Genomic DNA, 114589 nt, shown 5'->3' on the forward strand with positions numbered 1-114589 from the left:
GTGCAGGCGTTCCTCGACGGGCGGATCCGGTTCCCCGACATCGTGCGCACGGTGGGGCGAGTGGTCGAGTCGGCCGACCGGTGGAGCGCGGAACCCGCTACCTTGGACGAAGTGCTCGCGGCCGACGCGTGGGCCAGGCAGTGTGCGCGCACGCACGTGGGTAACTGACGCAGGAGGGTTCGACACCGCATGGGGTTCGCGATCGGGTTCGTGCTGTTCGCGCTCGGTATCACGGTATCGGTCGCACTGCACGAATGTGGCCACATGTGGACGGCGCAGGCCACCGGCATGAAGGTGCGCCGCTACTTCGTCGGCTTCGGGCCGAAGATCTTCTCCTTCCGGCGCGGCGAGACCGAGTACGGGCTGAAAGCGCTGCCGCTGGGCGGGTTCTGCGACATCGCCGGCATGACCGCGCTCGACGAGCTGGAACCCGAGGAGATGGACCGCGCCATGTACCGGCAGGCCGCGTGGAAGCGGCTGCTGGTGATGTCCGGCGGAATCCTGATGAACTTCTTCCTCGGCTTCCTGCTGATCGTGCTGCTGGCGGTCGCGTGGGGGCTGCCGCGGCTGGACGCCCCGCCGGACACCCAGATCATCCCCGCGGGCTGTGTGGCTCCGCAGAATCCGGACGGCAGCGCGGCGCCGTGCACCGGCGAGGGTCCGGCGCAGGTCGCGGGGCTGAAGCGCGGTGACCTGGTGAAGGCCATCAACGGCGTGCCGGTGCGCACCTGGGACGAGTTCCGCAAGATCACCGAGAGCCAGTCCGGTCCCATCCTCTACACGGTCGAACGCGACGGGCAGCGGCTCGACATCTCGGTCGTCCCGCAGCGGGTGGCCACCTATCCCTTGAAGCCCGGCACGAACGAGCGCGTGACCGAACCGGTGTACGTCAGCAAGGTCGGGGTCGGCCAGGATTTCTACGCGCCGGTGAAATACGGTCTGCTTCCCGCGATTCCGGCCTCGCTCTCCTTCACCGGCGACATGTTCACCAAGACGTTCCAGTCGCTGGCGCAGATGCCGACGAAGGTGGTCAACCTCTGGCACGCGGTCACCGGTGGTGAGCGTGACGCGGATACGCCGGTCAGTGTGTACGGCGCCAGCAAGATCGGCGGCGAAACCGCCGAGCGCGGCCTGTGGGGCGTGTTCGTGCTGGTGCTGGCGAGCCTGAACTTCTTCCTGGGCGCGTTCAACATCCTGCCGCTGCTGCCGCTCGACGGCGGGCATATCGCGGTGGTGCTGTACGAGAAGCTGCGCAATGTGCTGCGCGGTCGCAAAGGCCTGCCGCCCGGTGCGCCCGTCGATTACATGAAGCTGCTTCCCGCTACCTATGTGGTGGTCGTGATCGGTGGCGCGTACATGATTCTCACCCTCGTCGCCGATATCGTGAATCCGATCAAACTCTTCCCCTAGCCTTCGATTGTCGAGCGGATTCGGCCGCTTTCCGTTCTCGGGCGGTGATTTAACCTGCCGGGAATGTGTGCGCGGTAGCGTGCGTGCGGAATTCGGCGAGGTAGGAGGCGCGCATGGTGACGAAGAAGGAAGCGGCGGCGGCCGTGGTGGCGGCGAAGCAGCGGCTCGGGCTGAGCTGGGCGCAGGTTGCCGAGGCGATCGGGCGGGCGCCCGCGTGGACGGTGGCGGCGCTGCTCGGGCAGCATCCCGTGCCCGAGGAGGCCGCGAAAACCGTTGCGGCGCTGCTGGATCTGAGTGAGGAAGTGGTGCTTGCCCTGCGGACGCAGCCTACGCGCGGGGCGTTGGAGACCGCCGTGCCCACCGATCCGACGATCTACCGGTTCTACGAGGTGCTCCAGGTCTACGGGCCGGCGATCAAGGAACTCATTCACGAGGAGTTCGGCGACGGCATCATGAGCGCCATCAATTTCCGCATGGACGTCAAGCGGGTGGAGGATCCCGCGGGCGACCGGGTGGTGGTGACGCTGGACGGAAAGTTCCTGCCGTATCAGTGGTGACCTACTGCGCGATATCGCGCAGTAGCGTGCGGCAGAGGTGGTCGGCGCGGCGAGTGGTTTCCGGCTGGCGGTATTTCGGGCTCAGGGCGAGCACTTGCGCGCAGGCGGTATCGAGGTCGATGTCGTGCCCGACGGAAACGTAGACGGGTTTGACGCCCGCCTGGGTGCGCACGGCGCGGCCGACCACCTCGCCGTCGAGGGTGATGTCGCCGACCGAACCGCGCTCGGTTCCCGGTTCCGCGCACTCGCCGAGGACGTTCTTGGCGACGCCGATGGTCGGCAGACCCGTGATCAGGCCCAGGTGGCACGCCAATCCGAAACGTCGGGGATGTGCGATTCCCTGACCGTCGCAGACGAGCAGATCCGGTGTGGTGCCGAGCTCTTCGAGGGCGGCGATGGTGGTGGGGAGTTCGCGGAAGGCGAGCAGGCCGGGGACGTAGGGGAAATGCGTCGTGCCGCGCGCTGTCGCCGTGTCGATCGGTTCGAGCGTGGTGGCGTCGAGAACCACTGCGGCCGCAACGACATTGCCCTCGTCGTCGTAGGCGGAATCGAGCCCGGCGACGGTGTGGAAATCCGGGGTGCGGGGGTTGTCGCGGCGCACCGAGACTCGCAACCGATCCTGCAATTCGATTGCCGCTCCGGGGTTGTCGGGTAGCTCCGCCGTCATCGACAACCGCATACTTCGCTCCTGCCCGCCCGCGCCGAGCGTATCGTCAAGTGGGGGAATTGTATTCGACCTGCTGGTCGGCGATGCTCACGCCCGCGGCGCGCAGCCGCTCCACCACCTGATTCGTGAACCGGCGTTCCGGGCGGTAGTGGGTGCTCTTGTCGGACAGCACCCGGACCTGCCCGGCCACGGCTCCGATCTCCCCGGCTCCGGCGACCGGAGCTCCGGCCAGGAGGCTCGAATGGTGGAACTCACCGAGAATGTGCCAGGGCGACCAGTAGAGCGTGCCGTCGGCGTCCATCACGAAAATGGCGCGGCCGCCCTCGGGAGTCCACAAGCTGCGCGCCGAGCGCGTGTCCAGGGGTGCGCCGTTGCTGTCGTACAGCAGTCCGTTGTGGACGGTCACGCGATACGAAAGCCGTTCGGACTCCTCGAGATAGCGCACATGTTTGCCGTTCCACACCGGATTGCCCGGCAGATTCTCGCCCTGAAATTCCGGCTGTAGCGGGGTGGTTTCGTACTGCGCCGACTCCGGCGGCAGCGAGACGACCATCTCGGGATCGAGCACACTCGCATCGAGTATCTCCTCGATGATCTCTTCTTGCGGGCGCACCGTGTCGGTGGTGACGACCGCCGTTCCGTGGTGCTGATCCCAGAACGGCCAGACGAAGCCGACTTCCGTGCCGGACTGCAATCGGATCAGCAAGTATTGGCGAATATCACCGGGAGCCGGGACCAGTGGCGCTCCGAGCTTGTCCTGCACGTAGGGGAACGGCGCATCGACGAAAGCGATCAGCCGAGCATCGAGAAATTCTTCCCAGCGGTCTATAGGCAATTTCTGAAAACGCGGCTCGGGCCAGGGGCGCAATTCGTCCAGTCGCGTGATGATTCGGACGAGGTAATCGCGAATCGCGTTGTCGTCGAACCGGGTCGGGATTGTCGTGAGGGGGCGCGCATCGGTCTCTATCGCCTCGCGCAGCGCCTCGTACTCCTGGTCCGGCGTCAGCTGACCGAGCGGCTGGACCAACAGCGCACGAGCGGTACCGTCGACCGCTTCCGGGCCCAGATCGGCGTAATGCTGCGCGTTGTACACGACCGCGTTGGTGACATAGCGCCAGCGTTCGATCACCGGACTCGTTCCTCCTACCACGCATTGTCCTGGCGGCCCCACGCGCTGATCGCGGCCCGGGCGGCATCCACCCGGGGTTTCATCCTGATGCCGGGCTATCCGTTTCAGTTCCGAGTCGCCCATGCCTGCCGAATCTCGGCCTGTTCTCGGTGGGCCGGCGGGATCCCTTCGCCGATGTTCGCACGGAGGGTGGGAGGGGTGCCTGCCCGCGACACGCCTGTGGGTTGCGTCATACTTGCGGGCGGCGATCATGCTCTCGAGCGGGGCGTGACACGCCCGGGCGGGTCGGCGGGACGGGTTCCACCTCACCGATCGCGGGGGCGCAACGAATACCGGATGAGCCACGACAACCCCTACGACCGGTAGTTGTAGGTGCTCTCACAGCGTCTGGTACGGCAACACCACTAGACTCGGGCCCGAACGGGTGGAGCAGCACACACGAAAGTAGGCAACTGAACGTGAGCGAGCGCAGCGAGCGAATCGACGACGCAGCCCGGTGGGCTGCGCCGACCGTGAGCGAGGCGCGGCCGTGAGCGGTGCCATCGCATTGGGTATACCGTCCGCACCGGCGGCGGTTCTCGCGCCCCGGCGGAAGACTCGCCAGCTACAGGTGGGCAAGGTCGGGGTCGGCAGTGATTTCCCGGTGTCGGTGCAGTCGATGACGACCACCAAGACCCACGACGTGAATTCGACCCTGCAGCAGATCGCGGAACTCACCGCGTCGGGCTGCGACATCGTGCGGGTGGCCTGCCCGCGCCAGGAGGACGCCGACGCGCTGGCCGCGATCGCCAAGAAGTCCCCCATCCCGGTGATCGCCGACATCCACTTCCAGCCCCGCTACATCTTCGCCGCGATCGAGGCCGGCTGTGCCGCGGTGCGCGTGAACCCCGGCAACATCAAGGAATTCGACGGACGCGTCAAGGAGGTCGCGAAGGCGGCCGGCGACGCGGGCATCCCGATCCGCATCGGCGTCAACGCGGGCTCGCTGGACAAGCGGATGCTGGAGAAATACGGCAAGGCCACCCCCGAGGCGCTGGTGGAGTCGGCGCTGTGGGAGGCGGGCCTGTTCGAGGAGCACGGCTTCGGCGATATCAAGATCTCGGTCAAGCACAACGACCCGGTGATCATGGTGGAGGCCTACCGGCAGCTGGCCGCGCGGTGCGACTACCCGCTGCACCTGGGCGTCACCGAGGCCGGCCCGGCCTTCCAGGGCACCATCAAGTCCGCGGTCGCGTTCGGCGCGCTGCTCAGCGAGGGCATCGGCGACACGATCCGGGTGTCGCTGTCCGCGCCGCCCGCCGAGGAGGTGAAGGTCGGCAACCAGATCCTGCAGTCGCTGAACCTGCGCCCGCGCAAGCTCGAGATCGTGTCCTGCCCGTCCTGCGGGCGCGCCCAGGTCGACGTGTACACGCTGGCCAACGAGGTCACCGCCGGGCTCGAGGGCATGGAGGTGCCGCTGCGGGTGGCCGTGATGGGCTGCGTGGTGAACGGACCGGGCGAGGCGCGCGAGGCCGACCTGGGCGTCGCGTCCGGCAACGGCAAGGGCCAGATCTTCGTCAAGGGCGAGGTGATCAAGACCGTTCCCGAGCACCAGATCGTGGAGACCCTCATCGAAGAGGCGATGCGCATCGCCGAGGGCATGAGCGATGCCGGCGAGGGCGAGCCGGTTGTCACCGTCGGATAGCCGTCGCGCGCGGGTGGTCGCGCCCTCGATCACCAAACAGCAGCGTGTTCGCGATGTTCGTGGCAGGCTGTGAACGTGCGGAGTGTGCTGGAGCCGAGCCGCCGGACGCGGATCTCCGGAGCCCGCCAGCTCGCCAATCGCGATCTGGCACAGGTACAAGAAGTACTGGACACCGATCCGGTGGCCAGCTGTATGGTCGCCGCGCGACTGCAGGAGTACGGCCTGGACAACCGGGGCGGCCAGGGTGAACTGTGGAGTCGCGGCGGTCCGGCCGTATCGCTGTGCTTCTCGGGCGCGAATCTGGTGCCGCTGCGCGGCGGCCCCGACGATCTGCGCGCCTTCGCCGAGCGCGCGGCGCGCTGGCCCCGATTGTGCTCGTCGGTGGTGGGTCGGCAAGAGCTGGCGCTGCCGCTGTGGGAGCTGCTGGCCGACCGCTGGGGTCCCGCCCGTGAACTGCGCGCCGACCAGCCGCTGCTGGCGCTGGACGGTCCCGCCTACGCGGTGCCCGACCCGCGGGTGCGGCGGGTGCGTCCCGACGAACTGGACCGCTATCTGATCGCGGCCGTCGCGATGTTCACCGAGGAGATCGGCGTGGATCCGCGCGCGGGCGACGGCGGCCGCAGCTATCGGCGGCGGGTGGCGAGCCTGATCCAGGCGGGCCGAGCGTGGGCGCGCTTCGAGGACGGCGTGGTCGTCTACAAGGCCGAGGTGGGCGCGGTGTCGCGGCGCACGGGCCAGATCCAGGGCGTCTGGGTGCATCCGGAATGGCGGGGGCGCGGCCTGGGCACCTCGGGCACGGCCGCGGTGGCCAACGCGGTGGTCGCCTCGGGGCGCACCGCGAGCCTCTACGTGAACTGCTACAACGAGGCGGCGCGGCGCGCCTACGCGAAGGTCGGATTCCGCCAGGTCGCCACGTTCGCAACGGTTCTGGTCGACTGACACCCGGGTGATCGGCGCGCCGCACCGTGTGTCGCCCCGGTTGCGCGCGGTTGGCTGATTACCATCGCAATCGATGTCGACATCCGAAAGACGTTGTGCGCGACGCGGGCTCGGGCGGGGCCGCCGCACGGCCGCGCTGCTGGCGGTGGCGATCGCGCTCGCGGCGAGCGGATGTGGATCCCGATCGCAGGGCCCCGTGCCCGCCGCCGACGACTTCCTCGCCGCGCTCGCCCGCCACGACGTGCGGGCCGCGGGCGAACTCACCAACCAGCCCGACAAGGCAAGCGCCGCACTGGCTTCGGCGTGGGACAGGCTGCAGGCCGAGCGGCTCACCGCGCACACGGGCGACGCGCGGGTCACCGGCGACACCGCCACCGTCGACTACACCTACCGCTGGCAGCTGCCGAAGAACCGGGTGTGGACCTACACCGGGCAGTTGCAGATGGGCCGCAGCGACGGCCGCTGGCAGGTCCGCTGGACCGCCTCGGACATTCACCCCAAACTCGGCGACACCCAGACCCTGGAACTGCGCGCCACGCCGGCCCCGCGCGCCCGGGTGAACGAACGGTCCGGCAGCGATGTGCTGATTCCCGGTACGGTGCACCCGATCTCGTTCACCGCGAGCGCCGCACCCGACCCGGGCTACGTGGCCGCGACCCTGGCCGAGACGCTGCACGGCTTCGACGCGGACCTGACCCCGCAGTCCGTCCTCGCCGCCGCGCGCACCGGCCCGTATACCGTTGCGACCCTGACCGATTGGGAGTTCGACCAGGTCTCCGAGGACCTGCTCGGGCTGCCCGGCGTGCGCATCGGCACCCAGGCCGACCTGGTCGCCGTCGACCGTCACTTCGCCCCCGACCTGATGACGCAGGTGCGCAAGACCGTCGCCGACGAGGTGGACGGCAAGGCGGGCTGGAGCGTGGTCACCACCAACGCCAACGGCGCCGACGTCGACGTGCTCCAGGAGGTGGATCCACAACCGGCCCCGTCGTTCTCGCTGAGTATCGACCGCACCGTCCAGAACGCCGCGCAACGCGCAGTCGACGCGCGCACCGAACAGGCCATGATGGTGGTGCTGCAACCGTCGACCGGCGCGGTGCTCGCGGTGGCGCAGAACAAGGCGGCCGACGCCGACGGCCCCGTCGCCACGTCCGGGCTGTACCCGCCCGGCTCCACGTTCAAGACGGTGACGGCGGCCGCGGCGATGGCCGAGGGGATCGCGACGCCGGAGACCGTGGTGCCGTGCCCGAGCCGGATCGTGATCGGGGAGCGCACCATTCCCAACTACGAGCTGTTCACCATCGGTGACGCGCCGATGGCGACCGCCTACGAACGCTCCTGCAACACCGCGTTCGCGAAGATCGCCAGCGAATTGCCGCCGGACGCGCTCACCGCCGCGGCGGCCCGATTCGGGATCGGCCCGGACTACACGGTGGCCGGGCTGCCGACCGTGTCGGGTTCGGTGCCGCGAGCGGCGGAGCAGGTGCTGCGCACCGAGAACGGCATCGGGCAGGGCAAGGTGGTGGCGAGCCCGTTCGGGATGGCGTTGGTCGCCGCGACGGTGGCGCACGGCTCGGCCCCGACGCCGTATCTGATCGCCGGGCACGAGACGAAGGTCGAGGGCGAACGCCCGCCGCTGTCGCCGCAGGTGGCCGAGGGACTGCGGATGATGATGCGCAAGGTGGTCACCGGCGGCACGGCCGAGCGGATCGCCGACCAGGGCGAGGTGTACGGCAAGACCGGGGAGGCGGAGGTGGAGGGCGGCTCGCATTCCTGGTTCATCGGCTACCGCGGGGACATGGCGTTCGCGACGCTGCTCGTGCGCGGCGGGAGTTCGGATCACGCGGTGGCCGTCACGCGCGACATGCTGGCCGCGCTGCCGCCCGGAACGGCGTAATCGGAGCGGGCGTACCGATATTCGCCCGGGGCTCCGAAGAATACGTTTCTCGGCGGCTACAGCATTTCCCGGATGAATGTGGAAAACCTCTGGCAAATGGCGACGACCGGATGCCTGACGGTGTGAGGCATCCGGTCGCCGGGTCGCAAGCAGGGTGTTCGGTCGTCGTTTATGGCGAGTGCACCTCCATTCCACTCGTCGCCGTCGAGGCGGTGTGCTCGACAGGGGAGGTGGCTCCGGCCGAGGCGTCGCCGAGCAGTTCTACCGCACCCGTGCCGGCCAAGAGCATCCCCGCGGTGATCAGGGTGAGCGTCGAACGCTTCATGGTCTTCTCCCTTGTGGGTGAGCGAGATCCAATGGGCTCGAACTAGAGGTCGCCGACTGTCCGCCGACTCGACGACGGTAGAACGCGAGCAACTTCCGAGACAACCCCTCGGTGCGCAATAGCACAGGTCTCGGAATTCATGCCGCAGGTCACGGGCGTGTCGGTGACCTTTTTGTTATTCGGCGCGGTGCAGACTCGCGGCGAGATGATGCTGTTTCGGCTGGCCGACGGCCGCCATGCGCAGCGTGTAATCGATGGTGTCGCCCGAGAGCCGCAGCGACCGGCCCAGCGCGGTCACCAGTTTGGCGGTGGTCGAGCGGCCGATGTGGGTCGAGTCCAGTTCCAGGCGCAGGCCGCCGTCGGCGAGGGCGACGCGGCCCTCGCAGATCTCGGTGATCCCGGTGGGATGGGCGAGGATCAATTCGATGCGGTCCGGGCCCGCGGAGCGCAGGTAGCCGGTCTCGGCGTGCAGCGAGCGGCCGTCGCCGGCGTGCCGGGTGCGCTGGCGGTAGGTGAGGAACGGCCGGCCGACGTGACCGAAGTGGATCTCCTCGTGGTAGTCGAACGACTCGATCGTCGGATACTCCCCGTGTCCGGAGCCGCGCCAGGTGCCCAGCAGCGGGGCGAGGTGGGCGATATCGGGATGGGGCGCGACGGGCGGTTGGGGTTCGAGCACGGCGGTCAGCATAGTGGCCCCGCCGCGTGCCGGTGCGGCGACGACGCGCCCGTGCGCGCCGAATCCCCGTGACCCCGCTTGACAAGATCCGTCGCGCGGCGGCTCGCACGAGCGTGAACTGCGGCGACGTGCCGGCGCCGCCGGACACGCCCGGTTCGGCGAGGCCGTCGAACGATGTCGGTGTTTCCGGCGGTATGTCTGGTGAGATGGGATGAACTGCCGTCCGCGCCGAAGGGTCGTGCACGATGGGGATCGATGTGACAGTGCGGGCCGGTCCGGCGTTCCGGCGCTCGGCGCTGCGTCAGTGCTGGGTGCTGGCGGCGCGGCTGGTCCGGCCCTCGCTGCGCAACGGCGAGGTGGTGACCGCGCTGCTGTCGCCGGCGGTGTTCACCGTCGGCTTCTACGTGCCGCTGAACCGCGTGATGGGCTTCGCCGGACACGGGCTGAGCAGCTACGCGCAGTTCCTGATGCCGATGATCGTGATGCAGGCGGTGGCGTTCTGCGGGACCGCGGCGGCGTTCCGGGCCGCCACCGACGCCCGCGACGGGCTCGACACCCGCTTCGCGACGATGCCGATGCCCGCGGCGACGCCGCTGGCCGCGCGGACCGTCGCGGCGCTGTATCGCACGGCCGTGGCGCTGGCGGCGGCGCTGGTGTGCGGCTACGTGATCGGATTCCGGTTCTACGGCGGCGGGTGGCAGACTGCCGGATTCCTCGGTTTCGCCCTGCTGCTCGGGCTGATGCTGTGCGAGCTCGGCGATCTGCTCGGCGCGCTGTCGAAGAGTCCCGAGGCGACCACGCAGGTGCTGGTGCTGCCGCAGCTGATCCTGGGCATGGTGTCCACCGGGTTCGCGCCCGCGAGCCAATTCCCGAGCTGGATACAGGGTTTCGCGCGCGATCAGCCGGTGTCGCAGTTCATCGGCACGCTGCGGGTGCTGGCGGGCGACCGGTCCGGGCGGGCCGGGACGGTGGGCTGGGCGACGGTCGGACCCGGGTTGGGCTGGACGCTGGCCGGGCTGCTCTGCTTCGGCGGTGCGTCGGTGCTGGTGGCCGTGCGGAGGCACCGGTGAGCGCGGGCGGCGTGCCGGCCACCGCGGCCGCTGAGCTGCCGCCGATCTCGTTCCGGACCGAGACGTGGCGACTGCTGGTGCCGCAGACCGTGATTCAGACCCGGCGGCTGCTGATCCGCTGGCGCCGTGACCCGTTGACGATGGCGCAGTCGCTGTTGTTCCCGGCGCTGCTGCTGGTGATGCTGAATACCGTGCTGGGCCGCCAGATCTCGGCGTTCTCCGGAGCCGACGCCCTGTACGGGTCGGTGCCGATGGTGACGCTGGTGTCGGTGATGTCGGGGTCGCTGGCCGGTGCGATCACCCTGGGCCGCGAACGCGACGACGGCCTGCTGGCGCGGTTCTGGGTGCTGCCGGTACACCGCGCGTCGGGACTGCTGGCGCGCATTCTCGCCGAAGGCGCGCGCATCCTGGCCTGCACACTGGTGCTGTTCGCCGTCGGCGTGGCGCTGGGATTCCGGTTCCGGCAAGGCTTTCCGGCCGCGCTGGCGCTGCTCGCGGTGCCGCTGCTGTACGGGTTGGCGTTCGCGACGGTGGTGACCGCGGTGGCCTCCTGGAGCGCCAAACCCGCTCTGGTGGAGGCGATCTCGCTGGGATCCTCGCTGATGATGTTCTTCTCCACCGGATTCGTGCCGCTGGCCGCCTACCCGGCGTGGGCGAAGCCGATCGTCGCGCATCAGCCGATGTCGTACGCGGTCGACGCCATGCGCGGACTGTCGCTCGGCGGACCGGTGCGGGCCCCGCTGCTGGCGACGACCGCCTGGTCGGCGGGCGCGGTGGTGCTGTTCGCGGTGCCCGCGGTGCTCGGCTACACGCGTGCCAGCCGGCGGTGAGCGCTAGCGCAGATCGTCGGCGACGCGAGCCATCAGCGCCGTCGAGTCGCGCGGGCTCAGCGCCATCGCGCGCAACTGGTCGAACATCACCCCGAAACGGCGGATCTCGTTGTGCCCCTCCACGATATCGTCACCGGCGATGCCCTCGACGTAGACCAGTTCGGGGTCGGCCGGATCGTGGAAGTCGAGCAGGACGAACGAGCCCACCATGGCGGGGTGCGCGCCCGCGTCGAACGGCAGCACCTGCAGGATGACGTTGCGCTTCTCCGACTCCTCCACCAGCCGCAGCAACTGCCCGCGCATGACCTCGCGGCCGCCGACCACACGCCGGATGGCCGCCTCGTCGAGCACCACCCACAGCTCCAGCGGCTCCTCCTTGGCGAGCAGCTTCGCGCGTTCGAAGCGGGCGCGCAGGCGCTGCTCGATGACCGACGTCTCCACCTTCGGCATCGCCGTGTCCAGCACCGCCCACGCGTATTGCTCGGTCTGTAACAGGCCGGGGATGAAGGAGGTCTGGAACAGTCGCGCCGACAGCGCCTCGGTCTCGAAGTTGATGTAGGCCGCGTACACCTCCGAGACGGCCGCCTCGAACGGGCGCGACATGCCGGGCTTCTGCGCCTCCTGCAGCAACTGCAGGGCATCCGATCGCTGCGGTTCCTCGATGCCGTACAGGTCGAGCATCGCCATCAGCGTGCGCCGCTGCGGGCGGGCCTGCGCCGTCTCGATCCGGTACAGCGTGGTGACGTTGATCCCGGTGCGGGCGCTGACCACCTCCTTGCTGATACCGGCGTGCTCCCGCATCTCCTGTAGCAGCGCCGCCAGCCTCCTGAGCTGGACTGTCAGCACCGTCCGCTTGCCTGCCATCGTGCCCGTTCCCCTCTGAACGTGCCGCCGGAAATCCCACCGTCCCGTACGCCCGAGCGGCACCGTCGGGTCGCCGCGCCGGGCCCTTGTCGTGTCCGAGCATAACCATGTCGGGCGACCGGTTCGTCAAGATCGATCCGGTCCGGAGCCCGCAAACACCCGGCTCCCGTGCCGTTTCACGACGCGGCCCCGCCACCGGAGACCGGTGGCGGGGCCGCGTGGCGAACGCTATGCCGAGGCCGCGGCGAAGCCGGTGCGCAGGTCCTCGAGGATGTCGTCGATGCCCTCGATGCCGACCGCGAGACGGACCAGGCCGGGCGTCACGCCGGAGGCCAGCTGCTCCTCCGGGGTCAGCTGGGAGTGCGTGGTCGAGGCCGGGTGGATGACCAGCGACCGGACGTCACCGATGTTGGCGACGTGGCTGTGCAGGGTCAGCGCGTCGACGAACTTCTTGCCCGCGTCCACTCCGCCGGCCAGCTCGAAGCCGATGATCGCGCCGGTTCCCTTGGGCGCCAGCTGCTTTCCGCGCTCGTACCACGGCGAGGACGGCAGGCCCGCGTACGACACCGAGGTGACTTCCGCACGCTCGGTGAGGAATTCGGCGACCGCCTGGGCGTTCTGTACGTGCCGCTCGACCCGCAGGCTCAGCGTCTCCAGGCCCTGGCTGATCAGGAACGCGTTGAACGGCGAGATGGCCGAACCGAGATCGCGCAGCAACTGGACCCGGGCCTTGAGCGCGTAGGCGGGCGCGCCCAGCTCGGCGAAGACCACACCGTGGTAGCTGGGGTCCGGGGTGGTGAAGCCGGGGAAGCGGGACTTGCCCTCGGCGTCGGTGACCGTCCAGTCGAAGGTGCCGCCGTCGATGATCACGCCGCCGATGGCCGCGCCGTGCCCGCCCAGGTACTTGGTCGCCGAGTGCACCACGACGTCCGCGCCGTGCCGCAGCGGCTGGATCAAGTACGGCGTCGGCACGGTGTTGTCGACGATCAGCGGCAGGCCGGCGGTGTGCGCGACCTCGGCGATGCCGGGGATGTCGAGGATGTGGTTCTGCGGGTTGGACACCGTCTCGCCGTAGAGCGCCTTGGTGTTCGGGCGGATCGCGGCGCGCCACTGGTCCAGGTCGTCGGGGTCCTCGACGAAGCTGACCTCGACGCCGAGCTTGGGCAGCGTGTAGTGGAACAGGTTGTACGTGCCGCCGTACAGCCGCGGGCTGGAGACGATGTGGTCACCGGCGTTGGCGATGTTGAGGATCGCGAAGGTCTCCGCCGCCTGGCCCGACGCCAGCAGCAGCGCCGCGACACCGCCCTCCAGCGCCGCGATCCGCTGCTCCACGGCGTCCTGGGTCGGGTTGATGATGCGGGTGTAGATGTAGCCGGGCTCGGCGAGGCCGAACAGCGCGGCCGCGTGGTCGGTGTCGCGGAAGGTGTAGGAGGTGGTCTGGTAGATCGGCAGGGCGCGGGCATTGGTCGTGCCGTCGGGCACCTGGCCCACATGGACCTGCTTCGTCTCGAAGCTCCAGTGCTGGGTCGGGTCGGCCGGTGCGGCGGGATCGGTCATCGGTTTCTCCTGGAGGTGTGGATACAACTGTCCCTGCGATACGCCTGAACGGAACTACATTCGCGCGGTCGGGGGCATTGTTTGAATCGGCTGGATTCGAATCGCTCGCGTGTCGCGGCGGAATCGGGGCGTGTCGCGCATTCGCAGGAGGTTCCCAGGAATCGGCCAGCGTTCTCACCGGCCGGGTTGGGAGACTCCCGCGGTGACTGCGACCGCGATCGACGTGCCCGCGAAGCTCCGTCCCCCGCTGCGGCGGGAGCGACTGGCACTGGCCGCGCTGCTGTGCGGCACGGCGGCGGCGTACCTGTGGAACATCACCGTGAACGGCATGGCCAACGGCTTCTACGCCGCGGCCGCGTGGTCGGGGTCGCGGGACTGGCAGGCCCTGCTGTTCGGGTCGCTGGACCCGGGCGACTTCATCACGGTCGACAAGCCGCCGGTGTCGCAGTGGGTGATGGGGCTGTCCGGGCAGCTGTTCGGATTCGGCAGTGCGAGCATGCTGGTGCCGCAGGCCCTGATGGCGGTGGCGACGGTGGCGCTGCTGTACGGGGCCGTCACCCGGGTGACCGGCAGTCGCGGCGCGGGGCTGCTGGCCGGTCTGGTGTTCGCGGTGACGCCCGTGGCGGCGTTGATGTTTCGCTTCGACAACCCCGACGCGGTGATGGTGCTGTTGATGACGGCCGGGGCGTACTGCGTGATCCGGGCACTGCCGCGAGCCGATGTGCGGTGGCTGGTAACGGCCGGTGCGGCATTGGGTTTCGCGTTCCTGGCGAAGATGCTCGAGGGTTTGATGGTGCTGCCCGCGCTGGTGCCGGTCTATCTGCTGGCCGCGCCGACGACGGTGGGAAAGCGGTTGCTGCACTTGGCCTCCGCGGCCGCCGCGCTGGTGGTCGCCGCGGGATGGTACGTGGTGCTGACGCTGCTGTGGCCCGCCTCGGAGCGACCGTATCTGGCGGGATCCAAGGACAACACGTTCATGGACCTGGTGTTGGGCTACAACGGGTTCGAACGCGTGCTCGGCCGTAACCACCAGGGGCGCAAGCCGTTCGAGCTGCCCGCCGGTTACGAGATGCCGCATCCGGGCGGTGCCGGGCCCGGCGGGTTCGGTGCGGGTGCGGGGCCCACGCGAATGTTCACGGGGGAGATCGGTTTCGAGATCTCGTGGTTACTGCCCGCGGCGGCGGTGGCGTTCGTGCTGGTGCTGGTGTCGCGGTGGCGGGCGCCGCGCACGGACGCGGTGCGCGCGGCGGCGCTGGTGTTCGGGCTGTGGCTGCTCGTGGACGCGGCGGCGTTCTCCACCATGAAGGGCGGGATGCACGCGTACTACACGCTGGCGATCGCGCCCGCCGTCGCGGGCGGGTTCGCGCTCGGCGTGCACGAGGTGTGGCTGCGTCGCGAGACGGCGTTCGGCCGGATCGGCGGCGCCGCACTGATTCTCGCGGGCGGCGTTTGGACCTTCGTGGTGTTGCAGCGCAACGGCGCGTGGCAGCCGTGGTTGCGCTGGGTGATTCTGGTGGCCGCGGTCGTCGCGGCGGCCGGGCTACTGGCGGCGCTCGCGCCGGTGGCCGCGCGGCGGGTGCCGCGCCGGGCGGTCGGCGCGTTGCTGACGGCCGGGGTGTTCGCGAGTCTGGCCGGGTCGAGCGCCTACGCGGCCGCCACGCTGCCGCAGCCCCACACCGGCGGAAGCCCGTCCGTCGGCCCGGCCCGCGCGCATTCCGGCGGTCCCGCCGTGCCGAGCGGTGTGATGGGCGCGTTCCGCGGTGACGGGAAGGTCGATCCCCGGCTCGTCCCGATGCTGCGGGCGACCACCACGAAGTGGTCGGCCGCGATAGATCGCTCGTCGCCCGCCGCGGAACTCGAATTGGCCAGCCGCACCGCGGTAATCGCCATCGGCGGCTTCACTTCCGCCGATCCCACTCCGACGCTTCCCCGATTCCAAGCCTTGGTCCGCGATCACCAGCTGACCTACTACCTGGCCCCGGAAGTGAGGCTACCGGACTCCTGGCGCACCGCGCCCGCCGATTCGGGTTCCCCGCAAGGTGATTCGGGGCAGGGGTGGTGGCATCCCGTGGGGGACACCGAGATCTACGACTGGGTGTCGCAACACTACACCGGGGAGCACCTGGACGGCATGGTCGTGTACGACCTGACCGTGGCCCCGCACTGATTGCTCAGCGGGCGGGCCGGAGGCCGTCGAGGACCACGGTGAGCAGCTGGTTCGCGGCGCCGCGGCGGTGGGCGCGGCGCTGGGCGGTGGCGGCGCCGACGAGCAGGTCCATCACGTCGGGCGCGTCCAGGTCGGCGCGGACGGTGCCGGCCGCCTGGGCCCGGTGCAGCAGGCCGGCGAACAGGTCGCGGAAGCGGTCCCTGGTCTGCTCGGGCAGGGCGAGGTCGATGCCCGGCTCCAGGGCCTCGCACAGCGCCTGATTCAAGGCCACCTCGTCCACCAGTTGTGCGCAGAAGTCCAGGAACGTCTCCGGCTCATCGGCGTCGAGGGCTTCCCGCGCCCGGTCGACGAACTGTTCGAGGCGCTCTCGCAGCACGGCCTCGTACAACGCCTCCCGGGTGGGGAAGTGCCGGTAGACGGTGCCGACGCCGACGCCCGCGCGCCGCGCGATCTCGTCGAACGACACCGACAAACCGTTGGCGGACAGCATGTCCCGTGCGGTGTCGAGCACCAGATCGCGGTTGCGGCGAGCGTCGGCCCGCATCGGCCTGGACGCCGGGGCAGCTTGGTCGATCACCGCACGATCGTACCCTTGCCATTGCCAAGCGGAGAGAACTCTCCGTATAGTCACGAAACGGAGAGAATTCTCCGATTTATATGAAAGTGCGGCCGGTGCGTCGGCCCGGGAAGGAATCGCTGTGGGAGAGATCGTTTTCGTGGCCGGTGCGACCGGACAGCAGGGCGGCGCGGTCGCCGACCGGCTCCTCGCGGACGGCTGGCGGGTGCGCGCGCTGACGCGGGATCCGGACGGCGCGCGGGCGCGGGCGCTGGCGGCGGCGGGTGCGGAGGTGGTGGCGGGATCGTTCGAGGACCCGGCGGCGCTCGACCGCGGCATCGACGGCGCGTACGGGGTCTACAGCGTGCATCCGGGCCCGCTGTCCCCGGACCAGGACGAGGTGCGGGCCGGCCGGAGTATCACCGACGCCGCGGTGAAACACGGTGTCGCGCACCTGGTTTACAGCTCCGGCTTGGCCGCGGACCGGGGCTGGCAGGAGGCCAAATGGGAGATCGAGCAGTACATCGCCGCGTCGGGTCTGTCGGCGACGATTCTGCGGCCGAGTTCGTTCATGGAGAACCTCGCCACCCAGTCGGCCACCGTCGGCGTCCGGGACGGCGCGCTGCGCACCGCGGCCGCCCCGCACGTGCGCCAGCAGTTCATCGCCCTCGCCGACATCGGGGCGCTGGCCGCGCTCGCGTTCGCCGATCCCGGCCGATTTCGTGGCAGGACACTGGAATTGGTCGGCGACGCGCTGACGCCGCCGGAGGTCGCGGCCGAGATCAGCGCGGCCGTCGGCCGCCCGGTGCCCTACATCCAGCGCTCGATCGAGGAACTGCGCCGCATCAACGAACGCTTCGCCCGCGGATACGAACTGCTCAACAGCGGCGCGGCCGACATCCCGGACGTCGACGTCGCCGAGCTGCGCGCGCTGTATCCCGAGCTGATGTCTATGCGCACCTGGCTGGAACGGACAGGCGCGCAACTGCTTCGGCCGCTACTGGCGTGACCTGTCGCGCGCCCCTCACCGTCGCCGAACGGCTGCGCGTCGGGACGGTGCGGGTGAACCGTTGGGGCGTAGCGGATCTCGCCCGGGATCAGGGCTTGCGCGCCACTCCGCCGTAGGCGGCGATGTCGCGCAGGCCCGCCAGTTCGTGCTCGGGCCGGCGCCAGTGCGTGATCTTCCCGAAACCGGGCTCGAGCAGCTCGTAGCCGTCGAAGACCGCGCGCAACTCGTCCTGGGTGCGCGGAATGTACGGCACCCCACCGGATTTCGCGTACTCCTCGCACATCGCGACATAGGTGGGGCTGTCGACGGTGCCGTCCCAGTACACGAGATGGCTGCCGGAGGGGACGGCGTCGAGCACGGTGTGGACGATGCGCAGCAGATCGTCGTAGCTGCGGGCGTGCCCGAGCACGCCCATGAACATCACGCCGATCGGCTGGGTGAAGTTCAGGATGTTCTTGGCGTCGGCGACGATCTGCTCGGGCTCGTGGAAGTCCGATTCGATGTAGGTGGTGACGCCCTCGTGCGTGGTGCTGGTCAGCAGCGCCCGCGCGTGCGTCAGGACCAGCGGGTCGTTGTCGACGTACACGATCCGGGCGTCGGGGTGGATGCTCTGGGCCACCTCGTGGGTGTTCTGCATGGTGGGCAGGCCGGTGCCGATGTCCAGGAACTGCCGTAGGCCTACGTCCTGGGCGAGGTGGGTGACCGCGCGAATGAGGAAGCGTCGGCTCTCGGTAGCCATGGTGCCGATGTCGGGGTCGATCTGCAGGCTGGCGTCGCCGACTTCGCGGTCGATGTCGTAATTGTCCTTGCCGCCCATCCAATAGTTCCAGATGCGGGCGGAATGCGGTATGTCGGTGCGGATCTCGGTGTTGTGCCCTGTCGGCATGGGGGGTCGGCTCCTCGTCGAGGTCCCGGGGTGGTGCCGCCGCGCGCGGAGGCACGAACGGGTAACTGTCTGATCTGTCCTGTGACAGTACAAGATTCGCCGCCACTCGACAGCGCGATCGCGGGACCGGGCGCACAACGCCGAGGCGGCGAGTGCTGGAATGTCGCCTCGGCGTTGCCGGATCGGTCGCGTCAGTCCAGGTGAGCGGACAGCAACCAGGCGGGCATGGATTTGCGGCCGTTGCCCTCGTCCCGGATGTCGTGGCCGGCGAAATCGCGGAGGCCGCCGAAATCGTCCGGGATGACGGCGTGGATGCGGGCCGGGCGGATCTCGTCGATCGTCCAGTACGCGCCGACCGCCTCGCGCAGTTCGTCCTCGGTGACCGGATTGACCGGACCCGGGGGCACGCTCGACTTGTCGAACACCAGCACGAAGTAGGACGCGCCGGGAGCGGCGGCCCGCACGATCGACTCCTGGTAGCCGCGGCGCAGCTCCACCGGCATGGAGTGGAACAGGGTGCTGTCGACGATGGTGCCGAAGCGGCCGTCGTAGCCGGTGAACGAGCTGATGTCGGCGACCTCGAAGGAGGCCCCGGTGAGGCCGCGCCGCGCGGCCTCCGCCCGCGCGAGCTCGATGGCGGTCGGCGACTGGTCCAGGCCGACGGTGGTGAAGCCGCGCTCGGCGAGGTAGAGCGAGGTCGCGGCCTCACCGCAGCCCGCGTCCAGCACCTCGCCGTGAAATTTGCCCGCGTCGATGAGCGCGGCGATCTCGGGTTGCGGCTCGCCGATGCTCCACGGCGGCCGCACGCCTTCCCCCAATTCCGGGGCCTGGCCACGATAGGCGGATTCGAACAACGCGTCGTTCGGAGAGTTCGTCATACCTCCATTTATGTCAACCAGGTTGATATGCGTCAAGATGGTCGGCATGGCAGGACTCGAGGACAAACCCCTCGGCTACCTTCTGCACAGGGTTGCCACGACCTTGCGCGCCGAGGTGGCCACCACCGTGCTGGAGCCGTTGGCGCTGGCCTTCCCCGAGTACCTCTGTCTGCGCATGCTGGCCCAGTCGCCCGGCGCCTCCAACGCTCAGCTGGCCCGCGACCTCGGCGTGTCCCCGCAGGCGATGAACAAGGTGCTGCGCGAGTTGCAGCAGCGCGGCCTGGTGACGCGCCCGGCCACGGTGCCCTCCGGAAGAGCGTTGCCCGCCAGCCTGTCTCGCGACGGCATCGCGATACTCGAGCGCATCGATCCGCGAATCGTCGAGGCCGAACGCCGCGTCCTTGCCAAGCTGAGCGAGCGGGACCGGCGCGAGTTCCGCCGACTGCTCGCCGCGGTCGCCTAGGTGCGGGAATAGCGAGTGGGTTTGCGCCCCCGCGGCGTCGCCCAGCGGTGCAGGGCACGGACGGCACGCATTCGTACTGTGACGATTTCCGGCCGTGCGGTGCCTGGACGCAAATTTGATTGGTAACTGGGTCTGTGCCGGGCGGTGATCCGGATCAGGGCGGTGCGGGGTCGCGTGATCCCAGTAGTACCGGGATGTGTGCGTAGCCGCGCAGATTCATCAGTTCGCGACGGACGGGGGTGGCGGACAGGCGCAGGGTGGGGAAGTGTTCGTGCAGGGTGCGGAGGGCGATGACGCCCTCGGTGCGGGCGAGGGTGGCGCCGAGGCAGGAGTGCACGCCGCTGGAGAACGACACGTGCTCGCGTGCGTTGGGGCGCGTCACGTCGAAGGTGTTCGGGTCGGCGAAGACCTTCGGGTCGCGATTGGCGCCGCCCAGCAGCACCGTGACCATGGCGCCGCGGGCGACGCGACGGCCCTCGATATTCATATCGCGCAGCGCTTTTCGCACCGTCCACTGCACCGGGCTGTCGTAACGCAGGATCTCCTCGACCGCACCCGGCCACAGCTCGGGCCGCGCGGCCAGCAGGGCGAGCTGCTCGGGGTGGCGGTGCAGCGCGACGACCCCGTTGCCGATGAGGTTGACGGTCGTCTCGAAGCCGGCGCCTGCGAGCAGCGCGGTGGTGTACATGAGTTCCGATGTGGTGAGCTGATCGCCGGTGACCAGCGCGCTGAGGATGTTGTCGCCCGGCGAGGCGCGCAATCGGTCGAGGTGTTCGTCGAGGAAATCGCGGGCGTCGGCCAGCGCCTCCTGCGCGCGGCGGTAGGCCCGCCACGAGATGCCGGTGTCCAGCAGGGCCGCGCCGGCCTCGCCCGCGGTGAGCATGCGGCCCCGCACCTCCGCGGGGATGCCGAGCATCTCGGAGATGATGGCCGCCGGCAGCTCGACCGCGAAATCGCCGATGAGGTCGGCGCGGTGCCGCGCCGCCAGCTCGGCCAGCAGCTCGGCCGTCACCTCGTCGATGCGGTCGGTCAGCCGGCGCACGGCGCGCGGCGTGAACTCCTGCGCGACCAGTTTGCGGTAGCGGGTGTGCCGGGGCGGGTCGACCGCGAGCATGGCCGGGGGCTCGATCGGATTCGGCAGGTGCGGGTCGGTGGCCCGGATCGCGGCCGGAATCGGGCGCGGCAGGTTCAGCTCCGCCGGGACCACGACCCCGAAATCCGGCGAGCGCAGCACCTTCCGGACGATCGCGTGGTCGGCCGTGACCCAGGTGAATCGGGTGCGGACCAAGGGGCCTTGCGCGCGAATGCGATCGGCGAGCGCGTACGGATCGTCCTGTGCGCGCGGGTCGGACAGGATGCGGCCGAGCGGGTCGCCGCGGCGGGCCTGCCACTTCAGCACCACGCGCGGCAACCCGTGGATGGCGGCCCAGCGCAACCTGGTTCTCATCTCCGAAAGCTAACGCGCGGCCGGGGTCCCGCACATCGTGCCGCGGACTGAGACCGACTCCTACCGTGGTCGAAGGCCGCGCTGAGCGGGAGATGTGCCCGCGGCGGTGTAAAGACACGTTGGCTGTCGCACTGCGGACGCAATCTTGCGTTCTTGCATTTGTAAGAGCATGATCCGAGCTAATCTAGTTGTGATTCACCGAGCCGATGACGGTATAGCGGAACCCGGAGATCAATCATGTTCGTGCGTTCAGCAGTGCATTCGGGTGTGATCGGGGTGCGACGATGACGATGTCGATAGCTGGGGTGCTACCGACCGCGCCGCAGTTGCTGTGCGCTTTTCAGGGGCGCCGGTTCCAGGATCGGGTGCTGCTGCGCACCGCGCGGGCGCTGGCGGAGTTGCACGCGCGCCGCGTGCAGGTGCGCGATCCGATCATGGTCGCGGAGATCGACTGCCGGCGCGGTGAACTCGTCGACGACATCAACGACTGGGTCGGCCAGGAGTTGCCGCAGCACCGCAACGGCGCGTCCCTGCACACCGAGAGCCTCGGCGCGGTGGTCGACCGCATGGCCCAGAGCTGGGTCGACGCCAACCAGGTCATCGACCGCGAGGGCGCGCGCAGCGACAACACCCATAAACACTGGTACCACCTCGCCGAACTGGTCGACGGTTACACTGATCTGGTGATCGACGTGGCCGGTGGCCGCCGTCGTTTACCCGAGCAGTGATTGCCTCTCGCACAACGACTTCGGCGTCGCTGCCCGACCGGTGACGTCACCCGAGCCGTTCCCCGCCTGTTCGACCGATGGCATGCTCGAGCCGTGGCGTCGCCCGCCCGATCGGCGGGCGCAACGGGGCGCCCCGCCCGGCGTGCCGCGTGGTCGACTGGCGCGGCACGCCCGAGCCAGCCTTTTCGATTCGTGTCGGCTCTTCTGTCCCGGAACGCTTTTCAGCGCAGCGCCGCGCGCCCGCGGAGTCGGCCGAGCAGTAGCAGCGCCACCAGCGTGACCGCGACGAGCAGGGTGGTGCAGGCGGCGGCGTCGAACACCTCGCCGCGGTCGGTAGCGGCGAAGACGGTGACGGGCAACGTTTTCCAGGTGGCCGGGTACACCATGACCGTCGCGCCGAGTTCGCCCATCGACAGCGCGATCGCCAGGCCCGCCGCGGCGCCGAGCGCGGGCAGCAGCAGTGGCAGCGTGACCCGGGTGAGCACCCGCACCGGTCCCGCGCCCAGCGATTCCGCGGCCTGGCGGTAGCCGGGGTCGAGCCGGTCCAGCGCCGCGGCCACCGCGCTGAACGCGTACGCCAGCACCAGCACCGAATGTGCCACGATCACAATCCATTTGGTGCCGCCGAGCAGCAGCGGGCGCTGGTTGAACGTGATCAGCACACCCAGCCCGATCGCCACCGACGGCACCGCCACCGGCAGATGGAACACCGCGTCGGTGGCCCGCCGCCACCAGGCCGGTGCCGCCCGCGCGGCCAGGGCCGCCCAGGTGCCCAGCACCAGCGCGACCGCGCCCGCGAGCAACGCCGTCTGCAAGCTGACCGACAGGCTCGCCGCCTGCTCGCCCGACAGCGCCTGCCGGAAATTCCCGACTCCGAGTTCGGACGGCAGCGGGCCGGTCCAGCGGCCCGCCAGCGCGGCGGCCACCACGGTCGCGATCGGAGCGGCGAACACCACCAGCACGACGAGCGCGAACACCGCGAGCACCGCCGCCCGCCCGCGTCGAGTCCAGACCAGCACGAATCAGCCCTCCCGCGTTCGAATCCGGGTGAATCGGGCGAAGATCGCCCGGTATCCGAGGTACAGCGTCAGCGACAGCAGCACCTGCACCGTGGCCAGCACCGCCGCGCCCGGCAGGTCGAAGGTGACGATGCCGCGGGTGTAGATCAGCGCCGGCAGCGTGAGGACGCCCTTGGCGCCGGTGAACAGCACGATGCCGAACTCGTTGAGCGTCAGCAGCAGCACCAGGCTGCCCCCGGCGGCCAGCGCCGGCCACGCCTCGGGCAGCACCACCTGCCGCAGCACGCGCCACGGCGACGCGCCCAGGCTCGCGGCCACGTCCAGCTGCTCGCGCGGGAGTTGCGCGAAGGCCGCGAGCAGCGGGCGCACCACGAACGGCGTGAAGTAGGTGATCTCGGCCAGCACCACACCGGTCGGCGTGGTGAGGAAATCGACTGCGGGCGAATCGTTTCCGGTGATGTGCGCGAGCAGGGCGTTGACCGCGCCCGCGCTGCCGTAGAGGAAGGTGAACGCCAGGGTGATCAGGAACGACGGCAGCGTGAGCACGGTATCGATGAGCCTGCCCACCACACCCGATCCCGGGAACGGCACGAATGCCAGCACCACCGCCAGCAAGGTGCCCAGCACCAGACAGCCCGTGGTAGAGCACACCGCGATGGAGACGGTGCGCCACAACGCGTCCCGGAACGCCCGCGACCCGAGCACCTGCGACCACACCGCCGTGCCACGCCCCGTCGGCGTCTCGGTGGACGCGGCGAGCACCCGCAGAATCGGATACACCGCGACCGCGACGACGATCAACACCGGCGGCAACGACCACGCGATCGGACGCCAATCACGCCCTGCCACCGGCCTTTCGGGCTCGACCTCGCCGACCGGCTCGAGCGCCACGACCGCACTCACGCCGACCACCCGCGCCGAACCTCGCCCGCCCGCCCCATCGCCCCTGCCGCACAGTCGCTTTCGAGCCGCGTCCAGCAGGTCTGTTCGTGTCTCGCCGCGCGGAATGTTTCCCGCCCCGCCGCGCGGAGGCTTTCGCCTCCCAGCCAGCTGAGCCTTTGCACTGCTGCGCTGATGCCTTCGTGCCCCGTCGCGAAATGGCGCTCGCGACCGATCGTGTAGTGGCTTCGGTGCCCTGTCGCGCAGAGACTTTCGCGCCCAGCCCGGCGAGCCCCCTCATGGCTCGCGGGGCGGGTGCGCGCCGGATATCTCGGCCGAGGGTTCATCGGGCGGCCTCCGAACCGTCTGTGGCGGAGACGGATTCGGGTCCCACGGCGGTCGGGATCAGGACGCCCGCTGGGTCCGGCAGTCGGACGTCGACCGTGGTGCCCGGGGTGGTGGTGGAGTGACCGGGGACATCGGCGACCAGCTCGGCGGGCAGGCCGTCGACGTCGAGTGTCAGCCGTGTGGTGGAGCCGCGCCAGACCGCGGAGACGACGGTGGCGCGCAGGGTGTCGCGTCCGGCGCCGTCGCCGACTCGTACGGTGTGCGGGCGTACGCACAGCAGGGCATCGGCGTCGCTTACCCACTCCGCCTGGCCCACACCGGGTTTCGGGGCTTCGGCCCGGAGTGTGCGCTCGCCGGACGTGACCAGCGCCGTCGTGCCCGAGACGCGATGCACCCGGCACGGCAGCAGATTCGCGCCGCCGAGGAACGCGGCGGTGAAGGAACTGGGCGGGCGCCGCCAGAGGTTCTCGGCGGAGTCGACGTCGACCAGCCGGGCGTCGCGCAGCACCGCGATCCGGTCGGCCAGCGCCAGCGCCTCGGCCTGGTCGTGGGTGACGTACAGCATTGCGGTGTCCGGCAACGCCTTTCGCAGCTGCTGCAATTCACCGAGCATGGTCTGCCGCAGTTGCGCGTCCAGCGCGGCCAGCGGCTCGTCCAGCAACAGCACCGGGGGCCGGATCGCCAGCGCGCGAGCGATCGCCACCCGCTGCTGCTGCCCGCCCGACAGCTCCCGCGGCAACCGTCCGGCGTAACCGGCCATGCCGACCATCTCGAGGGCCTCGTGTACCCGCGCGCCGATCTCGCGGCGCGGCACGCGGTGGGCCCGCAGCCCGAAGGCCACGTTGTCGCGCACCCGCAGGTGCGGGAACAGCGCGTAGGACTGCACCACCACGCCGATGCCGCGCTCGGCGGGGGAGAGGTAGGTGACGTCGCGGCCCGCCAGCCGGACCGCGCCCGAGGTCGGCCGGACGAATCCGGCCAATGCCTTGAGCGCGGTCGATTTGCCGGAACCGCTGGGGCCCAGCAGCGCGACCGTCTCACCCGCGGCGACCCGCAGCGTGAATTCGGCCAGCGCGACGGTGGTCTTGCGGCCGCGCCCGTAGCGGACGCCGACCCGGTCGAAGACGATCGCCGGTTCGGGGTCGGCGACGCCGATCGCGGCGGCGGAGGTTGTCGGTGCGGACATACTCGTGCTCCTGTCCCGGGGCGCGCTCAGCTGCCGGTGGCCTTCTGATAGGCGGCGATGTCGCCGTCCAGGTCGTCGAGGACCTTGTTCCAGTCCGGTGTCACGACGGTCACGCCGTCCAGGTACGCGGCCGGGGAGACGGTGCCGGCGGGCGCCGGGACACCGCGCAGATCGGTGCGGGCCGGGACGGCCATGGCGTCGGGGCCCAGCGTCTTCTGCACGTCCGCCGAGAGCAGATACTCCATCAGCTTCTTCGCCGAATCCCGGTGCGGCGCACCGGCGGCCAGTCCCATGACGTACGGCACGGCCACCGTGCTGCGCTTGCCGTCGGCGGTGGCGGGGAAGAACACGTTGAACTTCGAGCCCTTCTCCTTGATGCTGGCCAGGTTCATCTGCACGTCGCCGTTGGCGACCAGCAGTTCGCCGTTGTCGACCTTCGGCTGCAGCTTTCCGGTCGACGCGGACGGCCCGACATTGTTGGCCTGCAACTTGGTCAGGTAGTCCAGCGCGCCCTGCTTGCCGAACAGCTGCTGGAGCAGGATCAGGACCGCGGTGCCGTCGCCGGCCTGCCCGGGCGTGGAGTACTGGATCTTGCCCGCGAACTCCGGCTTCAGCAGATCGTCCCAGGTGAGCTCGGCGTCCACGGACGGATTGGCGATGAACGACAGGTAGTTCCCGGCGAGAGTGACGTATCTGCCGCCCGGATCCTTGTCGGTGTCGGCCACGGCGGTAGTGTCGATTCCGCTGTCCTGCAACAGGCCCGACTTGTTCGCCTTCTGGATGAACGGCGGCAGGGTGACGAGCAGATCGGCCTGCGGGTTGGAGCGTTCCTTGTCCACCCGGTTGACCACCTCCCCGGACCCGGCCTCGACCAGATTGACCGAAATACCCGTCTGCTCTTCGAATTTCGCGAACTGGGTCCGGTACCAGTCGCCCACGCCGTCGGCGGAATAGACCGTCACGGTGTCGCCGCCCGCGGACGACGTTCCGGTGCCGCCGCAGGCCGCCGCCGAACAGGCGACGGTGGTGGCGGCGGCGAGGATCAGCGCGGCGCGGGCGAGGCGGGTGATCGAGATGCGCACGATTACAGCAACTTTCGTGTGAAGGGTGTCGGGTGTGCGGACCTCACGGCCGCGGTCCGTTCGTCGTTCCGGGCGAGGTGCGCCCGTCGAGCAGCAGGTCGGCGAACTCCACCACGGATGGCACCACGTGGGTGGCCCCGGCGGCGGACAACCGGTCCGCGTCGTGCGCGCCGGTGAGCACGCCCGCGACGACGCATGCGCCGGCCGCGCGGCCGGTGGCGATGTCGCTGGCCGTATCGCCCAGCACCGCAACACGATCCACCGCGTCGACACGCAGCCGCAGCAGGGCGGTCAGCACCAGGTCCGGGTAGGGCCGACCGCGACCGGCCTCCGCCGGCGCCAGCGTGAGATCGGCGAGTTCGTGCCAGCCCAGCGCGTCCAGCAGCCGGTCCTGGGTGCCGCGGCTGAATCCGGTGGTGAGCGCCACCTTGATCCCGGCCGACCGCAGTCGCGTGATCGCCTCGGCCGCACCGGGAATCGGCGTGGCGTCGCCGGCGAACTCGTCGTAGGCGGCCTCGAAGGCCTGATTCGCCCGCCGGGCTCGGTCCTCGTCACCGAGCAGGGCACGGAACACGGTGATCTTCGACTGGCCCATGGTGTCGACCACGTACCGGACGGCGGCCTCGCGTTCGTGCCCCGCGGCGGGGATCCCGGCCGCGGTGGCGGCGGCATCGAAGGCGCGCAGCACCAGCCCGCCGTCGGCGACCGTGGTACCGGCCATGTCGAGCACGGCCAGTTGGATATTGCTGTCGGACAAAGCGTTTCCTTTCACAAGCCGAGCAGGTCGGCGGTTTCCTCGCCGAGCGCGGGCCCCAGCGTCATGCCGCGGCCGCCGGGACCGGTGATCACCCAGACGTTCTCGGCGGCCCGGGCGCGGGTGACGATGGCGGCGGGATCGATGCTCTGGCTGTAGACACCGGCCCAGCGGCGCGTCACGGGCGGCAGCCGGCGGCCCAGCAGTTCCTCGACGACCGAGGTGAGGTGCTCGTACGGGGCCTCGTCGACGTCGAAGGCGAACGGCTCGTCGTACTCGTGGGTGTCGCCGATGGTGAGTCCGCCGTGCAGCCGCTGCACACAGAGCAGCTGCATCCGGTGCCGCGCGGCGGTGAACGTCTGCGCCTCCTCCCGGACGAGCCGGGTGAGTTCGGGTCCCGCGAAGCCGGGGTAGTAGCGGAAGCTGTCGCCGTCGGCGACGGCGGTGGTCAGCTGTTCGCCGAGCGGAGCGGTCTGCATCATCTGCAGGCGGACCCGGCGAACGGGGATGTCGCCCACCAGTTCCCGGGTGAGCCCGCCGTGTGCCGCGCCCGGGCACACCAGCACCAGGTCGGCGGGGAAGCGGCGGCCGCGATCGTCGACGACGGCGCCGCCCGCCACCGCGCGGGCCTCGGCGCCCGCGTAGAAGGTGTAGCGGCCGGTGGCGTGCAGGTAGGCCCGCAGCGCGGGCAGCGCCTGCCGTGACTCCACCGCCGCATCGGTCGAACAGTGCAGTCCGGCAAGGAATTTGCCGCGCAGGGCCGGATTCAGCGCCCGCGCTTCGTCGGGATCCAGCAGCGCGAAGCCCCGCTCCGCCGCAGTCGGCCCGGCCGCCGCGGCCTCGGCCACCGCCAGCTCGGCCTCGGTGCGGACCAGGGTGAGCGACCCGGCCGCGCGGAAGCCGACGCCCGGCACCTTGCCGCCGATCTCCTCCCACAGCCGGCGCGACCGCAGCGTGATCTCGAGCTCGTGCGCGCTGCGCCCGGACACCCAGACCAGGCCGAAGTTGCGGACCGTCGCGCCGCGCGCCTCGGTCTCGCGCTCGAGGTGCACGACCTCGTGACCGCGGCCGATCGCGGCCAGGGCGTGCGCGGTGCCCAGGATGCCGCCGCCGATGATGACCAATCGCATGCCGAGCATCATGCGCAATGGTCTAGACCGTTGGGTGTGTCTCGGGCGAACGTCAGGTTAATAATTGGTATAGACCAATTGCGGGTAGGCTGTCGGCATGGACGCAACCGACGTGGCGGCGGCGAGGCCCGGCCCCGGCACCGGCGAAAAGCCCCGGGGCAGTGCGGATTCCGGCGCGCGGCTGCCCAAGGCCTACCGCGTGCGCACCGAGATCGAGCGCATGATCGGCGAATCGGCGGAGGGCGACCCGGTGCCCTCGGAGCGCGAACTCGCCGCCCGGTTCGAGGTGGCGCGCGAGACGGTGCGGCAGGCGCTGCGAGACCTGTTGGTGGAGGGCCGGATCCGGCGCAAGGGGCGGGGCACCGTGGTGTCGCGGCCCAAGCTGGTGCAGCCGCTGTCGCTGCGGTCCTACACCGAGGCGGCGCTGAGCCTGGGCCGCCGTCCGGGCCGCGTGCTCGTGGGCTGGGACGACGTGCCCGCCGACGCCGAGACCGCCGACGCGCTGGGCGTCGCGGCGGGCGCGACGGTCATGCACCTCGAGCGCATCCTGCTCGCCGACGACGAGAAGATCGGTTTGGAGAGCACGTATCTCACCCTCGAGCGATTCGGCGGCCTGCGCGACGGCTACGACCCGAGCACCTCGCTGTACGCGGCGATCCGCGCGGCGGGCGTGCGGTTCGGCGCGGCGCGCGAGCGCATCGAGACGGTGCTGGCCTCGCCTCGCGAGGCGGCCCTGCTCGAATGCACCACGGCGCTGCCGATGATCCTGCTGCACCGCCGGACCGTCGACGACGCGGGCCGACCCATCGAGCGGGTCCGCGCCCTCTACCGCGGCGACCGCATCGCCTTCGAGGCCCACCTGCGGGAGTGAGGTGCCCGCCTCGCTCGGGGTGTGTCCGGCCTTTCAGTGGGAGTGCGGCTCGCTCTCTCGGGGTGTCTGCGGTCTCGGGGGAGTGCGGCTCGTTCGACACGGACGCCCGTGGGTTCAGGCGAGTGCGGTGTGTTCGGGGGTGGGCAGGACCGTGCCGTCGGGGCCTATCTCGAGGCGGCGGGGTGGGTCGGCGGTGACCACGATGGTGGCCAGGAGCGCGCGGCCGGGTGGTAAGGCGCGCACGGTGATTCGGCCCGTGGCCGTGTCGTCCAGGGCGGCGATCGCGGTGGCGGTCACCCGGTCGCGCACCTTGCCGGATGCCGCGTCGAGGCCGCCGTCGTCGAGCAGGGTGACGGTGACGCCGCGCTGCCGGGCGCGCTGGGCGGCCAGCTCCATGCCGGGCGTGGCGAAACCGGGGGCGCGCAGGCGATCTCGCAGCTGTGCCTCCAGCAGCGCGCACTCCTCGCGGTCGAGGTCGGTGAGCGGACGGCCGGTGGCGATCAGTTCGAGCATGGGGCGTGCGGTGCGGTCCAGGTAGGCGAGTTGGCGGTGCCGCTCGCGGTCGTGCGCGGCGGTGCGCGCCGCCGCGCCCGCGCTCCCGGCGGCCTCCGCGCGGGCGCGATGGAACGAGTGCAGCGTCGGGCGCATGTACCACGCGAATCCCGTGACGGCCAGCACCGTTCCCGCGGTGACCGCGGAACCGTCCACCGCCGCCGCGACTCCCGCGCCGGATGCGGCGAAACCCGCCGCGGCCGTGAGGAGCCCGATCCAGGCAGCTCCGACGCGACCCCGAATGCCCAGCAGCGCAAGCACATAGGAGTAGGCCATCAGAATCCAGGACGGGTGGTGGACCGGATGGTCGGGGGAGCCGAGCCTCGACGCGAGCACGGCCACCGGCCCGGCCGCGACGATCAGCGCGGTGGACGACCACGGCAGCGGGTCGTGGCGCGGGATCAGCACGGCCGCCCCGGCCACGCCGACCAGCCCGTATCCCGCGAGCGCCGCGACCGGGACGGCCCCGCCGGTCAGATAGCCCACCATCAGCATGGTGATCGCCAGTTCCACCACGACGAGCAGCGCGATGCCGGTGCCGCCGCGCAGGCTGAGCAGCGTGGGCGGTTGGCCCTCGCACGGTTCGGCGCGCAGCCACCGCAGGATCACGGTGGTGCCGCGGCCCGGGTGCGAGGCCACGACGGCGTCCCCGCCGGGCACGCGGCGCATCCGGTCGACGATGCTGTGCCGGATGCCCAGCCGGTCCGCGGACACCCGGCGCGGGTCGAAGCCCGCGCCGTCGTCGTCGATCCGGACGGTCGCGCCGTGCGCGTCGACCGTCGCCGAGACCGTGCGGGCCACCGCCTCGCGTCCGATCGTGGCGTGCCGCAGGCTGTTTCGGGCGGCCTCGCCGGTCGCGGCGCCGATGGCGGTGACCACGTCGCGCGGCAAGTCCCCGGCGTCCGCGGCCACCCACGACGCGACGGTGATGCCGGGGCTCACCTCGGTGGCCGCGGCCTGCCAGGACTCGAGCGCCGCGCGCGCGGCCACCTGCTCGCCGTCGGTGTGGTGGGCGCCGTCGTCGAGCTGGCGCAGCGTCCGGTCCGCCGCGCCGGGCAGCGCGGCGGGATCCATGCCGCGCGCTGCGTCGAGCAGGGTGGCGAGCACGTTGTCGTGGATCAGCCCGGCGAAGCGGGACCGCTCGCGGTCGGTGGCCTCGGCGGTCGCCGCCACCGCCGCCTGCCGCACCGCGGCCGCCGTCGCCGCGTCGAGCTGCGCGGCCGCCCGCACGATGCCGGCCGCCACGCACGCGAAGAAGCCCTGCATCACCCACGTGCGGGTCAGGCTCTCCAGCACGCTGTGGATGCTCTGTCCTCCGGAGACGTAGAAATCCACCGCGACCGCAACGGCCCCGGACGCCACCAGATGCAGCGGCCAGCCGCGCGGCCAGGCCAGCACGGCCGCCACCACCGCGGTCGCGACCAGCGGCGGAATCCAGGTGCCGGTGGGACCGAAGCAGCCGTACCGCCCCGCCGGGACCAAGGCCGCGATGCCCGACGGCACGGCGAGGGCCAGCAGGCCCGCGGTGACCCCGGTCGACCGCCCGGCCAGCGCCGCGGCGACCACCGTCGCCCCGGTCCCGACCAGCAGCGTCACCACCAGCGGCGTCCACCACGAACTGACCAGATGGGCCTGCTGGACGATGGTCGACCGATGGGTGAGGACCCACAGCACGGTGCCGACGCCGGCCGCCACGGCGACGGCCCGCCGCGCCCGCTCCTGGGCCTGCCCGGCCACGAACGCCGGGCCGGACCAGCGGATCGGTCTCACACGCATCCACCCCCACTGCCGTCTCGTCGCCCGCGTCCGTCCGTCGCCCACCGGTGTCCGGAAGGCTCTCCGCCCCGCGGCGCACGCTCGAGCGGAGTGCCGTCAGCATAAACGGACCGAGCAGTTCGCAGAGTCGCGGTCGCCCGTCGGTATTCGCCGCGCCGAGCACGTGAGCGGGCGGTGCGGATAGTCTGGACAGCATGTCTGTCCGCACTCGCCAGCCGCTCGTCCCCGGAACCCAGTCGCCGATCCGTGAGGTCCCGCGCTCCATCGAGCGCCCCGAGTACGCGTGGAAGAAGACCGCCAACGAGGGCCGCGAGCCGTGGGTGCAGACACCCGAGACGATCGAGAAGATGCGGCTGGCCGGCAAGCTCGCCGCGCAGGCGCTCGAGGAGGCGGGTAAGGCGGTCGCGCCCGGCGTCACCACCGACGAGCTGGACCGCATCGTGCACGAGTACCTGTGCGACCACGGCGCCTACCCGTCGACGCTGGGCTACAAGGGTTTCCCGAAGTCGTGCTGCACCTCGCTGAACGAGGTGATCTGCCACGGCATCCCCGACTCGACGGTGATCGAGGACGGCGACATCGTCAATATCGATGTCACCGCCTACATCGGCGGCGTGCACGGCGACACCAACGCGACCTTCCTCGCGGGCGACGTGGACGAGGAGGCGCGGCTGCTGGTGGAGCGCACCCGCGAGGCCACCATGCGGGCCATCAAGGCGGTGCGGCCGGGCCGGGCGCTGAACGTGATCGGCCGCGTCATCGAGGCCTACGCCAACCGCTTCGGCTACGGCGTGGTGCGCGACTTCACCGGCCACGGCGTCGGTCCCACCTTCCACAGCGGCCTGGTCATCCTGCACTACGACCAGCCGGCGGTCGAGTCGGTGATCGAGCCCGGCATGACCTTCACCATCGAGCCGATGATCAACCTCGGCGGCATCGACTACGAGATCTGGAACGACGGCTGGACCGTGGTCACCAAGGACCGCAAGTGGACCGCCCAGTTCGAGCACACCCTGGTCGTGACCGATGAGGGCGCCGAGATCCTGACCCTGCCGTGACTCGCGGGTCCGGCGTTCCGGCGCGGGCGCCGCGGTGAAGGGCGCGCTGCTCGTCGCCGGGACGACCTCGGACGCGGGGAAAAGTGTTGTGGTGGCGGGGATCTGCCGGATGCTGGCGCGGCGGGGCGTGCGGGTGGCGCCGTTCAAGGCGCAGAACATGTCCAACAACTCGGTGGTGACCCTCGACGGCGGGGAGATCGGCCGGGCGCAGGCGCTGCAGGCGCGGGCCTGCGGGCTGGAGCCGAGCGTGCGGTTCAACCCGGTGCTGCTCAAGCCCGGCAGCGACCGGCGATCCCAGTTGGTCGTGCGGGGCAAGGCGGTCGACACCGTGGGCGCCGCCGACTATTTCCGGCACCGGCAGCGGCTGAGTGGGGTCGTGGCCGACGAATTGGCCGCGCTGCGAGCGGAATTCGACGTGGTGATCTGTGAGGGGGCCGGTTCGCCCGCCGAGATCAACCTGCGCGCCACCGATCTGGCCAACATGGGGCTGGCGCGTGCCGCGCGGCTGCCGGTCCTGCTGGTCGGCGACATCGACCGCGGCGGGGTGCTGGCCCACCTGTTCGGCACCGTCGCGATCCTGGAACCCGAAGACCAGCAACTGATCTCGGGATTCGTGGTGAACAAGTTCCGCGGCGACGTCGATCTGCTGCGGCCGGGACTGGATCGGCTGGCCGCGCTCACCGGCCGCCCGACCCTGGGCGTGCTGCCCTTCGCCGAGGATCTCTGGATCGACGCCGAGGACTCGCTCGGCACCGTCGCCGACGCCCCGGTCGGCCGCCCGCGGCCGCCGGTGGGCGCCGACTGGCTCACCGTGGCCGCCGTCCGGCTGCCCCGCATCTCCAACTCCACCGATGTCGAGGCCCTGGCGTGCGAGCCGGGCGTCGCGGTGCGCTGGGCGAGTGACCCGTCCCGCCTGGCCGACGCCGACCTGGTGGTGCTGCCCGGCAGCAAGTCCACCGTGAGCGACCTGGAATGGTTGCGCCGCACCGGAATCGCCGACGCGCTGGTGGCTCGCGCCCGAGCGGGCCGCCCGATCCTCGGCATCTGCGGCGGCTACCAGATGCTGGGCCGCCGCATCCTCGACGACGTGGAGTCCGCGGCGGGCGAGGTCCCCGGCCTCGGCCTGCTGGACCTGGAGATCGAGTTCGCGTCCCCGAAAGTCCTGTGCCGCACCACCGCCCACGCGCCTGCCGATACCGCGCCGGAGGGGCGGATTGCGGTGCGGGGCTATGAGATTCACCACGGTCGCGTGCGGCGCAACGGTGACGCCGCGTGGCTGGAGCTTACCGACGGGCGCGGCGAGGGGAGTGTGCGCGGGGCGGTGTGGGGCACGCATCTGCACGGGCTGCTCGAGTCCGACGAGTTCCGCCGGGCCTGGCTGCGTACGGTCGCGCGCCACGCGGGCCGGACAGGTTTCGTTGTGGCGCAGGACGTCTCGGTGGCGGAGGTGCGGGCCGAGCAGCTCGATCTGCTGGCCGACCTGATCGAGAAGCACCTCGATCTCGACCACCTCGAACGCCTGCTCGCCTCGGGCGCGCCACCGGGTCTGCCGACCCTCACCGTCGGACACTGAACCCGCGCGGGCAACCTCGTTCCGAACGCAAGCGGGGTGGCCAGCAACACGCGGTCGGGAGCCGCGACGACGTGTAGCGTGAGTCGGCATGGAAACTCGGCGGATCGCGGTCGAGAACCGCGCGTGGACCGTGCGAGTCGATGGACCGCAATCACGGCACACCGTACTGCTGCTGCCCGACGCGGGTGACCCGATCGACGTGTACGACCGGGTGTGCGCCCGCCTGCACACCTCCGACCTGCGCACCATCGCGGTCGAATCACTCGACGACCTGGACCGGACCGGCGTCTACGCCATCCTCGACGACCTGGGTGTGCCGTGGGCCAACCTGGTCGGCGTCGGTGCGGGCGCCGCGCTGGCCTGGCAGCTCTCGGCCCGCGGCTTCGGTCGTTTCATCGGCCTCGTCGCCGCCGGGCGGGCGCATCCGGCCGTGGCCGGCGCGGACGGCAAACCCGCCGACCCCGCCTGCCCGGCCGTCGAGCTACCGACCACCGTGATCGCCACCAAAGACCTGCCGCGCTCGGCGGCCGACGCCAGCGGGCGGCACGTGTTCGGCGAGTTCCGGGTCACGCAGGTCGACGTCGCGCACGTCGCCACCGAGGCCGACCAGGAACTGGCGACCGAGATCGTGCTGCGCAGCGGCCTTTGGTGAGGTTCAGTCGCGCTTCGCGGTGAACTCGGCCAGCCACCCCAGCCACGCGTCCAGCTCCTCGAACGCGACCGCCCGCACCGGCGCCGACGACAGGAACACGTCGTGGCGGGCGCCCTCGATCGGCACCACGTTGGTGCGGTCGCCCAGGCAGCCCGACCACCGCTGGATCTGGCGCACGTCGAGCACGGTGTCGGCGACGTCGGCCGCCGGCCCGTACTTGCGCATGAACTTGGTCACCTTGGACCGCAGGATCAGCGCCGGCACCCCGATGTCGAGACCGCGCTGCAGCCGGGCGTGCCCCTGCCGGATGGCGCGCAGCCAGCCCAGGTGCACGGGGAAACCGGTCAGCGGCTTCCAGTCCAGGTCGTAGTCCCATTCGCCGGACACGCTGTGGTGCAGGCTGTCGCCGTAGGTGCTCAGCTCGGCGCCGGGCAGCTTGGTCATGGCACGCAGCCGGCCGATCCCGTTGATCACCGCCGTGCCGACCGTGCGGTAGTACGCCGGGCCCTGCAGATCGAACCACGGGCTGTTCAGCACCAGGCCGGTAATGCCCTGTGCCGCAACACCTCCGGACTTCTCCAGCCGATCCAGCCACAGCGGCAGCACCAGCCCGCCGGTGGAGTGCGCCATCAGCAGCGCCGGCAGCCCGGTCTCCGCCCGGACGATGCGCAGCGCCTCGTTCAGCTCCGCGTCGTAGAGCGACAGGTCGCTGACGTAGTGCGCGGTCTGCCCCGGCCGCCGGGACCGGCCGCACTTGCGCAGATCCAGCGCGTAGAAGCGGTAACCCTGGGCGGCCATGTGCTCGGCCAGGTGCTTCTGGAAGAAGTAGTCGGTGAAGCCGTGCACGTAGAGCACGGTGCCGGTGGCGGTCTCGCGGTCACCGGCGGTGTAGCGAACCAGGGTGGCCTCGACGGTTCCCTCGCCGTCCGGGTCGGGGCCCAGCGGGAGGGTCAGCTGCTCGTAATCCTCGCCCAGCACATCGGCCTGCCAGGCGGCGGCGCGCGTGGCCGCGACGGGGGTTTCGTTCGTCACAGCTCCACGATATTCGACCCGCTCATCGATGTCGGCGCGAGGGAAGTCGGTCACACCTCGGGTTGAGGTTTACGGAAACGGGCATGGTGAGGGGCAGAATCAGGTTGAAGTGAACGGCGGGTAACCTTCCCGCTGAAGTTGCTGACCCGCTCGCAGGACAAGGAAGTCGATCTACCCGTGCCGAACGCTGCGATGACTGAAAAGACCGATGTAGTCCTCATCGGTGCCGGCATCATGAGTGCCACCCTCGGGGCCCTGCTACGTCAGTTGCAGCCCGACTGGTCGATCACCATGTTCGAGCGGACCGACGCCGCCGCTCCGGAGAGCAGTGACCCGTGGAACAACGCGGGCACCGGTCATTCGGCGCTGTGCGAGCTGAACTACAGCCCGCAACTGGCCGACGGTTCGGTCGACGTGTCCAAGGCCGTGGACATCAACGAGCGGTTCCAGGTGTCGCGGCAGTTCTGGGCGCACGCGGTGGAGACCGGGGTGCTGGGCGACCCGTCGGAGTTCATCAACCCGATCCCGCACGTCAGCTTCGTGCACGGCGCCGACAACGTCGACTACCTGCGCAAGCGGTACGAGGCGCTGGCGCGGCACCCGCTGTTCGAGGGCATGGAGTACATCGACGCGCCCGACGAGTTCGCGCGCCGGCTGCCGCTGATGGCCAAGGGCCGCGACTACTCCGACCCGATCGCCCTGAACTGGAGTGACCGCGGCACCGACATCGACTTCGGCTCGCTGACCAAGCAGCTGCTGGCCTATCTCGGCGGGAGCGGCGTCGAGATCGCCTTCGGCAGCCAGGTCAAGAACCTGGACAAGCAGTCCGACGGCAGCTGGAACGTGCGGATCCGCAACGTCCGCACCGGCGGAAACCGTACGGTGAACGCCAAATTCGTCTTCGTCGGCGCGGGCGGGTACGCGCTGCCGCTGCTGCAGAAGTCGGGCATCTCGGAGATCAAGGGCTTCGCCGGGTTCCCCGTCAGCGGCCAGTTCCTGCGGTGCACCAACCCCGCGCTGATCGACCAGCACCACGCCAAGGTGTACGGCAAGGCCGCGGTGGGCGCGCCGCCGATGTCGGTGCCGCACTTGGACACTCGCGTGATCCGCGGCAACGCCGGGCTGCTGTTCGGCCCCTACGCGGGCTGGACGCCGAAGTTTCTCAAGGACGGCAAGCTCACCGACCTGTTCAAGTCGGTGCGCGCGGGCAACGTCACCCCGATGCTCGGCGTCGGCGTCACCGAGCTGGGTCTGGTCAAGTACCTGGTCAGCGAGCTGCTGAAGTCACCGGCGGGCAAGGTGAACACGATGGAGGAGTTCATCCCGCGCGCCGACGGCCACGACTGGGAGCTGATCACCGCCGGCCAGCGCGTACAGATCATCCGCCGCAAGGGGATCGGCGGCGTGCTCGAGCTGGGCACCGCGGTGATCGCGGCCGCCGACGGTTCGGTCGCCGGTCTGCTCGGGGCCTCGCCGGGCGCCTCCACCTGCGTCAGCGCCATGCTGGACGTGCTGCAGCGATGCTTCCCCACCGAGTACGCCGAGTGGACGCCGAAGCTGAAGGAGATGGTGCCCTCGCTGGGCGTCAAGCTGTCGGAGAACCAGGGGCTGTATCACGAGGTGTGGGACTGGTCGACCAAGGTGCTGCGGCTGGAACGGCCCGAGGCCGGCAACACGCCGGTACCGGCCGGGGTCGCGCAGAACTGATCCATGTGATAGCAAGACGCGATGATGTCAACGGTTGCTCTCAAACGGTCGTGGGCCGCGGATCTCGACACCGCGACCCTGTACAAGCTGTTGCAGCTTCGCGTCGCGGTGTTCGTCGTCGAGCAGAAGTGCGCCTACCCGGAACTGGACGGCCTCGACCTGCTGCCCGAGACACGGCACCTCTGGCTCGACGACGAGGGTGAGATCATCAGCACCCTGCGGCTGCTGGAGGAGCACGCGGACGGCGTGAAGTCGTTCCGCATCGGGCGGCTGTGCACCACGCCGTCGGCCCGCGGGCACGGCTACACCACCCGCCTGCTGCAGGCCGCGCTCGCCGAAACCGGTTCGGCCACAGTGCGTCTGAACGCGCAGACCTATCTGGTCGACATGTACACCAAGCACGGGTTCAAGCCCGACGGCGCGGAGTACATCGAGGACGGCATCCCGCACGTGCCGATGCGCCGGGGTTGAGACACCGAAGTCCCGCAGCCGAGAAGGGCTGCGGGACTTCTTTTTTCGGGGCTGCCCAGTCGTCGGGACGGGGCGCGGTGGTCAGGCTGCGGTGACGGCGAAGAAGGCGCGGGTGTGCGCCGGCCGCTCGATCTCGTCGACCACGGCGCGGGCGAAGTCCGGGTAGGTGATGCGCTGGTCGAAGTCGGCCGGTGCGACCCGGTAGCGGCCCACGGGGTCGCCGGTGTGGTCGAAGTCGCCGGACGGGGCCACGACGGTCCAGTCGATCGCGGTGTCGGCCGAGCGCAGCGCGTCGGTTCCGGCGCCGTGCCCGAGCAGGAAGTCGCGGTGCTCGGCGGGGAGTTCGACGGCGTCGCGCAGCAGGACGCCGGTTGCGGTCGGCAGGCTGGTGGCGAGGCCGATCGCGACCAGGCGGGGGACGCCCGCGGTCGCGAGGCCGGTGAGCAGGGCGCGGACGGCCGCGGGGAAGAACTCGGCGGCCGGGGTGTCCAGGGTGGCGGCGGCGTGCACGGCGACGTCGTGCCCCGCGGCGAGTTCGGCGATGCGGGCGGCGTCGGTGACGTCGCCGGTCGCCGCGTCGAGGTCGGGGTGCTTGGCGGCGTCGCGCACCACCAGGGTGACGGCGTGGCCGCGGGACCGTGCCTCCGCCGCGATGGTCCGGCCCGCGCGACCGCCTGCTCCGAAAACGATGATCTTTGCCATGGCGGCGACGGTAGCGGGGACCATGGTTACCACCGGGATACCTCGCGGCTCGCTAGGCTGGGGCGATGCGACCGCTCCCTCCGCAGATGTTCGACGAACTGTGCCCGTCGGTCCTGTCGCCCGTGCGCATCGGCGACAAGTGGGGCGCGCTGATCGTGGCGTGTCTCGCCGACGGTCCGCGCCGCTACTCCGAGTTGCGAATTCCGTTGGCGCGCATCACACCCAAGGTCATGACGCAGTCCTTGCGGACCTTGGAACGGCTCGGCCTGGTGGTGCGGACCGTCGCTGGGCGGCAGGTCACCTACGAGCTGACCGCGCTCGGATACAGCATTCTGGAACCGCTGAAGGCCATCTGCGCGTGGACTTCCGAGCACTGGGACGAGCTGGTCGACGCCGTCGATCCGGACGAGGAGTCCGCGGCGCTGGGGGCGTGACGGTAGCTTACGCTGAGGACAGCTTCGGGCTTTCAGAGTCCTTGTGGCGCTTGACGATCGAGGGCATTCTCCGCGTCTTCCCGGCGCAGGTCCCGGACGAGCAGGGTGGCGCCCGCGACCGCGCCCGGCATGAGGAACACCGCGACGAAGGGAATCAGGAACACCGCCGCGAGCGGAATCCCGAAGCCCCACACCAGCGTCCGGCGGGTGCGCAGCAGGATCAGTTGCTCCCGCAGCGCGACGCCGCGGCGGGCCAGCGCCACCGAGGTGAGTTCCTGGGCGAGGAACCAGCCCGTGACGCACACACCCAGCACGGGGATCACCGTCTGACCCACCACCGGCAGGAAACCGGCGGCGAACAGCAGCGCACCCCAGCACGCGGCGCGCACCACGATCCGGATGCCGTCGCGGACCGAGATCCACAGTTCGCGCGGGAACGACAGACCGGACTCCGGCGCGGTGCCGTCCGGCGACAGCGACCGGTCCACCTGCTCGGACAGCGCCTCGTAGAACGGCTGCCCGAGCACCAGCGTCACCGCGGTGAAGGTGACCACCGACAGCAACAGCCCCAGCGCCACCAGCAGCACCGCCAGGAATCCGCGCAGCAGTCCCGGCCACGGCGACGACCAGCCGTCGGCGAACGGCGTGGCCCACGCGACGAGGTCACCGGCGAAGATCACCAGCGCCACCAGGGCCGCCAGATACAACACCATCGAGATCAGCCCCGGCACCAGCCCCAGCCCCAGCGCCCGCCGATGCGCCGCCACCCACCGCTGCCCGCGCAGCAGATACCCGAATCCGTTCGCCAGATCTCGCACCGGCACAGCGTAATCGGCCATCGCCACCCTGCTCCGCGATGTGGTCCGGTACCTCGGTGCCGGGGCGGAGTGGGTTGCGAAGAGTTGTGTGGGTGCGGTTGTTCACAGGAGGGTGGCGCGGGGAGAGCGGGGTGGCGCGCCTAGAGTTGGGGCCGTGTCCGAATCCCGAACCAGCGTGGTCCCGCATTCCGAGGGCGCGGCGGCGCGCGACGGCGACGCCGGGTTTCCGTTCTCGGCCGTGGTGGGTCAGGAACGGTTGCAGCTGGCGCTGATCCTGTGCGCGGTGCATCCGGGGATCGGCGGCGTGCTGGTGCGCGGAGAGAAGGGGACGGCGAAGTCGACCGTGGTGCGGGCGCTCGCACACCTGCTGCCGCCGGTGGTCGACGAGCGCGGGGAGCGGCCCGCGCGACTGGTGGAACTGCCGGTCGGGGCGACCGAGGACCGGGTGGTCGGCTCGCTGGATCTGCAACGCGTGCTGCGCGACGGCGAGCAGGCGTTCCGGCCCGGACTGCTGGCCGCCGCCCACGACGGGGTGCTGTACGTCGACGAGGTGAACCTGCTGCACGACCATCTGGTAGACGTGCTGCTCGACGCCGCGGCCATGGGCCGGGTACACATCGAGCGCGACGGGGTCTCGCATTCGCATCCGGCGCGGTTCGTACTCGTCGGCACCATGAACCCGGAGGAGGGCGAGCTGCGTCCGCAGCTGCTGGACCGCTTCGGGCTGACCGTCGACGTGGCCGCCTCCCGGGATGTCGACGTGCGGATGGCCGTGGTGCGCCGCCGCCTGGACTTCGAGGCCGACCCGGTGGCCTTCGCGACCCGCTACGCGGACGCCGATCGCGCGGTGGCCGACCGCATCCGGGCCGCCCGCGGCCGGCTCCGCGACGTGGCCCTGGACAATGTGGAACTGCGCCGGATCGCCGCGCTGTGCGCGTCCTTCGACGTCGACGGCATGCGCGCGGACCTGGTGGTGGCCCGCACCGCGACCGCTCACGCCGCCTGGCGCGGCGGCGATCGCGTCACGGCCGAGGATGTGCGCGTCGCGGCGGAACTCGCTCTGCCACACCGCCGTCGGCGCGACCCGTTCGACGAGCCGGGCATCAGCGAGGAGCAGCTCGACGAGGCCATGCGGCAGGCCGAGGCGGAGGCCGCGCACGCAGAGGACGAAAACGCCAGCGGCGCAGAAGATCCGGACGGTAGTGCGGATTCGTCGGATGACGCGAGCGAGCGCTCCGACGGATCACCCGATCCGGACGGTGACCCGAATGGTCGCTCCGGCAAGGGTTTCGGCGGTCCGGACGATAACTCCGCCGGTCCGGAGGGCGGTTCCGGCGGTCCGGACGACAGCATCGGTGGCCCGGCCGATGGTCCTGATGGCCGCGACGACGGTTCCGGCGGTTCGGACGACGGTTCCGGCGGTCCGGAAGGCCCCCGTGGTCCGGACGACGGTCCTGGCGGTCCGGACGGCCCCGGCGGTCCGGACGAGGGGCCCGACGGTCCGGACGGCCCCGATGGCCCGAACGGCGGCCCCGGTGGCGGCCGCGCCCGCGCGGGCAGTGCCGCGTCGCCGGTGAATTCCGCTGCGCGCCCGCCACGTTGGGAGATTCCCGGCATCGGCGAGGGCGCGCCCGGCCGCCGCTCGCGGGCCCGCACCCGGCACGGCCGCGTGGTGCGATCGACCGCCGACCCGTCGGCGGGCCTGCACCTGCTGGGCACGGTCTTCGCCGCCGCGCCCCACCAGAGCGCGCGTGGCCGCACCGCGGGCCCGCTGGCCCTAGAGCCCGCGGACCTGCGCGGCGCGCATCGCGAAGGGCGAGAAGGCAACCTGGTGGTGTTCGTGGTGGACGCCTCCGGCTCGATGGCGGCCCGCGACCGGCTGTCCGCGGTGACCGGCGCGGTGGTGGCGCTGCTGCGCGACGCCTACCAGCGCCGCGACAAGGTCGCCGTGATCACGGTGCGCGGCAGCGAGGCCGAACTCGTGCTCCCGCCGACCTCCTCGGTCGATATCGCCGTGCGACGCCTGTCCGGTCTCCGCACCGGCGGCAAAACCCCACTGGCACAAGGACTTCTGAAGGCCCGGGAGATCGTGCGGCGGGAACGGGTCCGTGACCCGCAGCGCCGGGCCATGCTGGTGCTGCTCACCGACGGCCGCGCCACCGGCGGCGTCGACCCTGTGCCGCGCGCCCGCGCGGCGGCCCGCCGCCTCGCCGCCGACGGCGTGGCCGCGGTGGTGGTCGACTGCGAACGCGGCATGATCCGCCTCGGCCTCGCCGCCGACCTTTCCCGCGACCTCCGCGCCACCTACCTGCGACTCTCCGAACTCACCGGCACCTCCGTAGCCGGCGCGGTCCGAGCCGCCCGTTCCCCCCACGCCGCCTGATTCCGCCTCGGCGAGCGTTGACTGCTCGGGTGGGCATGGCTACTTTCGTGATCATGTCTGGCACTCCGCGCCTTCCCGGGCTGTCGCTGTCCGAGGCGGATCTAGTGGTGCAGGTGGCGCTGGCGGTGGGCGCGGAGCGTGGGTTCCCGCCGCTCGCGGTGGCCGTGGTCGATGTCGCCGGTGAAGTGATCGTGCTGCGGCGGGCGGACGGCGGCATGCCGATGACCAGCAGGATCGCGGTGGCCAAGGCGCGCACGGCATTACATACGCTGCAACCGTCGGGTGCGCTGCCACTGCCCGGACCGATCGTCGACAGCATTCAGCATCTCTACGGCGGCGACTATGTCCCCTACGCCGGCGGTGTCCTGATCACCGACGGCGACCTCGTGCTCGGTGCCGCGGGTGCGTCCGGCGCGCATGCCGTCGAGGACGAGGAGGCCGTGCGGACGGCGGTACAGCGGTGGCAGGAGTATCGGTCGGCGTGATCCACTCGGAGCCGGGTCAGGCCGCTACGGCGGTGCAGCGGTCGGCGAGGGCGGTCAGGGCGGGGGAGCAGCCCATGTCGAGGGTGAGGGTGGCGAGGTCGTCGGCTCGGGTGCGGCCGCGGTTGACGATGAGCACGGGGCGTCCGGTCTTGGCGGCGTGCCGGGCGAAGCGCAGGCCCGACATGACGGTGAGCGACGAACCCGCGACCAGGAGGACCTCGGCCTCGTCCACGACCTCGAAGGCGGCCGCGACGCGGGCCTTGGGGACGTTCTCGCCGAAGTAGACGATGTCGGGTTTGAGCATGCCGCCGCACTCGGCGCAGTCGACCATCCGGAAAGCGGCGGTGTCGGTGACGACGGCGTCCGCGTCGGGCGCCACCTCCAGGCCGTCGGTCGCGGCGGCCTCGGCGAAGCCGGGATTGGCGGCCTCGAGCCGTTCGGCCAGCGCCATGCGGGAGATCAGGGCGTCGCAGCGCAGGCAGCGCACCCGCGCGTAGGTGCCGTGCAGGTCAAGGACGCGGCGGCTACCGGCCTTGGTGTGCAGCAGATCGACGTTCTGGGTGATCAGCCCGGTGACCACGCCCGCCCGTTCCAGGCGGGCCAGCGCGCGGTGTCCCGCATTCGGCCGGGCGGCGTCCATGCGCCGCCACCCGACATGATTGCGGGCCCAATACCGTTGCCGGAACACAGGATCGCCCACGAACTGCTGATAGGTCATCGGGGTGCGCGGCGGCGAATCGGGACCGCGATAGTCGGGGATGCCGCTGTCGGTGGAGAGACCGGCGCCGGTGAGCACGGCCGTGCGGCGCCCGGCAATCAGTTCCAGCAGGGCGTCGATGTCGGGAGCGCGGCCCGCCGGTGAGGGATGCGGCAGGGCGTCGGTGTCGGGGGCGCGGCCTGCCGATGAGAGGTGCGGCAGGGCGTCGGTGTCGGGGGCGCGGCCCGCCGGTGAGAGGTGCGGCGGGGCGTCGGTGTCGGGAGTGCTGCCTGCCGGTGAGAGGTGCGGCGGGGCGTCGGTACCGGAAGCGCTGCCCGCCGGCGAGAGATGCGGCATGCCTTCCAGCGTACGGACGGGCCGAAGGCGGCGTGCCGGTCCGGATATGGCACCGTGGAGCGGCAGCGCAGGTGTGAGAAGGAGCGGATCGATGCCCAAGGGTGTACCGGAGACGATTCCCGACGACGGGTTGACCACCCGGCAGCGGCGCAATCAGCCGGTGCTCGCGGTGCACACCGGTGCGGGCAAGGGCAAGTCGACCGCGGCGTTCGGGATGGCGCTGCGGGCCTGGAACCAGGGTTTCGACGTGGCGGTGTTCCAGTTCGTCAAGAGCGCCAAGTGGAAGGTGGGCGAGGAGGCCGCCTTCCGCACCCTCGGCCGGCTGCACGAGGAGACCGGCGCGGGCGGCGCGGTCGAGTGGCACAAGATGGGCGAGGGCTGGTCCTGGGTGCGCAAGGCCGGCACCGAGGAGGACCACGCGGCCGCCGCGCTGGCCGGGTGGCAGGAGATCGCGCGCCGTCTCGCCGCCGAACAGCACCGGTTCTACGTGCTCGACGAATTCACCTACCCGTTGAAGTGGGGCTGGGTCGATGTCGGCGAGGTGGTCGAGACGCTGCGCGCCCGGCCCGGCAACCAGCACGTCGTGATCACCGGGCGGGACGCCCCGGCGGCCCTGGTCGACGCCGCCGACCTGGTCACCGACATGAGCAAGGTCAAGCACCCGATGGACGCCGGACGCAAGGGGCAGCGGGGGATCGAGTGGTGAGTTCCGCCGCGCCGCGCCCGGGCCCGGGGGAGCCGCGGTGAGCACGCCCGCGGTGGTGATCGCGGCGCCCGCGTCGGGCAGTGGGAAGACCACGCTCGCAACGGGTTTGATCGGTGCGCTGCGGAGCGCCGGACATCGGGTGGCGCCGTTCAAGGTGGGGCCGGACTACATCGATCCCGGTTATCACGGGCTGGCCGCGGGGCGTCCGGGGCGGAACCTGGACCCGGTGCTCGTCGGCGTGGAGCGGGTGGTGCCGCTGTACGAGCACGGTGCCCGCGACTGCGACATCGCGATCGTCGAGGGCGTGATGGGCCTGTTCGACGGTCGCATCGACGAGAACCGGGCGGCGGCCGTCGCCGAGGGCTCGACCGCGCAGGTGGCGGCGCTGCTCGGCGCGCCGGTGGTGCTGGTGGTCGACGCGCGCGGGCACAGCCAGAGCCTGGCCGCGCTGCTGCACGGTTTCGCCACCTTCGACAGCGAGATCCGGCTCGGCGGCGTGATTCTCAACCGCGTGGGCAGCGAACGGCACGAGGAGGTGCTGCGCGCGGCCTGCGACCGGGTCGGGCTGCCGGTGCTGGGCGCGCTGCCCCGCATGGCCGAATTGTCGGTGCCCTCCCGGCATCTGGGCCTCATCCCCGCCGTCGAGCACGGCCCCGCGGCCCGCTCGGCGGTCGACGCGATGACCGAACTCGTTGCGGCACATGTGGATTTGGCAGCCGTGGCGCGGCTCGCCACGGTGCGTGCCTCGGCTCCGGCATGGGATCCCGCGGCCCAAGTGCGGCTGTCGGCGGATGGTACTCACGCTCTCGGCAGCGACAGTGCCGAGATCGGTGCGGCCGAAACCGTTGCGGAAGAAGCGTATTCCGGCGGACGCGTGGGCGCGCAGCAGGCTGGGCCGCCGATTGTCGCGATGGCCGGTGGGGCGGCGTTCACGTTCGGGTATGCCGAGCACCGGGAGTTGCTGCTGGCGGCTGGGGCCGAGGTCGTGGTGTTCGATCCGCTGCGGGACGAGTTGCCCAGCGGGACCGCGGGTTTGGTGTTGCCGGGTGGCTTCCCGGAGGAGCATGCCGCGGCGCTGGCCGCCAACGAACCGCTGCTGGCGGCGGTCGCCGACGAGGCGCGCCGGGGGATGCCGGTGCACGCCGAGTGCGCGGGGCTGCTGTATCTGACGCGCTCGCTGGACGGGCACCGCATGGCCGGAGTTCTCGACGCCACCGCGGAATTCGGCTCCCGCCTCACCCTCGGATACCGCGATGCGGTGGCGCTGGCCGACTCGCCCCTGTGGCCCGCGGGAAGCCGGGTACGCGGGCACGAATTCCACCGCACCCGCCTGGTGACGAACAATGCCGACACACCCGCCTGGGGTTGGCGGGCGCCGAGCGGTGAGACCGTCCGCGAGGGCAGCCTCACGAACAGTGTCCACGCCTCGTACCTGCACACCCACCCGGCCGGAAACCCTAGCGCCACAGTCCGTTTCGTCACCGCGGCGGCGAAGCACGCGGCTCGGTGGATTTCTCGTGCCGGATGACGAATTGGCTGTAGGCGTCGGCTTCCGGCCGGGCACCCCGGCCGCGGCCATCGTGTCGGCTGTGCGGGAAGTGTTCTCCGACAGTGTGATTCGGTGTCTGGCCACGGTGGACCGCCGGGCGGGGGACCCGGAACTGATCGCCGCGGCGGACGAACTCGGTGCCTCGGTGGTGTACTTCTCCGCGGAACGCCTGGCGCAGATCGAGGTGCCGAACCCGGCCGCACGCACGACGACGGCCGTCGGCACCCCGAGTGTCGCCGAGGCCGCCGCTCTCTGCGCCGCCAAGAGTACGTCTCTGGCCGTACCGAAGCGAGTTCTCCACGGCGTCACGATCGCGGCGGCACGCTACTGCTCTTGAAGCCGCGTAGCGGACGGTCCTACGTATGTGGTTCGGCCCGCCAGGAATCGAGCACCCGGTCCAGGGCGGGGCGGATGTGGGCACGGGCGTCCATGCGGGGGACGCCGTCCATCAGGAGGCGGTCGTAGTCGGTGTCGCGGTGGCGGACCGAGGCGATCACGGCCAGGGTGAGGGCCTCTGGGTCGAGGATCTTGGCGGCGGCGGTGCGGCCGACGCGGCCGCTGCCCCGCAGCGCCGCGTGCGCCGCGATCTCGTCGGCGCGGACGGCGGGGCAGCGCGGGAACAGGCGCAGGATCTCCGCCGCCATCCGCGCCTGGAACTCCACGTCCTGCGCCGCGCGCCGGACCCGGTCGCGGTCGCGCCGCCGCACCCGCAGGTCCTCGTCGGCGAGGCACTGCTCCTCCGCGCGGGCGAGCGCCGCCTCCTCGACGAGGATGCCCTGCCGTTCGAATCGCTTGCGCCGCTTGTTGAATCGGACGACGATCGCGGCCAGCGTGCTCTCCTTCTTGGCGCGCCGGCTCAGCGCCGCGTCCCCGGCCGGGAGGAATTCCAGGTGGTCCAGGTCGGCGCAGGTCAGGCAGAGCGACCCCGCGCCCGACGTGATCAGATACGGCCCGGTCTCGCCGCATTCGACGCACTCCCACGTCTCCTGCGCCTCGACCACCACCAGATCGGGCGCCTTGTTCTGGCGCTGGATCAGCTGGTCGCGGCGCGCGGGGCTCAGCTCCGGCGACAGCCAGTGCACCCGGAACGCCGCGTCGTCGCCCTCGTCGAGGAAGCGCAGCGGCTGCCGGTCGCGCCCGCCGGACAGGTACGCGGTCTCACTGGCGGTCAGCCCCTTGTCATGTGCCCATTCCCGCAACATGCCGACCGCGTCGCGCAGCCGCGCCCCGCCCACCGCGGCGGGCTGCTCCAGCGAATCCACCCGCCCCTGCCGCCAGCTGTCCACCTGACTCGCGCGCAACCACCGCACACCCACGAACACATCGATCGCGGACACGTACTTCTGCCGGGCCAACGCCGCCTCCGCGGCCTCGACCACCCGCCGCCGCAGTGTGGACACGTCGATGAACCCTAGAACATCGCCACCCGCCCTCCGTACCGGGTCCGCAAGCGCGCGCCGACCTGCGCCCGGACGAACTCGCGTGGCACACAGCGGCATGCGCGGCCTCGGTCGCTGAGCCGCGCACCGCAGGTTCTCCGCCCGCAAAGGCCCCTGCTCGCAGAGATTGCCAGGGCGATCGCCGTGCCCAGTGGGGAAACCGTGTGTCGCGGCGGTGCGGGTGGCGGTGGTCAGGGGGCCACGGCGGTCCAGTCGGGGAAGCCGGTGGGGTCGTGGCGGCCGAGGCTGGCGTGTTCGAACAGGCCCCAGCCTTCCGCGCCGTTGCAGCGGGCGCGGGCGACGTGGTCGAGGACGCCCCAGGGGATGCGGGCGGCGGTGGCGGGATCGGTGAGATCGTATGCGGTACTGGAGGACCACGCGGGTCCCTTCCACTGGCCGTGGCCCCAGTCGGGGTCGCCGCCGTAGCCGCAGCCGATGTGCAGGGCCATGAAGGTGTGCGGCGTGATCTCCACCTCGAGCGGCTTGCCGTCGGGCGCGGTCAATTCCAGCCGCGCGGCGACGGGAATCCTGGTGCCGGAACGGTAGTCGATGTGCACGCGCGGCCAGCCCAGCTGTTCGACGCGCCCGTCCGGCCAGATGCGGCTGGCGTCGTTGAGGGTGCGGTAGCCGTCGGGGTTCTCCTGCACGATCACCACGATCGCGAAATCGTCGAACCGCAGCGGCGCGTACAGCCACCAGAACCCGCCCGCCCCTTCGGCATTGGCGCGCCCGGCCGGTTCGGTCTCGCCGACCGGCCGGATGCCCCAGGACCGGTCGCGCGTCCCGGTCCACACGGCCGGATCGACGGTGACCTCCGCGCCGTCCACGCTGAGCGTGCCCGCCCACGCGCCGACCTGCGCGAACCGCGACGCATCGATGATCGGCCGGGAACCGGCGAGGATCAGGTGCGGCTGTTCCTGCACGGCGGGGAAGGCGCCCTCCCAAGTCAGGTCGAAACTCAAATCATCGTGCTCGCAGACGATCCGGATGCGCCGCAGAGGTTCCAGCACCTCCACGCGATACCCGCCGACCCGCTGTTCGAGGCCGCGCTCGGTCAGGGCGTCGGAGAACCGGACGGCGCGCTGGGTGTCGCCGCGGCGCACGGCGGCGTAGGCATCGATGACGCCGAGATTCGGGTAGACGCCCAGACCGGTGACCAGCAGGGTGCCGCCGTCGCGGTCGTGCGCGTTGAAATAGCTGCGGTCGTAGAAGTTCCGGTCGCTGCTGGCGACCCGCGCCAGCGACAGCGGCGTCTGGTGGATGGGGTATTCGTCCAGTGGTACCGGCACGGACATGCTCGCTCCTGTTCGAGGTCGGTCAATCCCAGTGGTAGGTGCCGGCGAGCAGGGCCTCCAGGCTCGGCCGGTGCATGACGTAGTCGTCGCGGTCGTCGGTGTCGGTGTCCTCGCCGAAGTGGATCATCCGGCGCTTGACCCGGGCCATCACGATCCCGTGCCGCAGCGCGGCGTAGACCAGATACCAGTCCAGATCGCGCAGCGGGTGGCCGGTGAGCTGCTCGTAGTGCGACACCACGTCGTCGCGGCGCAGATAGTCGGGCAGTCCGGGCTGGTCGAAGCGGACGGCGAGATCCTGGAAGAAGCGGTGGATGAAGACGAGCCACGCGACATCGATCTCGCGCGGCCCCAGCGCGGCCATCTCCCAGTCCAGCACCGCGGCGGGCTCGAACTCGCGGTAGATGATGTTCCCGGGCCGCGCGTCGCCCCAGCTGAGCACGTCCGGGCCGGGATCGGCGGGCCAATGCTCCTCCAGCCAGTCGAAGGACCGCTCCAGCAAGGGAATTCGGTAGCCGTCGGCCGCTAGCGCCCAGTGGTACCAGGCCCGCTGCGCGTCGACGTGCCGGCGCAGCGCCGGTCCCGGGCCGTCGAGCATCGGGAACTTCGCGGCCGGTTCCGTGATGGCGTGGATCCGGGCGATGATGTCGACGGTGTTGCGGGTCAGCCGCAGCCGCTGCTCGGGCGTGGAGTCGAACAGCCACCCGACGAACACGTACGGCGGATTGTCCTCGGGGATGCGCCCGTCCACTCGGCGCATCACGAAGAACGGCGCGCCCAGCACCGACTCGTCGGTCTCCAGCCAGCACAGCGGCGGCACCGGCACGTCGCTGTGCGCCGCGACGCCCGCCATGACCGCGTACTGGGTGGCGAGATCGTAGTTCTCGAACACGGGGAACGAGCCGTCCTCCGGAGCCATCCGCACCACATAGGACCCGGCCTCGGGCCGCCCGCCGACCTGCCACCGCGCGTCGAACAGCACCGACGAACTCGACATGCCCCCGGCTTGCGGGCGGGACGCGCCGGTGATCCGCGGCGGCTCGTCGCTGCCCAGCCGCGCGCCGAGCCAGTGGGTCAGCCGCTCGGTGAGGTCGTCCAGGTCGCGGGCGCTGGTGGTCAGCCGCCGTCGCTGGCCGGGGTCGGATTCGGGCTCGGCCGACATGTCGTGTCCTCCTGGCATGTGAAAACCACTGTGTGCCAACGGGTTCCGTGAAGCTCCCAGCGAGCGACGGCAGGCGTGGTGGATGAAATGTAACGCGTTCCAGTCGGCGTGTGTGCCGAATCCGGCCGCGAATCCGCACGGTTCCGCTCACCGGGACGGCCGATTGCCGGGCGGCGGCCCGGTACCCCGGTATGACACGCCCGCGTGCGCATCACCCGAGGGCTGGTCCGGCATGTCGATCCTGCGGGGGACGCGTGCGGCGCGACCGCGCCCGTAACCTCCGCTGTGGCGGGCGAATCGGCCGCGCGGCGTACGGGCGGGTCCGGGTGCGAATCAGGGTCCTCCCCGAGGCGTCGGGCGGGCCCGCGTCCGTACCTTCGATGGGCGAACTTCGGGAAAGGGGATGCGCGTGGGCGCAGTTGCGACGGCGGAACCGGTGACCTCGCCGAGGGCCGACGATTCGCCGCGGGACGGCTGGAGTCCGTGGACCCGGATCGCGTTCCGGTTCAGCTTCCTGTACTTCGGGCTGTTCTGCCTGATCTACCCGCAGCCGGTGTACGAGTTCGTGGGCTGGTTCGGCACCTGGCTGCCCGACGAGGCGGTGATGTGGCAGACCCGGTTGCTCGAGCCGGCGCTGTCCTGGGTGGGCCGCACGGTCTTCGGCGCGGACGTGCGCCTGCACTTCAACGGCAGCGGCGACCAGGGCATCTTCTGGGTGCTGCTGTTCTGCCTGCTGGTGGTCGCGGTGGCCGGGACACTGCTCTGGACGCTGCTGGGCCGCCGCGCGGAGTATCGGCGGCTCGCGGGCTGGTTCCTGCTGTTCCTGCGGCTGTGCGTGGCCGGGCAGATGGTGAACTACGGTCTGGCCAAGGTGATTCCGACGCAGATGCCCGCACCGGCCCTGACCACGCTGCTCGAGCCCTACGGCAACCAGCCGCCGTTCGCGGTGCTGTGGAACCAGGTCGGGGTGTCACCGGTGTACGAGATCCTGCTCGGCTCGGCGGAACTGCTGGCGGGCCTGCTGCTGTTCGTCCCGCGCACCGCGCTGCTCGGCGCGCTGCTGACGCTGGTGAGCATGGCGCAGGTGTTCCTGCTGAACATGACCTTCGGTGTGCCGGTGAAGATCCTGTCGGGGCATCTGCTGCTGATGAGCCTGGTGCTGCTGGCCCCGGAGGCGCGGCGGCTGACCGAGGCGCTGGTGCTGAACCGCGCCACGGGACCGTCCAGCGCGCCCTACCCGTTCCGGACGGCCCGCTCCCGGCGGATCGCCGCGCTGGCGCAGATCGTGCTCGGCCTGTGGGTGACGGTGTCGGTCGCGCATCTGAGCTGGGGCTTCTGGCAGGACAGCGGCCCGAACCGGCCGAAGCCGGCGCTGTACGGCATCTGGTCGGTGTCGGAGTTCACTCGCGACGGGCAGCCGGTGCCACCGCTGCTCACCGACGAGAACCGGTGGCGCACAGTCGTGGTCGACTATCCCGGGATGATCAGCTACCAGCGCATGGACGGCACCATGGTGACCGTGCCGGGAACCGTCGACGCCGCCACGCACCGTCTCGAACTCACCGGCGGCCCGCAGCAGCCCGCGTCGCTGACCTTCGAGCAGCCGGGCCCGGACAGCGTCGTGCTGACCGGCGAGCTGAGCGGGCACCCGGTGACGGTCACGCTGCGGCGGGTCGACCCCGACAGTTTCCCGTTGCGCGGCACCGGCTTCCAGTGGGTGCAGGACGCCCCCGCGGAATGAGAATCGCTACCGCATAAAATCTTTCCGATCCCGGGCCGAGAGGCCCCGACGACCCGGTCGTGCACGCACGGCGGGCCGCCCCGCCCGGCCCCCCACGCACCGGGCGGGGCGCGGCCGGTCAGCCGGCGGCGGCCCCGATCTGGTTGGCCCAGTTGGGATTCGGCTGATAGAACTCACCCGCTCCGGGCGCGAAGGCGCCGCGCGCGGGCTCCGCGCCCCACAGCTGCGCCACCAGCCAGGCCGTCGGATAGCCGAGGAAGCCGTACACGCCGGTGGTGCACGGCACCGACGCCCTCGCGCAATCCGGCTGGCCCTGCGGATCGTTGTGGTTGGCGCGGACCAGCGTGCCCCACGCCTTGGTCACCGAGGGCGGCGTGGCGTCGTAGTAGGCGCGGTTGGACTGCAATCCCGCCGGCTGCCACGGCGGCTGGTTCGACGGCGAGATCAGCGCGTCGTCGGCGCCGTTGACGAACAGCACCGAACCGGAGGCGAGCCGGCGGGTGTCGGCGCAGCGGACGGCGTCCTTGCAGAACGCCTGCGCCGGAAGTTCCAGCGGGACCGCGGTTTTCACCAGACCACCGGAGTTCGCGAGCGCGTTGAGCACCCCTGTCCCGCCCTGCGAGTGACCCATCGCGCCGACCGCGGCGGTGTTCAGCCGATCGTGGAAGACGCTGGCCGGATCGGCGGCGGCGTCGATGAGATGGCGTGCGGCGTCGACGATCTCGACGCCGGACCCGGTGTTGCGGTGCTCGGTGGCGACCACCACGAAACCCCAGGACGCCAAATGCTCCAGCAGATGGGCGTATTGGCGCGGCACGGCGTCGGTGCCGTTGGCCCACGTGACGATCGGATGCCGGACCCCGGCCGTGCCGAGGTTCGACGGGTACCACACGTCGAAGGCGGCCCCGGCGGAATCGCAGCAGCCGAAGCCGGTCTGCGCCGTCACCGGCCACGGGCCGCGCTGGGAGAACAGCGTCTCCACCGCGCCCGCCGGCCGGTACGGCGGGTCGGCGTGCGCGACCGGCGCGGCGGCCAGCACGAGCGCGGTCAGGGTCACCAGGATCCGGAAGACACCTCGTCGCATACCCGGGAGCATAGAAGCAGACCGGCCCGCCGGCGTGGGACCCGGCGGAATACCCGCGCGGCGTGCGAGGTTCGGAACGAAAGTGACAGCCGAACTCTCCGACGAACTGAAGAAGCACCTCGACAACGAGAAGGTGTTCGCGACCATGGCCACGATCGGCCGCGACGGCCAGCCGCACCTGACCGTCAACTGGATCGAGCGCGACGGCGACGAGCTGGTGTACTCCACCACCGTGTCGCGCCAGCAGTACAAGAACCTCGCCCGCGACCCGCGCATCACGGTCATGATCAATCCGCCCGAGACGCCGTACGTCTACGCCCAGATCCGCGGCACGGTCACCCTCACGCCGGATCCGGCGCGCGAACTGCCGGACCGCTTGTCGCGCAAGTACACCGGCAAGCCGTACGCCGAGTTCAATCCCGCGTCCGCGGGCGACGCGGAGCGGGTCGTCGTGCGCATCACGCCGACCAAGGTGCTCGGGCGGTTCTGAGCCTCTCGCGCGGCGGCGTGGGCGATTGCCGGACTCATCGGCGCAGGCCGTAGGCTCGATTCTTGTGCCGAACACGTCAGCCGACCCGCATGCCGGGGACCCGAACTACTTGGTCGGGCTCGATCTCGCCGGCCGCCGCGTCGTCGTGGTGGGCGGCGGGACCGTCGCCCAGCGCCGCCTCGGACTGCTGATCGCCTCGGGCGCCGACGTGCACGTGATCAGCCGTGCCGTCACCCCGGCGGTCGAGGGGATGGCGAGCGCCGGGCAGATCTCGCTCGAACTGCGCGACTACGCCGACGGCGATCTCGAGGCGGCCTGGTACGCCATCGCCTGCACCGACGAGCCGGACACCAATGCCGCGATCGTCGCCGAGGCCACCCGCCGCCGCGTCTTCTGCGTGCGCGCCGACAACGCCCGCCTGGGTACCGCCGTCACGCCGGCCACCGCCCGCTACGACGGCATGACCCTCGGGGTGCTGGCCGGTGGGCAGCATCGCCGGTCGGCGGCCGTGCGCACCGGTTTGCTCGAGGCGTTGCAGTCGGGCGTCGTGTCCGACGACTCCGCGCCGCCAGCGCCCGGCGTCGCGCTGGTCGGCGGCGGCCCCGGTGACCCGGACCTGATCACCGTGCGCGGCCGGCGGCTGCTGGCCCGGGCCGATCTGGTCGTCGCCGACCGGCTCGCGCCGCCGGAACTGCTCGCCGAACTCGGCCCGCACGTCGAGGTGGTCGACGCCGCGAAGATCCCCTACGGCCGGGCCATGGCGCAGGACGCGATCAACGCCGCGCTGATCGAAGGCGCGAAGGCCGGGAAGTTCGTGGTGCGGCTCAAGGGCGGCGACCCGTACGTGTTCGGCCGGGGTTACGAGGAACTCGAGGCCTGTGTCGACGCGGGCGTGCCGGTGACCGTGGTGCCCGGTGTCACCAGCGCGATCTCGGTGCCCGCGCTGGCCGGGATTCCGGTGACGCATCGCGGCGTCACCCACGAATTCGTGGTCGTCAGCGGGCATATCGCGCCCGACCACCCGGATTCGCTGGTCGACTGGCCCGCGCTGGCCCGGCTGCGCGGGACGCTGGTGCTGCTGATGGCCGTGGAGCGCATCGAGCAGTTCGCGGCCGCGCTGCTGGAGGGCGGGCGCCCGGCCGAAACGCCGGTGACCGTGGTGCAGGAGGGCAGCCTGCGGTCGCAGCGCGTCGTGCGCGCCGACCTCGCCACCGCCGCGGAACGCGTGCGCACGGAAGGCATTCGGCCGCCGGCGATCATCGTCATCGGACCGACCGCCGGTTTCACCGCCGGTGTGCCGGCCCCGACCGACACCGCCGACGAAGCTACTGGTCGGTAGGGGTACGCCCCGTGCGGCTCGGACGGGCGCGGGTGGGACGTCGAGTATCCGTTACAGTGACTCACTGTGCTCGATAACCCCGCCGCGACGACGCGATATCCAGTGACGAAGCGGGCCTTCGGGTTGCCGATTCTGGTACTCAGCGGTCTGAACCTGATGGTGATCCTGGACGGCACCATCGTGATTCTGGCGCTACCCCGGCTGCAGGAGCAGATGGGACTGTCGAGCGGCGGCAGCGCCTGGACGGTGACCGCCTACGGCCTGACCTTCGCCGGTCTGATGCTGCTGGGCGGGCGGCTGGGTGATCTGTTCGGGCGCAAACGGGTGCTGGTCATCGGCGTCATCGTCTTCACGCTCGCCTCGCTGGCGTGCGGGCTCGCGCAGGACGAGGTCATGCTGATCATCGCTCGCGCGGTGCAGGGCATCGGCGGCGCCATCGCCGCGCCCTCGGCGATGGCCCTCGTGGTCAGCACGTACGCGCCGGGCCCGGTTCGCAACCAGGCCATCGCCATTTTCGGCTCGATGCAGGCCATCGGGTCCGTCGGCGGTCTGGTGATCGGCGGTGCGCTGACCCAATTGCATTGGCGGCTGGTCTTCCTGATCAATGTGCCGATCGGTGTGCTCATCGTGGTCGGGGCCCTGCTGGTGCTGCGCGACACCACCCATCAGCGGCTGGCCCTGGACGTTCCGGGGTCGGTGCTGGGCACGGCGGCGTGCGTCGCGGTGGTGTTCGGCGCCACCGAGGGGCCCGCGCTGGGCTGGGACAGCTGGATCATTCTCGGATCCCTGCTGGCCGGTGTGCTGCTGCTGGTGGCGTTCGTGCTGGTGGAGCGGACCGCGGAGAATCCGGTGCTGCCGCTGTCGCTGTTCCGCGACCGCGACCGCGCCGCCACCTTCCTGGCGCTGCTGCTGGGCTCGGGTGTGCTGGCCGGGATGACCTACTTCGTCGCGCAGTTCCTGCAGAACGTCATCGGGTACAGCCCGCTGGTCGCGGGCCTGGCGTCGATTCCGTTCACGCTCGGCGCGGGTGTCGGCACCGCCGTCGCCTCCAAGGCGGCCATGGCCGTGCGGCCGCGCTGGCTGCTGCTCTGCTCGGCGATCGTGCTGGCCGCGGCCGGCGTCTACGGCTCGACCCTGGACGGCGGCGTGGAATACGCGCCGACCCTGCTGATCCTGTTGCTCGGCGCGGGTTTCGGCGTCGGCGTGGTGATCGTGGTGGCGCCGCTGTGCCTGCTGGTCGGCGTGCCCACGAGCGAGGTGGGTCCGCTGTCGGCCATCGGGCAGATGATCTTCAATCTCGGGACGCCGCTGGCCATCGGCATTCTCAGCCCGATCGCCGCGTCCCGCACCTTGTCGCTGGGCGGCCGGACGGGTCGCGCGGCGAATATGACCGACGCCCAGATCTCCGCGCTCAGCAGCGGTTACACCCTGGTGCTGTTCGTCTGCGGCATCGGCGCGGCGGTGGTCGGGCTGATCGCGCTCACGCTGCGCTACACGCCGCAGCAACTCGCTCAGGCGCACCACGCGCAGGAGGAAGCGCAGCAGTCCTGAGCGGCGGTCGAGCGGATCTCGCCGAGGACGAACCTACGCGAGATCGGGGTGGGTGACGCTCTCGCCTCTCCGGCTGTGGCGGGCACCCGGCGATAGCTTCGACGGATCGCGGGCAGTGCGGCGGGCGAGGGCTGCCGTATCTACCCGGGGACCTGGGTGATGGCGAGGGACGACTCGACGAGGCTGCCGAGGTAGAGGGTGCCGTCGCGTTCGGCGACGCCGGTGACCAGCGCGTACTCGTCGCCCTCGCGTTGCAGGTCGTGGACGAGGGTGCCGGTGAAGTCGAAGGCCTGGACCCAGGCGGTGCGGGCGGGTTTCGGCTGGAGGGCCGGGGGAATCGCCCACACCAGCTTGCGGATTATGCCCGGGAGCGGAAGGAGCTTGTCCAGCAACGGGTTTCGGGGCGACACCAGCGTGACCCAGACCAGGCCGTCGCTGCCCAGGCCCATGTTGTCGGGGAAGCCGGGCAGGTTCTGCACCAGGTGGTCGGAGGTGCCCGCCTGCGGGCCGGTCAGCCAGTAGCGGGTCACCCGGTAGGCGGCCGTCTCGGCGACCAGCACGCACGAGCGGTCGGGGGCGAGCACCACGCCGTTGGCGAATTGCAGTCCGTCCGCGAGGGTTTCGACCACCCCGTCGGGAGTGCGGCGGAACAGGCGCCCGGTCCCGGAGTGCTCGAAGAAGTCGCCCATGTAGTTGTCGAGCGAGTAGCGGCGGCTCGAGGCCGAGAAGTAGACGGTGCCGTCGGCGTCGGCGACCACATTGCTGGCGAAGGTCAGCGGCTGCCCGTCCACCTCGTCGACCAGCACCTCGATCTCCCCGTGCGGCTTGTCCAGCCGCAGCAGCCCGCGCTCGCAATCGCAGATCAGCAGGCCGCCGCCGGGTTCGGCGTGCAGGCCCAGCGGGCGGCCGCCGGTGCGCGCGATCTCCTCGACGCTGCCGTCGCTCGGCGCGACGGCGAGAATCGCGCCGCCGTCGACGCCGGTGTACACCCGGCCGTCCGGTCCCACCACGACGTCCTCGGGCGCGGCGCCCGGCAGCGGCACCAGCCGCAACGCGGGCATCGGTGGGACACTGCGGGATTCGCGGGCGCGCGGCGTCGCCGTCGGCGGCGACCAGCGGTGGGGCTGTAGTGACATAGCCCAGAAGGTACCCGCCTCCCCCGTGCGGTGGGTTCGGCATCGGTGAGGTCGGCACGCTGCCTACCGTTTCCATTGCGGATCCGCCGCCGGCATCGGTCAGGCCGTCGGCTCCTCGTGCCCGGGTATCGGTGCGCGTGCTTCCGCCGCCGTCGGCGTCCGTGCGGACGACGCATCATGCCCGGCTAGCGAACCGTATGCCGATCCGCCACGGACAGCGCTTCGTCCAGAATCGCCAGCCCTCCTTCGCCTCCGCCTCGCTGATGGTGCAGGGCGGGACCACGTGCAGGCGGTTGAAGTTCACGAACAGCAGGAGTCCGGCGGCGCGGCAGGCGGCGACCACCTCGGTCATCGCGGGGCTGCTGCCGCCGTAGGGGGCGAGCGGTTCGCGGGTCGCGCGGTCGCGCACCAGTTCCAGCGCCCAGAAGACGCCGAGGCCGCGTACCTCGCCGATACTCGGATGCCGCGCGGCGAGGTCCCGCAGACCCGGTCCGAGCACCTGGTCGCCGATGCGCGCGGCATTGTCGACCACGCCCTCCTCGGCCATCGCCGTGAGGGTCGCGACCGCCGCGGCCGTCGCCAGCGGATGGCCGGAGTAGGTCAGCCCGCCCGGATAGGCCCGGTCGTCGAAGGTGGCGGCGAGGCGCGGGCTCAGCGCCACCCCGCCCAGCGGGACGTATCCGGAGTTCACGCCCTTGGCGAAGGTCAGCAGGTCGGGAACGACGCCGAAATGGTCGAGGGCGAACCAGCGTCCCGTGCGGCCGAACCCGGACATCACCTCGTCGGCGATCAGGACGATCCCGTACCGGTCGCACAGCTCCCGTACACCCGCCAGGTAGCCCGGCGGCGGCACCATGATTCCCGCTGTGCCCGGGACGGATTCGAGCACGACGGCCGCGAGGGTGTCCGGCCCCTCCATGGCGATGGTCTGTTCCAGGTGGGCCAGCGCGCGTTGCGACTCCTCGGCCTCGTCGCGCGCGTAGAACTGCGACCGGTACAGGAACGGGCCGAAGAAGTGCACCACGCCGCTGGCACCGCGATCGTTGGGCCAGCGCCGCGGATCCCCGGTGAGGTTGACCGCGGTCTCGGTGCCGCCGTGATAGGACCGGTAGCGGGACAACACCTTCGGGCGACCGGTGTGCAGCCGCGCCATCCGCACGGCGTGCTCGACCGCGTCGGCGCCGCCGTTGGTGAAGAAGACCCGGTCCAGGTCGCCAGGGGTGCGCTCGGCGATCAGCCGGGCGGCCTCCGAGCGGGCGGCATTGGCGTGGTGCGGCGCCACGGTGCACAGCTTCGCCGCCTGCTCCCGCACGGCCGCAACGACTTTCGGGTGTTGGTGGCCGATGTTGGTGTTCACCATCTGCGAGGAGAAGTCCAGCAGGCGGCGGCCCTCGCCGTCCCAGACGTAGCTGCCCTGGGCCGCCGTGATCGTCATCGGCGTCAGCTGCCGCTGCGCCGACCAGGAATGGAATACGTGGCGACGGTCCAGTTCGTAGGCGCGGGCGGCCTCGGCGCGGGCGTCGTCGCGGCTCAGGCCGTTGGGCAGTGTCATACCGTGCTCCGTCAATCGTTCTGGGGGAAACCGAGATTCAGGCCGCCGTGGCTGGGATCGAGCCACCGGGTGGTGACCGCCTTGGTCCGGGTGTAGAAGTGCACGCCGTCCAGGCCGTGCGCGTGCGAGTCGCCGAACAGCGACGACTTCCAGCCGCCGAAACTGTAGTACGCCATCGGCACCGGGATCGGCACGTTGATGCCGACCATGCCCACCTCGACCTCGGTCTGGAAGCGCCGGGCCGCGCCGCCGTCGTTGGTGAAGATGGCCGTGCCGTTGCCGTAGGGGTTGGCGTTGATCAGGGCCAGCGCCTCCTCGTAGGACGCCGCCCGCACCACCGAGAGCACCGGTCCGAAGATCTCGTCGGTGTACACGCTCATCTCGGGGCGGACATGGTCGAGAATCGTCGGTCCGAGCCAGAACCCGCCGGCCTCGCCGTCGGCCGCCACACCGCGCCCGTCGAGCACCACGCGCGCGCCCTCGGCCTCGCCTTTCGCCACGTACCCGGCGACGCGGTCGCGGTGCTCCCGCGTCACCAGCGGGCCCATGTCCGTGCCGCGGGTGCCGTCGCCGGTGCGAATCGTACCGGCGCGCTGGGTGATTCGCGCGACCAGGTCGTCGGCGACGGTGCCCACGGCCACCACCACGCTGATCGCCATGCAGCGCTCGCCCGCCGAGCCGAACCCGGCGTTGACGGCGGCGTCCGCGGCCAGGTCCAGGTCGGCGTCCGGCAGCACCACCATGTGGTTCTTCGCCCCGCCCAGGGCCTGGACGCGCTTGCCGGTGGCGGTGCCGCGCTCGTAGACGTACCGCGCGATCGGAGTCGAGCCGACGAACGACACGGCCTTGATACCCGGGTCGTCCAGCAGCGCGTCGACGGCGGTCTTGGCGCCCTGCACCACGTTGAACACCCCGTCGGGCAGGCCCGCCTCGCTCCACAGCCGCGCCAGCCACAGCGACGCCGACGGGTCCTTCTCGCTCGGCTTGAGCACCACCGTGTTGCCCGCCGCGATCGCGACCGGGAAGAACCACATCGGCACCATCGCGGGGAAGTTGAAGGGGGAGATGATCGCCACCGGGCCCAGCGGCTGGCGGATCGAGAAGATGTCCACCTTGGTCGAGGCGTTCTCGGTGAAGCCGCCCTTGAGCAGATGCGGTATGCCGCAGGCGAATTCGACCACCTCCAGGCCGCGGGTGACCTCGCCGAGCGCGTCGGAGGCGACCTTCCCGTGCTCGGCCGTGATGAGCGCGGCGACCTCCTCGCGGCGCTCGTTGAGCAACTCGCGGAAGCGGAACAGGATCTGGGTGCGCCGCGTCAGCGAGGTGTCGCGCCAGCCCGGGAACGCCGCGGCCGCCGCCTCCACCGCGACCCGCACATCGGCGGCGTCGGCCAGGGCGACCTCCCCGGTCACCACGCCGGTGGCGGGGTTGGTCACCGGCGAGGTGGCCACGCTCGTGCCGTCGAACGGCTTGCCGTCGATCCAGTGGGCGATGGTCCGCATGATGCTCCTCGAATCCGTTCCCGGGACGTCGTGTCCGTCGTACTCGCCCGGCGTGGGCACGGGACGCCGTTCTCCCTGGACACACTGTGCCCTGTTGGGGCGCGTGTTCGGACCGTCGGAGTGTCGGGTCCCGGCGGCAATATTTTACGATTCGTCGGTGCTTCCGACTGTTGCCGATGTGCTGGCGATGCCCGTGGTGCGGGCCGGGCGGCCCGTGGTGGTGGGCGGGGCCGCCGGGCTGGCACGGCCGGTGCGCTGGGTGCACGTCAGCGAACTGCCGGATGTCGCGACACTGCTGGCCGGAGGCGAGCTGGTGCTGACGACCGGGCAGCCGCTGGTGCGCGGCGAATCGGAGGTTGTGCGCTACCTGGAAGCGCTTGCGGGCGTGGGTGTTTCCGGGTTGGTGGTGGAACTGGGCGAGACCGTGGCCGAGGTGGGGCCCGGCGTCGCGGCGGCCGCGGACCGGCTGGGGCTGCCGGTGGTCGCGCTGCACCGCATCACCCGGTTCGTCGAGGTCACCGAGGCGGTGCACCGGGTGATCGTGGCCGACCGATACGCGGAACTGGAGTTCGCGCACTCGGTGCACGAGACCTTCACGGCGCTGAGCGTGCGCCGCGCGTCGCTGGCCGAGATCGTCGAGACCGCCGCGGGTCTGCTGGACGCCTCGGTGGTGCTCGAGGACCTGGCGCACCGGGTGCTGACCGCGACCGCGCGGCACGGCTCGGCCGCCGCGCTGCTCGACGACTGGGAGACCACCTCCCGCATGCTGGCCGAGGACGACAGCGTCGTGCCCGTCGGCCCGCACACCCAGCCGTGGGGGCGGCTCATCCTGCGGTCGCCGCATATTCCGACCACCCGCGCCCGGCTGGTGCTCGAACGTGCCGCGCAGACCCTCACCCTGCACCGGATGATCGAGCGCGACCGCTTCGGCCTGCACCGGCAGGCCCAGACCGGACTGCTCGCGGACCTGGTCAGCGGTCGGCTGGCCGACGAGCGCGAGGCGGCGGCGCGGGCGGCGGCGCTCGGGCTGGCCCGCCGGGCGCGCTACGTGCCGCTCGCGATGCACGTTGCGGCGCTTGCCGAATCGGATCCGGTGGGGCGGCAGCGGCGCGCCGCGGCGCTGCTGGACGCGGTCGGGCACGGCCTCGGCCTCACCAAGGCGACCGCGCTCGCGACCGGGGATCACCAGCAGGTCACCCTGGTGGTGGCGGTCGGCCGCGCGGCCGATCTCGACGACCGCCTCACGAAGATCTGCACCGCGATCGCCGCCGAGGTCCGCCGCGTCGAGGGTGTGCGGCGGGTCGCCGCGGGCGTCGCCGCCGACTCCGAATCGCTGCTCGACGCCGCGCGCGAACTCGCCCACGCCGGGCATGTGGCGGAGGTGGCGCTGTCGCTGCGCTCGGCGTCGGCGCGCCCGTTCTACCGCGGCGGCGACGTCCGGCTGCGCGGCCTGCTCTCGCTGATCCACCGCGACCCCGCCGTCCAGAACTTCGCCGAGACCGAACTCGGGGCCCTGCTCCGCCACGACATCCGCCACCGCGGCGACCTCACCGCCACCCTGCGCCAATTCCTCGACCTGGCCGGCAACAAAACCGAACTGTCCCGCCGCCTGAACCTCAGCCGCCCCACCCTCTACGACCGCCTGGCCCGCATCGAACGCATCCTCGGCGTAGACCTCGACGACGGCGAATCCCGCACCTCCCTCCACACCGCCCTACTGATCCGCGACCTCACCCGCCCCGGGGAGCCTTGACGCTTCGCTCCTTCTCGGCAAGCTCTGCCATCCCCTGTCATCCCGGCATGCTTTCGGCCGGGATCCATTGCGCCGAGGTGGATTCCGGCCAGAAGCATGCCGGAATGACGAGGAAGACGGCTGAGCATGCCGGAATGACGAGGAAGACGGCTGAGCATGCCGGAACGACGGGAGTGGCTGAGCATGCCGGGAGGGGTGGGCTCAGTCGAAGAGGCGCAGTAGGTCCGTCTTGCCGAACATGGTGGCGGATTCGCGGGCGGAGGGGGTGCCCGCGTCGGGGTCGGCGCCGGCGGCGAGGAGGGCCCGGAGGATGTCGTCCTCGCCCTTGAAAACCGCTCCGGCGGCGGGGGTTTGGCCCTTGTCGTTGGGGCGGTTGGGGTCGGCGCCGTGGTCGAGGAGGGTGGTGACCGCGGCGTGGTGGCCGTGGTAGGCGGCGAGCATGAGCAAGGTGTCGCCGCGGTCGTTGGTGAGGTTCGGCGGCACCCCGGCCTCGAGGTAGGCGGTCAAGGTCGCCGCGTCGCCGGTTCTGGCGAGGTCGAACATCCTGGTCGCCAGCTCGATCAGCTCCGGATCCATGCCTGGGCTCTCCATCAGGCACTTCTACCACCGCAACGGGAACGACCGCCGCCGCACGCGCCGACTCGCCGCACGGTTGCCTCGGCGCTCCCGACCCACCTCGGCAAACGGTCGAATCGCCCAAGTTGGGCACCTGCCGACCAAGCGCTTGCTACGCTCGCGCGATGATCCCCACGATCGTCTGGGGCACCGGCAACGTCGGCCGGGCCGCCGTGCGGGCGGTGGCCGCCCATCCGGCGCTGGAGCTGACGGGTGTGCTCGTGAACAATCCCGACAAGGCCGGGCGCGACGCCGGCGACCTCGCGGGCCTCGACCGCGTCCTGGGCGTCGCCGCCACCCGCGACATCGAGGCGGTGCTGGCGACCCGCCCGCGCGCGGTGGTCTACGCGGCCTCCGGCGACATCCGCCCCGACGACGCGCTCGCCGACATCCTCCGGGCCCTGCACGCGGGCGCCGTGGTGGTGACGCCCGCGCTCTACGCCTTCTACGACCAGCGCGGCGCCCCACCGGAATTGCGCGATCAAGTGCTGTCCGCGATCGCGGCGGGCGGCGGCTCGCTGTTCGTCTCCGGCGTCGACCCGGGCTGGGGCAACGACGTGCTGCCGCTGCTGGTCGCCGGCCTCGGCACCGAGGTCGAGACGATCCGCTGCCAGGAGATCTTCGATTACACCACCTACGACCAGCCGGACTCGGTCCGCTACCTGGTCGGCATGGGCCAGCCGATGGACTATCAGCCGCCCATGCTGGCTCCCGGCGTGCCGACCATGGTGTGGGGCGGCCAGATCCGCCTGCTCGCCCGCGCCCTGGGCGCCGACCTCGACGAGATCCGCGAGACCCTGGACCGCCGCGCACTCGACACCACCGTCGTCACCGAGCGGATGGGCGCGTTCGAGGCCGGCACGCAGGGAGCGGTGCGGTTCGAGGTGCAGGGCCTCGTCGGCGGCGAGCCGCGCCTGGTCATCGAGCACGTCACCCGCATCCACCCGTCCTGCGCGCCGGACTGGCCCACCCCGCCGACCGGCGACGGCGCCCACCGGGTGATCGTCGAGGGCCGCCCGCGCATCGAGGTGAGCGTCGAGGCGACCGACGAGGACGGCAACCGCTCGGCGGGCGGCAATGCCACCGCGGTCGGCCGCCTGGTCGGCGCGATCGAGTGGCTGGCCGCCGCCGACCCCGGACTCTACGACGCGCTCGACGTGCCGCTGCGCCCGGCGGCCGGGATCCTCGGAAGGAGACACCCATGATCATCGATGTGCCGGAGGGCCGCGACCCGATCGAATACGTGTGGGGCGAGCTGGTACCCGGAATCGGCCCGGCCGCTTCGCAATTCGCGCTCGCCGTCTACTCGCACAGCACGCTGGGGCTGCGCGAGTTCGAGGCCGCCCGGCTGCGCGTCGCCCAGCTCAACGGCTGCCTGTTCTGCCAGGACTGGCGCACCGAGCGCGACGGCGCGAAGGTCGAACCCGAGTTCGCCGACGCCGTCACCGACTGGCGCACCACCGACCGGTTCGACGACCGCACCCGGCTGGCCGCCGAGTACGCCGAGCGCTACGTCCTCGACCACCACGGCCTCGACGACGAGTTCTGGGCCCGCATGCTCGCCGCGTACACCCAGCGCGAGGTCGTCGAACTCACCATGTGCCTGGGGTCGTGGCTCGGCTTCGGCCGCCTCAACCGCGTCTTCGGCCTGGACACGGTCTGCGTGCTGCCCGGTCACCTGAACAGCGGTCAGTTGTAGGACTCCGCGACACCGTCGAGCAGGTGTTCGAGGGTGTCGTAGGCCGGGGTGTCCACCACGTCGACCACGGTGGCGGCGACCGGAACATTGTGCTCGGCAACGACTTTCGCGAACTGCGCGCCGTCGTTGGGCCGGAACCCGTGCTCGGCGGCGAGGCGCTGCAACTCCGGATCGGTGGACAGCAGGCGGCCGATGCGGTCGCCCTCGGGCGTCAGCGGCACCAGCGTGTGCCGCGACAGCACGGTCGGCGACGGATACAGCAGCGTCATGTCCGGCCGCAGCCGCCCCTCCACCCCGGCCTCCACGAACTGGGCCTCGTAACTCCACACCAGCGGCGTGGGACCCATTCCGGCCGAGAGGTATTCGGCGAACGGTCCCTCGCTGGAACTGTCGGTGAAGCCCTGCTTGGTGAACAGCCTCGACACCTTCGACACCACGAATTCCTCGGCGGTGCGGCCGCGCACGATCGCGTTGTCGTTGGCGACGTAAGCCGCGACGGCCAGGTACATGGCGGCCGAGTTGGAGGTGCGCGGATCGGTGGTGGAGATGAGCATGCTCTTGCGCACCGGGTATTCGGTGTTGCCGGGCAACTGATCCCACTGCGTGCCGCGCTGGGCGAGGTCCAGGTAGCGGTTCATGTCGAAGGTCGGCACCGGGCCCGGCCGCACCACCCCGGCCGCGGTCAGCAGGTCCGCGATCGGCCGGAACGTCGCGACAGCCATCGGCGAGGAGAACGGCGTGTACTGCGCGGTGGTATTGCGCTGGCGCAGTACGCGTTCGGCCGCCGGGGCGCTGGAGGGGAAGGCGAAGTCGTAGTGGCCCAGGTCTACCGTGGTGGCGATCTGCCGGGAACCGGCCCGGTCCACCTCGACCCGCAGGCCGTGGCGGGCCAGCACGTCCGCCACCCGGGAGTCGGCGAAGAAGGCCGCCTTCTCCGAACCGACCACCCCGCTCACCTTGGTCAGCGAGACCGTCGCCGCCGCAGGCGTTTCCGGCGCCGAACCGCCGAGACCGACCGCGGCCGCGACCGCCGCCACCAACACGAGCACGCCGGCCGGCAGCAGCAGTCGGCGGCCCGTCCACGGCGGCGGCAGCAGGCCGCGCAGGGTGGGCCGGGCGCGGTCGTCGCCGGTCACCGCCGCGGCGGGCGAAACAGATTCGGCCGCAGCCTCTTCGGCCGGCGCCTCCGGCCGGCTCTCCAGATCGCGCCGGGCGCGGCGCTCCACCAGAATGGGCACGAAATCACGGACCGTCGTGCCGTCGAAACGGCTCCGAGCCGCGCCGACCACGCTTTCCACCCGTTCCGGGGAATGGCTGCCGGTATAGGACAGGACCAGACGATTCGTCAGCTCGCGCAGCGCTTTTTCTTCACGGGCGGCCTTGTCATCAGGGGTGGAATTCACACCCACGCCAAGCTCCTCGGCATCGCAGCGAAAGTATGCGGGCAGTTCGCACGCGGCGCCAACCTTACGTGATGAATCGCGACATTCCCAAGCGAGGCAATATCTTCCGAGGGCCGTGAAGTCGAATATGCGGAGCGCCGGACTATTTCGTCATCGCGAATTCGAATTCAGGCCGCGAGCAATTTCTTTCGAATTCGACGGTACGACACCGGGAATTCACTCAGGTGAGCACGAGCAGTTCGGTGGACGACGCGATCTCCACCCGCAGCCCGGCCTTCTCGGCGACCCGGGCCAGGCCGCGGATCTCGGTCGGCTCGGCGCGGCCGCACACCAGCGCCCGCGCCAGCAGGCCCTTGTGGTGCTTGTTGAAATGGCTGACCACCGTGCGGGTGCCGTCCGGCCGCTCGGTGAGCACGGTCGCGGTGACCGCGCCGGGGACGCGGCCGAGCTGCTGGTAGGTGCCCGAGCGCAGATCCACCACCAGCCGTCCCTCGGTCTCGGCCCGCAGCGCGGGCGCCAGCACCGGCTTCCACAGTGACGAAAGGGTAGGCAGCCCAGGCAGTTTCGAGCCGCCCGAGAGCCGGTAGGCGGGGATCGGGTCGCCGGCGCGCACCACGCCGAACAGCGCCGAGCCGATCGCCAGCCGGGCCTCGGCCTTCGCCCGCTGTGCTTTCGTGAAGGCGCGGGCGTCGAGCGCGTCGTAGAGCACGCCGGTGTAGCGCTCCAGCGCCGGGCGGGTGGGGGAGGTGCGCAGCGCGGCGTTGCGGGCGATCTCCGCCTCGGCCCCCTTGCCGAGCCCGAGCGCGCGGCTCGCCGCCGCCGGGTCGGACGACAATTCGATCAGTTCGGTGACCAGCTTGTCCCGCACGGCGGTGAGCTGCGGCAACGACAGCCGATCGAGGTCGAGCGGCCCGAGCGTGCCACCGTCGGACTTGGTTTCGGAAGGAGGCAGGATCACCAGCACGAGCGGAAACGGTACCGGCTACGCTGTGCACCCGTGATCACCCGCCTCTCCCACCTGTTCCTGCGCACCCTGCGTGACGATCCCGCCGACGCCGAGGTGCCCAGCCACAAGCTGCTCGTCCGCGCCGGGTACGTCCGCCGCCTCGCGCCGGGCGTCTACTCGTGGCTGCCGCTGGGATTGAAGGTGCTGCGCAAGATCGAGAACGTGGTGCGCGAGGAGATGAACGCCATCGGCGCCCAGGAGATCTCGCTGCCCGCGCTGTTGCCGCGCGAACCCTACGAGACCACCAACCGCTGGACCGAGTACGGCGACAGCCTGTTCCGGCTGCAGGACCGCAAGAAGGCCGACTACCTGCTCGGGCCCACGCACGAGGAACTGTTCGCGCTCACGGTGAAGGGCGAATACAACTCCTACAAGGACCTGCCGGTCACGCTCTACCAGATCCAGACCAAGTACCGCGACGAGGAGCGGCCGCGGGCCGGCATCCTGCGCGGCCGCGAATTCGTCATGAAGGACTCCTACTCCTTCGATCTGGACGAGGCCGGGCTGGCCGCCAGCTACCAGGCCCACCGCGAGGCCTATCGGCGGATCTTCGAGCGGCTCGGGGTCAGCTACGTGATCGTGGCCGCGACCTCGGGCGCCATGGGCGGCAGCGCGTCGGAGGAGTTCCTGGCCGACAGCCCGGTCGGCGAGGACACCTACGTGGTGTGCCACGAATCCGGGTACGCCGCCAATGTCGAGGCCGTGCGCACGCCCGCGCCGCCCGAGATCCCGATCGAGGGACAGCCGGAGGCGCAGGTGCACGACACCCCCGGAACGCCGACCATCGCCACGCTGGTCGACTGGGCGAACTCGGCGGGAATCGGCGAGCGGCTCGGCCGTCCGGTGACCGCGGCCGACACGCTCAAGAACGTGATGGTGAAGCTGCGCCACCCCGACGGCAAGACCGAGATCCTCGGCATCGGTGTGCCGGGCGACCGCGAGGTCGACGACAAGCGCCTGGGCGCCGCGCTCGAGCCCGCCGAGGTGGAACTGCTCGGCGAGGCCGACTTCGCCGCCAACCCCTTCCTGGTCAAGGGGTACATCGGGCCGAAGGCGCTGCAGGCCAACGGGGTTCGCTACCTGGTCGACCCGCGCGTAGTGTCCGGCACGTCGTGGATCACCGGTGCGGACGCGCCCGGCAAGCACGTCGTCGGCCTGGTCGCCGGGCGCGACTTCACCCCCGACGGCACCATCGAGGCCGCCGAGGTCCGCGACGGCGACCCCTCGCCCGACGGGCAGGGCGTGCTGCGCGCTGCGCGCGGCATCGAGATCGGCCACATCTTCCAGCTCGGCTACAAATACACCGACGCGTTCGAGGTCGACGTGCTCGGCGAGAACGGCAAGCCGGTGCGCCTGACCATGGGTTCCTACGGCATCGGGGTGTCGCGCATGGTCGCGGTGCTCGCCGAGCAGCTGCACGACGAGAAGGGCCTGCGCTGGCCGCGCGAGGTCGCGCCGTTCCAGGTGCACGTCGTGATCGCCAACAAGGACGAGGCCGCCCGCGCCGGCGCCGAACAGGTCGCCGCCGACCTCGACGCCGCCGGACTCGAGGTCCTGCTCGACGACCGCACCGCCTCCCCGGGCGTGAAGTTCAAGGACGCCGAACTCCTCGGCATGCCGCTGGTCCTGGTGGTCGGCCGCGGCTGGGCCGACGGCAAGGTCGAACTCCGCGACCGCTTCGCCGGCACCAACGAGGAGGTGCCCGTCGAGCACGCGGTCGCCACCGTCCTCACCAAGGCGTTCGGCTGAACCAGGCCTTGAATCCCGAACTCCGAAACCAGGACTCGCGGACTCAGCCCGCGGGTCCTGCTCTCGTCCCGCGGGTCCCTGGCTCTCGTCCCGCGGGTCCTGGCTTTCGCATCGCGGGTTCCGGCTCTCGGACCGCGGGTTCCTGACCTTCGGAGATGTGCCTGTCTACGCGGGTGTGCCCGGGAACGCGACGGTGGGCGGGTTAGTGCCCAGGATCGTCTGCCAGACCGCGAGGCGCACAGCGCATTCCGTGAGGGCGTCGGTGCCGGTGCGGCGGAGGTCGGGGGAGCCGGTGCGCTCCACCACCGAGCGCCAGGCGACGGCCGTCTCCGACTCCACGGTGACGGCGAGTTTGGCGGCGGGGATCGGGTCGTTCACCGGGAACGGGGGCGGATAGGCCGCGGCCGGTGCGGGAACGGTCGCGCCGAGGGACTTCAGCAGGTCGGCGGTGGCGTCGCGGCGGGCGCGGTGGGCGGCGGTGAACTCCGCGACGACCTGGTTGCGCTCGGGCGAGGCGTAAGCGGCGACCACGCCGTAGGCGTAGACCGCGGCGTACTCGGCGCTCAAGGCATCGGTGAGTGCCTGCTGATCCTGGCCGCTCATGCTGCGCCCCTTCCGTTTCGGGCGAGGCGCACCATGGCGACGCCCCGCGTGCGGTCGTGCCCGCTCATGCCAGCAGCACCCCGGTGTGCGTCGCGCAGGCGGCGCTGATCGCGGCCAGCAGCCCGGCGCGATGACCGGACAGCGTCACCGCCAGGTCGGCGGCCGAGCGCTGCGAGCGGGACAGTTGCTCGCGCAGCGCCGCGACGGTCGGGGGTGGGACCGGGGCGGCGGGCGGGGTCACCGGAGGCGTGCCGGATTTCGGTTTCGTGCCGTCGCCGTAGCGGCCGAGGGCGCGATCTATTTCCGCGCGCAAGGCGTCCGCGTGTTCGGTGCGCTGGGTGGCGATCACCGTCAGCGCGGCCGTGCGCTCGGGCGCCACCGCGGCCGCGGCCCGCGCCCACACCGCGTCGGTGCGCGCCGACTGTTCCTGTGCCAGCAGCACATCCGGCTCCGGCGTCCGGTCGCCGGTGCAGGCGCTCGCGCCCAGCGCGGCGAGCGCGAGGGCGCCGCCGCCCGCCGTGCGCAACATCGAACGACGGTCCAACGCAACGGGTTTCACCGCTGTCCGGGGTGCTCCGGTCGGCGCTGTCCGGACCGGCCGGTCGAGCGCGGACGGGTCCGGTGGCACGGAGGTGTGGGTGCTCGGCACGCCTACATCGTGCCAGTCATTGTCGCGACCGAAGTGTCGAGGGGCGCGGACGCGCGGCGTGCCGTCGGCGCGCCACGGATACCGGGCGCGAAACTCGAGAAGGTTGGCTGGTCCTTTACACTCTTGCAGCGCGTTACGCTGGAACTGCGGCGAACAATTTCGCCGTCGATCCGCGCTGACCATGCCCGACCAGGACCGATACCCACAACTCCACCGCGCCACAACTGAACCAGGAGCCGCCCCACATGCCGATGCCGACCGAGGAAAGGGTGAGCCAGCTCGTTGCTGGTCCCGTCGAGCGCCGAGGATTCGACCTCGAGGGCGTGGCGATCGCGGCCGCCGGTCAGGCGCGGGTGACGGTGACGGTGGACGGCGACGAGGCGATCGACCTCGACACCGTCGCGGAATTGAGTTCGGAGATCTCGGATCTGCTCGATCAGGTCGGCGATTTCGGGGAGACCCCGTATCTGCTCGAGATCACCACGCCGGGCATCGACCGCCCGCTCACCGCGCCCCGGCATTGGCGGCGCGCCCGCGGCCGCAAGGTGCGCGTGACGATGCGGCCCGGCGTGCCGGGGCCCGAGGGCGAGAACAGATTCGACGCGCGGGTGGGCGCGTCCACCGACACCGAGGTGGCCCTGGTGCTCGGCGGGAAGCGAAAACCGCACCGCGTCACCGTGCCGCTCGCCGATATCGCGCAGGCCGTCGTCCAGGTGGAGTTCTCGCCGCCGGGCGCGGCGGAGCTGGAATTGGCGGGCGGGGTGGCGCCGGGCCGTCCGGAACCCGGCGCCGCCGACGAGCAGAACCGGGCACAAGATCAGGGAGCACCCCACTCAGTAGCCGCGCCGACCGAAGGGATCGTGGAATGAACATCGAAATCGAAGCCCTGCGCGCGATTGTCGCGGACAAGGGGATCTCGATGGAGACGGTGATCTCCGCGATCGAGTCCGCGCTGCTGACCGCGTACCGGCACACCGAGGGCCACCAGCCCAACGCGCGCATCGACATCAACCAGAAGACCGGCGTGGTGCGGGTGCTGGCCCGCGAGGTGGACGCCGACGGCAACACGATCTCCGAATGGGACGACACCCCAGAGGGTTTCGGCCGCATCGCCGCCACCACCGCCCGCCAGGTGGTGCTGCAGCGGCTGCGCGACGCCGAGAACGAGAAGTCGTTCGGCGAGTTCTCCACCCACGAGGGCGACATCGTCGGCGGCGTGGTGCAGCGCGACGCCCGGATGAACGCCCGCGGCACCATCGTGGTGCGCATCGGCAGCGAGGCGCACGGCGCCGAGGGCCTGATCCCGCCGGCCGAGCAGGTCCCCGGCGAGACCTACGAGCACGGCGACCGCATCAAGTGCTACGTCTACGCGGTGTCGCGCGGCCCGCGCGGCCCGCAGATCAACCTCTCGCGCTCGCACCCGAACCTGGTGCGCCGGCTGTTCGCCCTCGAGGTGCCCGAGATCGCCGACGGGTCGGTGGAGATCGTCGCGGTGGCCCGCGAGGCCGGGCACCGGTCCAAGATCGCGGTGCGCAGCACCGTCCCCGGCGTCAACGCCAAAGGCGCCTGCATCGGCCCGATGGGCCAGCGTGTGCGCAACGTGATGAGCGAGCTGGCCGGCGAGAAGATCGACATCATCGATTACGCCGAGGACCCGGCCGCCTTCGTCGGGAATGCGCTGAGCCCGTCGAAGGTTGTGTCGGTGACGATCGTGGACCCGGAGGCGCGCGCGGCGCGGGTCGTGGTCCCCGATTTCCAGCTCTCGCTGGCGATCGGCAAGGAGGGCCAGAACGCCCGGCTGGCGGCCCGGCTCACCGGCTGGCGCATCGACATCCGCAGCGACGCGGCCCCCGACGTGACGGGCTCGGGTTCGGTGCGCAGCGAGGCCCCGCACGGCGGCTAGCAGCCGCGACGACGCAACGACATGACAGGTTGGTAACCAATCAGAGGGCTGGATGCGGGGTTCGGGACATGGCAGCGGTAGAGTGGACGCAGGCTCAGCACGAGTCTCCGGTCTCCACGCGCACCGCGCAGGCCGAGGCACCGCCCTCGGGTCCCGTTCGGACGTGTGTGGGATGCCGGAAACGCGAGCTGGCCGCCGATCTGTTGCGGATCGTGGCGCTGTCGTCCGACGAGGACGGCGTTGCGGTCGTTCCCGATCCGCGGCACAGACTTCCCGGACGGGGTGCCTGGTTGCACCCCGATTCGGCTTGTCTGAGCGCGGCAGTTCGGCGCCGAGCGTTCGGCAGAGCGCTAAGAGTGTCCGGAAAACTGGATATCTCAGCCCTGGAGCACTACGTGGAGAACAGGCACGAGCACTCATGAGCACACCGTGAAGTACCAACGATGATCGGCCATCGAAGATAATCGGAGGTCGTGCGGACTACCGTCCCCGGACGGACTGTCACGCTCGACCTCTCAGTGAGGAGAGCAGTGGCAGGCAAGGCCCGCGTGCACGAGTTGGCGAAAGAACTCGGTGTCACGAGCAAGGAACTACTCGCAACGCTGAAGGAGCAGGGCGAGTTCGTGAAGTCGGCGTCGTCGACGGTGGAGGCACCCGTCGCGCGTCGGCTGCGGGAGTCGTTCGCGTCGAAGTCGGCCCCGAACGGCACCGCGAAATCCGGCGGTCGGCCCGGTCCCGGCCAGGCCGCGCGTTCGTCCGGTAAGCCCGCGCCCGGCGCGACCCCCGGTCCGCGTCCCGGTCCCGCACCCGGCCCGCGCAACAACGGTCCCGCGCCGGCGCCGCAGCAGCAGTCTCGGCCCGCGCCGCAGCAGCAGCCGCAGCAGTCGGCTCCCGCGGCCCGTACCGACGCGCCGTCCCCGGGCGCCCGTCCCGGTCCCGCGGTGAAGCCCGGCCCGGCGCCCAAGCCCGGCGACGCGCGTCCGGCGACGCCGTCCCCGGCCGCCGCGTCGTCGCAGCCCGCGCCCGCGCCGCAGCAGGGTGCGCGTCCGGCTCCGGGCGGTCCCCGTCCGGGCCAGCCCAAGAGCGGCGCGCCCGCGCAGCCCGGTCAGCGTCCCGGCCCCAAGCCCGGGCCGAAGACCCCGCGCGTCGGCAACAACCCGTTCTCGTCCGCGCCCGAGCGGCCCGCGCCGCGGCCGGCCCCCGGCCCGCGTCCCGGCCCCTCGCAGGGTGGTCCGCGGCCGTCGCCGGGCAACGCCCCGCGTCCGGCTCCGCAGGGCGGCCAGCGGCCGTCCGGCCCGCGGCCGAGTCCCGGCTCGATGCCGCCGCGGCCCAACCCGGGCGCGATGCCGCAGCGTGCGGCCCGTCCCGGTCCGGCCGGTGGCGGTCGTCCGGGTCGTCCCGGCGGCGGCCCCGGTGGCGGTCGTCCCGGTGGCGGCGGTGGCGGCGGCAACTACCGCGGCGGCGGTGCCGGTGGCGGCGCCGGTGCGGGTGCACCCGCGGCCGGTGGCGGCTTCCGCGGTCGTCCCGGCGGCGGTGGCCGTCCGGGTGGTCCCGGTGGCCGCGGCGGTGCGGCCGGTGCGTTCGGCCGTCCCGGCGGCGCGCCCCGCAAGGGCCGTAAGTCGAAGCGACAGAAGCGGCAAGAGTACGACTCGATGCAGGCTCCGTCGGTCGGCGGCGTGCGGCTGCCCCGCGGCAACGGCGAGATCATTCGCCTCGCCCGCGGCGCCTCGCTGTCCGACTTCGCCGAGAAGATCAACGCCAACCCGGCCTCGCTGGTGCAGGTGCTGTTCAACCTCGGCGAGATGGTGACCGCGACCCAGTCGGTCAACGACGAGATCTTCGAGCTGCTCGGCGGCGAGATGAACTACGTCGTGCACGTGGTCTCGCCCGAGGACGAGGACCGCGAGCTGCTGGAGAGCTTCGACCTCACCTACGGCGAGGACGAGGGCAACGAGGACGACCTGCAGGTCCGTCCGCCGGTGGTGACCGTCATGGGTCACGTCGACCACGGTAAGACCCGACTGCTGGACACCATCCGCAAGACCAACGTCCGCGAGGGCGAGGCCGGCGGCATCACCCAGCACATCGGCGCCTACCAGGTCATGGCCAACGTCGCCGACGACGAGCGCCTGATCACCTTCATCGACACCCCGGGTCACGAGGCGTTCACCGCCATGCGTGCCCGCGGCGCGAAGGCCACCGACATCGCGGTGCTGGTGGTCGCCGCCGACGACGGCGTCATGCCGCAGACGGTGGAGGCCATCAACCACGCGCAGGCGGCCGACGTGCCGATCGTGGTGGCAGTCAACAAGATCGACAAGGAGGGTGCGAACCCCCAGAAGATCCGCCAGCAGCTGACCGAGTACGGCCTGGTGTCGGAGGAGTACGGCGGCGAGACCATGTTCGTCGACATCTCCGCGCGCCAGGGCACCAATATCGAGGCGCTGCTCGAGGCCGTGGTGCTGACCGCGGACGCCGCCCTGGACCTGCGGGCCAACCCGGACCAGGACGCGCAGGGTGTCGCCATCGAGGCGCACCTGGACCGCGGCCGCGGCCCGGTGGCCACGGTGCTGGTGCAGCGCGGCACGCTGCGGGTCGGCGACTCGATCGTCGCCGGCGACGCCTACGGCCGCGTCCGCCGCATGGTGGACGAGCACGGCGAGGACGTCGAGGAGGCGCTGCCGTCGCGGCCGGTGCAGGTCATCGGCTTCACGTCGGTGCCCGGCGCGGGTGACAACCTGCTCGTGGTCGACGAGGACCGGATCGCTCGGCAGATCGCCGACCGGCGCAGCGCGCGCAAGCGCAACGCGCTGGCCGCCCGCAGCCGCAAGCGGATCAGCCTGGAAGATCTGGATGCCGCTCTGAAGGAGACCTCGGAGCTCAACCTGATCATCAAGGGCGACAACTCCGGTACGGTCGAGGCCCTCGAGGAGGCGCTGCTCGGCATCGAGATCAGCGACGAGGTGCGGCTGCGCGTCATCGACCGCGGTGTCGGTGGCGTCACCGAGACCAACGTCAACCTGGCGTCGGCGTCCAACGCGATCATCATCGGGTTCAACGTGCGCGCGGAGGGCAAGGCCAACGAGCTGGCCAACCGCGAGGGCGTCGACATCCGGTACTACTCGGTGATCTACCAGGCCATCGACGAGATCGAGAAGGCCCTCAAGGGCATGCTCAAGCCGATCTACGAGGAGGTCGAGCTGGGTCGCGCCGAGATCCGCGCGATCTTCCGTTCCTCGAAGTTCGGCAACATCGCCGGTTGCATGGTCACCTCCGGGCTGGTCAAGCGCAACGCCAAGGCGCGTCTGCTCCGCGACAACGTGGTGATCGCCGATACGACGATCGAGTCGCTGCGCCGCGAGAAGGACGACGTCATGGAGGCTCGCGAGGGCTTCGAATGCGGTATGACGTTGCGGTACAACGACATCAAGGAAGGCGACATCATCGAGGCCTACGAGCTCCGCGAGAAGCCGCGGGACTGAGACCGATGGGCACGCCGCCCCGGGGACACGCTCCCCGGGGCGGCGGCCGCCGCCTGATCACAAATGAGGTGAACCGATGTTCGTCGGGGCACTGGAGTTCGACATTCTGCTCGGCGACGTGCATTCGCTGAAGCAGAAGCGCTCCGTGATCCGCCCCGTCCTGGCCGAGTTGCAGCGCTTCGGCGTGTGCGCGGCCGAGGGCGGGGAACACGACAGATATCGCCGCACACTGCTGGGCGTCGCCATGGTCAGCTCCGAGATGGGACATCTCACAGCGGTGCTGGACCGGTGTGAACGCCACGTGGCGGCGCGTCCGGAGTTACAGTTGCTGGCAGTGCGCCGCCGGATCTTCGGACCCGAAGACTGAGTCTAAAAATAAGGAGGGTCGGCCATGGTGGATCAGGCCAGGGCACGCCGGCTCGCGAAGCGGATCGTCAATATCGTCGGCACCGCGATCGAATACGAGATCAAGGATCCGCGCCTGCGATTCGTCACCGTCACCGACGCGAAGGTGACCGGAGACCTGCGCGAGGCGACCGTCTACTACACGGTGATGGGCGAGACGATCGACGCGGAACCGGATTTCGCGGGCGCGGCAGCGGGATTGGAGAAGGCCAAGGGCGTGCTGCGCTCGAAGGTCGGCGCCGCGACGGGCATCAAGTTCACGCCGACGCTGGCGTTCGTGCTGGACACCGTGCCGGACGCCGCGCGGCAGATGGAGGAGCTGCTGGCGCGCGCCCGCGCGGCCGATGAACAGGTCGCGCAGGTGGCGTCCAACGCGACCTACGCCGGCGACGCCGACCCGTACAAGAGCGACGAGGAAGACTGACCGCCCGCGGGTGGTCGAGGCTGAGAGCGATGACAGCTGTAACGCCGGCGGCCGATCTGGCCGCGGCCGTCGAGGTCCTGGACGCCGCGAGGTCGGTCACGGTGCTGTGTCATGTGCAGCCCGACGCCGACACCGTCGGCAGCGGGTTGGCGCTGGCGCAGGTGCTGCACCGGCGCGGCGTGCCCGTGTGCGTGTCGTTCGCGGAACCGGCGGAGCTACCGGCCTCGATGCGCTCGCTGCCGGGCGTGGAGTTCCTGGTGCCCGCCGCGCAGGTGCCGCAGGAGGTGGACCTGCTGGTGGCCGTGGACTGCGGCAGCGTCGGGCGACTCGGCGCGCTGGCCGACCGCATACCCGGCGCGGCGACCACGCTGGTGGTCGACCATCACCGCTCCAACACCCGTTTCGGGACGGTCAACGTGATCGACGCCGCGGCGGAGTCGACCACCAGCCTGCTGGCGCGGGTCTTCGACGCCTGGGGTGAGCCGATCGACGACGCGGTGGCGTACTGCCTGTTCGCCGGTCTGGTCACCGACACCGGGTGCTTCCGCTGGGCCGGGCCCACCACGCATCGGCTAGCGGAACGTTTGCTGGAGACCGGGATCGACGGCGCCGGCATCACTCGCACGCTGATGGACACCCATCCCTTCGGTTGGCTGCCGATGTTGTCGCGGGTGCTGGGCTCGGCCAAACTCGAGCCGCGCGCCGCGGGCGGGGTGGGCCTGGTGTACGCCTTCGTCCTGCGCGACGACATCTCCGGCCTGCGCTCGGAGGAGGTGGAGAGCGTCATCGACGTCGTCCGCACCACCTCCGAGGCCGCCGTCGCCGCGGTGTTCAAGGAGTCGCGCAGCGCGCCGGGCGTGTGGACGGTGTCGCTGCGGTCCCGCGACACCGGAGTGGGTCTCGACGACGGCGTCGACGTGGCGCAGGTGGCCACCCGCCTGGGCGGTGGCGGCCACCGCTACGCGGCCGGCTACACCACCACCGGCACGCCGGACGACCTGGTCGCCTCGCTGCTGTCGGCCTTGTCCGCCTGCTCAGTGGGCGGTACCGCGGCGGCCGGCTGACCACGCGCTCGCCATCCGACCGCCCGCGGCTCGGATTCGGGTTGCTCAGATCGCTGTTCGGGTCGCCTGGGGAACTCGCGCGGCCTCCCACCGCTGAACCCTGCGCAGCAGGATCGCCAACAGCACGGCTGCCGTGCCGATGACCACGACGGCGGCGAGGAAGACCAGGACCGCGCCGCCGAAGCGACCGGCGTCGGCGGGCTCGGTGCCGACCGTCGCCATGGTCAGGGACAGTATCGCGAGCAGCAGTGAGCCGACGACGAACAACGACCACCACAGCACGACCAAGGCCGTAGTCCGGTTGGCGCGCGGCCGCACCGGCGCGACCGGGGTGTCGGGATGCACGGCACGTTGCACGTCGTCGAGCACGATCGGCGGGATCACGAGGTTCAGGATCGGGAGGAAACCGATCACGGACCACACCCGCGACAGCCGATGCCGAGCCGGAGACAGCACGGCCGCGTTGCCGCGCGCCCGATACAGCCAGACGACGAACAGCACGCCCGCGATCGCCTGGAAGATCATTCCCACCGACGTGATCGCGAGCCAAGGCCGGGCCGCGTCCAGTCGCGTCAGATACTCCGCCCGCTCCAGCTGCCCGTTCTCGAAATCCACGTGCACAAGGTAGTTGCGCACATGAATACCCCACTCGACGATCCGGGCGGCCAGGACGATTCCCACGGCGGAGAGAACGGCGTACGCCAACCCTCGCAGCGACCGAGTCGGAAACGCCGCATCCCCGACAGCCGACTCCCGCAGAGCCTCCGGACCTGGTCCGCCGCCGGAATGTTGTTGTCGCATCACCGTATTCACGGTATCCAGCGGCCTGCCGAGGCATATCGGCGAAATCGCCGGTTCCTCGACGGAAAGTGACCACGGGCCCACCACTCGCCGACGCGATGCGCCGCGAACGCTGCCCGGCGAGATTTTCGTGTCTGGTCGGCGACTTGATTCCGGCGGCTGACCACGAAGCCGGAGAATTCGCGCCGGTGCGGTTTCCCCGCCGGACAGATCGACTACTCGTACCGAAGGATGTCCGCACGCGGCACCGCAGCTCGCGGACGTGGCGTGCGCGGCGGGTGTCGGTGGGCTGTGCGAAGGTGGGGCGCGATGAGACCAGTGGGAGGTGCGGTGGGCGTAGGGGAGCGGCTGTCGGTGGAGAGCGGGAGGGGTGACGATGACGGCTGATGCGGGTGGTTCGCGGAGCGCTGTGGAGGGCGAGGCGCCGGTGGTCGAGGAGGCTGCTGACGCGGGGGCGCGGCGGATTCTGGGGATCGCCGTGCCCACGCTGGGAGTGCTCGTCGCGGAACCGATCTATCTGCTGTGGGATATGGCCGTGGTCGGGCGGCTGGGCGCGTTGGCGCTGGCCGGGCTGGCGGTGGGCGGGCTGATTCTCGGACAGGTCAGTACCCAGCTGACCTTCCTCACCTACGGCACCACCGCGCGGTCGTCCCGGCGGTTCGGGTCGGGGGACCGGCGGGGTGCGGTCGAGGAGGGCGTGCAGGCCAGCTGGACGGCGATCGGTATCGGCCTGCTGATCCTGGTCGTGTTGCAGGTGTTCGCGCGGCCCGTCGTGGACCTGATCGCGGGTGGGTCGGATATCGCCGACGCGGCGCTGGGCTGGCTGCGGATCGCGCTGTTCGGGGTGCCGCTGATTCTGCTGACCATGGCGGGCAACGGGTGGCTGCGCGGCGTCCAGCAGACCCGCCGTCCGCTGGCGTATGTCATTGCGGGACTGGTGATTTCGGCGGTGCTGTGCCCGGTGCTGGTGCACGGGCTCTGGGGCGCGCCGCGGCTCGAGCTGGAAGGCTCGGCCGTGGCCAATGTGATCGGGCAGGTCGTCGCGGCCGCGATGTTCCTGGGTGCGCTGGTGCGGCGGCGGCTGCTCCCGGCAGGTCATCCCGACCGGATCTCGCTCACGCCGCGCCCGGCGGTCATGCGCTCGCAGCTGGTGCTCGGGCGCGACCTGATCGTGCGGAGCCTGGCGTTCCAGGCGTGTTTCGTGTCCGCCGGGGCGGTGGCGTCGCGGTTCGGCGCGGCCTCGGTGGCCGCCCACCAGTTGGTGCTGCAACTGTGGAATTTCCTCGCGCTGGCCCTGGACTCGCTGGCCATCGCCGCCCAGACTTTGACCGGCGCGGCGCTCGGGGCCGGGAACGTGCGTGGCGCGCAGCGGCTGGCGCGGCGGGTCACGGTGTGGTCCACGCTGTTCGCGGCCGCGCTGGCGGTGTTCTTCGCCGCCGGGTACGAGTGGGTCCCGCGGGTGTTCACCACCGATCCGCAGGTGATCGATCGCACGCACGTCGTCTGGTGGTTCTTCGTGGCGCTCATCCCGCTGGTGGGCGTGGTGTTCGCGCTCGACGGCGTGCTGCTCGGCGCGGGCGACGCCGCCTACCTGCGGAACACCACCATGGGCGCGGCGTTGATCGGATTCCTTCCGGTGATCTGGTTGTCGCTGGCGTTCGACTGGGGCATCGCCGGGATCTGGAGCGGCCTGTCCGCCTTCATCGTGCTGCGGCTGCTCGCGGTGAGCGTGCGGGCGTGGTCCGGGCGCTGGGCGCGGGCCGGCGCGGAGATCCCGGGCGGCGTCGGATAGTCCGAGGGTCTCGGGGTAGTCGGGAACCTGCCCCGGCGGGACGGTGATCGTCGCGCATGGGAATGTGGAACGGACCACCGCGGTTGCCCATGCGGGCGTGGCAGGAGAGTAGGAGGTTGGTGCCGGGTGATTCCGAAGCTGATGGCGGTGAGCGACATCCATGTCGGGCACCAGGGCAACAAGCCCGTCGTCGAACAGATCACCCCCGATTCACCCGAGGACTGGCTGATCGTCGCGGGTGACGTGGCGGAGAAGACCGACGACATCCGCTGGGCGCTGGACCTGCTGCGCAAGCGCTTCGCCAAGGTGATCTGGGTCCCGGGCAACCACGAATTGTGGACCACCACAAAGGATCCGGTGCAGATGCACGGTGCGTCGCGGTACGACTACCTGGTGTCGCTGTGCCGGGACCTCGACGTCCTGACCCCGGAGGACCCGTTCCCGGTGTGGACGGGCGCGGGCGCCGAGCAGTTCGGCGGCGCGGTGACCCTGGCCCCGCTGTTCGTGCTCTACGACTACTCCTGGCGGCCCGCCGGCACGACCACCAAGGCCGAGGCGATGGCCCTGGCCCGCGAGCGCAACGTCGTCGCCACCGACGAGTTCCTGCTGTCCCCGGACCCGTACGTGACCCGCGACGCGTGGTGTCACGCGCGCGTGCAGTACACCCGCCGCCGGCTCGACGACGTGGGCACCGAGACCCCGATGGTGCTGATCAACCACTTCCCGCTCAACCGCGAGCCCACCCGGATGCTGTTCTATCCGGAGTTCTCGCTGTGGTGCGGCACCGAGCAGACCGCCGACTGGCACATCCGTTACAACGTCGTCTGCTCGGTCTACGGCCACCTGCACATTCCGCGCACCACCTTCTACGACGGCGTCCGGCACGAGGAGGTCTCGCTCGGCTACCCGCGCGAATGGCAGCGCCGCGGCCTGCCCGACAAGCTGCTGCGTCAGATCCTGCCCGCCCCCGAATACGGCCCCGACGACCTGAACGAGTGGGGCGGCCACTTCAAGATCACCCCGGAGATGCGCAAGGCGGCCACCGAGATGCGCCGCCTCGCCGACAAGCGCCGCGGCCTGGGGTGACCGGGCCCGGACGCGCGCGCCGCGCCCTCGGTTAATCTCGTGAAGGCAAGCAGGTGTGGAGTCAGGAGGCGGTCATCGAGGAGCGGGCGAGCATCATCGGCAGGATTCTTCCCGAGGGAGTGGCCACGGCCGAGCTGGTGCGGTATCCGGAGGAGCTGCAACCGCATCCCGGTGAGGAGCATCTGATCGCGAAGTCGGTGGAGAAGCGCCGCCGCGATTTCATCGGCGCCCGGTACTGCGCGCGGCAAGCCCTCGCGCAGCTGGGGGAGCCGCAGGTGGCCATCGGCAAGGGCGAGCGCGGCATGCCGCTGTTCCCGACCGGCGTGGTCGGCAGCCTCACCCACTGCGACGGCTACCGGGCCGCGGCCCTGGCGCACCGGCTGCGCTGGCGTTCGGTGGGCATCGACGCCGAACCGCACGACACCCTGCCCGACGGCGTGCTGGACTCGGTAAGCCTGCAGCCCGAGCGCGACTGGCTCAAGGGTGCGATTCCCGCGACCGGGTTGCACCTGGATCGGTTGTTGTTCTGTGCCAAAGAGGCCACCTACAAGGCGTGGTTCCCGCTGACGCTGCGCTGGCTGGGTTTCGAGGACGCCCACATCACCTTCACCATCGACGACACCGGCACCGCCGGCACCTTCCGCAGCAAGCTGCTGGTGCCGGGGCAGACCAATGACGGTGGGGCGCCGCTGATCTCGTTCGACGGGCGCTGGCTGATCAGCGACGGGCTGATCCTGACCGCGATCGCGGCGGGCTGATGGGCGAGCAGCGCACCGCCGTGGTGAACGCGCTCGGCGGACTGCTGATCGTCGACAAGGACGGCGGCATGACCAGTCACGACGTCGTCTCCCGGTGCCGGAAACTGTTGCGCACCCGCAAGATCGGCCACGCGGGCACCCTGGATCCGATGGCCACCGGCGTGCTGGTGCTCGGCGTGGAGCGGGCCACCAAGATGCTCGGCCTGCTCAGCCTCACCACCAAGGCCTACGCCGCGACGATCCGGCTCGGGCAGTCGACGGTCACCGACGACGCCGAGGGCGAGGTGGTCGCGACCACGCCCGCCGGGCATGTCACCGACGCCGAGATCGCTTCCGGCGTAGCGGCTTTGACCGGCGACATCCAGCAGGTGCCCGCCACGGTCAGCGCCATCAAGGTCGCCGGGGAACGCGCCTACGCCCGCGCCCGCGCGGGGGAGGAGGTGCAACTCGCCGCCCGCCCCGTCACCGTGAGCCGCTTCGACATCCTGTCTCGCCGCGACATCGACTCCGGCACAGGCTCTTTCGTCGACCTGGACGTCGAGGTCGAATGCTCCTCGGGCACCTACATCCGTGCCCTGGCCCGCGACCTGGGCGCCGCGCTGGCCGTCGGCGGCCACCTCACCGCGCTGCGCCGCACCCGGGTCGGCCCGTTCACCCTCGAGCACGCCCGCACCCTGGACCGCCTGGCCGACGACCCGAGCCTGAACCTCGACATCGATGCCGCCGCGCGCCTGGCCTTCCCGTCCCGCATCATCACCGCGACCGAAGCCGAATCCCTGCGCGACGGCCGCTGGCTCGACCCGGTCGGCATCGCGGGCACCCACGCCGCCCTCACCCCCGACGGCCACGCCATCGCCCTGCTCGAGGAGAAGGGCAAACGCTCATCCCCGGTCTTCGTCATCCGCCCCCGCGGCCTCATCGACTGACGGAACGGCAAGCGCGGGCATGACTCCGCGGCGTGACGGTGTGCTCGCCCTGTTCGGCGTGGCCCGATGCTCTCAGCTATGTGTCGCCCCGCGGCCGGTGGGCAGACCCGGGCCATATGTCACGCGCAGGCGCTCGACGGCGTCGTGCATGTGGTCGACGAGGAGTTTGCGGGCGCGGGCGGGGGCGCCGGAGCCGATGGCCTCGCGCAGGTCGGTGTGTTCCTGGACCTGTTCGAGGACGTCGGGGTAGGTGGTTTCCAAGGCGCCCAGGCACATTCGGGTCTCGATGAACAGGGTGCGGGCCGCGTGCGCGAGGCGCGGGCTGTCGGCGCTGGCCACCAGCGCCTCGTGGAAGGCCTGGTCGGCGTCGGAGACGCCCGCGGCGTCGCCGGCCTCGGCGCAGGCGCGCATCGCGGTGACGCTGGGTTCCAATGCGGTGTAGGCGATCTCGCGCCGCCCGTCGAGGATCAGCTCCAGCGCGCCGCCCTCCAGCGCGGTGCGGGCGCGGTACACGTCGAGCACGTCGTCGAGGGACAGTTCGATGACGAAGATGCCGCGGTGCCGGATGCTGTGCAGCAGCCCCTCCGACACCAGCCGCTGCATCGCCTCCCGCACCGGCCCGCGCGACACGTCGAACTGGGTGGCGAGGTCGGCCTCCACCAATTGCGCACCGGGAGCGAGGATTCCGCGCATGATCGCCGCGCGCAGCCGGTCGGCGATCATCTCCGCCGTGGATTGCCGGTTCACCGGCTCGAATTCAATGACCGACATGTAAGGACCTCTCCGCGAACAGCCTACCGAGTTGCGGTGCGACCGGTTCGGTCCCCGGCGGGTATCCGGCCAGCCGGATGCCCTCCCAGATGGTGACCTGATTCGCCGTCAGCACCGGCTTGCCGAGCGTGGCCTCCAGCTCCGGCAGCACCGCCACCGTGTGCATCGCGGTGTCGGGGATCAGCAGCGCCTGCGCGTCCGGATGATCGTTGGCCACAGCCAATTTCACCACCTGCTCCGGCTCCAGCGTGCCGACCTCGGCGGCGGTGTCGATGTCCGCGCTCGACATCGACAGCACCTCGATGCCCTCGGCCGCGAGGAAGTCCACGAACAGCCGGGCGACGTCGTCGGGATAGCTGGCACACACCGCGACCTTCGAGATGTCCAGCGCGCGAGCGGCATTGACGAAGGCGAAGCTGGTGCTCGACGCGGGCACCCCGGCGGCCTCGCGCAGCCCGCGCACCTGCTCGCGCGCGCCCTGCGGCCCGTACACGAAACTGCCCGAGGTGCAGGCCCACACGACCGCGTCCGGCCGCGCTTCGGCGAGCAGCCCCGCGCCCTCGCGCAGCCGCGCCGGGCTGCCCAGGTCCAGCAGTTCGGGCACGGCGTGCAGGTCGGTGCCGTAGATGTGCACCACCCGCAGCCGCGCGCCGAGGATCTCGGCGGCGCGGGGGTAGTCGTCCTCGGCGGCGTGGTCCGGGTAGATGAAGCCGATGGTGGGTGTCTGCATGGTGATTCCCCTAGAAGACGTCCTGGAGCCATTTGCCGGGCCCCATCATGGGCAGTTTCATGCGGCCCAGGCACGCCCACATGGTGAGCTGGTTGGCGGTGAGCACCGGTTTGCCGAGGGCCTGCTCGAGCGGTTCCACGAGGTCGTAGGTGGGCAGGTTGGTACAGCTGACGAAGATCGCCTCGGAGCGCGGGTCGTCGGCGTTGATGATGCGTTCGGCGATGGTGCGGTAGCTGACCTTCCAGATGCCGCCGCCCAGGCCCAGATGGTTGGAGCGGACCACCTCGCAGCCGGCCTCGCCGAGGAACTCGTGCAGCTTCTCGGTGAGGATCTCGTCGTAGGGCGTGATGACCGAGATCCGGCTCAGGTCCAGCTTGCGGATCGCCTCGATCAGCGCGCCCGAGGTGGTGACCGCGTCACGCGCGCCGGCCGCGCAGATCGTGTCGACCAGCGACTGCTCGTACTCCAGGCCCTTGATGAAACTGCCCGAGGTGCACAGGTAGGCGATCACCTCCGGATCCACGTGCAGCACATTGCGGGTGGCCGCGGTGAGGTGGGCCGCGTTCGACACCAGTTCGGCCATCGCCACCGACACCGGCACCGGCTCGTAGGGTGTGCGGGCGAGATGCAGGCTGACCTCGAGCGGGGCCCACCGCCACAGTTCGCGCTCGAGCGCCAGATCGAACGGCGCGATGATCCCGATACCCCGCTGCGCGACCGGGCCGTCGATCTCGGGAAAGTTGAGTTCCACTACGAGGGGCCCCTCTCGCGTTCAGCTGAATAATCCTCCGCACACGATCGGATTGTTGACAATCATACGATGTCTTTCTAGCCTGTCAATGTGGTTGAGGGCCAAATAGTCACCGTTCTTCACGATGGCACCAGGCCCGATGCGGGACTCATGCGCCCGGTGTCCGAGCGGGCCACGGTCCGCTACACCGAGTCCGAGGGTCTCGCCGATGCGCTGCATGGTGCCGACGTGTTGTTCGTATACGACTTCACCAGTACAGCGGTCCCCGGGGCCTGGCCGTCGGCGGACCGGCTGCGTTGGGTGCATGTGGGCGCCACCGGAGTGGACTCGGTGATGTTCGACGAGCTGATCGCCAGCGAGGTCGTCGTCACCAACACCCGGGGTCTGTTCGACGCGCCGATTGCCGAGTATGTGCTCGCGCAGCTGCTGAACTTCGCCAAGGACCTGCCGCGCTCGTGGCGTCTGCAACAGGAACACGACTGGCACCACCGGGAGTCCGAACGATTGTCCGGTGCCACGGTACTCGTGGTCGGCACCGGGTCCATCGGCAGGGCCATCGCCCGGCTACTGCGCTGCGTGGGCATGGAGGTCCGCGGGCTGGGCCGGCGCGCCCGCACCGGCGACCCGGATTTCGGCACCGTCGGCACCGATCTGCACGCCGAACTACCCGGGGCCGACTACGTCGTCGCGGTCGCGCCGCTCACGCCGCAGACCCGGCACCTGTTCGACGCCAGGGCGTTTGCCGCGATGAAGCCACACGCCCGTTTCGTCAACGTCGGTCGTGGGGAACTAGTAGTGACAGACGATCTCGTCGCCGCGCTGCGCACCGGCAGCATCGCGGGCGCGGCGCTCGATGTCGTCGATCCCGAGCCGCTGCCACCGGGGCACGCGCTGTGGGATCTGCCGAATGTCCAACTCACCCCCCACAACTCCGGTGATGTCATCGGATGGCGGCGCGACCTGGTCACCGTGTTCACCGAGAACTTCCGGAAGTGGATCGACGGCCGACCGCTGGAGAATGTGGTCGACAAAAGGCTGGGCTACGTGCCCACCTGAAAGGGAGTCAGTCATGGCCCACCCCGATATCGATATTCCGACCGAGCCGGCCGCGATGACGGCGGTGGAGTTGATCACGGCCTACTCGGCCGGTGCGCTGTCGCCGGTGGAGGCGACCGAAGCGGTCCTCGGCGCCATCGCCGAACGCGACGGCGAGCTGAACGCGTACTGCCTGATCGACGCCGAGCGCGCGCTGATGCAGGCCAAGGAGTCCGAGTCGCGCTGGCACTCCGGGCATGTGCAGGGGCTGCTGGACGGGGTGCCGATCTCGATCAAGGACATCTTCCTCACCGAGGGCTGGCCCACCCGCCGCGGCTCCACCTCGATCGAGCCCGATGTGCCGTGGCCCCTGGACAGTCCGGTCACCGCGCGGCTGCGCGAGGACGGGATGGTGTTCCTGGGCAAGACGACCACGCCCGAGCTGGCCTGGAAGGCGACCACCGACAGCCCGCTCACCGGCATCACCCGCAACCCGGTCGACCCCTCGAAGACCTGCGGCGGCTCGTCGGGTGGCAGCGCCGCGGCGGTGGCCGGCGGCATGGGACCGGTGTCGGTGGGCACCGACGGCGGTGGGAGCGTGCGCATTCCGGCGTCGTTCTGCGGCATCGTCGGGTTCAAGCCGACGCACGGCCGGATTCCGCTGTACCCGGCCAGCCCGTTCGGGCCGCTGGCGCACGCGGGGCCGATGACGCGCACGGTCGAGGACGCGGCGCTGCTCATGGACATCCTGTCGCTGCCCGATCCGCGTGACCCCGCCGCGCTGGCGCCTACCCTGTCCACCTTCCGCGGCGAGTTGCAGCGCGACGTGCGCGGGGCGACGGCCGCCTTTTCGCCGACGCTGGGTTATGTCGACGTCGACCCGGAGGTCGCGGCGGTGGTGGCCGCCGCGGTGCGGCAGCTCGAGCAGGCGGGACTGCGTGTCGCGCAGGCGGATCCGGGCTTCAGTGACCCGCTGGAGGCCTTCGAGCACCTGTGGGCGGCGGGCGCGGCGACCATGCTGTCGAAGTTCCCGGCGGGCAGTCGCGAGCGCGTCGACCCGGGGCTGGGCGAAGTTTGGGACCGCGGGGCGGAGCTCGACGCGGTGTCCTATTTGGATGCCCGCGCCGTGGCGGCCGAGGTGGGAATCGTCATGGGCGCCTTCCACACCGCCTACGACGTGCTCCTCACCCCGACCGTCCCGATCCCCGCCTTCGAGGCCGGCCACGACGTGCCGCCCGGCAGCGACTTCCGCAGCTGGCCGCAGTGGACGCCGTTCACCTACCCGTTCAACATGACTCAGCAGCCCGCGATCAGCATCCCCGTGGGCACCACGAAAGCCGGTCTCCCGGTGGGCCTCCAGATCGTCGGACCCCGCCACTCCGACGATCTGGTGCTCGCGCTGGCCCGGTTCGCCGAGGTTGTGCTCGCGGGCTGAGGGGGCCTCGCAGCGAAGAGGCGACCAAGAAGAGGCGATCAAAGAGCAAACCGCCGCGGGCCCAGGGGGCCCGCGGCGGTTATGTGTGGGGCGGGTGCCCGCGGCGGTTTTGTGTGTGGTGCTCCCTATTCCGCGCGGGCGAAGGCGAGGGTTTCGCCTTCTACGCCGCGTAGCCACAGGTTGTTGCAGGCGGTGGCCAGGTCGGGGAGGCCCTCCTCGATGGTGGCGAAGACGTTGCCGGGGACCCAGCCTTGGTCGCCGTTGATGAGGAGGTTGTTGCGGCCGTAGAAGAGGGCCAGGTCGGTGGCGCCCTGGGCGTGGTGGGCCGCCGAGCCGGGTTCGTAGCCGTAGGCCGGGTTGCCGATCTCCCAGGGTTCGAAGTCGAACAGGCAGACGTCGCCGGGAATCGGTGTGACGGTGGGGTTTTCGCGGTGCGGGGCGGCGGTGAGGCGGGGGACCAGCGTGTACACCTCGTTGCGGGCGTACTTGGCGTGGAAGGCGTCGCCCTCCTGGGGGAGCGCGTCCCAGACCGCGGCGCAGGTGAGCGGGGCCTCCTCGTCGAGCAGGCGGGCGCGGCACCGGACGCCGGCCTTGGTGAGGGTGATGGTGAGGTAGCGGGCCATTCGTCTCTCCCTACAGTTCGTCCAGCACGGCGGACCAGATGTCGAGCGCCTCGTCGACCTGCTCGGCCGTCACGATCAGCGGCGGGATCATGCGCACCACGTTGCTGTAGGCGCCGCAGGTGAGCAGCAGCAGACCCTTCTCGTGCGCCAGCCGCTGCGCGGTCGACGCCGTCGCGGTGTCGGGTTCGCCGGTGGGCGTGGTGAATTCGGTGCCGACCAGCAGGCCCAGGCCGCGCACGTCGCCCACGGCCTTGGTGGCGCGGGACCGCGCGCCGGCGAGCAGCTGCCGCCCGCGCTCGGCCGCATTGTCCACCAGCCCTTCGGATTCGATGACGTCGATGGTGGCCAGCGCGGCGGCGCACGCGACCGCGTTGCCGCCGTAGGTGCCGCCCTGCGAACCCGGCCACGCCTTGGCCATCAGCTCGCTCGACGCGGCGATGCCCGACAGCGGGAAGCCGCTGGCCAGGCCCTTGGCGATGGTGATGACATCGGGGCGCACGTCGAAGTGCTGGTGGCCGAAGAACTTTCCGGTGCGGCCGAACCCGGTCTGGATCTCGTCGAAGACCAGCAGGATGCCGTGCCGGTCCGCGCGCTCGCGCAGGCCTTGGAAGAAGCGGGTGTTGCCGGGGATGTAGCCGCCCTCGCCCAGCACCGGCTCGACGATGAACGCGGCGGTCTCGGCGGGCGCGCTGAGCGTGGTGAGCAGGTAGTCCAGCTCGCGCAGCGCGAAATCGGTGGCCTCCTCCTCGCTCCAGCCGTAGCGGAACGCGGTCGGGAACGGCGCCACGTGCACACCGGCCATCAGCGGGCTGAAACCGGCGGAGAACCGGGTGCCGGAGGTGGTCATGGTGGCGGCGGCGACGGTGCGGCCGTGGAAACCGCCGTGGAAGACAACGACATTGGGCCGGCCGGTGGCCTGGCGGACCAGCCGCAGCGCCGCCTCGACCGCCTCGCTGCCGGAGTTGGCGTAGAACACCGAATCGAGCCCGGCGGGCAGCACGTCGCCCAGGCGCTCGGTGAGCCGGAGCATCGGCTGGTGCATGACGGTCGTGTACTGGCCGTGGATCAGGGTGCCGACCTGGCGCTGCGCCGCCTCGACCACCTTGGGGTGGCAGTGCCCGGTGCTGGTGACGCCGATCCCGGCGGTGAAGTCGAGATAGCGGCGGCCGTCGGTCGCGTAGAGGTAGCAGCCCGCACCGTGGTCGACGGTGACCGGGGTGGCCTGCTTCAGGACGGGGGAGAGAGCCGTCATCGTGATCCGCCTTCCGGAGCGTGGGGTGGGGCGCTCGGCGCGGGGAGAACCGCGTCCGCACGGATTGTCTATTGTCGGATTGTCGACAATATGCATAACATGGCGGGCGGGGCCGCAGCAATGGGGCACCGTGGAAGGAACCGACCGCCGAACCGGCGGAGACCAGGTGAGGAGCACGCGGTGACGCAGATCGACACGATCGCGAATCGGGCCGGCGCGAGCCTGAGCCCGGACGAACGGGCCGCTGTCGACAGCGTGCCCACGGGCCTCTACATCGGCGGGCAGTGGCGCACGACGGCGCGCACCCTGCCGGTGACCGACCCCGCGACCGGGCAGGTGCTGTGCGAGGTGGCCGACGCCGCCCCGGCGGACGGGCTGGCCGCGCTCGACGCTGCCGCGGCCGCCCAGGCCGACTGGGCGCGCACCCCGCCGCGCGAGCGCAGTGAGATCCTGATGCGCGCGCACCGCCTGCTGCTCGACGACGCCGACCGGCTGGGCCTGATCGCGACGCTGGAGATGGGCAAGCCCCTCGCCGAGGCGCGCGGCGAGATCGCCTATGCCGCAGAGTTCTTCCGCTGGTTCGCCGAGGAGGCCGTGCGCCTCGACGGCGGCTACATGACCGCACCGGCCGGCGGCTCCCGATTCCTGGTGGCGCGCCAGCCGGTCGGGCCGAGCCTGCTGATCACACCGTGGAACTTCCCGATGGCGATGGGCACCCGCAAGATCGGCCCCGCCCTGGCGGCGGGCTGCACCTGCGTGGTCAAGCCCGCCGAGCAGACCCCGCTGTGCACGCTCGCCCTGGCCGACATCCTGGAGCGGGCCGGAGTGCCCGCGGGCGTGGTCAACGTGGTCACCACCTCGGATCCGGGCGCGCTGATGACGCCGATGATCCTCGACGAGCGCTCCCGCAAGCTGTCGTTCACCGGTTCCACGGCCGTCGGCAAGAAGCTGCTCGAGCAGTGCGCGCGGACGGTGATGCGCACCTCGATGGAACTCGGCGGCAACGCCCCCTTCCTGGTCTTCGACGACGCCGACCTGGACGCGGCCGTCGACGGCGCGATGGCCGCGAAGATGCGCAACATCGGCCAGGCGTGCACGGCGGCCAACCGGATCTTCGTGCAGCGCGGTGTGCTCGACGAGTTCGCGCGGCGGCTCGCGGCGCGGATGGGCGAGCTGCCGATGGGGCGCGGCACCGAGCCCGGCGTCGTGGTCGGCCCGCTGATCGACGCCGACGCCGTCGCGAAGGTCACCGGCCTGGTCGCCGACGCGCGCTCGCGCGGGGCGCGGGTGCTGCTCGGCGGCGAGCCTGTCGAGGGGCCCGGAAACTTCTATCCCGCAACGGTTCTGGTCGACGTGCCGGACGAGGCCGAGATGTGCCACACCGAGATCTTCGGCCCGGTCGCCAGCCTCACCCCGTTCGACACCGAGGAGGAGGTCGTGAGCCGCGCCAACGACACCCCGTACGGCCTGGTCGGTTACGTCTACACCGAGAGCCTGCGGCGTGGCCTGCGCGTGTGCGAGGCGCTGGAGACGGGCATGGTCGGGCTGAACCAGGGCGTGGTGTCCAACCCGGCGGCCCCCTTCGGCGGGGTCAAGGAATCCGGGCTCGGGCGCGAGGGCGGGCTCACCGGCATCGACGAATTCCTCGAGACCAAGTACATCGGTGTGCAGCTGTGAGATTCCGGCACCGCAGAATTCGAACGGAGCGCCGGTGAGCACCTACCGCATCGCGACCATTCCCGGCGACGGCATCGGCGTCGACGTGACCGCGGAAGCGGTGCAGGTCGTCGACGCCGTGCTGCCGGGGGTCGAGTGGACCGAATTCGACTGGTCCTGTGAGCAATACCTGCGCACGGGCGCGATGATGCCCGCCGACGGGGTCGAGCGGCTGGCCGCGTTCGACGCGATCCTGCTGGGCGCGGTCGGCTTTCCCGGTGTGCCCGACCACATCTCGCTGTGGGGTCTGCTGATCCCGCTGCGCCGCGCGTTCGGCCAGTACGTGAACCTGCGCCCGGTGCGGCTGCTGCCCGGCACCGAATCCGCGCTGCGCGACCGCACCGCCGCGGACCTCGACCTGCTCATCGTGCGCGAGAACGCCGAGGGCGAATACTCCGAGATCGGCGGCATCCACAATCCGGGGCGGCCCGAGGAGTTCGTGCTCCAGGAGTCGGTGTTCACCCGGGTCGGCTGCGAGCGCATCATCCGCTACGCCTTCGAACGCGCGCGGGAACGGAGGGGTCGGCTCTGCTCGGCCACCAAGTCGAACGGCCTGATCCACTCGATGCCGTACTGGGACAGCGTCTTCGAGCGCATCGCCGCCGACTACCCGGACGTGGAGACCCGGCAGATGCACGTCGACGCCTTGGCCGCCGAGATCGTGCTGCATCCCGACCGCCTCGACGTGATCGTCGGCTCGAACCTGTTCGGCGACATCCTCTCCGACCTCGCCGCAGCGGTCACCGGCGGGCTGGGCCTCGCGCCCTCGGGCAACATCAACCCGCAGGGCGACGCGCCGTCGATGTTCGAGGCCGTGCACGGCAGCGCTCCCGACATCGCGGGGCAGGGCATCGCCAACCCGGTCGCCCAAATCCTCGCTGCCGGAATGATGTTGGAGCAGCTGGGCGAGCACGGCCCAGCCGCCGCCGTCGACCGGGCCGTCTGCGAAATCCTCGCCGAGGGCACCGTCCGCACCCCCGACCTTGGCGGCACCGCCACTACCACCGAGGTCGGCACGGCTATCGCCAAGCGGGCCGGGGAGCTGAGCGCGGGCTGAGCCGCTCCGCACGAGTCCCCGGCGGCGATCTGTTCGGCGTGAGTGCCCGGAAGTGTCCTGTTGGGCGTGAGTGCCTGGCGGCGACATGTTCGACCGGGCGTTGTGGTCGGCGCGGGGGTCCGTTCCTCGGTGGCTGCCGCGCCTACCTGTCGTGCTCGGCTCAGTGTGTGAGCCAGATGGCCTCGGCGGCAGGGCTGCCCAGGTCCAGGGTGTGGTCGCCGATGCGGATGGCGATGGTGCCCGCGAAATCGCGGCGCTCCACCACCGTGATCGGAGTGTCCAGGGCGATGCCGACCGAGTCGAAGTAGCGCAGCATCGCCGGGTCGAAGTCGGAAATCCTTGCCACGCGGCCGGATTCGCCGGCCTGGAAGGCGCTGAGCTGGCGGGCGGGCGGCGTGGGGACCGCGCCGTCGGCCGAGGGGATGGGGTCGCCGTGCGGGTCGCGGTCCGGGTGGCCGAGTTTGGCGTCGATGCGGGCCATCAGCGTCTCGGTGACCGCGTGCTCGAGCACCTCGGCCTCGTCGTGCACCTCGTCCCAGCCGTAGCCGAGCTCGTTGACCAGGAACGTCTCCAGCAGCCGGTGCCGGCGCACCATCGCCACGGCCGCCCGGCGGCCCTCCTCGGTGAGCGTGATCGACCCGTACCGGGCGTGCTCGACCAGACCCTGATCGGCGAGCTTGCGCACGGCCTCCGACACCGTCGACGCCGAGACGCCGATGCGTTCGGCGAGCAGCTTCGTCGACACCTTCTCCTGCGACCATTCCTGCGCGGTCCAGATCACCTTCAGGTAGTCCTGGGCGACCGACGACAGCACCGGCGCCAGATTGGCCTCGCCGCGCCGGGCGGCCGCACGCTCGGCGGCGACGCTCGGTTCGTGTGTCGCGGCGGGACCGGCCAGCTCGCGGCGGGTGGCGATGTCTCGTTTTCCGGGCACCTTCCGAGCTTAGCCGGGGGAACGACCGGTCCGGAGGAGGCGGCGGATGACGCGAGCGTGACCACCCGCGAAGCCCCGCACCACGCCGCTGTGAACAACCGCACCGCCGAATGCTGTCCGTGACCGGGCTTGCGTAGGCTGCCGGGTGTGCAGAGATGGCGAAGTCTCGAGGACATGCCCCCGGACTGGGGCCGGTGCGTGCTCACGATCGGAGTGTTCGACGGTGTGCACCGCGGGCACGCCCAGTTGATCAGCCGTGCCGTGAAATCCGCCGCGGTCCGCGGCGTCCCCTCGGTGCTGATGACCTTCGACCCGCACCCGATGGAGGTGGTCCGGCCGGGTTCCCATCCCGCGCAGCTGTCCACGCTGACCCGGCGCGCGGATCTGGTGGAGGAACTGGGCATCGACGTCTTCCTCGTGATGCCGTTCACCCAGGACTTCATGAAGCTGACCCCGGCGCGCTACGTGCACGACCTGCTGGTGGAGAAGCTGCACGTGACCGAGGTCGTGATCGGCGACAACTTCACCTTCGGCAAGAAGGCCGCCGGCACCGTCGAGACCATGCGCGAGCTCGGCGGCCGGTTCGGGTTCGAGGTCGACGGGGTCAAGCTGGTCGGCGAGCACGCGGTCACGTTCTCCTCCACCTACATTCGCGCCTGCGTGGACGCCGGCGACATGGCCGCCGCGGCCGACGCGCTGGGCCGCCCGCACCGGGTCGAGGGTGTGGTCGTGCACGGCGACGGCCGCGGCCGCGAACTGGGCTTCCCGACCGCCAACGTGGCGCCGCCGATGCACGCGGCCATCCCCGCCGACGGCGTGTACGCGGGCTGGTTCACCGTGCTCAGCCCCGGCAAGACGGTCGGCACCACGCTGCCCGGCAAACGGGCCATGGCCGCGATCTCGGTCGGCACCAACCCCACCTTCTCCGGCCGCACCCGCACCGTCGAGGCCTACGTCCTCGACACCGACGCCGACCTCTACGGCCAGCACGTCGCCGTGGACTTCGTCGAGCACATCCGCGGCCAGAGCCGATTCGACTCGATCGATGCCCTGGTCACGGCCATCGGGCAGGACGTGGCACGCACCCGCGAAATCCTCGCCGCCGACGGCGGGTAACGACGCCCCATCGCGCCCGTCATCCCGGCCGCGCCCTGTCATCCCGGCACGCTTTCGGCCGGGATCCACCGCGAGATCCCGGCCAAAAGCGTGCCGGGATGACGGGAGGCATCCTTGGGGGCGTCATTCCTTCATGAAGTCCAGGACGGCCGCGTTGATGTCGGCCGCGTGCGTGACGTAGAGCCCGTGCCCTGCGGTCGGCAGTTCCGTCAACCGTGCGTTCGGCAGCAGGCGGACGGCGACGCGGCTGGTCGGATCGATCGGAATGGATTGGTCGGCGAGGCCGTGGATCAGGAGAACGGGCACGGTGATGTCGGCCAGTTCGGCACGCAGGTCGGTGTCGATCACCGCCTCCTGCACCCGGATCGCGGCCCAGTGCGTGGCCGACAGGCAGCGCCGGACCTCCTGCTCGATGAGCGCGGGGGAGACGTCGTTGCCGAGATGGGTGGCGAAATAGCCCTGGGCGCGGTCGGCCATCCACTTGGCGCGGTCGGCGCGCAGCGCGGCCATGGACGCGGCCAGCAGTTCGTCCGGCACGCCCGCCGGGTGGTCCTCGGCCCACCGCAGCCGCGGCATCGCGGGGGCCAGCAGCGCCACCCGCCGCACCCGGTCCTGCCCGTGCCGCGCGAGGTAGTGCATCGCCTCCGCGCCGCCGGTCGAGTGCGCGACCAGGGTGACCTCGGTGAGATCCAGGTGTTCGAGCAGCGCGGCCACGTCGTCGGCGCGGGTGTCGGCGTCGTAGCCGGTCGCCGGACGGTCCGAACGGCCGTGGCCGCGGCGGTCGAGCAGCACGCAGCGGTAGCCGCGCTCGGCGAAGAAGGGGACCTGCTGCTCCCACATCTCGGTGTTCAGCGACCACCCGGCGAGGAAGACGATCGGCGTGCCGGTGCCGTACTCCTCGTAGGCCAGGGTGGTTCCGTCGGTGGTCCGGAAGTGCGGCATCGTGGTGACTCCTTCGTAATCGGCGTTGCGAGAACAAGATTCGCAGCGCGCCGGACCAGAGTCGATTACGCGCGAGGTAATGGGAGCGGTTACGGCCACACCACGCATCCTCGATATCCCCGCCCCGTCATTCCGGGAGGACGGGTGCGTGCCGGGATGGCAGGCCGGGGCGATTCGGTTGCTCGGGACCCGTCCGGTAGGCTGGCTCGTCGGGTTTGCTGCGGTCCGCGGCGGCGCCCGCCCGGGTCTTCCCGGTTCTTCCGAGCGCGGACTGGAATATCAGGAGTGAATTCGTGGCGCTGACCACCGAGCAGAAGAAGGCGATCCTCGCCGAGTACGGAGTGCACGAGAAGGACACCGGTTCGCCGGAGGCCCAGATCGCGCTGCTGACCAAGCGCATCTCCGACATCACCGAGCACCTCAAGAAGCACAAGCACGATCACCACACCCGCCACGGCCTGATGCAGCTCATCGGCCGTCGCAAGCGCCTGTCGAAGTACCTGCAGGACAACGACATCGAGCGTTACCGTGCGCTGATCGAGCGGCTCGGACTGCGTCGCTGACGCACGCGGACACACGATCTGCGCAGGCAGTTCGCCAGACAGCCGGCGGGGAGGCTTAGAATCTCCCCGTCGGCTAGTCGTGTGTAGGGATCGACCGGTTCCACGCACGGCGACGACACAGCCGTACGCACCCGTCGCGTGGCGTCGGTCTTCGGTAGTGGCTTTTCGGCACGACAGCCCGGAGAGCTTCGATCGATGACCGCCTCCGCGTTGCCGCTTCCAAGGGGAATCGACCGGGTGTGCGCGCCGCGACGCGCGCCCGAGCCCGGGTACGGCTGACGACAGCTGGATCGCGCGTACCTGCGCTGGATCCGGCGAGACGAGAGGTTGAGAAGAGAAAAAATGTCAGACACTGTGACCAGCTCCGCCGTCGAGGTCGAACCCGGTGTGTTCGAATCGGTGGCCCTGATCGACAACGGCAGCTACGGCACCCGCACCGTCCGGTTCGAGACCGGGCGTCTGGCCAAGCAGGCCGCCGGCTCCGTCGTCGCCTACCTGGACGACGAGACCATGCTGCTGTCGGCCACCTCGGCCGGCAAGCAGCCCAAGGACCAGTTCGATTTCTTCCCGCTGACGGTCGACGTCGAGGAGCGGATGTACGCCGCGGGCCGCATCCCCGGCTCGTTCTTCCGCCGCGAGGGCCGCCCGTCCACCGACGCGATCCTCACCTGCCGCCTGATCGACCGCCCGCTGCGCCCGTCGTTCGTCGACGGCCTGCGCAACGAGATCCAGGTCGTCGTGACGGTCATGAGCCTGGACCCCAAGGACCTGTACGACGTCGTCGCGATCAACGCGGCCTCGGCGTCCACCCAGATCGCGGGCCTGCCCTTCTCGGGTCCGGTCGGCGGCGTGCGGGTGGCGCTGATCGAGGGCCAGTGGGTGGCGTTCCCGACCGTCGAGCAGCTCGAGGGCGCCGTGTTCGACATGGTCGTGGCCGGCCGCGTGGTCGACTCCGGCGATGTCGCGATCATGATGGTCGAGGCCGAGGCCACCGAGAACGTGATCAGCCTGGTCGAGGGCGGCGCGCAGGCGCCGACCGAGACGGTGGTCGCCGAGGGCCTCGAGGCCGCCAAGCCGTTCATCGCCCGCCTGTGCAAGGCGCAGCAGGACCTGGCCCAGCTGGCGTCGAAGCCGACCGAGGACTTCCCGCTGTTCCCGCCCTACGAGCAGGACGTCTACACCGCCGTCGAGGGCACCGCGAAGAACCCGCTAAGCGAGGCGCTGTCCATCGCGAGCAAGCAGGAGCGCGAGGAGAAGATCGACGAGATCAAGCTCTCCGTGCTGTCGAGCCTCGCCGAGGATTTCGTGGGCCGGGAGAAGGAGATCGGCGCGGCGTTCCGCTCGGTCACCAAGAAGCTGGTGCGCCAGCGCATCCTGTCCGACGGTTTCCGCATCGACGGCCGCGGGCTGGCCGACATCCGCGCGCTGTCGGCCGAGGTCGCCGTGGTCCCGCGGGCGCACGGCTCGGCGCTGTTCGAGCGCGGCGAGACCCAGATCCTCGGCGTCACCACGCTCGACATGGTGAAGATGGCGCAGCAGGTCGACTCGCTCGGCCCGGAGACCTCCAAGCGCTACATGCACCACTACAACTTCCCGCCGTATTCGACCGGTGAGACCGGCCGCGTCGGCTCCCCGAAGCGCCGCGAGATCGGCCACGGCGCGCTCGCCGAGCGGGCGCTGGTGCCGGTGCTGCCCTCGCAGGAGGAGTTCCCGTACGCCATCCGGCAGGTGTCGGAGGCGTTGAGCTCCAACGGTTCCACCTCGATGGGTTCGGTGTGCGCCTCGACGCTGGCGCTGCTGAACGCCGGTGTGCCGCTGAAGGCTCCGGTCGCCGGCATCGCGATGGGCCTGGTGTCCGACGCGGTCCGCAACGACCAGGGCGAGGAGGAGACCCGCTACGTCGCGCTGACCGACATCCTCGGCGCCGAGGACGCCTTCGGCGACATGGACTTCAAGGTCGCCGGCACCCGCGAGTTCGTCACCGCGCTGCAGCTCGACACCAAGCTGGACGGCATCCCCTCCAAGGTGCTGGCCGGTGCGCTGAGCCAGGCCCGCGACGCGCGCATCACCATCCTGGACGTGATGGCCGAGGCCATCGCCACCCCGGACGAGATGAGCCCGTACGCGCCGCGCGTCACCGCGATCAAGATCCCGGTCGACAAGATCGGCGAGGTGATCGGGCCCAAGGGCAAGGTCATCAACCAGATCACCGAGGACACCGGCGCCAACATCTCCATCGAGGACGACGGCACCGTGTTCGTCGGCGCCACCGACGGCCCGTCCGCGCAGTCGGCGATCGACGCCATCAACGCGATCGCCAACCCGCAGATGCCGAAGGTGGGCGAGCGGTTCCTGGGCACGGTCGTCAAGACCACTGCCTTCGGCGCGTTCGTCTCGCTGCTGCCGGGTCGCGACGGTCTGGTGCACATCTCGAAGCTGGGCAACGGCAAGCGGGTCGCGAAGGTCGAGGACGTGGTGAACGTCGGCGACAAGATTCGCGTCGAGATCGCCGACATCGACAACCGGGGCAAGATCTCCCTGGTGCCGGTGGAAGAGGAGGACGCGGCCGACAGCGCCGCTTCCGACAACACTGCTGCGGTCGAGGCCGGTGCCGAGTAATCATTTCGGTGTGACGAAGAAGAAGACAGCGCCCCCCTCGCTCGTGACCGAGCAGGGGGGTTCTTCGCTACGACTCGCTCCGCCCGACGCCCCGCTCGCCGACGCCGGCGTGCGGCGCACGGTGCTGCCCGGCGGGCTGCGCATCGTGACCGAGCACGTGCCGGGCGTGCGGTCCGCGTCCGTCGGCGTATGGGTCGGGGTGGGGTCGCGCGACGAGGGCCCGACGGTGGCGGGCGCCGCGCATTTCCTCGAGCATCTGCTGTTCAAGCAGACCCCGACCCGATCCGCGCTGGACATCGCGCAGGCCATGGACGCGGTCGGCGGCGAGCTGAACGCGTTCACCGCCAAGGAGCAGACCTGCTACTACGCGCACGTGCTGGACGAGGATCTGCCGCTGGCGGTGGATCTGGTGTCGGACGTGGTGCTCAACGGGCTGTGCCGGGCCGAGGACGTGGCGGTCGAGCGGCAGGTGGTGCTCGAGGAGATCTCGATGCGCGACGACGACCCGGAGGACATGGTCGGCGACGCGTTCCTCACCGCGCTGTTCGGCGATCATCCCGTCGGGCGGCCGGTGATCGGCACGGTCGAATCCATCGAGGGGATGACCGCGGCGCAGTTGCGCGGATTCCATCTGCGCCGGTACCGCCCGGAGCGGATGGTGGTCGCGGTGGCGGGCAATGTCGAGCACGAGCACACGGTGGAGTTGATCCGGCGCGCGTTCGCCGGGCGGCTCGAGCCCGGCCGCGAACCCGCGCCGCGGCGCGAGGGCCACTTCCGGCCGCGGGCGCAGCCGCAGTTGCAGCGCATCTACCGCGACAGCGAACAGGCGCACCTGGTGTTCGGCGTGCGCGCGTTCGGGCGGCACGAGGGCACCCGGCGCTGGCCGCTGTCGGTGCTCAACACGGTGCTCGGCGGCGGGCTCAGTTCGCGGCTGTTCCAGCGCATCCGGGAGGAGCGCGGCCTGGCGTACTCGGTGTACTCCAGCGTCGACACCTTCGCCGACACGGGCGCCTTCTCGGTGTATCTGGGCTGCCAGCCCGAAAACCTCGGGCAGGTGGCGGGTTTGGCGCGCGAGGTGCTCGAAGAAGCTGCCGACGGCGGCATCACCGACGCCGAATGCGCCCGCGCCAAGGGCTCCCTGCGCGGCGGCCTCGTGCTCGGCCTGGAGGACTCCGGCTCCCGCATGAACCGCATCGGCCGCAGCGAACTCAGCTACGGCAACCACCGCAGCGTCTCCGACACCCTCGCCCGCATCGACGCGGTCACCACCGCCGAGGTCTCCGCCATAGCCCGCACCCTCCTCTCCCGCCCCTTCGCGGTCTCGGTGGCGGGCCCCTACCGCCGCACCCGAGACCTCCCCGCCGCGGTCCGAAAACTGGTGCGCGACTGAGGGTTCGCGTGCCGGTCCTCGTTATCCCGTTGTGATGACCGGGGTTTCGTGGACCGAGCGCCAGGTGTAGAGCTGGCCGTCGGTGCGGAGGACGGCGGTCACTCGGCGTTTGGTGGTGGTGCCGGCGTAGTGGTTCTCGGCGGCGAAGCGGACTACGACCAGGCCGGTGGCGCGGGCTATCTCGGTGACCTCGGAGATCTCGATCTCCAGGCCGGGCTGGGCGTTGCGGGCGGACCAGAGGCCCGCGAGCATCGCGTCGCGGTCGACGGCGTCGCCGGTGGTGACCACGGAGGTGAAACCGTCGTCCAGGGCGTTGGCGAAACGGTCGAAGACCTTGGGCGGCGCGTCGGAACCCAGCCACTCGGCGAGGTCGGAGTGCAGATCCACGACCACGTCGGCGAGTTCGGAGATCGGGGACATCTAGCGCTTCGGCTCGGCGCGGTTGGCCGCGCCCACGACGGCGTCCAGCAGGCCGGGCAGTTCCCGGTCGACCTCCTCGGTGCGCAGCCGGGCGTAGGTCTGGCCGTCCTCGACGATCTTCTCCGTAAGGCCCGCCTGGCGCAGCGTCTTCAGGTGGTGCGTCGCGGTCGACTTGTTGATCGTGTCGTAGAGCTGACCGCAGCGCACCGCGGTGCCGGCGTTGGCCAGCCGCCGCACCATCTCCAGGCGCACGGGATCGTGCAGCGCGTCGAGCACGGTCTGCACCGCGGCGACCGGGAACGCCTCCACGACGCGTTTGGCGTCCGTCATGATCTACCTCACTGACGGTTTGATGGGAATCGTACCGGGGTTAGGGTTGTTGGGTTCGATCGCAATCAAACCTACCCGATGGAGGGACCGATGGCAGCGAGTGTGGCTGTTACCCCGGTCGCGCGGACGACGCAACCCTGGGCCTATGCCTTGATCCTGGCCGCCAGCGGCGTCGCGCTCGGAGTGTCCGGCGCGCCCGCGCCGTTGTACGGGCTGTACCAGAAGCAGTGGCATTTCACGCCTTTGACCACCACCGTCGTCTTCGCGGTGTACGCGATCGCCGCCCTGGCCGCGGTGCTGGTGTCCGGGAAGATCTCCGATGTGGTCGGCCGCAAGCCGGTGCTGCTCGGCGCGATCGCCACCATGGTCGTCGGGCTGGTGGTGTTCCTGCTCGCCGACAATGTCGCGATGCTGCTGGTTGCCCGCGCGCTGCACGGCGTCGCGGTCGGGGCGACCGTGGTGTCCGGTGCGGCCGCGCTGCTGGATCTGCGTCCCGAACGCGGTGCGCGGTCCGGGCAGTTGACCGGAGTGGCGTTCAATGTCGGCATGGCCGTGGCGATTCTGGGTTCGGCCCTGCTGGCGCAGTACGTGCCGCATCCGCTGCGCACGCCCTACCTGGTGATCACCGTGGTCTGCGTGGTGATCGGAATCGGCGTCGTGGCGATGCGGGAGACCCACACCAAACGGGTGTCGGGACCGATCCGGATCGCCAGACCCGCTGTGCCGCAAGAGATTCGCGCCGACTTCTGGTTCTCGGCGCTGGGTGTGATGGCGGCCTGGTCGGTGCTGGGCGTGCTGCTGTCGCTGTATCCGGCGCTGGCGGCGGAGAAGACCGGTGTGCACAACCTGGTCTTCGGCGGCGCGGTGGTCGCCTCCACTGCGACGGCGGGCGCGCTGGCGCAACTGTTCGCGACGGGAATTCCGGCGCGGCGGGCGGCGATCGGCGGCGACACCGGCATGGCGATCGCCCTGCTGCTGACCATTCCCGCTCTCGCCACGCACAACTGGGCGGTCGTGTTGGTTGCGGGCGTGCTGCTGGGCGGCACCTTCGGGCTCGGGTTCGGTGGTTCGCTGCGGCACCTGTCGAACGTTGTGCCGCACCACAAGCGGGGTGAGACCATGTCGGCCTACTACCTGCTCGCCTACACGTCGATGGCGTTGCCGACGATCGTGGCCGGGTGGGCGGCGACCACCTGGGGGATGGGGACGGTGTTCCCGTGGTTCGTGCTGGTGGTCGCGGCGGCGTGCCTGGTGGCGGCGGCCATCGGGCTGCGCGGCAGCCGGGCGGCGGTGGCCGCGGAAGCCTCGCGGGCGTAACGGAAGTCGCCGCTCACCCTGCCGTGGGCGGCGATTTCCGGCTACCATGCGGCTATGGCTCGGCGGGGGAGGTTCGGTCAACGGCTGAACCGCAGGATTCGGCGTTCGGCTCTGTTGCTGTCGGTGGTGACGGCGGTGCTCGGGGGCTTGGCGATCTCCGCCCTGGCGTGGTGGGCGCTGTGGCTGCTGCTCGGCGCGAAGACGGAGACGCCGAATCAGGTGGATCTCACCAAGATCGCGCTGTCGGTGACTGCGGGCATCGGCGGCGCGGTCGCGTTGGTCGTGGCCTACCGCCGCCAGCGCGACAACGAGCGGGGCCGGTTCGCGGAGCTGTTCGGCGCCGCGGCAAAGCAATTGGGCGATCCGGATGTGGCCGTGCGGATCGCCGGGGTGTACGCGATGGCCGGCGTCGCCGACGAATTCGGCGTGCGCGGCCGCCGTCAGCAGTGCATCGACGTGCTGTGCGGCTACCTGCGCCTGCCCTACGACCCGAGTGAGGGCGCGAATCACCTGGTCTCGCGCAAGGAGACCAGATCGGGTGAGCCGGTGTCGGAGAACGATCCCGGCACCGCCGTCGAGCGCGCATACCAGATCCGGCAGAACGACAGCGAGGTGCGACGGACCATCGTCGCGGTGATCGTGGCACATCTGCGTCCGTCCGCCGAAACCTCGTGGTCCTCTTACAATTTCGACTTCGACGACGCCGTGCTCGAGGACGTCGACTTCCGGTACGCGGTCTTCGCGGGCCGGCACACCCACTTCCGCGGCGCGTACTTCACCGGAAGTCGTTCCGCGAACTTCGAACACGTGGATTTCGTCGGCAAGCACGTCACCTTCCACGGGGCCACCTTCGACGACGCGGCCCTGTTCACGGGTGCGCGGTTCACCGGCGCGGCCGCCGAGGACCTGCGCCTCGGCCGGGCTGGGGTGAGCTTCTACCGCACCACCTTCCGGCGCAAGGTGTCATTCGAGGGCGCTGAGTTCGCCGGTCCGCGTACGCGTTTCAACAACGCCGTCTTCTCGGGGGAGGAGACGAACTTCAGCGGCGCCCGGTTCGCCGCCGACGAAACGGTCTTCGACGGGGCCACTTTCGACGGTGCGCGTGCCCGGTTCGACGGTGCCGAATTCGACGGCGCGCGAATATCTTTCGCCGGAGCGCGGTTCTACGCCACGCGCACCTCCTTCGACGGTGCCCGGCTGGGTGGCAAACCGCGGTGGCGGCGGCCCGGCACCGAGGTCGTCGACTTCTCCCGCGCCGAGTACCACGGTGCGGTGTCGTTCGCCGATGCTCGTTTCGTCGGCGGCGTCACCGACTTCTCCGGCGGTGACTTCTTCGGCGAGATCTCCTTCCGCCGAACCCGTTTCGCGGCCCAGGCCACCCGGTTCGACCGGCCCAGGGCGTGGGTGGGCGTGGCGGTGGACTGGGCGGACGACCTCACCCGCCTGCCCGCCCAGCTCTCACCCCTGCCTTGGCCGCCGGTCCCGGCGGAGCTGCCGCCCGTCACCGCGGACTGACGGTCAGCGGGCCGGGAAGCGCAGGATTCGGTCGTCACCCGGGCGCGGGTCGCCGCGGCCGTCGGTGTTGGAGGTCGTCAGCCACAGGGCGCCGTCGGGTGCCACCTCGACGGTGCGGAGGCGGCCGCGGTCGCGCACCTCGGCCTGCGGTTGCCCGAGCGCGCCGTCGCGCAGGGGAGTGACCCACAGCCGCTCGCCGCGCAGGGCGGCGGTGTACAGCGTGTCCGCGGTGATGGCGATGCCGGAGGGCGAGGCTTCCCGGGTGGTCCAGGTGAGCAGCGGGTTGGTGTACCGGCCGCCGTCGGTGTCGCCGGTGCCCTCGACGGCGGGCCAGCCGTAGTTGCGGCCGGGTTCGATGCGGTTTATCTCGTCGAACCGGTTCTGCCCGAACTCCGCCGCGTACAGCTGCCCCGACCGATCCCACGCCAGGCCCTGCACATTGCGGTGGCCGAGGGAGTAGACCGGCGAATCCGGGCTCGGATTGCCCGGCGCGGGACGGCCTTCCGGAGTGAGACGCAGGATCTTGCCGTTCGGGCTCGCCGGATCCTGTGCGCGCTCGGCCTCTCCGGCATCACCGGTGCCCACGTACAGCATCCCGTCGGGCCCGAAGGCGATACGGCCGCCATTGTGGTTGCCGGACTTGGCGATTCCCGCGAACACCACCTCCGGCGGACCATCCGTCCGGAACCGGACGATCCGATTGTCCTCGGCGGCAGTGAAATACGCGTAGACGAAACCGTCGTCGGCATAGTGCGGCGGCACCGCCAGCCCGAGCAGACCACCCTCGCCCCGCGCGACCACGCCGGGCATCTCGTACACCCGCTCGGGCGGCTTACCGGGCGAAATCCTCAGCACCGCACCGGAATTCCGTTCGGCAACCAACGCGGCCCCACCGGGCAGGAATGCCAGTCCCCACGGCACCTCGATATCCCGAGCCAACTCCTCGCCCGCCCCGAGGTCCGGGACGCCGGACGGATCGCTACGCGCCGTCGTGGCCGCTGCGGACGGCCGCTCCGTACCCCCGGATTCCCCACCGCCGCAAGCTGTTACGACACCGATCAACACGAGCGCGACCACCGACACTCGAGCCGCGCGCCCGCCATGCACGGGTGCCGCCACCGAGTCTCGCGCCGCGCGCCCGCTGTGCGCGAGTGCCGCCACCGCGATTCGCGTCGCGCGCCCATCGAGCGCGGGTGCCGCTACCGAGGAACGTGCCCTCCGCCCGCCGCGGCGCGCGGCCATTGAGGCGCGCGCTGCGGCTGCACCGATGACGGGCGTGGCCAGGGAAACCCGGCGCACCGATCGCGGGCGTGGCCACCGGAACCCGCGCCGCGCGCCACCGAGCACGTGCGCGGCTACCGAGACTTGCGCGGCGCGCCCGTCGAGCGCCGTCACCGAGACCCGCGCTCCCGGCTCGGCGCGCACGGTGGTCGCCATCGAGGCCCACACCGCACGGTGTCGGCTTCGCTCGCTTACCGTGACCTCACCAACACGCATCACCCCATCGTGCGCCTCGATGCCGGGGCGGCGCAGCATGTCTGCGGTGGAGTTTCGGGTGGCTGCTGGGCCGCTCGTATTTGACCGAAGGTTCGGTAATGTTGCGGTATGGCGCGACCACCCTCCATCGATGAACCCGCGCTGCTCGGGCAGCTCGTGTCGGTATTCCGGGACAAGGGCTTCGTTGGGGCCGCGCTCACCGATCTCACCCAAGCGTCCGGGCTCCAGCGGGCGAGCCTCTACCACCGCTATCCCGGAGGCAAGGAGCAGATGGCCGAAGCGGTGCTCGACCAGGTTGGCGAGCGGTTCCGGTGGATTCTGGCACCCCTGGCCGAGGACGAAGACGTCGAGCGGGGCGTGTGCGAGACCGCGGATCGGCTGGGCGACTTCTACGGCGCGGGCACGCTGGCGTGTGTGCTGGAGAGCATGACCCTCGGCGGCGCTCCGCAAAGCGTGCGCGACCACGCGCGGTCACTGGCGCAAGCGTGGATCGACGCCATGGCCCACGCCTCCCGGCGCGCGGGACATTCGCCCGCGGAAGCGAAAAGGGCTGCCAGGGAAGCGTTTCTGCGCATCGAGGGAGCCTTGGTGCTGGCCCGCGTCACCGGTGACACCGACGCCTTCATCGAAACCCTGGCGCTGCTGCCGAGTCTGCTGCTGCCGCAGGCGTAACCCCCTCCGCACAACCCCTGTGACCGGCATCACTCTATCTAATTACCGAACGATCGGTAAAAATAAAAGGCGTTTCACCGACACCGATTTGAGGAGTGCGTTCATGAGCGACAAGACCGCCGTAGTGGTGCTGTCCGACCCGTCGACCGGCTCGGAGGAGGCCTTGGGCCGCGTGTTCAACGCGCTGGCGACGGCGTGGGAATACGGGCAGTCCGGTGACGGGGTGATTCTGTTCCAAGGCGCGGGCACCCGCTGGCCCGCCGTGCTGGCCGACCCCGCGCACCCGGCGCACGAGCTCTACACCGAGGTGAAGAAGCGGGTCGCCACGCTGGCCTCGGGCGGTTGCGCCACCGTCTTCGGCGCCGCGGAAGGTGTTGCCGGAGAGGAGATCCCGATGGTCAGCGCGAACCAGGCGCCCGGCACCGCCGGTGTCGCCAGCATCCGGGAACTGGCGCAGTCCGGCCACCGGATCCTGGTGTTCTGAGATGGCCGCCGACCCCGTCGACCGGCTCGCCTTCCACCCCGGCGAACTGGCGGCCCAACGCGCGGCCGGACTCGCCGAGCAGGCGGCGCGGGTCCGGCCGATCCTCTCGGACGCCGTGCCGCGCGGGGCATTCGACTTCCTCACCAGGCAGCGGATGCTGGTCCTGGGTGCGCGGGATCGCGGCGGCCGCGTGTGGGCCACCAATATCACCGGGCCGCAAGGATTCCTGTCGGCCCCCGACCCGCACACGGTGCGGGTGGCGGGCGCGGTGGTGCCGACGGACCCGCTGGCCGACGTCCTGCGGGCCGAAGCCGACGTCGGCACCTTGACCATAGATCTGGTGCTACGCAAGAGATTACGCGTCAACGGACGGTGGCGGCCGATCGACGGCGGCGGCGAGATCGACGTACACCAGGCATTCGGCAACTGCCCCAAGTACATTCAGGCACGCGCCAGCCGCGGCGATCCGGTGGCCTTCGCACCCGTGGTGCGGCGCTCGCCGGCTCTCGACCTCGCCCAGGCGACGCTCATCTCCACCGCCGACACCTTCTTCGTCGCGACCGCGGCCGCCGCCGGAGCCGATGTCTCACACCGCGGCGGCAACCCCGGTTTCATCGAGGTCGTCTCCCCGACGGAGCTGGTCTGGCCGGACTACGTGGGCAACGCGATGCTGATGACCGCAGGCAACATCCGCGTGAGTCCCTCGACCGGACTGCTGATTCCGGACTGGGACACGGGATCCACCCTGCAACTGACCGGGACGGCGGAGGTCCGCCCGTCCGCCACGCCCGCACCGGCCGGACCAGCCAACGGCCAGGAAACGGTCTTCCACATCACCGAAGCCGTCTGGACCGACCAAGCCTTTCCCGCCGACTGGACGGAACCCGCGTACTCACGCTTCAACTGAACCGCTGCCCCCGCGTACAACGCATCGGCCGGTGCCACACGTAGGCAAGTGCCGTGCGTGAGGAGATGCTCGTGTGTGGGCAGTGCCGCGCGTGGGGAGGTGTCGTGTGTGGGCAGGTGCCCGTGTGTGGGAGGTGCCGTGTGCGGGGAGGTGCGGTGTGTGGGAGGTGCCGCGCGAACGACGCTTCGCTTGCCCAACCTCCATCACCCCCGTCCTGGTGGCCACCAATGCCACGGTCGGTCTTGGTAAGCCACCGATGCCATGGTCGGTCACGGTGGGCCACCGATCGTCACGGACGGGGGAGGCGGCGCGTGGTTGACTGGTCGGCATGTCGGTCGAAGCTAAGTCGTCTCTGCGGGCGGGAATCCGTCGCCGGATGCTGTGGGGTTTGATGCCGCGGCTGCTGCGGCCGGTCGGGGGCGTGCGGGCGGGGCGCGGCGAGGCGGTGGCGGGCAAGCGAATTCTGCTCACCGGGGCTTCGGCCGGGGTGGGGCGGGCGGCGGCGCTGCGGTTGGCGGCCGCGGGCGCGGAATTGATTCTGGTCGCCAGGCGCGGCGACGAACTGGACCGGCTAAGCGCGGAGATCGCGGCGGCCGGCGGCAAGGCCGAATGCCGCGTCTGCGACCTGTCCGACAGCGAGCAGATCGACGAACTGGTGAGCTGGGTGCTCGGCACCTACGGCTCGGTGGACGTGCTGATCAACAATGCCGCCCGCTCGATCCGGCGGCCGCTCGACGAATCCTTCGACCGGATGCACGACTACCGGCGTACCATGGCGGTCAACTACTTCGGGGCCGTACAGCTCACCCTCGGACTGCTGCCGGCCATGGTCGAGCGCGGCGCGGGACACGTGATCAACGTGGGTACCTGGACCGTCGCCGTGGACACCTCCCCGCGGTTCACGGCCTATCACGCGTCGAAGGCCGCCCTGGCCGGGTTCGGCCGCTCCGCCGACGGCGAAATGGCTGGGCGCGGAATAGCTTTCACCACCATCCATTATCCGCTCGTGCACACCGCGATGAGCGCGCCGACCGAACGCTATCGCCGGTTGCCGGGCCTCACTGCGGAGCAGGCGGCCGAGTGGCTGGCGCACGCCATCGCGACCCGGCCGGTCCGCATGGTGCCGCACTACGCCGCGGCGCTGCGCCTGCTGGGCCTGGTCGCGCCGCGCGCGGTGGACCGAATACTGATGCGCTGGGCCTGATCTCCGGCCGGAAGTCGGCCCGACGAGAGCAGAACACCTAGTTCCGGCGGCCGACCGTGAGCACGTCCGGAATCAGCCAGCGCGGCAGCGGACGCTGGATCCGCCGCTGGCCGGACACCTCGAAACCGGCCTGCCGCAGCATGTTTCGCACCTCGCCCGGCGACGGCGCGTGATAGGGACTGAGGGTGCTGCGGGTGAGCTGCCGGATCGGCCGCGCCAACTGCCCGGCCGGGTTCACGGTAGAGACCGCCACCAGCCCACCCGGCATCAGCACACGCGCGAACTCGGTGAGCGCGGCGGGCTGGTCGAAGAAGTGGAACGCGCTGGTCGTGACCACCGCGTCCAGCGTCTCGTCGCCGAAGGGCAGGCACTCGGCCGGGGCCTGCAGCCACGTCACGTGCGCCGAACGGGTGCGGGCCTGCGCCAGCATGCCGGGCGAGGCGTCGACCCCGAACGCCTGGTCGGGCCGCAGCTCACGCTGGATGCGTGTGGTGAGAATGCCGGTGCCGCAGCCGATGTCGGCGATCCGCCGGGAGCCGGCGGCCCACAGTTCGGCGATCACCTGGTCCTGCGGCGGCCGGTAGACGACGTGCTGCAGCAGCGGACTGTCGTAGCCGCGCGCGACCCGGCCGAAGGATTCGGTGACGAGGCGGTTGAGGCGGCGGGTCGGGGAGGTCGTCTTCATGGCTTCGCTCTGTTCTCGGCGGTGCGAGTGCTCGGTGCCTGCGGCGATTATGCACCCGGTCGCCGCGATCCGCGACGGTCCCCGCCCGCCGGGCCGGGGCGGGCGGTAGCGTCGGGGCATGCGGATCCGCGGTGCTGTGCTGGAACGAATCGGCGACCCGACGCCCTACGCCGAGTCGCGGCCATTGGTGATCGACGACCTCGACCTGGGCGCTCCCGGCCCCGGCGAACTGCTGGTGCGGATCGAGGCGGCCGGGCTGTGCCACTCCGATCTGTCGGTGGTCGACGGCAATCGGGTGCGGCCGGTGCCGATGCTGCTGGGACACGAGGCGGCCGGGCGCGTGGAACAGGTCGGGCCCGGCGGTGATCTGGCGGTCGGGCAGCGCGTCGTCATGACCTTCCTGCCGCGCTGTGGAGACTGTGCGGGATGTGCCACCCACGGGCGCACCCCGTGCGTGCCCGGCAGCGCCGCCAACAACAGCGGCGAACTGCTCGGCGGCGGGCGGCGGCTGCGGCGCCGCGGCGAGCCCGTGCACCACCACCTCGGCGTCTCCGGCTTCGCGACGCACGCGATGGTCGACCGGCGCTCGGTGGTGCCGGTGGACGACGACGTGCCGCCCGAGGTGGCGGCCGTGCTCGGCTGCGCGGTGCTCACCGGCGGTGGGGCACTGCTGAATTCGGCGCGGCCCGGCCCCGGTGACCGGATCATGGTCGTCGGTCTCGGCGGTGTCGGGATGGCGGCCGTGCTGGTCGCCGCGTCGCTGCGCAAGGAACTCGGCAGCGAGGTGATCGCCGTCGACACGCTGCCCGAAAAACTCTCGCTGGCAACGGAACTGGGTGCCGACCGGGTCTTCACGCCCGCGCAGCTCGCCGAGTGGGGCGATCAGGCGGAGGTGGTGGTCGAGGCCGCGGGCAACGTGCGGGCGTTCGAGACCGCCGTGGCCGCCACCGCCCCCGGCGGCACCACCGTCACCGTCGGCCTGCCCAATCCCGAAGCCCGCGCGAGCATTTCGCCCCTCGGCCTGGTGGCGCAGGGCCGCTCCATCGTCGGCAGCTACCTCGGCTCCGCCGTCCCCGACCGCGACATCCCCGAATACCTCCGCCTCTGGCGCGAGGGCCGGCTCCCCGTCGAACGCCTGGTCTCCTCCCGCATCCGCCTCGAGGACATCAACGCCGCCATGGACGAACTCGCCGCGGGCCACGGCCTGCGCCAGGTCATCATCTTCGACTGACACCCGCCCGCGCCCACCGGGAGCCGCGCAGCACGGGCGTCGCGTCGCACCGGCCGGTGCCGCCGGGCGTGGGGCATACCGGACGCCGGTATGGCGGCCCGCCGGGGTGCGGCACAGTGTCGCACCGGCCGATGCCGCCGGGCGTGGCGCACCGGGCACCGGTGTGGCCGCCCCGCCAGCGCTCAGCACAGGCGCGGTCCGCTCGGCGCGGCCGCCGACGGTAGGGCGGACGGCCCTCCACTGGCCCGCGTGCGGGCAGATAGGCTCTCGACGCAGGACGACGTCGAGGCATGTGAGGAGTTCAGGGTGAGTGCGAACCGGATCCGGGTGGGTGTGCTCGGCGCGCGCGGCAAGGTCGGGCAGGCGATCTGTGCGGCCGTCGAGGCGGCCGACGATCTGGAACTGGTCGCACAGGTCGACAAGGACGACGCGCTGGACGCCTTCACCGACAGCGGCACCCAGGTCGTCGTCGATTTCACCCACCCCGGCGTGGTGATGCCGAATCTGCGGTGGCTGGTGGAGCACGGCATCCACGCGGTGGTCGGCACCACCGGATTCGACGAGGCCCGCCTCGCCGAGGTGCGCGGCTGGCTGGCCGGCAAACCCGAGGTCGGCGTGCTGATCGCGCCGAACTTCGCGATCGGTGCGGTGCTGTCCATGCGCTTCGCCGCGCAGGCCGCGCGCTGGTTCGACTCGGTCGAGGTGATCGAGCTGCACCACCCGAACAAGGCCGACGCGCCCTCGGGCACCGCCTACCGGACGGCGGGCATCATCGCCGAGGCCCGCAAGACGGCGGGTGTCGGCCCGAGCCCCGACGCCACCACCACCGAACTCGACGGCGCGCGCGGCGCGAATGTCGACGGCGTCCGGGTGCACTCGGTCCGCCTGGCCGGACTGGTCGCCCACCAGGAAGTGCTGTTCGGCACCCAGGGGGAGACGCTGACCATCCGCCACGACTCCCTGGACCGCACGTCCTTCGCGCCCGGCGTGCTGCTGGGCGTGCGGCAGATCGCCGACCGGCCGGGCCTGACCGTCGGCCTCGATCCGCTGCTGGACCTGTGAGCGCCGCCTCGGAGCGGGGAGCGGCGTCGTGAGCGACATTCGGCGGCAAGTGACGGTGAAGGTCGCGTTCATCGCCTTCCTGGTGCTGGCGCTGGCCTTCTATTTCGTGCTGCTAGGCCGGATCGCGGTGGAGCTGATCCGCGACGGCGGCGTCGCGGCGGTCGCCATCGGCGTCGGCGTGCTGATCCTGCCGATCCTCGGCGTGTGGATCGTCGGCACCAGCCTGCGGGCCGCGCTGGCACACCAGCGGCTGGCCCGGCGAGCCCACGACGAGGGCGCGGAACTCGACGTCTCCGACCTGCCCCGCCGCCCTTCCGGTCGTATCGAAAAGGACGCGGCCGACGCCCTGTTCGAGCAGGTGCGGCGGGAATGGGAAGCGGATCCGGAGAACTGGCGCACCAACTACCGGGCCGCGCGCGCCTACGACTACGCCGGTGACCGCGGCCGGGCGCGGGAGAGCATGCGCCGGGCCGTGGAACTCGAGCGGCTGGAGCGTCAGGGGTAACAGCGCCCGGTCGCCGGGGGTTTTCGATGCGTAAACGTTTCATCGCGTCGATACGTGGCTACAGTCGAGACGTGAGCATCGAGTGTTCGAGCGTGGTCGCGGCACCTCGGCGAGAGGTGTTCGCCTGGTACGAGCGGCCCGGTGCGCTGCACCGGCTCGCACCCCCGTGGCAACCGGTCGGGGTGGGCGCGGAAGCGGCGTCCCTCGCGGACGGGCGCGCCGTGCTGCGGCTTCCGGGCGGCTTGGAATGGGTCGCGCAGCATCAGGCCGACGGTTACGACCCGCCCCGGCGCTTCGTCGATCGGATCGCCACCACGGGCCTCGCGTCGCTGCCTGTCGGAAAGCTGTTGCCGTGGCGGCACATTCACGAATTCGAGGAAATCGACGAGGAGCACACCCGCGTGGTGGACCGGGTCGAGACGCCGGTCCCGGCGGCCCTGCTGCGGCCCATGTTCGACTATCGCTACCGGCAGCTCGCCGACGACCTGGCCGCGCACCGGCGCGCGGCCGAGGCGGGCCTGCCGCCGTCGACGATCGCGCTCACCGGCGCATCCGGTTTGGTGGGATCGGCTCTTGCCGCTTTTCTGAGCACCGGCGGGCACACCGTGATCCGGCTGGTCCGCCACGCGCCCGCCCATGCCGGGGAACGCCGCTGGGATCCGGACGATCCGGCGGCCGACCTCCTCGACGGCGTGGACGCGGTGGTGCATCTGGCCGGGGCATCGATCGCGGGCCGGTTCACGCCCGCGCACAAGCAGGCGATCGCCGAGAGCCGGATCGGCCCGACCCGGCGACTGGCCGAACTCGCCGCGCGAGTGGGCCTGCCGACTTTCGTCTGCGCGTCGGCGATCGGCTATTTCGGCGCGGACCGCGGCGACGACGTGCTGACCGAAACCAGTACGCGCGGAACGGGTTTCCTCGCCGACGTGGTCTCCGACTGGGAGGCGGCCACCGATCCGGCCGCGGCGGCGGGCTGTCGCGTGGTGCGGGTGCGGACCGGCATCGTGCAGTCGCCGCGCGGCGGGACCCTGCGCCTGCTGCGGCCGCTGTTCGCCGCCGGTCTGGGCGGTCGGATCGGCGACGGGCGGCAGTGGCAGTCCTGGATCGGCATCGACGACCTGATCGACATCTACCACCGCGCGCTCTGGGACACCGGCCTGTCCGGCGCGGTGAACGGCGTTGCGCCGCAACCGGTCCGCAACAGCGAGTACACCGCGCAACTGGCCCGGGTGCTGCATCGCCCGGCGCTGCTGCCGGTCCCGAAATTCGGCCCGGCCCTGCTGCTGGGCCCCGAGGGAGCGGAGGAATTGGCCGCCGCCGACCAACGCGTGCTCCCGGCCCGCCTCACGACAGCCGGCCACACCTTCCGCCACCCCGACCTCGACTCGACCCTGCGCCACCTGTTCGGCCGCACCGCCTGACGCAGGCCGCACCGCCTGACGCAGCCGCGCCGCCTGACGCAGGTCGCGCCGCGTGATGCAGGGTCGCGCCGCGTGATGCAGGGTCGCGCCGCGTGATGCAGGGTCGCGCCGTGTGACGCAGGGCCGTGCCCCGTGACGTGGAGGTGCGCCGCGTGACGTGGTGCCGCGCCGCCCGACGCGGGGCTGCACCGCCTGACGGGGGTCGCACTGCGTGACGAGGGAGCAATACTTGTTGAATCGTTTACGCATCGTTTGAGGTAGGTTTGGGGGTGTGACGATGTTCGAGGGCGTGGCGGCGAGGTGTGGATGCGCGGCTGTCCGGCGGACCTCGCGGCTGTGTGGCACTGCGGTGCTGGTGAATTCAGCTGAGGCGGTCGACGGCCGCGACGAGGCTGCCGACTCGAATCACCGTGTCCGGCAGTACGACGGCGTCCCAGCCTGGACCGCCGACGAGGACGCGGGCGCGGGCCGCGACGCAGGCGCGCACGGTGGAGACCAGCGCGGTCGTCTCCTGCTGGGACCACAGCACCACCGCGGCCGGGTCTGCGCGGCGGGCCAGGGTGTCGGTCAGCGCGTCGGCGGGGACGTTCGCGCCGAGCATCAGGGAGCCGACACCGCGTTCGGCGAGCGCGGCGCGCAGCACCTCGAGCGGCAGGGCGTGCGTCTCGCCCGCGGTGCAGGCCAGGACGATGCCGTCGGGCGGGGTCGCCACCGGCGGCGGCGCGACCCGTTGCAGCACCGAGGTGACGCACCACGACAGCAGATGCTCCACGTCGACGCAGCCCACGCCGCTCTCCTGTCGCGCCACGATGTCGGCGAAGGCCGGGCGGCACAGCGCGTTCCACGTGTCGGCCACGCCGTATTCCCGGAAATGCGCGGTCAGCAGGTCCGAGGTGCGGGTGGAATCCAGGGCGAAGGCCGCGTCCAGCAGGGTCGCGCGATCGCCGTGCCCGGCGACCGGGCCGCGCACCGCGGCGGCCGCCCCGGCCGGGCTGGCGCCCTGGCGGATCAGCGCGAGCATGCGCTCCAATTGCGCGATGTCGGTTTCGGTGTAGAGGCGGTGCCGGCCGGGCCGGTCGCGCGGCGGGCCGATGTCGTAGCGGTGATTCCAGCTGCGCAGCGTCGCGGTCGGGATGCCGAGCCGCTCGGCGACCGCGCGCACCGTGTACCCGACTTCGGAATCGGGGGTGGAACCGGCGGTCATGGCCTCATTCTGCCTGGCCGCCACCGGCGGTCCGGTCCGGGTCGTCCGCTTGCGCGTCGCCCGCGTGCGCCGCGGTCCGTGCCGCCGGCGCGTGAGGGGTGGCATCGGGTCTCCCTTCGGGCTCGCGGGGTGCTGAACAGTTGCGACCGAGTTGCATCGATTATGCATCGTTTGCCGTAGGATGGTCGGCAGTCGACATCGAAGGAGGGTCAGTGAGCGTGCTCAGCAGGTCTCGTCGCCGGTGGACCGCCGCCGCGCTGCTCGCGGCCGCCTCGGTGCTGGGCTCGGGGGCCGCCGCCACCGCGGCGCCCGCCCCGGTGCCCCGCCTCGAGCTCGACCGATACCTCGGCACCTGGCATCAGCTGGCCGCGGTGCCGCAGTACTTCAACCTGGTCTGCGCCCGCGACACGCGCGCCGAGTACGCCCTCGCCCCGGACGGCGGCGTCTCGGTCCGCAACAGCTGTACGACGTGGGCGAACACGCCCGACGAGATCACCGGCACCGCCACGGTGACCGATCCGCGGACGAACGCGCAGCTGCACGTCAGCTTCCCGGGCGTGCCCACGCAGGAGCAGCGGTACGGCCCGCCGAACTACGTGGTCACCGGTCTCGGTCCCGACTACTCCTGGGCCGTGGTCACCGACCCCAGCGGCACTTCGGGTTTCGTGCTGTCGCGCACCCCGGCCCTGGACGCCGGGCAGTGGTCCGCGGTGCGCGAGGTCGTGGCGGCCGCCGGTCAGGACGCCTGCCGCTACCTGACCTCGCCCGTCGACGGCGGCCTCACCGCCACGGTGCCCCTGTGCTCGATCTGATGCGCGCCGCTCGGCCGTCGCGA

At 71.0% G+C, this 114589-nt stretch carries 107 protein-coding genes and 1 pseudogene (1 of these 108 cut by a window edge); 62 read left to right on the forward strand and 46 right to left on the reverse strand.

Going from position 1 to position 114589, the window contains the following annotated elements; all coding sequences use genetic code 11:
* The 3 genes from dxr to cynS form a co-directional block, all read left to right on the forward strand.
* Window positions 1–168: the 3' portion of a 1-deoxy-D-xylulose-5-phosphate reductoisomerase gene (gene dxr, locus IU476_RS20460; RefSeq protein ID WP_195102377.1), read on the forward strand. Its footprint begins 972 nt before the window's first position; only the last 168 of its 1140 coding nucleotides appear in the window; its start codon lies off the left edge, out of view; the stop codon is at window positions 166–168.
* A gap of 21 nt (window positions 169–189) precedes the next feature.
* A complete protein-coding gene (locus tag IU476_RS20465; RefSeq protein WP_195102379.1) occupies window positions 190–1410 on the forward strand; it encodes a M50 family metallopeptidase in 1221 nt (406 codons plus the stop codon).
* Between the two features lie 116 nt (window positions 1411–1526).
* On the forward strand, window positions 1527–1967 hold the full coding sequence (gene cynS / locus IU476_RS20470) for a cyanase (protein WP_195102699.1): 441 nt from the start codon (window positions 1527–1529) through the stop codon (window positions 1965–1967).
* Between the two features lies 1 nt (window position 1968).
* On the opposite strand, the gene IU476_RS20475 is transcribed toward cynS, so the two are convergent.
* Window positions 1969–2646, reverse strand: coding sequence for an endonuclease V (locus tag IU476_RS20475; RefSeq protein ID WP_195102381.1), 678 nt, complete (start codon window positions 2644–2646; stop codon window positions 1969–1971).
* 34 nt (window positions 2647–2680) lie between these two features.
* The gene (locus tag IU476_RS20480; RefSeq protein WP_195102383.1) at window positions 2681–3886 is read right to left on the reverse strand and encodes an IQM protein middle domain-containing protein; all 1206 of its coding nucleotides are present in this window, start codon (window positions 3884–3886) and stop codon (window positions 2681–2683) included.
* A 406-nt stretch (window positions 3887–4292) separates the two neighbouring features.
* Here IU476_RS20480 and ispG point away from each other — a divergent pair, with 406 nt between their 5' ends.
* The 3 genes from ispG to IU476_RS20495 all read left to right on the forward strand — a co-directional run bounded on the left by ispG (window position 4293) and on the right by IU476_RS20495 (window position 8283).
* Window positions 4293–5447, forward strand: a complete 1155-nt coding sequence (ispG, locus tag IU476_RS20485) for a flavodoxin-dependent (E)-4-hydroxy-3-methylbut-2-enyl-diphosphate synthase (RefSeq protein ID WP_195102385.1) — start codon at window positions 4293–4295, stop codon at window positions 5445–5447.
* A 75-nt stretch (window positions 5448–5522) separates the two neighbouring features.
* On the forward strand, window positions 5523–6386 hold the full coding sequence (locus IU476_RS20490; RefSeq protein ID WP_195102387.1) for a GNAT family N-acetyltransferase: 864 nt from the start codon (window positions 5523–5525) through the stop codon (window positions 6384–6386).
* A gap of 73 nt (window positions 6387–6459) precedes the next feature.
* Window positions 6460–8283, forward strand: a complete 1824-nt coding sequence (locus IU476_RS20495) for a penicillin-binding transpeptidase domain-containing protein (RefSeq protein WP_195102389.1) — start codon at window positions 6460–6462, stop codon at window positions 8281–8283.
* Window positions 8284–8452: 169 nt separating this feature from the next.
* On the opposite strand, the gene IU476_RS20500 is transcribed toward IU476_RS20495, so the two are convergent.
* Both IU476_RS20500 and IU476_RS20505 read right to left on the reverse strand, forming a co-directional pair.
* Window positions 8453–8608 carry a hypothetical protein gene (locus IU476_RS20500; protein WP_195102391.1) on the reverse strand — a complete coding sequence of 52 codons (156 nt, stop codon included), beginning with the start codon at window positions 8606–8608 and terminating at the stop codon, window positions 8453–8455.
* A 175-nt stretch (window positions 8609–8783) separates the two neighbouring features.
* Window positions 8784–9296 carry a peroxynitrite isomerase gene (locus tag IU476_RS20505; RefSeq protein WP_195102393.1) on the reverse strand — a complete coding sequence of 171 codons (513 nt, stop codon included), beginning with the start codon at window positions 9294–9296 and terminating at the stop codon, window positions 8784–8786.
* Window positions 9297–9529: 233 nt separating this feature from the next.
* On the opposite strand from IU476_RS20505, the gene IU476_RS20510 reads away from it, so the two are divergent.
* On the forward strand, window positions 9530–10354 hold the full coding sequence (locus IU476_RS20510; RefSeq protein ID WP_195102395.1) for an ABC transporter permease: 825 nt from the start codon (window positions 9530–9532) through the stop codon (window positions 10352–10354).
* A complete protein-coding gene (locus IU476_RS20515; RefSeq protein WP_324194157.1) occupies window positions 10351–11184 on the forward strand; it encodes an ABC transporter permease in 834 nt (277 codons plus the stop codon). Before IU476_RS20510 ends, IU476_RS20515 begins: the two co-directional genes overlap by 4 nt.
* 3 nt (window positions 11185–11187) lie before the next feature.
* Here the strand turns inward: IU476_RS20515 and IU476_RS20520 are convergent, their stop codons facing one another.
* Window positions 11188–12048, reverse strand: a complete 861-nt coding sequence (locus IU476_RS20520) for a helix-turn-helix domain-containing protein (RefSeq protein ID WP_195102397.1) — start codon at window positions 12046–12048, stop codon at window positions 11188–11190.
* Window positions 12049–12276: 228 nt separating this feature from the next.
* The gene (locus tag IU476_RS20525; RefSeq protein WP_195102400.1) at window positions 12277–13605 is read right to left on the reverse strand and encodes a bifunctional o-acetylhomoserine/o-acetylserine sulfhydrylase; all 1329 of its coding nucleotides are present in this window, start codon (window positions 13603–13605) and stop codon (window positions 12277–12279) included.
* Window positions 13606–13807: 202 nt separating this feature from the next.
* On the opposite strand from IU476_RS20525, the gene IU476_RS20530 reads away from it, so the two are divergent.
* Window positions 13808–15772 carry an ArnT family glycosyltransferase gene (locus tag IU476_RS20530; protein WP_324194158.1) on the forward strand — a complete coding sequence of 655 codons (1965 nt, stop codon included), beginning with the start codon at window positions 13808–13810 and terminating at the stop codon, window positions 15770–15772.
* A 4-nt stretch (window positions 15773–15776) separates the two neighbouring features.
* On the opposite strand, the gene IU476_RS20535 is transcribed toward IU476_RS20530, so the two are convergent.
* Entirely contained in the window at window positions 15777–16349 is a 573-nt protein-coding gene (locus IU476_RS20535; protein WP_324194159.1) for a TetR/AcrR family transcriptional regulator, read from the reverse strand.
* Window positions 16350–16470: 121 nt separating this feature from the next.
* Here IU476_RS20535 and IU476_RS20540 point away from each other — a divergent pair, with 121 nt between their 5' ends.
* Window positions 16471–17337 carry an NmrA/HSCARG family protein gene (locus IU476_RS20540; RefSeq protein WP_324194160.1) on the forward strand — a complete coding sequence of 289 codons (867 nt, stop codon included), beginning with the start codon at window positions 16471–16473 and terminating at the stop codon, window positions 17335–17337.
* 88 nt (window positions 17338–17425) lie between these two features.
* Here the strand turns inward: IU476_RS20540 and IU476_RS20545 are convergent, their stop codons facing one another.
* Together IU476_RS20545 and IU476_RS20550 are read right to left on the reverse strand one after the other, a co-directional pair.
* Window positions 17426–18223 (reverse strand): SAM-dependent methyltransferase, encoded by a 798-nt coding sequence (locus IU476_RS20545; RefSeq protein WP_195102406.1) that lies wholly within the window; start codon window positions 18221–18223, stop codon window positions 17426–17428.
* Between the two features lie 191 nt (window positions 18224–18414).
* On the reverse strand, window positions 18415–19101 hold the full coding sequence (locus IU476_RS20550) for a class I SAM-dependent methyltransferase (protein ID WP_195102408.1): 687 nt from the start codon (window positions 19099–19101) through the stop codon (window positions 18415–18417).
* A 46-nt stretch (window positions 19102–19147) separates the two neighbouring features.
* On the opposite strand from IU476_RS20550, the gene IU476_RS20555 reads away from it, so the two are divergent.
* A complete protein-coding gene (locus IU476_RS20555; RefSeq protein ID WP_195102410.1) occupies window positions 19148–19564 on the forward strand; it encodes a MarR family winged helix-turn-helix transcriptional regulator in 417 nt (138 codons plus the stop codon).
* A gap of 154 nt (window positions 19565–19718) precedes the next feature.
* Here IU476_RS20555 and IU476_RS20560 read toward each other — a convergent pair whose 3' ends face one another.
* The gene (locus IU476_RS20560) at window positions 19719–21011 is read right to left on the reverse strand and encodes a cytochrome P450 (protein WP_195102412.1); all 1293 of its coding nucleotides are present in this window, start codon (window positions 21009–21011) and stop codon (window positions 19719–19721) included.
* A gap of 368 nt (window positions 21012–21379) precedes the next feature.
* Here IU476_RS20560 and IU476_RS20565 point away from each other — a divergent pair, with 368 nt between their 5' ends.
* Window positions 21380–21739, forward strand: coding sequence for a DUF4254 domain-containing protein (locus IU476_RS20565; protein WP_228824037.1), 360 nt, complete (start codon window positions 21380–21382; stop codon window positions 21737–21739).
* 221 nt (window positions 21740–21960) lie between these two features.
* Here the strand turns inward: IU476_RS20565 and IU476_RS20570 are convergent, their stop codons facing one another.
* The 6 genes from IU476_RS20570 to IU476_RS20595 form a co-directional block, all read right to left on the reverse strand.
* Window positions 21961–22758 (reverse strand): ABC transporter permease subunit, encoded by a 798-nt coding sequence (locus tag IU476_RS20570; protein WP_195102414.1) that lies wholly within the window; start codon window positions 22756–22758, stop codon window positions 21961–21963.
* A 3-nt stretch (window positions 22759–22761) separates the two neighbouring features.
* On the reverse strand, window positions 22762–23649 hold the full coding sequence (locus tag IU476_RS20575; RefSeq protein WP_438944047.1) for a 2-aminoethylphosphonate ABC transporter permease subunit: 888 nt from the start codon (window positions 23647–23649) through the stop codon (window positions 22762–22764).
* A 331-nt stretch (window positions 23650–23980) separates the two neighbouring features.
* Window positions 23981–25171 (reverse strand): ABC transporter ATP-binding protein, encoded by a 1191-nt coding sequence (locus tag IU476_RS20580; RefSeq protein ID WP_195102416.1) that lies wholly within the window; start codon window positions 25169–25171, stop codon window positions 23981–23983.
* Window positions 25172–25197: 26 nt separating this feature from the next.
* A complete protein-coding gene (locus IU476_RS20585) occupies window positions 25198–26253 on the reverse strand; it encodes a 2-aminoethylphosphonate ABC transporter substrate-binding protein (protein ID WP_195102417.1) in 1056 nt (351 codons plus the stop codon).
* A 43-nt stretch (window positions 26254–26296) separates the two neighbouring features.
* Window positions 26297–27010 (reverse strand): phosphonatase-like hydrolase, encoded by a 714-nt coding sequence (locus IU476_RS20590; RefSeq protein ID WP_195102419.1) that lies wholly within the window; start codon window positions 27008–27010, stop codon window positions 26297–26299.
* Window positions 27011–27021: 11 nt separating this feature from the next.
* Window positions 27022–28137 carry a TIGR03364 family FAD-dependent oxidoreductase gene (locus tag IU476_RS20595; RefSeq protein ID WP_195102421.1) on the reverse strand — a complete coding sequence of 372 codons (1116 nt, stop codon included), beginning with the start codon at window positions 28135–28137 and terminating at the stop codon, window positions 27022–27024.
* A gap of 97 nt (window positions 28138–28234) precedes the next feature.
* Here IU476_RS20595 and IU476_RS20600 point away from each other — a divergent pair, with 97 nt between their 5' ends.
* Complete coding sequence (locus IU476_RS20600) at window positions 28235–29008, forward strand: GntR family transcriptional regulator (protein WP_195102422.1); 774 nt, start codon at window positions 28235–28237, stop codon at window positions 29006–29008.
* Between the two features lie 114 nt (window positions 29009–29122).
* Here the strand turns inward: IU476_RS20600 and IU476_RS20605 are convergent, their stop codons facing one another.
* Window positions 29123–31330, reverse strand: a complete 2208-nt coding sequence (locus IU476_RS20605) for a sensor histidine kinase (protein WP_195102424.1) — start codon at window positions 31328–31330, stop codon at window positions 29123–29125.
* 200 nt (window positions 31331–31530) lie between these two features.
* Here IU476_RS20605 and map point away from each other — a divergent pair, with 200 nt between their 5' ends.
* From map to IU476_RS20620, 3 genes are all read left to right on the forward strand, one after another.
* Window positions 31531–32394 (forward strand): type I methionyl aminopeptidase, encoded by an 864-nt coding sequence (gene map / locus IU476_RS20610; protein WP_195102426.1) that lies wholly within the window; start codon window positions 31531–31533, stop codon window positions 32392–32394.
* Between the two features lie 34 nt (window positions 32395–32428).
* A complete protein-coding gene (locus IU476_RS20615; protein WP_195102427.1) occupies window positions 32429–33967 on the forward strand; it encodes a cobyric acid synthase in 1539 nt (512 codons plus the stop codon).
* 88 nt (window positions 33968–34055) lie between these two features.
* Entirely contained in the window at window positions 34056–34619 is a 564-nt protein-coding gene (locus tag IU476_RS20620; protein ID WP_195102428.1) for an alpha/beta hydrolase, read from the forward strand.
* A gap of 3 nt (window positions 34620–34622) precedes the next feature.
* Here IU476_RS20620 and IU476_RS20625 read toward each other — a convergent pair whose 3' ends face one another.
* Window positions 34623–35651, reverse strand: coding sequence for an alpha/beta hydrolase (locus IU476_RS20625; protein ID WP_195102429.1), 1029 nt, complete (start codon window positions 35649–35651; stop codon window positions 34623–34625).
* 192 nt (window positions 35652–35843) lie between these two features.
* On the opposite strand from IU476_RS20625, the gene mqo reads away from it, so the two are divergent.
* Both mqo and IU476_RS20635 read left to right on the forward strand, forming a co-directional pair.
* Window positions 35844–37358: a malate dehydrogenase (quinone) gene (gene mqo, locus IU476_RS20630; protein WP_195102430.1), complete on the forward strand. Its 1515-nt coding sequence runs from the start codon at window positions 35844–35846 to the stop codon at window positions 37356–37358.
* A gap of 21 nt (window positions 37359–37379) precedes the next feature.
* Window positions 37380–37829: a GNAT family N-acetyltransferase gene (locus tag IU476_RS20635; RefSeq protein WP_195102431.1), complete on the forward strand. Its 450-nt coding sequence runs from the start codon at window positions 37380–37382 to the stop codon at window positions 37827–37829.
* Between the two features lie 81 nt (window positions 37830–37910).
* Here the strand turns inward: IU476_RS20635 and IU476_RS20640 are convergent, their stop codons facing one another.
* Entirely contained in the window at window positions 37911–38531 is a 621-nt protein-coding gene (locus tag IU476_RS20640) for an NAD(P)-dependent oxidoreductase (protein ID WP_195102432.1), read from the reverse strand.
* A gap of 65 nt (window positions 38532–38596) precedes the next feature.
* On the opposite strand from IU476_RS20640, the gene IU476_RS20645 reads away from it, so the two are divergent.
* Entirely contained in the window at window positions 38597–38965 is a 369-nt protein-coding gene (locus IU476_RS20645; RefSeq protein WP_195102434.1) for a winged helix-turn-helix transcriptional regulator, read from the forward strand.
* Window positions 38966–38997: 32 nt separating this feature from the next.
* Here IU476_RS20645 and IU476_RS20650 read toward each other — a convergent pair whose 3' ends face one another.
* Window positions 38998–39804 (reverse strand): EI24 domain-containing protein, encoded by an 807-nt coding sequence (locus IU476_RS20650; RefSeq protein ID WP_228823975.1) that lies wholly within the window; start codon window positions 39802–39804, stop codon window positions 38998–39000.
* A 154-nt stretch (window positions 39805–39958) separates the two neighbouring features.
* Here IU476_RS20650 and IU476_RS20655 point away from each other — a divergent pair, with 154 nt between their 5' ends.
* Complete coding sequence (locus IU476_RS20655) at window positions 39959–42166, forward strand: VWA domain-containing protein (RefSeq protein WP_195102703.1); 2208 nt, start codon at window positions 39959–39961, stop codon at window positions 42164–42166.
* A gap of 53 nt (window positions 42167–42219) precedes the next feature.
* Window positions 42220–42651: a GlcG/HbpS family heme-binding protein gene (locus tag IU476_RS20660; RefSeq protein ID WP_195102436.1), complete on the forward strand. Its 432-nt coding sequence runs from the start codon at window positions 42220–42222 to the stop codon at window positions 42649–42651.
* Window positions 42652–42667: 16 nt separating this feature from the next.
* Here the strand turns inward: IU476_RS20660 and IU476_RS20665 are convergent, their stop codons facing one another.
* Complete coding sequence (locus IU476_RS20665) at window positions 42668–43489, reverse strand: NAD-dependent protein deacetylase (RefSeq protein WP_195102705.1); 822 nt, start codon at window positions 43487–43489, stop codon at window positions 42668–42670.
* 307 nt (window positions 43490–43796) lie between these two features.
* Between IU476_RS20665 and cobO the strand changes: the two genes are divergently transcribed.
* From cobO to IU476_RS20680, 3 genes are read left to right on the forward strand one after another with little or no spacing between them, the layout of a single operon-like run.
* On the forward strand, window positions 43797–44411 hold the full coding sequence (gene cobO / locus IU476_RS20670; protein ID WP_195102438.1) for a cob(I)yrinic acid a,c-diamide adenosyltransferase: 615 nt from the start codon (window positions 43797–43799) through the stop codon (window positions 44409–44411).
* 37 nt (window positions 44412–44448) lie between these two features.
* The gene (locus IU476_RS20675; protein ID WP_324194162.1) at window positions 44449–45939 is read left to right on the forward strand and encodes a cobyrinic acid a,c-diamide synthase CobB; all 1491 of its coding nucleotides are present in this window, start codon (window positions 44449–44451) and stop codon (window positions 45937–45939) included.
* The gene (locus tag IU476_RS20680; protein ID WP_324194163.1) at window positions 45929–46297 is read left to right on the forward strand and encodes a cobalamin biosynthesis protein; all 369 of its coding nucleotides are present in this window, start codon (window positions 45929–45931) and stop codon (window positions 46295–46297) included. The genes IU476_RS20675 and IU476_RS20680 overlap by 11 nt, the downstream gene beginning before the upstream one ends.
* Window positions 46298–46316: 19 nt before the next feature.
* On the opposite strand, the gene IU476_RS20685 is transcribed toward IU476_RS20680, so the two are convergent.
* The 3 genes from IU476_RS20685 to IU476_RS20695 all read right to left on the reverse strand — a co-directional run bounded on the left by IU476_RS20685 (window position 46317) and on the right by IU476_RS20695 (window position 49853).
* On the reverse strand, window positions 46317–47360 hold the full coding sequence (locus IU476_RS20685; RefSeq protein ID WP_324194164.1) for a DUF2293 domain-containing protein: 1044 nt from the start codon (window positions 47358–47360) through the stop codon (window positions 46317–46319).
* 230 nt (window positions 47361–47590) lie between these two features.
* A complete protein-coding gene (locus tag IU476_RS20690; protein ID WP_195102443.1) occupies window positions 47591–48694 on the reverse strand; it encodes an Rv3169 family protein in 1104 nt (367 codons plus the stop codon).
* Window positions 48695–48716: 22 nt separating this feature from the next.
* Entirely contained in the window at window positions 48717–49853 is a 1137-nt protein-coding gene (locus IU476_RS20695) for a phosphotransferase family protein (RefSeq protein ID WP_195102444.1), read from the reverse strand.
* Window positions 49854–50289: 436 nt separating this feature from the next.
* On the opposite strand from IU476_RS20695, the gene IU476_RS20700 reads away from it, so the two are divergent.
* Window positions 50290–51594: a DoxX family protein gene (locus tag IU476_RS20700; RefSeq protein ID WP_195102445.1), complete on the forward strand. Its 1305-nt coding sequence runs from the start codon at window positions 50290–50292 to the stop codon at window positions 51592–51594.
* 118 nt (window positions 51595–51712) lie between these two features.
* On the opposite strand, the gene IU476_RS20705 is transcribed toward IU476_RS20700, so the two are convergent.
* Window positions 51713–52678 (reverse strand): poly(ethylene terephthalate) hydrolase family protein, encoded by a 966-nt coding sequence (locus tag IU476_RS20705; protein ID WP_195102446.1) that lies wholly within the window; start codon window positions 52676–52678, stop codon window positions 51713–51715.
* An 82-nt stretch (window positions 52679–52760) separates the two neighbouring features.
* Between IU476_RS20705 and IU476_RS20710 the strand changes: the two genes are divergently transcribed.
* From IU476_RS20710 to IU476_RS20720, 3 genes are all read left to right on the forward strand, one after another.
* A complete protein-coding gene (locus IU476_RS20710; RefSeq protein ID WP_195102447.1) occupies window positions 52761–53168 on the forward strand; it encodes a PPOX class F420-dependent oxidoreductase in 408 nt (135 codons plus the stop codon).
* Window positions 53169–53232: 64 nt separating this feature from the next.
* Complete coding sequence (gene cobA / locus IU476_RS20715) at window positions 53233–54507, forward strand: uroporphyrinogen-III C-methyltransferase (protein ID WP_195102448.1); 1275 nt, start codon at window positions 53233–53235, stop codon at window positions 54505–54507.
* Window positions 54508–54573: 66 nt separating this feature from the next.
* Window positions 54574–56058, forward strand: a complete 1485-nt coding sequence (locus IU476_RS20720; RefSeq protein ID WP_438944040.1) for an MFS transporter — start codon at window positions 54574–54576, stop codon at window positions 56056–56058.
* A gap of 140 nt (window positions 56059–56198) precedes the next feature.
* Here IU476_RS20720 and IU476_RS20725 read toward each other — a convergent pair whose 3' ends face one another.
* From IU476_RS20725 to IU476_RS20735, 3 genes and pseudogenes are all read right to left on the reverse strand, one after another.
* Window positions 56199–57194 carry an SMP-30/gluconolactonase/LRE family protein gene (locus IU476_RS20725; RefSeq protein ID WP_228823976.1) on the reverse strand — a complete coding sequence of 332 codons (996 nt, stop codon included), beginning with the start codon at window positions 57192–57194 and terminating at the stop codon, window positions 56199–56201.
* A 185-nt stretch (window positions 57195–57379) separates the two neighbouring features.
* Window positions 57380–58746: pseudogene (locus IU476_RS20730) on the reverse strand (aspartate aminotransferase family protein).
* 11 nt (window positions 58747–58757) lie between these two features.
* A complete protein-coding gene (locus tag IU476_RS20735) occupies window positions 58758–60248 on the reverse strand; it encodes a CoA-acylating methylmalonate-semialdehyde dehydrogenase (RefSeq protein ID WP_195102449.1) in 1491 nt (496 codons plus the stop codon).
* A 157-nt stretch (window positions 60249–60405) separates the two neighbouring features.
* Between IU476_RS20735 and IU476_RS20740 the strand changes: the two genes are divergently transcribed.
* Window positions 60406–62001, forward strand: a complete 1596-nt coding sequence (locus IU476_RS20740) for a PucR family transcriptional regulator (protein ID WP_195102451.1) — start codon at window positions 60406–60408, stop codon at window positions 61999–62001.
* Window positions 62002–62202: 201 nt separating this feature from the next.
* Here IU476_RS20740 and IU476_RS20745 read toward each other — a convergent pair whose 3' ends face one another.
* Complete coding sequence (locus IU476_RS20745; protein WP_228823977.1) at window positions 62203–62592, reverse strand: ankyrin repeat domain-containing protein; 390 nt, start codon at window positions 62590–62592, stop codon at window positions 62203–62205.
* A gap of 149 nt (window positions 62593–62741) precedes the next feature.
* Here IU476_RS20745 and IU476_RS20750 point away from each other — a divergent pair, with 149 nt between their 5' ends.
* Together IU476_RS20750 and IU476_RS20755 are read left to right on the forward strand one after the other, a co-directional pair.
* The gene (locus IU476_RS20750) at window positions 62742–63821 is read left to right on the forward strand and encodes an NAD(P)H-dependent amine dehydrogenase family protein (protein ID WP_195102453.1); all 1080 of its coding nucleotides are present in this window, start codon (window positions 62742–62744) and stop codon (window positions 63819–63821) included.
* Complete coding sequence (locus IU476_RS20755) at window positions 63818–64315, forward strand: carboxymuconolactone decarboxylase family protein (RefSeq protein WP_195102455.1); 498 nt, start codon at window positions 63818–63820, stop codon at window positions 64313–64315. The genes IU476_RS20750 and IU476_RS20755 overlap by 4 nt, the downstream gene beginning before the upstream one ends.
* On the opposite strand, the gene IU476_RS20760 is transcribed toward IU476_RS20755, so the two are convergent.
* Entirely contained in the window at window positions 64306–65724 is a 1419-nt protein-coding gene (locus tag IU476_RS20760; protein WP_324194166.1) for a three-helix bundle dimerization domain-containing protein, read from the reverse strand. The two genes, IU476_RS20755 and IU476_RS20760, sit on opposite strands and share 10 nt — an antisense overlap.
* 214 nt (window positions 65725–65938) lie before the next feature.
* A complete protein-coding gene (gene yaaA / locus IU476_RS20765; RefSeq protein ID WP_195102457.1) occupies window positions 65939–66682 on the reverse strand; it encodes a peroxide stress protein YaaA in 744 nt (247 codons plus the stop codon).
* 33 nt (window positions 66683–66715) lie between these two features.
* On the opposite strand from yaaA, the gene IU476_RS20770 reads away from it, so the two are divergent.
* On the forward strand, window positions 66716–68473 hold the full coding sequence (locus IU476_RS20770; protein WP_195102458.1) for a proline--tRNA ligase: 1758 nt from the start codon (window positions 66716–66718) through the stop codon (window positions 68471–68473).
* Window positions 68474–68638: 165 nt separating this feature from the next.
* Here the strand turns inward: IU476_RS20770 and IU476_RS20775 are convergent, their stop codons facing one another.
* Window positions 68639–69076, reverse strand: coding sequence for a ferritin-like domain-containing protein (locus IU476_RS20775; RefSeq protein ID WP_195102459.1), 438 nt, complete (start codon window positions 69074–69076; stop codon window positions 68639–68641).
* Window positions 69077–69140: 64 nt separating this feature from the next.
* Complete coding sequence (locus IU476_RS20780; RefSeq protein ID WP_228823978.1) at window positions 69141–69605, reverse strand: hypothetical protein; 465 nt, start codon at window positions 69603–69605, stop codon at window positions 69141–69143.
* Window positions 69606–69970: 365 nt separating this feature from the next.
* On the opposite strand from IU476_RS20780, the gene rimP reads away from it, so the two are divergent.
* The 7 genes from rimP (at window position 69971) to IU476_RS20815 (ending at window position 77003) form a co-directional block, all read left to right on the forward strand.
* On the forward strand, window positions 69971–70594 hold the full coding sequence (rimP, locus tag IU476_RS20785; RefSeq protein WP_195102460.1) for a ribosome maturation factor RimP: 624 nt from the start codon (window positions 69971–69973) through the stop codon (window positions 70592–70594).
* Window positions 70591–71628: a transcription termination factor NusA gene (nusA, locus tag IU476_RS20790; RefSeq protein ID WP_195102461.1), complete on the forward strand. Its 1038-nt coding sequence runs from the start codon at window positions 70591–70593 to the stop codon at window positions 71626–71628. Before rimP ends, nusA begins: the two co-directional genes overlap by 4 nt.
* A gap of 68 nt (window positions 71629–71696) precedes the next feature.
* Window positions 71697–72050 carry a YlxR family protein gene (locus IU476_RS20795; RefSeq protein ID WP_195102462.1) on the forward strand — a complete coding sequence of 118 codons (354 nt, stop codon included), beginning with the start codon at window positions 71697–71699 and terminating at the stop codon, window positions 72048–72050.
* A gap of 108 nt (window positions 72051–72158) precedes the next feature.
* The gene (infB, locus tag IU476_RS20800; protein ID WP_195102463.1) at window positions 72159–75110 is read left to right on the forward strand and encodes a translation initiation factor IF-2; all 2952 of its coding nucleotides are present in this window, start codon (window positions 72159–72161) and stop codon (window positions 75108–75110) included.
* A 76-nt stretch (window positions 75111–75186) separates the two neighbouring features.
* Entirely contained in the window at window positions 75187–75477 is a 291-nt protein-coding gene (locus IU476_RS20805; RefSeq protein WP_195102464.1) for a DUF503 domain-containing protein, read from the forward strand.
* Between the two features lie 24 nt (window positions 75478–75501).
* A complete protein-coding gene (gene rbfA / locus IU476_RS20810; protein WP_195102465.1) occupies window positions 75502–75939 on the forward strand; it encodes a 30S ribosome-binding factor RbfA in 438 nt (145 codons plus the stop codon).
* Window positions 75940–75968: 29 nt separating this feature from the next.
* Entirely contained in the window at window positions 75969–77003 is a 1035-nt protein-coding gene (locus tag IU476_RS20815; RefSeq protein WP_195102467.1) for a DHH family phosphoesterase, read from the forward strand.
* Between the two features lie 45 nt (window positions 77004–77048).
* On the opposite strand, the gene IU476_RS20820 is transcribed toward IU476_RS20815, so the two are convergent.
* Window positions 77049–77684, reverse strand: coding sequence for a DUF4328 domain-containing protein (locus IU476_RS20820; protein WP_195102468.1), 636 nt, complete (start codon window positions 77682–77684; stop codon window positions 77049–77051).
* Between the two features lie 496 nt (window positions 77685–78180).
* Between IU476_RS20820 and IU476_RS20825 the strand changes: the two genes are divergently transcribed.
* The 4 genes from IU476_RS20825 (at window position 78181) to truB (ending at window position 82366) form a co-directional block, all read left to right on the forward strand.
* Window positions 78181–79596 (forward strand): MATE family efflux transporter, encoded by a 1416-nt coding sequence (locus tag IU476_RS20825; protein WP_195102469.1) that lies wholly within the window; start codon window positions 78181–78183, stop codon window positions 79594–79596.
* A 126-nt stretch (window positions 79597–79722) separates the two neighbouring features.
* Complete coding sequence (locus IU476_RS20830; RefSeq protein WP_195102470.1) at window positions 79723–80682, forward strand: metallophosphoesterase family protein; 960 nt, start codon at window positions 79723–79725, stop codon at window positions 80680–80682.
* 92 nt (window positions 80683–80774) lie between these two features.
* Window positions 80775–81440, forward strand: coding sequence for a 4'-phosphopantetheinyl transferase Npt (gene npt / locus IU476_RS20835; RefSeq protein ID WP_195102717.1), 666 nt, complete (start codon window positions 80775–80777; stop codon window positions 81438–81440).
* Window positions 81440–82366: a tRNA pseudouridine(55) synthase TruB gene (truB, locus tag IU476_RS20840; protein WP_195102471.1), complete on the forward strand. Its 927-nt coding sequence runs from the start codon at window positions 81440–81442 to the stop codon at window positions 82364–82366. The genes npt and truB overlap by 1 nt, the downstream gene beginning before the upstream one ends.
* Window positions 82367–82438: 72 nt before the next feature.
* On the opposite strand, the gene IU476_RS20845 is transcribed toward truB, so the two are convergent.
* From IU476_RS20845 to IU476_RS20855, 3 genes are read right to left on the reverse strand one after another with little or no spacing between them, the layout of a single operon-like run.
* Window positions 82439–83137 carry a GntR family transcriptional regulator gene (locus IU476_RS20845; RefSeq protein ID WP_195102472.1) on the reverse strand — a complete coding sequence of 233 codons (699 nt, stop codon included), beginning with the start codon at window positions 83135–83137 and terminating at the stop codon, window positions 82439–82441.
* Window positions 83124–83867 (reverse strand): aspartate racemase/maleate isomerase family protein, encoded by a 744-nt coding sequence (locus IU476_RS20850; RefSeq protein ID WP_195102473.1) that lies wholly within the window; start codon window positions 83865–83867, stop codon window positions 83124–83126. The genes IU476_RS20845 and IU476_RS20850 overlap by 14 nt, the downstream gene beginning before the upstream one ends.
* A gap of 10 nt (window positions 83868–83877) precedes the next feature.
* Window positions 83878–84618: a maleate cis-trans isomerase family protein gene (locus IU476_RS20855; protein ID WP_195102475.1), complete on the reverse strand. Its 741-nt coding sequence runs from the start codon at window positions 84616–84618 to the stop codon at window positions 83878–83880.
* Between the two features lie 90 nt (window positions 84619–84708).
* Here IU476_RS20855 and IU476_RS20860 point away from each other — a divergent pair, with 90 nt between their 5' ends.
* Complete coding sequence (locus IU476_RS20860; protein WP_438944041.1) at window positions 84709–85674, forward strand: D-2-hydroxyacid dehydrogenase; 966 nt, start codon at window positions 84709–84711, stop codon at window positions 85672–85674.
* A gap of 28 nt (window positions 85675–85702) precedes the next feature.
* A complete protein-coding gene (locus tag IU476_RS20865; protein WP_324194176.1) occupies window positions 85703–87088 on the forward strand; it encodes an amidase in 1386 nt (461 codons plus the stop codon).
* 125 nt (window positions 87089–87213) lie between these two features.
* Here IU476_RS20865 and IU476_RS20870 read toward each other — a convergent pair whose 3' ends face one another.
* Entirely contained in the window at window positions 87214–87711 is a 498-nt protein-coding gene (locus tag IU476_RS20870; protein WP_195102478.1) for a DUF3830 family protein, read from the reverse strand.
* 10 nt (window positions 87712–87721) lie between these two features.
* A complete protein-coding gene (locus tag IU476_RS20875) occupies window positions 87722–88963 on the reverse strand; it encodes an aspartate aminotransferase family protein (protein ID WP_195102479.1) in 1242 nt (413 codons plus the stop codon).
* 180 nt (window positions 88964–89143) lie between these two features.
* Here IU476_RS20875 and IU476_RS20880 point away from each other — a divergent pair, with 180 nt between their 5' ends.
* Together IU476_RS20880 and IU476_RS20885 are read left to right on the forward strand one after the other, a co-directional pair.
* Window positions 89144–90640: an NAD-dependent succinate-semialdehyde dehydrogenase gene (locus IU476_RS20880; RefSeq protein ID WP_438944042.1), complete on the forward strand. Its 1497-nt coding sequence runs from the start codon at window positions 89144–89146 to the stop codon at window positions 90638–90640.
* Window positions 90641–90674: 34 nt separating this feature from the next.
* The gene (locus IU476_RS20885; RefSeq protein ID WP_195102480.1) at window positions 90675–91736 is read left to right on the forward strand and encodes a tartrate dehydrogenase; all 1062 of its coding nucleotides are present in this window, start codon (window positions 90675–90677) and stop codon (window positions 91734–91736) included.
* 160 nt (window positions 91737–91896) lie between these two features.
* Here the strand turns inward: IU476_RS20885 and IU476_RS20890 are convergent, their stop codons facing one another.
* Window positions 91897–92559 (reverse strand): metal-dependent transcriptional regulator, encoded by a 663-nt coding sequence (locus tag IU476_RS20890; protein WP_195102719.1) that lies wholly within the window; start codon window positions 92557–92559, stop codon window positions 91897–91899.
* A gap of 258 nt (window positions 92560–92817) precedes the next feature.
* Between IU476_RS20890 and IU476_RS20895 the strand changes: the two genes are divergently transcribed.
* The gene (locus tag IU476_RS20895) at window positions 92818–93786 is read left to right on the forward strand and encodes a bifunctional riboflavin kinase/FAD synthetase (RefSeq protein WP_195102482.1); all 969 of its coding nucleotides are present in this window, start codon (window positions 92818–92820) and stop codon (window positions 93784–93786) included.
* Between the two features lie 123 nt (window positions 93787–93909).
* Here the strand turns inward: IU476_RS20895 and IU476_RS20900 are convergent, their stop codons facing one another.
* Window positions 93910–94728, reverse strand: a complete 819-nt coding sequence (locus IU476_RS20900; protein ID WP_195102484.1) for an alpha/beta fold hydrolase — start codon at window positions 94726–94728, stop codon at window positions 93910–93912.
* Window positions 94729–95021: 293 nt separating this feature from the next.
* On the opposite strand from IU476_RS20900, the gene rpsO reads away from it, so the two are divergent.
* From rpsO to IU476_RS20915, 3 genes are all read left to right on the forward strand, one after another.
* A complete protein-coding gene (gene rpsO, locus IU476_RS20905; RefSeq protein ID WP_195102494.1) occupies window positions 95022–95291 on the forward strand; it encodes a 30S ribosomal protein S15 in 270 nt (89 codons plus the stop codon).
* Between the two features lie 342 nt (window positions 95292–95633).
* Window positions 95634–97910: a polyribonucleotide nucleotidyltransferase gene (locus tag IU476_RS20910; RefSeq protein ID WP_195102497.1), complete on the forward strand. Its 2277-nt coding sequence runs from the start codon at window positions 95634–95636 to the stop codon at window positions 97908–97910.
* A 43-nt stretch (window positions 97911–97953) separates the two neighbouring features.
* Window positions 97954–99300: a M16 family metallopeptidase gene (locus tag IU476_RS20915; RefSeq protein WP_438944048.1), complete on the forward strand. Its 1347-nt coding sequence runs from the start codon at window positions 97954–97956 to the stop codon at window positions 99298–99300.
* A gap of 21 nt (window positions 99301–99321) precedes the next feature.
* On the opposite strand, the gene IU476_RS20920 is transcribed toward IU476_RS20915, so the two are convergent.
* Window positions 99322–99720 (reverse strand): DUF4440 domain-containing protein, encoded by a 399-nt coding sequence (locus IU476_RS20920; protein ID WP_195102502.1) that lies wholly within the window; start codon window positions 99718–99720, stop codon window positions 99322–99324.
* The gene (locus IU476_RS20925) at window positions 99721–100050 is read right to left on the reverse strand and encodes an ArsR/SmtB family transcription factor (RefSeq protein ID WP_195102504.1); all 330 of its coding nucleotides are present in this window, start codon (window positions 100048–100050) and stop codon (window positions 99721–99723) included. It lies immediately after the preceding gene.
* Between the two features lie 90 nt (window positions 100051–100140).
* Here IU476_RS20925 and IU476_RS20930 point away from each other — a divergent pair, with 90 nt between their 5' ends.
* Both IU476_RS20930 and IU476_RS20935 read left to right on the forward strand, forming a co-directional pair.
* Window positions 100141–101367 carry an MFS transporter gene (locus IU476_RS20930; protein WP_195102506.1) on the forward strand — a complete coding sequence of 409 codons (1227 nt, stop codon included), beginning with the start codon at window positions 100141–100143 and terminating at the stop codon, window positions 101365–101367.
* A gap of 54 nt (window positions 101368–101421) precedes the next feature.
* Window positions 101422–102882, forward strand: a complete 1461-nt coding sequence (locus IU476_RS20935) for a pentapeptide repeat-containing protein (protein WP_195102508.1) — start codon at window positions 101422–101424, stop codon at window positions 102880–102882.
* A 3-nt stretch (window positions 102883–102885) separates the two neighbouring features.
* On the opposite strand, the gene IU476_RS20940 is transcribed toward IU476_RS20935, so the two are convergent.
* Window positions 102886–103941 carry a PQQ-dependent sugar dehydrogenase gene (locus IU476_RS20940; RefSeq protein ID WP_438944049.1) on the reverse strand — a complete coding sequence of 352 codons (1056 nt, stop codon included), beginning with the start codon at window positions 103939–103941 and terminating at the stop codon, window positions 102886–102888.
* A 546-nt stretch (window positions 103942–104487) separates the two neighbouring features.
* On the opposite strand from IU476_RS20940, the gene IU476_RS20945 reads away from it, so the two are divergent.
* From IU476_RS20945 to IU476_RS20960, 4 genes are all read left to right on the forward strand, one after another.
* Window positions 104488–105051, forward strand: coding sequence for a TetR/AcrR family transcriptional regulator (locus tag IU476_RS20945; protein ID WP_195102510.1), 564 nt, complete (start codon window positions 104488–104490; stop codon window positions 105049–105051).
* A gap of 103 nt (window positions 105052–105154) precedes the next feature.
* Window positions 105155–105535, forward strand: coding sequence for a hypothetical protein (locus IU476_RS20950; protein ID WP_195102511.1), 381 nt, complete (start codon window positions 105155–105157; stop codon window positions 105533–105535).
* A 1-nt stretch (window position 105536) separates the two neighbouring features.
* The gene (locus IU476_RS20955; protein ID WP_195102512.1) at window positions 105537–106442 is read left to right on the forward strand and encodes a pyridoxamine 5'-phosphate oxidase family protein; all 906 of its coding nucleotides are present in this window, start codon (window positions 105537–105539) and stop codon (window positions 106440–106442) included.
* Between the two features lie 328 nt (window positions 106443–106770).
* Window positions 106771–107646, forward strand: coding sequence for an SDR family NAD(P)-dependent oxidoreductase (locus tag IU476_RS20960; RefSeq protein ID WP_228823980.1), 876 nt, complete (start codon window positions 106771–106773; stop codon window positions 107644–107646).
* 37 nt (window positions 107647–107683) lie between these two features.
* On the opposite strand, the gene IU476_RS20965 is transcribed toward IU476_RS20960, so the two are convergent.
* Entirely contained in the window at window positions 107684–108331 is a 648-nt protein-coding gene (locus IU476_RS20965) for a class I SAM-dependent methyltransferase (RefSeq protein ID WP_195102513.1), read from the reverse strand.
* Between the two features lie 118 nt (window positions 108332–108449).
* Here IU476_RS20965 and IU476_RS20970 point away from each other — a divergent pair, with 118 nt between their 5' ends.
* The 4 genes from IU476_RS20970 to IU476_RS20985 all read left to right on the forward strand — a co-directional run bounded on the left by IU476_RS20970 (window position 108450) and on the right by IU476_RS20985 (window position 112550).
* Window positions 108450–109562 carry an alcohol dehydrogenase catalytic domain-containing protein gene (locus IU476_RS20970; protein ID WP_195102514.1) on the forward strand — a complete coding sequence of 371 codons (1113 nt, stop codon included), beginning with the start codon at window positions 108450–108452 and terminating at the stop codon, window positions 109560–109562.
* Window positions 109563–109868: 306 nt separating this feature from the next.
* Window positions 109869–110624 carry a 4-hydroxy-tetrahydrodipicolinate reductase gene (dapB, locus tag IU476_RS20975; RefSeq protein WP_195102515.1) on the forward strand — a complete coding sequence of 252 codons (756 nt, stop codon included), beginning with the start codon at window positions 109869–109871 and terminating at the stop codon, window positions 110622–110624.
* A 37-nt stretch (window positions 110625–110661) separates the two neighbouring features.
* Window positions 110662–111129 (forward strand): hypothetical protein, encoded by a 468-nt coding sequence (locus IU476_RS20980; RefSeq protein WP_195102724.1) that lies wholly within the window; start codon window positions 110662–110664, stop codon window positions 111127–111129.
* Between the two features lie 71 nt (window positions 111130–111200).
* Complete coding sequence (locus IU476_RS20985) at window positions 111201–112550, forward strand: TIGR01777 family oxidoreductase (protein WP_195102516.1); 1350 nt, start codon at window positions 111201–111203, stop codon at window positions 112548–112550.
* A gap of 361 nt (window positions 112551–112911) precedes the next feature.
* Here the strand turns inward: IU476_RS20985 and IU476_RS20990 are convergent, their stop codons facing one another.
* On the reverse strand, window positions 112912–113754 hold the full coding sequence (locus IU476_RS20990; protein ID WP_195102518.1) for a MerR family transcriptional regulator: 843 nt from the start codon (window positions 113752–113754) through the stop codon (window positions 112912–112914).
* A 212-nt stretch (window positions 113755–113966) separates the two neighbouring features.
* Here IU476_RS20990 and IU476_RS20995 point away from each other — a divergent pair, with 212 nt between their 5' ends.
* A complete protein-coding gene (locus IU476_RS20995) occupies window positions 113967–114566 on the forward strand; it encodes a lipocalin family protein (protein WP_438944043.1) in 600 nt (199 codons plus the stop codon).
* Window positions 114567–114589: the final 23 nt, after the last annotated feature.

The sequence above is a fragment of the Nocardia blacklockiae genome, from assembly GCF_015477355.1.
GTDB lineage: Bacteria > Actinomycetota > Actinomycetes > Mycobacteriales > Mycobacteriaceae > Nocardia > Nocardia blacklockiae.

Bases quoted from the DNA above. Each gene is read 5' to 3' on its own strand.
- IU476_RS20635 (WP_195102431.1), top strand. From the start codon at position 37,380: ATGATGTCAACGGTTGCTCTCAAACGGTCGTGGGCCGCGGATCTCGAC.
- IU476_RS20815 (WP_195102467.1), top strand. From the start codon at position 75,969: ATGACAGCTGTAACGCCGGCGGCCGATCTGGCCGCGGCCGTCGAGGTC.
- IU476_RS20930 (WP_195102506.1), top strand. From the start codon at position 100,141: ATGGCAGCGAGTGTGGCTGTTACCCCGGTCGCGCGGACGACGCAACCC.
- IU476_RS20695 (WP_195102444.1), bottom strand. From the start codon at position 49,853: ATGTCGGCCGAGCCCGAATCCGACCCCGGCCAGCGACGGCGGCTGACC.
- IU476_RS20850 (WP_195102473.1), bottom strand. From the start codon at position 83,867: ATGCAGACACCCACCATCGGCTTCATCTACCCGGACCACGCCGCCGAG.
- IU476_RS20600 (WP_195102422.1), top strand. From the start codon at position 28,235: ATGGACGCAACCGACGTGGCGGCGGCGAGGCCCGGCCCCGGCACCGGC.
- IU476_RS20520 (WP_195102397.1), bottom strand. From the start codon at position 12,048: ATGGCAGGCAAGCGGACGGTGCTGACAGTCCAGCTCAGGAGGCTGGCG.
- IU476_RS20870 (WP_195102478.1), bottom strand. From the start codon at position 87,711: ATGGCCCGCTACCTCACCATCACCCTCACCAAGGCCGGCGTCCGGTGC.
- IU476_RS20660 (WP_195102436.1), top strand. From the start codon at position 42,220: ATGTCTGGCACTCCGCGCCTTCCCGGGCTGTCGCTGTCCGAGGCGGAT.
- IU476_RS20775 (WP_195102459.1), bottom strand. From the start codon at position 69,076: ATGAGCGGCCAGGATCAGCAGGCACTCACCGATGCCTTGAGCGCCGAG.
- IU476_RS20755 (WP_195102455.1), top strand. From the start codon at position 63,818: ATGATCATCGATGTGCCGGAGGGCCGCGACCCGATCGAATACGTGTGG.
- IU476_RS20920 (WP_195102502.1), bottom strand. From the start codon at position 99,720: ATGTCCCCGATCTCCGAACTCGCCGACGTGGTCGTGGATCTGCACTCC.
- map (WP_195102426.1), top strand. From the start codon at position 31,531: ATGTCTGTCCGCACTCGCCAGCCGCTCGTCCCCGGAACCCAGTCGCCG.
- IU476_RS20705 (WP_195102446.1), bottom strand. From the start codon at position 52,678: ATGCGACGAGGTGTCTTCCGGATCCTGGTGACCCTGACCGCGCTCGTG.
- IU476_RS20925 (WP_195102504.1), bottom strand. From the start codon at position 100,050: ATGACGGACGCCAAACGCGTCGTGGAGGCGTTCCCGGTCGCCGCGGTG.
- IU476_RS20900 (WP_195102484.1), bottom strand. From the start codon at position 94,728: ATGCCGCACTTCCGGACCACCGACGGAACCACCCTGGCCTACGAGGAG.
- IU476_RS20795 (WP_195102462.1), top strand. From the start codon at position 71,697: ATGGCAGCGGTAGAGTGGACGCAGGCTCAGCACGAGTCTCCGGTCTCC.
- IU476_RS20475 (WP_195102381.1), bottom strand. From the start codon at position 2,646: ATGCGGTTGTCGATGACGGCGGAGCTACCCGACAACCCCGGAGCGGCA.
- IU476_RS20970 (WP_195102514.1), top strand. From the start codon at position 108,450: ATGCGGATCCGCGGTGCTGTGCTGGAACGAATCGGCGACCCGACGCCC.
- IU476_RS20500 (WP_195102391.1), bottom strand. From the start codon at position 8,608: ATGAAGCGTTCGACGCTCACCCTGATCACCGCGGGGATGCTCTTGGCC.
- IU476_RS20990 (WP_195102518.1), bottom strand. From the start codon at position 113,754: ATGACCGCCGGTTCCACCCCCGATTCCGAAGTCGGGTACACGGTGCGC.
- IU476_RS20495 (WP_195102389.1), top strand. From the start codon at position 6,460: ATGTCGACATCCGAAAGACGTTGTGCGCGACGCGGGCTCGGGCGGGGC.
- IU476_RS20595 (WP_195102421.1), bottom strand. From the start codon at position 28,137: ATGCGATTGGTCATCATCGGCGGCGGCATCCTGGGCACCGCGCACGCC.
- IU476_RS20825 (WP_195102469.1), top strand. From the start codon at position 78,181: ATGACGGCTGATGCGGGTGGTTCGCGGAGCGCTGTGGAGGGCGAGGCG.
- IU476_RS20875 (WP_195102479.1), bottom strand. From the start codon at position 88,963: ATGACGGCTCTCTCCCCCGTCCTGAAGCAGGCCACCCCGGTCACCGTC.
- IU476_RS20505 (WP_195102393.1), bottom strand. From the start codon at position 9,296: ATGCTGACCGCCGTGCTCGAACCCCAACCGCCCGTCGCGCCCCATCCC.
- IU476_RS20650 (WP_228823975.1), bottom strand. From the start codon at position 39,804: ATGGCCGATTACGCTGTGCCGGTGCGAGATCTGGCGAACGGATTCGGG.
- IU476_RS20945 (WP_195102510.1), top strand. From the start codon at position 104,488: ATGGCGCGACCACCCTCCATCGATGAACCCGCGCTGCTCGGGCAGCTC.
- IU476_RS20725 (WP_228823976.1), bottom strand. From the start codon at position 57,194: ATGTCACTACAGCCCCACCGCTGGTCGCCGCCGACGGCGACGCCGCGC.
- IU476_RS20510 (WP_195102395.1), top strand. From the start codon at position 9,530: ATGGGGATCGATGTGACAGTGCGGGCCGGTCCGGCGTTCCGGCGCTCG.
- IU476_RS20805 (WP_195102464.1), top strand. From the start codon at position 75,187: ATGTTCGTCGGGGCACTGGAGTTCGACATTCTGCTCGGCGACGTGCAT.
- IU476_RS20645 (WP_195102434.1), top strand. From the start codon at position 38,597: ATGCGACCGCTCCCTCCGCAGATGTTCGACGAACTGTGCCCGTCGGTC.
- IU476_RS20960 (WP_228823980.1), top strand. From the start codon at position 106,771: ATGTCGGTCGAAGCTAAGTCGTCTCTGCGGGCGGGAATCCGTCGCCGG.
- truB (WP_195102471.1), top strand. From the start codon at position 81,440: ATGGGCGAGCAGCGCACCGCCGTGGTGAACGCGCTCGGCGGACTGCTG.
- cobO (WP_195102438.1), top strand. From the start codon at position 43,797: ATGCCCAAGGGTGTACCGGAGACGATTCCCGACGACGGGTTGACCACC.
- IU476_RS20640 (WP_195102432.1), bottom strand. From the start codon at position 38,531: ATGGCAAAGATCATCGTTTTCGGAGCAGGCGGTCGCGCGGGCCGGACC.
- IU476_RS20735 (WP_195102449.1), bottom strand. From the start codon at position 60,248: ATGCGGACCATCGCCCACTGGATCGACGGCAAGCCGTTCGACGGCACG.
- IU476_RS20690 (WP_195102443.1), bottom strand. From the start codon at position 48,694: ATGTCCGTGCCGGTACCACTGGACGAATACCCCATCCACCAGACGCCG.
- IU476_RS20560 (WP_195102412.1), bottom strand. From the start codon at position 21,011: ATGAGAACCAGGTTGCGCTGGGCCGCCATCCACGGGTTGCCGCGCGTG.
- IU476_RS20955 (WP_195102512.1), top strand. From the start codon at position 105,537: ATGGCCGCCGACCCCGTCGACCGGCTCGCCTTCCACCCCGGCGAACTG.
- IU476_RS20780 (WP_228823978.1), bottom strand. From the start codon at position 69,605: ATGTTGCGCACGGCGGGCGGCGGCGCCCTCGCGCTCGCCGCGCTGGGC.
- IU476_RS20750 (WP_195102453.1), top strand. From the start codon at position 62,742: ATGATCCCCACGATCGTCTGGGGCACCGGCAACGTCGGCCGGGCCGCC.
- IU476_RS20480 (WP_195102383.1), bottom strand. From the start codon at position 3,886: ATGGGCGACTCGGAACTGAAACGGATAGCCCGGCATCAGGATGAAACC.
- nusA (WP_195102461.1), top strand. From the start codon at position 70,591: ATGAACATCGAAATCGAAGCCCTGCGCGCGATTGTCGCGGACAAGGGG.
- rimP (WP_195102460.1), top strand. From the start codon at position 69,971: ATGCCGATGCCGACCGAGGAAAGGGTGAGCCAGCTCGTTGCTGGTCCC.
- IU476_RS20935 (WP_195102508.1), top strand. From the start codon at position 101,422: ATGGCTCGGCGGGGGAGGTTCGGTCAACGGCTGAACCGCAGGATTCGG.
- IU476_RS20910 (WP_195102497.1), top strand. From the start codon at position 95,634: ATGTCAGACACTGTGACCAGCTCCGCCGTCGAGGTCGAACCCGGTGTG.
- IU476_RS20580 (WP_195102416.1), bottom strand. From the start codon at position 25,171: ATGTCCGCACCGACAACCTCCGCCGCCGCGATCGGCGTCGCCGACCCC.
- IU476_RS20555 (WP_195102410.1), top strand. From the start codon at position 19,148: ATGGCAGGACTCGAGGACAAACCCCTCGGCTACCTTCTGCACAGGGTT.
- IU476_RS20965 (WP_195102513.1), bottom strand. From the start codon at position 108,331: ATGAAGACGACCTCCCCGACCCGCCGCCTCAACCGCCTCGTCACCGAA.
- IU476_RS20950 (WP_195102511.1), top strand. From the start codon at position 105,155: ATGAGCGACAAGACCGCCGTAGTGGTGCTGTCCGACCCGTCGACCGGC.
- IU476_RS20525 (WP_195102400.1), bottom strand. From the start codon at position 13,605: ATGACCGATCCCGCCGCACCGGCCGACCCGACCCAGCACTGGAGCTTC.
- IU476_RS20465 (WP_195102379.1), top strand. From the start codon at position 190: ATGGGGTTCGCGATCGGGTTCGTGCTGTTCGCGCTCGGTATCACGGTA.
- IU476_RS20550 (WP_195102408.1), bottom strand. From the start codon at position 19,101: ATGACGAACTCTCCGAACGACGCGTTGTTCGAATCCGCCTATCGTGGC.
- IU476_RS20845 (WP_195102472.1), bottom strand. From the start codon at position 83,137: ATGTCGGTCATTGAATTCGAGCCGGTGAACCGGCAATCCACGGCGGAG.
- mqo (WP_195102430.1), top strand. From the start codon at position 35,844: ATGACTGAAAAGACCGATGTAGTCCTCATCGGTGCCGGCATCATGAGT.
- rbfA (WP_195102465.1), top strand. From the start codon at position 75,502: ATGGTGGATCAGGCCAGGGCACGCCGGCTCGCGAAGCGGATCGTCAAT.
- IU476_RS20545 (WP_195102406.1), bottom strand. From the start codon at position 18,223: ATGCCGACAGGGCACAACACCGAGATCCGCACCGACATACCGCATTCC.
- IU476_RS20745 (WP_228823977.1), bottom strand. From the start codon at position 62,592: ATGGAGAGCCCAGGCATGGATCCGGAGCTGATCGAGCTGGCGACCAGG.
- IU476_RS20620 (WP_195102428.1), top strand. From the start codon at position 34,056: ATGGAAACTCGGCGGATCGCGGTCGAGAACCGCGCGTGGACCGTGCGA.